Below are 115,343 nucleotides of genomic sequence, written 5' to 3'. Positions count from 1 at the left end.
CGAAGAAAGTGCCCGTATCCAGGCTGCTTTATCACTAATAAAAATTGGAAATCCAAGGGGAGTTTTTATGGTAAAGCAAGCAGCAAAATTTGATGAAAGTAAGAGAGTACGGAATTTTTGTGCTAAATTTTATAATGCTTATCAAAAAATGAATGTTGAATGATCCAGCTACTTTTATATCAACAAAATTATTAAAAATTGCTTATTTGTTTTCAAAGTAATAGGTGTAATCATTAAAAGTATCCATAACTTGCTGTTTATCGGCTTCTACACCAATTAATACCTGTCCAATATCTTTAAGAAGAACAAATTTTATCTTTCCCAATTTATTTTTCTTGTCCTTTAACATCGCATCGTACAATTTGTTTTTGTTTAATTTCTTTAAATTTATTTTAGCTTCAAACATTTTAATCAAATTAACAAAATTCAAAAACTTTTCTTTGCTTAGAATCCCAATTTTATAAGATAGAATTATTGAACAACCAATTCCTGCAATTACAGCTTCTCCATGCTTAATTTTGTACTTGAGCAGACTTTCAAATCCATGAGCAAATGTATGACCAAGGTTAAGAATTTGTCGGAGTCCCAATTCTTTTTCATCCTGTGTAACTACTGCGGATTTAATTTTAACAGAATCGATAATAATTTTTTCAATTAACATTAAATCATTATTCAAAATTTTTTCAAGATTTTTCTGGAAGTAATTAATTGAATTGGAATCAGATAAAAAACAATATTTTAAAACTTCACCTAATCCACATGTCCACTCTTCCGCCGGTAATGTAGTTAAAAAATCTAAATCAGCTACAACAAATTTGGGTTGGTAGAATGCGCCCACTATATTTTTTGTTTTTAGAAAATTTACACCTGTTTTACCTCCAACCGAACTATCAACCGCAGCTAATAAAGTAGTAGGAACCTGGCAATAAGAAATACCGCGCATATAAGTTGCCGCAGCATAACCTGAAATATCACCTACCACTCCACCACCAAGTGCAACAATAAATGAATCTCTTCCATAATTATTCTGTATTAGGAATGAATAAATTTCTGAAAGAGTTTTAGAAGATTTGGATTCTTCCCCGGCTTTAATTACGAACATCATTTTCTCTTTGGGAACAACCTGAAAGATTTTTTTAATTTTCTCAGTATAAAGAGCAGCAATGTTCGAATCTGTTATTATGAGAATTTTAGAAACGCTTTTCCAATCATGTTTTTTAAGAATTCCAGATAAAATATTTTTACCAACAAAAATCGAATAAGGATTTGTCTTTAACTTAACATCAATTTTTTTCATTAATACTCTTGTAAATTATTTTGGCAATTTTGTCTACGGTATAACCAATTTGAAAAATTTCCGTGTCGATTATATAATCGGCTTGTTCATAAAAAGGTTCTCTCTGCTGCAGAAGCTGAGAAATTTTTAATCGAAGCTTATTTTTAGATTCAACAACAACTTCTCTGTTAATAAGTGGTCTATCTCTTTTAAATCTCAATCTTTTGTATAACGCCTCTGGTGAAGCTTTCAAATAAATTACTTTTCCAGTTCTTTTAATTATTTCCAGGTTGTTGTTATGAACTGAAGTTCCTCCACCAAGTGAAATAATGACATTTTCTTGCACTGATAATTTTGTAAGGATTTCCGTTTCTTTATCCCGGAAAAATTTTTCTCCGTCATCTTCAAAAATTTGAACGACTGGTTTTCCAACTTCATCTTCAATTAATTTATCGAGATCATAAAAATCCCAGCCAAGCGTATTGGCAAGGATTGGCCCAATTGTACTTTTTCCAGAAGCCATAAATCCATTTAGATAAACAATCTTGATGCTCATATTAACATAAAATTAAAAGTGAAAAGCCAGTCCTAAAATAAAGGTTACTCCATCAATATTTATTTTTGAATCAAATTTTTCTTGATAAATCCTGATAGTTTCACCTTTATAATTCACAGTTGATTTATTGTACTTGCTTGTAATTTCAAATTCAGGATCTCTAAATTTCATTTCGGTACGGATAGATAAGAAATTTAGCACAAAATAATCAGCTGTTGCACTCACCTGTATACCATAGGCGAAATCTCTTTTAACATTTGATATTTCCTCATCCCCAAATTTTCTAATATGAGATCCATAATAATATGCAGCACCTCCACCTATCAAGAACTTAAATTTTTCTGAAGAAAAAGGAAGAAGATAATAGAGAGATAATTCTATGGGAATTACTTTAAATCCATCTTCTATAGAAATTGATTTTGTTCCACCAGTTCCTAAAACTGTTAGAACTTGTGTCCCAACTTTTTTAAGATATTCTATTTCTAATCCAAAGTAGATTTCCTCAGTAAAAGCATATCGTAAATCAATTGATGGACTTAAAATATCCTCAACTGGATTAGAACGATTTTTCAAATCAATGTCCGAAGAATTGGGATTTAAATAAATTTTAGCGCTTGTAGTGTAATTTCCATTTAGACTAATATTAAATAGCTCATAGGAAAATTGCGCCTTGAGGGTACCTAATGGCAATAATACAATTATTAAAAATATTGAAAGATTTATTTTCATATATCAAAATTTATCAATCCTACACTATAAAATAGTTTTTTCCAAATGAAAGTTCAAAACTAAAATAAAAAAGCCGTGATTTTCGGTCACGGCTTTAAATGATAATCTATATATTTTATCTAAAGAATAACCTTCTGTTATCTACAATATCAGATTCTTTCTTTAATTGTGTTAACCACTGGTTAAAGAAATAAGATTTCTTTTCCTGCATTGTATTATCCCGCAAAGTATTTCTCTGCATTTTAAATGCTGCTTCATCAAACGAGGTTCGCTTAGTAATTCTTAATAGATAGTATCCACGTTGACCTTTAACTGGTTCTGAAATTTTACCGAGTGGAATTTCCAATGCTTTACTGTTAAAAGTAAAATCTCTTCCAACGTTTGTAATGCTTTGGGATGGTGTAAAATTACCAGTAGTATCATAATGTGCGCTACTGTATGAAGAAATTGCATTATTCAATTGAATAGCACCACTCTTTACCTGGCTATAAATCTTTTCAGCAATTGTTTTTGCTTTATTAAATTTCATTTCTCTTGTGGATAATGGAACAAGCGATTTTTCTACTTCTTCAAATTTCTTAACTCCAGCTTTAGTAATTTCAGAAATTTTTGCTATGATATATCCGTTTGGAACTTTGAAAACTTCGCTGATATCATTTAAATCTTTTTTAAAAGCCCATTCAACTAAACTTTTATTAGCTCCCAAACCGGGAATGTAAGTAGCATCATCTTTGAATGGAGCAGTCTCTTGCACTTTGTAATTCATCAGTTTAACTTCAGAATCAAAATCACTTTTACCAGCAAGATAAGCAAAATCAGTTGCTGAGCTGTAAGAATTTTCTACTGTTGTACCAGATGCTTTAATTTTATTAACGATCTTTTCAACGACATAATCGGTGTTTGCTTTTCCAGTTACTTTAATTATATGATAACCATACGAAGTTTTTACTGGTTTTTGTATAACTCCAATGTTTCCATTAAAGCAAGCATCTTCAAATTCCTTAACCATCTGTCCTTTACCAAACCAACCTACGTCGCCTCCCTTTTTACCGCTTCCGAAATCTGAGGATTTTTCTCTGGCAAGTTGAGCGAAATCAGCCCCGGCAATTAACTTATTGTACACATCCATTGCATCAGCTTGAGCTTTTTTATCATCCCCGCCAAGTGGAATAAGAATGTGAGATGCTTTAACTGTAGTTTGTTTAGCTGCAACTTTATCTATCAACTTAAATATAACATAACCTTCATTAGTTATAAGTGGACCAATTAAATCGCCTTTGTTTGCATTTGTAAATAAATCACCACCATCCGGAGGCAATTGATTTTGTTTTACCGTGTCTTTTTTATAAGGTTGTTCAGAATAAATATCTACATAAGACTTGAATGAAGCTGTATCACCTTTCGCTTTCGTAACTATTGCAGCAAGGTTATTTTTAATTGAAGCTGAATCTTCCCTTGAAGGAAGTTTTGAGAAGAGAACATATTTTAATTTTCTTTGATGTTCAATTTTGTATTTATCGATGTTTTTTTCATAGTATTTCTTCAAGTCTTCCTGAGTTACTTTTACGTCACCATCAGGAATTAAATTAACATCAACTAAAACATAATCACCGCTCATTTTAGTATTTTGATCAATAAATTTTCTTCTAATTTCGCCTTCACTAACTGTGATGCTTGCAAATAAGTAACTTTGCAATTTCTCCTGAAGTTTCATTTGACGAACTTGTTCTTCAACAGCTAATAGAACTTCTTTCTTCTGCTGTAATAGTGTGGATTCATATAATTGGCGGTTAAATCTGCCTAATGAATCTGTAAACTGCCTTTTTAAGAAATCAGGTGGATTAGTACCAAAAATAACATCATTAATTTCCTGGTCTGTAACAGTTATATGAAAATTCTTTATTTGTTTTTTAATAAGTTCTTGAGTAACAAGTGCATCCCAAACCTGGTCGTTAAATGAATCTGAATTTTCTTCATCAACATCTTTACCTGTTTGCGATTTTTGTCTTTGTTTTGCCTGTTCTAATAAAGCAGAAAATTGTTGATATGATATTTTTTCTCCATTTACAGATCCAACATCGTTTGAACGTTGTCCAAATATCTGTAATACACTTGAATCGGAAATAACCATAAAGAGCACAAAAATTCCGCCAACTGCAATAATAAAAGCTGGTGCTAAACTCCTCATCTTGGCCATCATAGCCATAATTTACCTTGCCTCCTGCTAATTCAAATTTATACGCATTTATAAAAGAGGTGTAAATTTAGGCACATACTGGTTGAAATGCAATAATTTTTTCTTTCATAATTTTTGTATCTTTCCATTCGTTAATTAACCTGGTTTACCAAATGAAAAATAACCCAAGAAGAGATCAAATTTTAAAGACAGCCCAAAAACGGTTTGCCCGGCATGGACTTACTAAAACAACAATTGAAGAAATTGCCAGGGATCTTAGAATTGGGAAGGCAACAGTTTATCATTATTTCCTGTCTAAAGAAGCGATTTTTTACGATGTGATTACAGGTGAAATCGATAAGCTAATTGAGGATTTAAGGGAAAATCTTTTTAAGGATGGAATTGAATTGCCAGAACGCATTTTTAATTATTTCCGAGTAAAAGAAAATATATCAGAAAAATATCCACTGATATTTGAATTAATTAATCATTTCTTTAAAGATCAAGCACTGGAAAAAGATATTGAAATACAAAAAAGTCTTTTTCAAAAGGAATCTGACCTGATCCTTGATTTCCTGAAATCAAGTTTTAATAAAAAAACAACAAATATTTCCATTGCCACATTCCTGGTTTATCAAAGTTGGGGATTGGTAATAATGCGAAAGGTGGATCCAAATTTTAAAAGTTCGGATCACGCTTTCTTATCTGTTTTTATAACCAAACTACAAACTTTATTTTTAAATTGATTTAGCTTCACTTTTATTTATACACCATTGCACTACTTAAAGAAAAATTGTTGAATTATTTCCGATTCAATTGTTAATACATGATATAAATGATCAATAAAATGCAAAGGAAGACCTGCGTGGGAAAGACTTTGCTTAAATCCAATTTTTAAGTCAGACTCATTATTTATTTGCAAATAAATAATGGCTTACATAACTTTGTCCCAATTTATTTTTAAACTAATTAGATAATTGTTATGATCACTTTTGCAAATTCTTGGCTTCCTTTCATTTACTTGTATAGTATTGGAGGAATTTGTTTTGTAATAGGATTAATTGTTACAAAAAGAGCTGGGGCAATGAACCTTAAGAAAAAAGAACATCGCTTTTGGCTTAAAGTTCTGTTTTTTGGATACTTCTATTTTATGTTTATTCATTTCATTTTTATTTACGCAGCATTATACTGGTGAGAAAAATATGCATGTATTTCATAGCTTAGGAACTAGTTTAGATTGGATAGTTATGGCTATCTACTTTGTAGGCATCTTATTATTTGGCACATATTTCAGCAAATATAACAGAGATACCAATGATTTCTTTTTTGGTGGAAGAAGATTTACCTGGTGGATTATTGCTATGTCAATTGTTGCAACTGGAGTTAGCAGTCACAGTTTTATTAAGTACTCCGCCAAAGGTTGGGAGCACGGTTTTTCTTCAACAATGTCTTACATGAACGATTGGTTCTTTGTACCATTTTTTGTTTTTGGCTGGCTGCCTATTTTAATCTATTCTAAAATTCGCTCAATTCCGGAATATTTTGAAAGACGATTCAGTCCTTTTGCTAGATTCTTAGTTACAGTTTTACAATTATTATACTTAGTCGGTTATGTTGGAGTTGGATTTCTGACAATGGCTAAAGCTCTTCAACCAATGCTGCCTCAAAGTTTTGAATTATTCGGGATGACCTTTCAGATAACAATAATGGGAATTGTTTTTGTTACTGCAATAATAACAGGTACATACATTACATTCGGTGGACAAACAGCTGTTATTTTTACAGATCTTGTTCAAGGTATAATGCTTTTATTTGCTGGATTTTTAGTTTTTGGATTAGGCATAGCATATCTTGGTGGATGGGGTGAATTCTGGAATTTATTACCAACGAGTTGGAAATTACCATTAGCAAACTTTAACAATCCACCTGATTTTAATTTTGTAGGTGTTTTTTGGCAGGATGGAATCGCAGAATCCATTATGTTCCTTTTTATGAATATGGGAATTCTAATGAGGTTTATGGCTACCAAAAATGTAAATGAAGGAAGAAAAGCTGCCACATTCAATACTCTGTTTATGCTACCGCTATCTGCAATTGTTGTTGGGAATGCTGGTTGGATTGGTAAAGCATTATCAATAAAATTTCCTTCTTTAATTCCGGCAACAACTTCACCGGATTCTATTTTTGTTGTAGTTTCCAGCATAATCTCCAGACCCGGTGTTTTTGGATTTGTTATAGCAGCTCTTGCGGCGGCATTAATGTCTACAGTGAGTACATTATTAAACGCAACTGCCGCCATTTGGATTAATGATGTTGATAAACCAGTAAGACTCTGGTTGAAAAAGAAAGATCTGACTTATAAAGAAACTGAAAAAAGAAATCTTTTTAATGCAAGACTTGCAACCGTTGTTTTTACTATACTTGGAGCAATAGCGGTTATACCTTTTAATTTCTTCCCAACAATTTATGAGGCACATTCGTATTTTCAATCAACAATAACTCCACCACTTGTAGTGGCAATGTTCTTTGGTGTATTCTGGAATAGATTTAGTGCAATTGGTTTAACCTCCACATTGGTAGGCGGCGTTGTTTTGATGATTCTTGGAACTTACTACCCATTAGTTTTACAAGGAGCATTTGCACAAGGCACAATGCCTCTGCCCAAAAAACCACCATACATTTATATTAATGCACTATACAATTTAATTGTGTTAATGAGCATTGGCATAATAGTAACTCTCCTGGATAAACAATTTATTAGTGTATCAAATAAAATAAAATCCTTTGGTAACAGTAAACCAATTATGATTTCATTAATTTCGTTAATAGTAGTTTTACTTTTATTGGTTTTCTTTAATGTTGGTCATTTGTATTTTCTATTTGCATCTTCAATTTTATTAACGATTCTTGTAGCAATTGCAAGCGCATATTACATTCCATACGATCAAAAAGAAAAAACTCGTGGTTTAACAATCTCTTCTATCGCTTTAGCTAAGGAAATGTTCAAAGGAAGTAAAGTTAATGAACGTGAAGGTGAAGTTATTAAGATGCATTGGAAATTAAAAGATGTAGATGATGGTAGTATTAACTTTTCTGTTGCTGATATGAAAAGAATGGCTGCAGAAGAAAATGATCTTGTTTACATTTCCGATAAACGAAAATGGTTAGGTGGATTAAAATCAGTTCACTCCAAATATGGTAAACCACATAATGAAGATGGAATTGTATACATAACAAAAGATAACCTGGAACACGGTATTTTTGTGGAAGGAAAAATCCTAACTGCCGAGAAAGAAATGTAAACTGGTTTCTTGGTTCTTAAATAAAGCTCAGAATCAAGACTACCGAATTCGAACTATTTTTATCATTCAAGTAAAAATCAAATTTAATTTTATAGCCACCACTGCTTTGGTGGCTTTTTTATTTTTAACTTCCGACAAATTTTTATATTTTGCGGAAGCTATTAACAACTAATAAAGAGATGCTTAATGAAATATCTAATCGGTATGGATGGTGGAGGAACTAAAACTGCTTGTATTGCAACTGATCTTGAAGGAAATATCCTGTACAAATGCACCGGCGGACCGTCTAATTTTTTAATAATTGGGACTGAAAAAGTTTCTGAAATGCTCCTTAGTTTAATTAATGAATGCAAGAATAAGCTAAATGCTGATTACAAAGATTTTCTCTCAATCGTTTTAGGTACAACCGGTGCTGGAAGAAGAATTGATGCAGAAAAACTTGAAAAGGCATTTAATGATTTTGCTAATTCAAAAGGAATACATCTTAACTTTTACGTTGATAGTGATGCACGTATTGCACTGGAAGGTGCATTTTCCGGAAAACCTGGAAGCATTTTAATTGCAGGTACAGGTTCAATTATGTTCGGTAAAGATTCGGAAGGAAAAATCCATCGTGTTGGTGGATTCGGAAGATACATCGGAGATCAGGGCAGCGGATACAACATTGGCAGAAAAGGTTTATCCTTTATGGCAAAGCATTTTGATGGAAGAGGTCATACAACACTTCTTACACACTTGTTTGCAGAAAAATTCAAAGTTGATTCTCCGGAATCACTTATTATAGAAATCTACAAGAATAATTTTGATATAGCATCCGCAGCGCCATTGGTTATTGAAGCTGCCGAAAAAGGTGATGAAATTTGTACTAATATTTTAGATGAAGAAAGTCACGAATTAGTTTTACATATTCTGGCAATGATAAAGAAATTAAATTTGGCAGAATTTAAACTCTCGTTAATTGGTGGAATAATAACTACTGATAATTACTTTTCAAAATTGTTTAAAACTAAAGTTGAAAAACTCATTCCGAACATTTTAATTAAAGCACCAGACTTCCCTCCTACAATGGGAGCAATATTTATGGCAAAAGGTCGGGTTTAAATTTTAATATGAAAATCTATTTTCCCATCAATCTTAATATCTTAAGAACTATCAAAATATATTTTATGAAATTCTACCTGGAGAAAATTTATGGCTAATGAAAAAGTTACAACTCGTAATCCCTGGTCCTTTATTCCTACTCTTTATTTTGCAGAAGGAACGCCTTATATATTAATAAATGCAGTTTCCGTAATTCTTTACAAAAAGATGGGAATTGATAACGCAACAATTGCTGCATGGACAAGTTTACTTTATCTTCCTTGGGTTATCAAAATGTTCTGGGGTCCAATAGTCGATACAAATTCAACAAAAAGGAATTGGATTGTTTTCACTCAACTTGCAATGACGTTTTGTTTAGCTTCGATTGCTTTTTCGCTTCACTTTTCATTTTTCTTTTATCTTTCCCTTGCAGCTTTTTTTATTGGCGCGTTTGTTTCTGCAACTCACGATATTGCCGCGGATGGTTTTTACTTGTTATCCCTTAACAAAGAAAATCAGGCTGGTTTTGTTGGTATAAGATCAACATTCTACCGGCTATCAATGATCTTTGGTCAGGGGTTTTTAGTTTGGCTTGCAGGATTTTTATTATCCAGAACATCAGATCCATCGGACCGGGGAAATATTATAATTAGTTGGACATTCGCTTTTAGTTTAGCGGCAGTTATTTACATTATACTTTTTGTTTATCATAAATTCATTTTACCATATCCGGTTATTGATGCACCTGCACCAAAAGCAAAGGGTGCATTTGCGGATGTTTTTGCTACTTACTTTAAACAGAAAAAAATTGGTGTTATCCTGGCGTTCATATTTCTTTATCGCTTTGGTGAGGCTTTCTTAATAAAGCTGGCATCCCCTTTCTTTTTAGATAAACCGGAAGTAGGCGGATTAGGTTTAACCTTAGAGCAAGTTGGAATTGTTTATGGTACGATCGGTATTGGTTGTTTGCTTGCAGGTGGAATTGTTGGTGGTTTGATAATTAAAAAATACGGTTTAAAAAAATGTCTTTGGCCTATGGCAATTATTATCCAGTTACCTATGTTTGTTTATGTAACTATGTCATTCATAAAACCAGTAGGATTTTTTGCAGCACCTTTCGTTGCCTTTGAACAATTCTCTTATGGTTTTGGTTTTACAGCTTACATGGTTTTTTTAATGTACCTTGCTAACAAAAGCGAATATAAAACTGCGCACTACGCAATATCCACCGGACTTATGGCGGCTGGAATGATGCTCCCCGGATTTGTTGCTGGCTTTTTACAACAGCTTCTTGGCTATCAGAGCTTTTTTATTATGACTTTGTTACTTGGAATTCCTGGAATAATTACTTTATTTTTTATTCCGCTTGAAGAAGACGAAAAGAAATAACATGATCCAAAGCTGTCTAAAAATATTATTCATTTTTCTAATTTTATCCAGTGGAAGTTTTTGCCAGAGCGAGTCTTCCGACTTCGAGTTAAATAAAAAGACTGAAAACTTTTTTCCACAAAATCCTGATCCTTACGTTGCGTTCAAACTATCAACTAAGGAAATTGCTTTAATTGAAAAGACAGTTGGGAAAATGTCTTTAATGGATAAAAGCGCTCAATTGGTTTTTCCGTGGGTTCAAGCTGATTTTATGAATGAAGACTCAAAACAATTCCGCCGACTTGTTCACCTTGTTAAAGATTTAAAAGTTGGCGGACTTATATTTTTTGAAGGCGATATTTTAAACCAGGTTTTTCTAACCAACAAACTTCAGGAGTTAAGCGATATTCCTTTGCTGGTTGCTTCTGATTTTGAACGCGGTTTGGGAATGCGCCTAAAGGAAGCAATCGAGTTTCCGTATAATATGGCGGTAGCCGCCGCTAATGATACAAACCTTACTTACTGGATGGGAAGAATTGTTGCTCAGGAGGCAAAATCAATTGGAGTTTATCAAAATTATGCTCCAATGGTGGATTTGAATGACAACGCTAATAATCCGATTATAAACATACGGGCATTTTCAGAAGACAAAAATCTTACAACAAACCACGCTCTTGCTTTTATTAAAGGAAGCAAAGATGAAAATGTTTTAACAACTGTAAAACATTTTCCCGGACACGGAGCAACAAACGTAGACTCGCATAAAGATTTACCTTTTCTTAATCATACCAAGAAAGAATTTGAAGAAGATGATTTGGTTCCATTCCAGAAGGCTATTAATGCTGGTGTTAAATCTGTAATGATTGGGCATCTTGAAGTTCCAGCTTACGAACCGATTGCCGGAATTCCCGCAACTTTATCAAAAAATATTGTTACAAAATTATTAAAGAAGCAATTTGGATTTACCGGTCTTGTTGTTACCGACGCAATGAACATGAAAGGATTGACAAAAAATTTCGATAACGGTCGTGCAACTGTCTTAGCAATTAAAGCCGGTAATGATTGCATCCTCTTCCCTCCAAACGAAGAAGAATCGATCAAAGCTATTTATAAAGCAGTTGAAAATGGAGAAATAGGAGAAGAACGAATTGACTACAGTGTAAAAAAAATTCTTGCTGCTAAAACCTGGCTGAAAATTGATAAAAGCAAAATAATAAATCCTGATGAAGTTACAAGAATTCTAAATAAAAAATCTCATCTTCGGCTTGCGCAGGATATAGCTGATAAATCAATTACACTTGTTAAAGATGAGAATAAAATAATTCCTGTCTTGCCATCAAGATATGTAAATCCAGTTTGCATTGTTTTAAGCGATCAATATTATTCTCCTCAATATTCCTTTCCAGAATTAACAAGGGAAATTTTTCCAGGTTTAACCGATTTTGCCTTTGGCAGAAGTAATGATGAGGAAGATTTTAATGATGCACTAATTAGTGCGAAAAAAGCTGATCTGATTTTAGTCCCCATATTTTCAAAAGTAAGAGCGGCTTCTAATTCATTTGGGCTGCCGGAAAACCAAATCAAATTTATCAGCAAATTGAACAAGCTAAATAAACCAATTGTTTTTATGAGTCTTGGCAACCCATACATTCTTTCTGAAATGCAAGAAGTTCCAACTTATTTGTGCAGTTATGGCGATCCGCTTGTCTCTCAAAAAGCCATGATTAAAGCAATCGTTGGTAAAATAAACATCACTGGAAAACTTCCAATTTCCATTCCTAATACAAGCTATAAAATCGGAGATGGTTTACAACTTAAAAGTAATGTTCTAATTAGCATTAATAAAGAAGAAGAATCAGGATATAATTTTGATGAACTGGACTCGTTAATGAAAACAGCTTTAAAGGATTCAGTTTTTCCAGGTGGTGTTTTATGTGTCGGTCATAATGGAAAAATAATTTATAAAGAAGCGTTTGGAAAATTCACTTACGACTCTTCATCCGGAAAAATGACAACTGATGCAATTTTCGATCTTGCTTCTGTCTCGAAAGTTATTGGAACAACAACTGCCGCAATGATTTTATTTGATGAAGGGAAATTACAACTTGATAAAAAAGTTGCTGATTATCTTCCCCAATTTGGGAACAATGGGAAAGAAACAATTACTGTAAGAAATTTACTTCTGCACAATTCCGGCTTACCAGAATGGAAACCTTTTTATAAAACCTGTAAGAATGCTGATGAAGTTATTCATTCAATTATGAATACGGAACTCTCCTATCCAATTGGCTCCAAATATCTTTACAGTGATTTAGGAATGATTACGCTTCAGAAAATTATTGAAAAAGTTAGTGGAACAACTCTGGATACATTTTTGAAAGAAAGAGTTTTTAATCCGCTCCAAATGAAAAATACTTTATATAATCCTCCTGTGGAATTAATCAATAGATGTGTTCCAACTGAGATTGATAATTACTGGAGAATGACTACACTCCAGGGAAAAGTACACGATGAAACCGCCTATTTACTTGGTGGAGTTGCCGGGCATGCCGGCTTGTTTTCTACTGCTGGTGATCTTGCAATCTTTCTTCAAATGATGCTTCAGAAAGGCAAATATGATACCTTGCAAATTATAATACCTTCAACTGAAAATTCATGGACAACAAAGCAAACAGATCAAAGCTCCAGAGGATTAGGGTGGGATACAAAATCAAGTCCGGGTACATCTGCGGGAAATTTATTCTCATTGAATTCATTCGGGCATACCGGATTTACAGGAACTTCTGTGTGGGTGGATAAAGAAAAAGATTTGTTTGTTGTTCTTTTAACTAACCGGGTTTATCCAACAAGGAACAATTTAAGAATCAGTAAATTCCGCCCTAAAATTCATGATGCAGTAGTTAGAGCAATTTCTTACAATTAAATTTCATTGTATTTCTCCGCGTTACTTTTTCTTTTAATGCATTGGCTAAAAGTAAGCACGGAGAAATACAAAATTATATTTTAGAAACGTCCGAACTTAAATGATAAATTTGCAGAAACGCCGCTCAAATCAGAATTTTTAATTCCAATAAGATTTAGACCGGTAATCATTCTGTAAGAAACACCGGCATCAATTCTAAAGAATGAAGTAACATTCATTTCAGCATTAATAGTGGGCTCAACTACAAAGAAAGCATCACTTGCAACCATATCATCTTCGCGGTCAAATTCCCAATCATCTCGATGAACTTTTTCAACATATTTTAATTCGCCTCCACCAATTAATGCAGAGGCTGATAAATGAACCAGATCATTTGGTCTCCAAACATATTCCAAATAACCACCACCATATGCAAAGTTCATGTAAAGTTGCGGACCTCTGTTATATGTATTCTGCGCGACTTCACTTACTTTAATTTTATTTGTAAGTCCAAAGCCTCCAGCACCAAGTACATACTGATGATTAACAACCCATCCAATATAACCACCGGCAAGCGCAGCAAATTCATTATTCAGGTTGGTAAATCTAACGCTTGGAGCAATATATCCACCATGTTCTAATTCACCGTTCAATAATGTTTCCTCCTGTGGATGTACAACAGAAGCTAACCCGATTAAAAATATAATTACAAATAGTTTTTTCATTACAGCACCTCTTAATTAGTTTTTATTTATTTAGTTATTGTAAAATAAACTGTGTCAGCAACAGCAGAACCAAAAACTCCTATTCCATCACCATCGATATGTAGTTTTGGTTCGTGGAAATTACCATCCATTTCCTGAACATTGTCCTGAGTAAGAAAGAAATCTTTAAAATTCTTATCTCCTGCATAAACAATTGCCCGGTATTTACCATAAAACCATATTGAAGTCCACTCAATATCTATATTCAGTTTTTCAGCATAGGGATTAAAATTCTGCAACGTATATGATGAATTTGTGTATCGACTGAAATTATCCTTTATGTCATTTGTATCAGGTTTAAAATAAGGATTTTCATAAATGAAATTATTTAAACTGAGTATAGATAAATTCGCACACACAGACAGTGCGTAAAATTCAGCACCATATGAAAGTGTAAAACTAATATTATATTTTTTTAAATTTCCTTCAGTATCTTTTTCTCTGTAAGATAATGAACTTTCCGGATTGTCAACTATCTTTAATCCTTTCTCAGGAACCTTTGTAGTAGAGCTTGCATACAGATTTTTTCCATCAATTGTTGCCCAGACTTCCAGCTTATAACTTTTACCATATTCTACCGGTGTATACACCGGGACAAAAAAGGTGAAGTAACTTGGTTCATACTTTAATATGTACTCGTGTCCGTCAGATAGATCGCTTATTTTTACAATTGCGTCTTTTAACACAATTGTTTCAAAATCCACTTGTTTGTTAAGAGGCATATTTCTCGAAATCCTTATGTCTCCAATTTGATGTCCAGGGTAAAGATAACCTTCAACAACTATTTTTGGTTCATACTTAGATTGGGTTAAATCAACAGTACCTTCACCGCAGGCGGAAAAGAAAAAGGTTGTTAATATCATAACCAGTATTTTCCATTCAATATTTATACTTTTCAAAATTTTCATTTAACTTCTCATTTAATTCTTGGTAGATTAGAATTTAATATTAACTCCGATGCTTGGCAGCATCGGGAACATATTAATCGTTTCTATTTTCTGAGTGAAAATATTATCTTTTATTTCATTATCGTAATTGATGAACCATACATTTTTTCTATTTCCAACATTAAAGATCTGCAGATATGGTGCAAGCGTCCAACCATTATAGTGTTTTTCATAAGTAACAATTATATCCATCCTGATGTAAGGTGGAAGACGCAAAGTATTTAACTCAGAAGGATAAAGTGACAGCCCATTTGAATTATCATTCCAATCAGGAAGTTTGTTAACTGCATATGCAGAAGTTGGTATTGTCATTGGTTGCCCGGTTGCATAGATAAAATTAATTCCCAGCAGCCAGTTAGATGTTCTTTCAACTCCGGATATTCCTTTCAGTTCATCAAAGAATTGTTTTATATCTACGTTTGCTACAACATTAACAGTTGACGTTCTATCGTGCCTTGGGGAGAAAGATTTTCCATGGTTCAAATCATCAAAAATATATTTCGTTTTTGCAAGCGAATAACCGAGCCAACCTGTTATAGCCCCATAATCCTTTCTAAGTAAAACCTCTATTCCATAGGATTCACCATCGCCTCTGTTAAACATTCCTTTGGTTTCTGTATAAACTGGCAAATTATCGCCGGTATAATAATCAGCAGAAATTTCTGTAAGCATTGTTTGGTTAAAGGAATAAATATCTTTATACTTTTTATAGTAAGCCTCAACTTCAAGTTCGTAAATCTGGTTTATTTCTTTCTGGTATCCCAAAATGAAATGATAAGATTTGGAACCGGAAGTGTATTGATCTGCTGAAGTCCAGAGACTTGCAAAGAACATGCGCGGAACCCGATTTAAATATTGATGATAAATTCCTGATGAAAATTTTAGGTTGGAAGTTTCTGTTAATCGGTACTTGATTGCGAATCTTGGATCAAGATTTTGATAATGTTTATCAGTTCTAAAATAATCGTACCTTAAGCCACCTTCAATATCAAAATTATCACTTGGGCGCCAGTTTGTGGTAACATATCCTGTATAATGATTCCTGTACTTGTTTGCATCTACCTTTCCACCTTGAAAGTTCTCATACAGTACTCCGTGTAAATTTTTCTCTTCAAAACCAAACTTTATAATAAAGTGTTTGGAATAGTAGTATTCCATATTTCCCTTAACAGAATAATCACTAATCTTATTGTATTCCTCTAAGTTGGCTTCATCATAAGTAAATAATGATGTAAACCGACTTGCGGTTATCCAGAAATTGGCAAATAATTTTGGAGTGATAATTCGCTTCCAGTTTATACTGCCGGTTGTATTTCCCCAATCATAATGAAAACCTAAAGATTCGCTTGCTTTAGTATCGAATTTATAATCAAGGTTATCCTTTCCGCCATAAAAACTCAAAACAAGCTTATCTTTTTCACCCAGGTCCAAAAATGTTTTTATATTTCCATCATAAAAATAATATGGAGGAATCTCATCAATAAATTTTGCAAGTGTTTGATCCAGATAAGTTCTTCTGAATGATCCAGAGATAGAGCCAAAATTTCCCAGCGGTGCTTGCAGTGTAGTTGCGCCGGATAATAAACTGATTGAAACATCGCCCTGAATATTATTCCTGTTTCCATCCAGGTTTGTTACACTAAGAATTGAAGAAAGCCTTCCACCATACTCTGCGTTGAAACCGCCTTTAGATAATTCAATTTTTTTAATTGCATTAGTATTAAAAGTTGAGAATAAACCGAATGCATGCTCTGGATTATAAACATCTGTTCCGTCAATCTGGTAAAGATTTTGATCTGGTGTTCCGCCTCTAACATACAAAGCAGATGAAAAATCTGAGAGAGGTTGTATGCCCGGCAATGTTTGAAGTGATCGCAAAAGATCTGCTTCAATTACTCTTGGTATGCTGTTTATCTGTTTAGCATTCAATTCAATTTTAGAAATTGGTTTTACAAACAGCTTTTCAATTGTTCTGATAGAATCACCGGTGATGACAACTTCCTTTGTTTGAACAGCACTCGGATCAAGTTTGAACTTAAGAATTTCATTTTCATCTATACTTACAAATAAATTTTTCAATTGAGTTTTGTATCCAATATAGCTTATAACAAGAGTTTGATTTCCGGTTGGAGTATTTGGAATTACAAAATAACCGCTAAGGTTTGTAGTTGCACCAACATTCAAATCCTTTAAATATACGCTGGCTCCTATTAGTCCTTCTCCATTTGAGGAATCATATACATATCCGCTCAAAGTACCATGATTTTCTGTCTGAGCATTCGCTTGAAAAGTAAATGAAAGAACCAAAATTATCATCAAAAACAGTTTCGTCATTTCTCTCCTGGTAAATTATCTTGAATTTGAGATGTAATAATATGAACTAAACATAATTTTAAATAGTCTAAATCGGTAAACAGCAAATTTTTATCGGTGAAAATTTCTTAATATTAAATAATTTTTTTTTATTTTGACGTACAACTTTTGTGTATGTTTCAAAAAAGTTTGAGGAAATGTTGAATCAAGAAAAAGTGATTGAAGTAAACGGGCTTACCAAGCAGTTCAAGGAAGTAAGAGCTGTAGATAATCTTAACCTAAATGTATTTAAGGGTGATGTATTTGGTTTTCTTGGTCCAAATGGTGCTGGTAAAAGCACAACTATAAGAATGCTGCTTACATTGATTCGACCAACTGCCGGACAAATTAAAATTTTTGATAAAAAATTAAAAGAAAAACGAAAGGAAATTTTACGCAGGATAGGTGCTATTGTTGAAAAACCTGATTTCTACCTTTATCTTTCCGCTTACAAAAATCTTGAGATTCTTGGAAAAATTTCCGGCGCAGATACAACCTCAAAAAAAATAATGGAATTGTTAGAGTTGGTTGGCTTAGAAAAAAGATTTAAAAGCAAAGTAAAAACGTTTTCGCATGGAATGAAACAAAGACTTGGATTAGCCCAGGCGCTTCTGCACGATCCTGACTTAATAATTCTTGATGAACCAACAACTGGACTCGATCCACAAGGTATGAAAGAAATCCGAGATCTGATCATCCACCTGAGCAAAGATAGAGGAAAAACGGTTTTTCTTTCATCGCATATACTTTCCGAAGTTGAACTGATTGCAAACAGAATGATAATTATAAATAAAGGATCAACTATTGTAGAAGGGAATGTTCAGGATATTCTTAACTCAGGAAATTTAAAAGTAAAGATTGAAGTTGATAGCATAGAAGAAACTATGAAACTTATTAATAACTCGGGGTGGAAAGAAAAATTATACTCAAATACAGAATCAGCAATGTTCTTCAATGTAATAAAAGATGAAATTCCTGAACTCAATAAATACCTGGTTCAAAATAACATTTTAGTAAATGCAGTTGTACCCATTAGATCGCTTGAAGAATACTTTCTAACAATAACCGAAGGAAATTAGTGATGTTTCAATTGATATCTATCGAGCTATATAAAATTTTTAGAAAGTGGCGAACCTATATTGGATTTATTGCTATTGGTGTTCTTGTTCCTTTAATTCATCTTTCGTTTTATCTTGCACAGCAGAGCGGTTCAAATTTTGCTCCAAGAAACATAACAGAAAATTTTGTTTTTTCGGGCAACATTTTAAACGGATATTTTATTGGGTACATAGTTCTTCAAAGTTTGTTTGTTCATATTCCATTTTTAATTGTCTTAGTTGGTGGCGATCTGCTTGCCGGTGAAGCAACCAGCGGCACTTACCGAATGTTAATCACTCGTCCGGTTTCCAGGTTTCAGATTGTTACTTCAAAATTTCTGGCAGGAATAGTTACAACAATTTTATTACTTCTGTGGTTAGCTGTTACTAGTCTTGGACTTGGTGTTTTATTTTTTGGGACAGGCGTACTTTTCGTTTTTAAGGGACAGATAATCGTCCTTTCTCAGAATGATGTGCTGTGGCGCTTCTTTGCTGCATATGGCTTTGGTGTTTTAAGCATGACTGTGGTAGTTTCACTCGCATTTTTATTTTCCTCTTTAGTTGAAAATGCTATCGGTCCAATTGTGGCAACCATGGCGGTTCTGATTGTCTTTATGATTATTTCTGTAATTCAAGTTGATATTTTTACATCAATAAAACCATACCTGTTTACCAATTATATGGCTGGTTGGTTATCTTTTTTTGATGATCCAATTGATAAGCAAGCATTGATAAAAGATTCCCTGGTGTTAGGCGGACATGTTTTAGGATTTTATTTAATTACGTTATTCATATTTTTAAGAAAAGATATTTTGAGTTGATATTATGAAAAAAATAATTCTATTCACCTTCATTTTAACTGCAAGTCTTTATTCCCAAACCAAAGATCCCAATGCAATTTTAAACAAGGTAAAAGAAAATTTCAATCGAGTTAAAGATTACTCGGTTACTGCCAATATTAAAGTTGATGTTGATTTTATAAAAGTCCCTGATATGAAAGCAACAATTTATTTTAAGCAGCCCAATAAAGTTAAAATGGATTCAAAGGAATTTGCTATGCTGCCAAGAAGAGCATATAACTTTTCGCCTACCGGGTTGTTGAACCAAAACTACAGTGCGCTTTTTGTTGGATATGAAAAGTTGGATGGGAAAGATGTAGCTGTTGTTAAAGTTATTCCCAATACGGATAGTTCGGATGTAGTTCTTTCAAAGTTATGGATCGATAATCAAAAAAATCTTGTTAGGAAAGTTGAATCTGTAGGTAAGCGCGGTGGTACAAGCCAGATTGAATTGAAGTACGACGAGAATATTTCATATCCGTTACCAAGCACAATTAAGTTTTACTTTGAGCTGCCAAAGTCAAACTTCCAGGATCCCCGCCAAAAGAAAATTGAAGTAGAAAAAAAAGATTCTCCTAAAACTAAAGAAAAAGGAATGGTGCTAATTACGTATTCTGACTATAAAGTTAACAAAGGAATTTCCGATTCTTTTTTTATTGAAAAGAAAAAGTAATGTCTAATAAAATTAGAAATGTGAGCCGATAGATTTGAGATTAGGATAGTTATTTAGGAATTAACATCTCTCGTTCAACTTCTTTCGTTTAACCTCTGACGTTTTTACTTTATACGAAACCTCTTTTTCACTTCCATTTTGTTTTCATAAAAACTCCGCTCGGATAAATTATTTCCATCATCTTTTTCAAATTGCTAATCAATACCAAATGAGCTAATTTTAAACAATTTTAATCCAGCAAAAAAGAAATATTGGAGACTAAAAAATGAAATTGACACCATTCAAAAACGAACCAATCTGTAACTTTGGCGATCCCAAAATTTACAAGAAACAAATTGATGCACTTAAACTTGTCCAGAAAAAATTAGGCAAGACTTATGAAATCGTTATTGGCGGAAAGAAGATAATAACCGAGCAAACTCTTACTTCATTTAATCCTTCTAACAAAGATGAAGTTGTTGCTAATTTTTATAAAGGTACAAAAGAACTTGCTGATTTTGCTGTTAAAGAAGCCGCAAAGAAATTTGAACAATGGAAATATGTTCCAGCCGAAAAGAGAGTTGAAATTTTAATGAAGGCTGCGCAAATAGCTAAGAAAAGAAGATTTGAAATTAATGCCTGGATGATTATTGAAGCTGGCAAAAATTTTATTGAAGCTGATGCAGATACAGCAGAAGCAATCGACTTTATGGAATTTTACGCAAGAGAAATGCTCCGCTATGCCGCTAAACAACCAATCACTCCAATTAAAGGTGAAAAGAATGAATTGGTTTATTTACCGCTTGGAGTTGGCGTAGTTGTTCCTCCCTGGAATTTTCCATTTGCTATTTTAGTTGGAATGTCATCAGCCGCTATTGTTACAGGAAATACTATTGTTCTCAAACCATCAAGCGATACGCCGATGATGGGACAATTATTTTTTGAAATAATGAAACAAGCTGGATTACCTGGTGGAGTTCTTAACTTTATGCCAGGCTCTGGTGCTGAAGTTGGAGATACTTTGGTTGCTCATCCGCTTACACGTTTCATTTCCTTTACTGGTTCAATGGAAGTTGGAATTCATATAAATAAATTGGCAGCAGAAGTTCAGCCAGGACAAAAATGGTTGAAACGAGTTGTGGCTGAAATGGGTGGTAAGGACAGCATTATTGTTGATAGTGAAGTTAAGAATCTTGATAACGCAGTTAGCGGTGTTGTTGCTTCAGCATATGGTTTCCAAGGGCAAAAATGCTCAGCCTGTTCCAGAGTAATTGTTGATGCAAAAGTATATGATAAATTTATTGTAAAGCTGAAAGAAGAAGTTGATAAAATTAAAGTTGGTCCTGCTAAAGATAATTATCCTGCTGGTCCCGTGATTGGCGCCTCCGCTGAAAGAACAATTTTAAAGTACATTGAAATAGGTAAACAGGAAGGCAAACTTTTATGCGGTGGTGAAAAGGTTGAAGGAAACGGATACTACATTAAACCTACGGTTATTGTTGATGTTGATCCAATGGCAAGAATTTCCCAGGAAGAAATTTTCGGTCCTGTGCTTGCAGTAATTAAAGTAAAAAACTTTGATGACGCATTAAAAATTGCAAACAATACAAACTACGGTTTAACGGGAGCTATTTATACAAAGAACAGAACAAAATTAGAAAGAGCAAAGAAGGAATTCTTTGTTGGCAACTTATACTTAAACAGAAAATGTACAGGAGCATTGGTTGGCGGAAATCCATTTGGTGGATTTAATATGAGCGGAACCGACAGTAAAGCCGGCGGAAGAGATTATTTGCTTCTCTTCCAGCAGGCAAAAGCTATAAGCGAAAAAATATAAGCCTACTCCTAAATACCTGCCTGTCGGCCAGGCAGGCTCTCCCCAAGGGAGAGGATTTTTTTAAGAAGATTTCAAGTTGTCCTGTGTTATCTTTTAAAATTTTTATCTTGCTTTTGAATTTAATGCGTACAAAAATGAAAAAGTTATTTCTTTTACTTATTACTTTTCTCTTCTCACTTATTGGTTGTAAAGACGAAGGAACTAAACCGCAGGAGTTACCGCCAGGATACCAGCAGGATATTCCCTGGCCCAGCCTTGCAGATTCTCCCTGGCCAATGAACCATCACGATCCTCAATCGACAGGAAGAGGCGATCAAGTGGGCGCATTGTCAGGAGTTATCGAGTGGACCCTAGACAGCTTGGATTTACACAGTGGGAGCGCAGTTGGAATCGATTCCACTATTTATATTTCCGATACTCGTTTTCTAAGAGCAATTAGTTTCAATGGTAAAATCAAATGGAAATTAGAATTGGGACATCAAACGTTAACAACACCCGTTATATCAAACGATGGAACAATTTATATTATCTACCCACCTTATGTTTATGGCATCGAACCAACAGGTAAAATTAAATGGAAGTTTGCGGCAGATAATACTATCGATAATGACGGATTAAATATTGGGAAAGATGGGACATTATATTTTATAGATTCTGGTAATAAATTATATGCTTTAGGAAAAGATGGTAATTTGAAATGGAGCTTAATTGATTATAGATTTGTTAGCGGAACTCCCACATCTATTTCACCTGATGGAGGAACGTTATATGTATCGGGAACAAATACTGGTATCATTGCAATTGATTTATTTACCAAAATGGTTAAATGGTCATTTGGTGAAATGAATACTGGAGGTGCTGCACCTTTGATAGATAATGATGGAAATATTTATTTAACGACTAGTGATATAAATACTATTTCTGGAAACCCGGCATTTTTTTCTATCAATACCTCAGGAAAAATCAGATGGTTTATTCAGCATAATCAATTTTATAAATTTAGTGGTGAGCCTATGTTACCATCACATCCAGAGCCAACGATGGATCATAAAGGTAACATTTATTTTGGCTCGGATACATTATACTCTATTGATTATACTGGAAAAATACGATGGAAGAAAAATCTTATGGCATCTTCTGCACTTGCATTAATATGCGATAAAGATAACTACATTTATTTTGCTAAAGATTATGCCCACCACGGTAATTTTGATTTAAATAAAATTAATAGTGATGGTGATATTATTTGGTCAATGAAAAACATTATAGGTGAATCTTCTAGTTCATCACCTGCGATAATAAATAATAAGATAATTATCCCGACACACGATAAATACATTCATTCAATAAAATAATAAGAAAAGTTTCTGGAATAGAATTCATTTCAGTCACTTTTCATGCGGAATATATTTCTATCAACTTAGAACAAGTAATTTTGTTTCAACTAAGAAAATGTTAGTGATAAAGTAAATTTTCTTAAAAAAATTCTTTATACCAAAATGCCAGATTTCTTCTGGCATTTTCTTTTGGTAATTCTTCTTTCCTATTTTAATATTACATCAAAAAATAATAACTTTAGGTGTGGAATAATTTTGTAATTCATTTCTACCGAAAATCAGCAAGGAAAACATATATGAAAATTCACGAATATCAGGCAAAAGAAATTTTAAGAAAATTTAATGTGCCAGTTCCAACCGGAAAAGTAGCTTTTTCAATAGAAGAAGCAGTGCAGGCAGCGCAGGAAATTGGTGGAAGCATCTGGGTAGTTAAGGCGCAGATTCACGCCGGCGGACGCGGTAAAGGCGGCGGTGTTAAGCTTGCAAGAAGTATCGATGAAGTAAAAGAATTGGCGAGCCAGATATTGGGAATGAATTTAATAACTCACCAAACTGGTCCCGAAGGTAAAACAGTTAAACGTCTTTTAATTGAACAAGGAATAGACATCGACCGCGAACTTTATGTTGGAATTACTTTAGATCGTGCTAAATCTAAAAATGTGTTGATGGTTTCCACAGAAGGCGGAGTAGAAATTGAAAAAGTTGCTGCTGAAAATCCAGAAAAGATTTTGAAAGAAACAATTGAACCTGAAGTGGGATTGCAGGTTTATCAGGCAAGAAATCTTGCTTTTGGACTTGGATTAACAGAAAACCAAAATAAAAATGCTGTAAAGTTTTTAATGGCACTTTACAAAGCTTATGAAGCAACTGATGCATCGCTGGCGGAGATAAATCCTTTAGTAGTTACAAAAGCTGGAGAAGTGATTGCACTTGATGCTAAAATGAATTTCGATGACAATGCGCTCTATCGACATCCGGAACTTGTAGCTATGCGAGACCTGGATGAAGAAGATCCATTGGAAATTGAAGCTTCCAAATACAATCTTAACTACATTAAACTTGATGGCAACGTTGGCTGTATGGTTAACGGTGCAGGACTTGCGATGGCAACAATGGACATTATTAAACTTGCAGGTGGTGAGCCGGCAAACTTTCTTGATGTTGGCGGAAGTGCTAATAAGGAAACGGTATCAAATGGATTTAAAATCATTCTTTCAGACCCAAATGTAAAAGCAATCCTCATTAATATATTTGGCGGAATTGTGCGGTGCGATCGTGTAGCCCAGGGTGTAATTGATGCGGTAAAAGAAGTTCAGATTACCATGCCAATCGTTGTTCGGCTTGAAGGTACCAATGCAATAGAAGCCCGCGAATTGCTGGCTACTTCGGGGTTAAACTTTGAAGTTGCAAAAAGTCTTAAAGATGCAGCAGAAAAGGTTACCGCAGTGCTGAATTAGTTGTCCGTTAGGTCTTGTGTCTTAATTAAGAAGGTAAAAAAACAGAATCGGTGATTGGGAGAATCGGGGAAACGGTAATCGCCGGTTCCCCGATTCCCCGATTCCCCGATTCTTAATTGCTTGGATCGAAGTAATATAATTGATAACTGACCGCTACATAAAAAAATTAAACTTGATTTTCTTTCAATTGAGTAATACATTCAAATTAGAAATTATTGGAGACATTAATGGATTATCCCGAAGATTATTTCGGAGATGAGGATTTTCTTCCTGAAGAAAAACAATTAAAAGCAAAGATTGAAGAGTATAAGAAAATTATCTCCAGGGGAGAAGTATATTCTAACCTGGATAGTATTGAAGATCTTATTCATCAATGTATGGAAAGCGATTTTAACCAGGATGGATTGTTTTTTACAATTACACTTTTAGAGGTTTCTCCTTACAATTCCGATCTCTGGCAGTTGAAAGGAAGTTTCTACAACAACCTGCTTAAATTTGAAGAAGCATATAAATGTTTCAATACAGCTCTTTCATTAAATCCCTATGATGTAGAAACATTATTGAGCAAAGCCCACGCAGAAGATAATTTAGACCTTATTGAAGATGCAATAAATACTTTAAAAACTGCTTTGGATATAGATCCGCAGAACGAAGAGGTTTATTTTAATCTTGGAGCAATCCACGAAAGGGATGCAGAATATGAAGAGGCAATTAAGTTTTTAACAAAAGCAGCCGAAATTGATAATCAGTTTAGCGAAGCGTATTATGAACTTGGGTATTGTTATGAGAATTTAGATGACTTTGAAAGAGCAATTATTGCATACGATAAATATCTTGAAATAGAACCGTACAGCGCATCCGGATGGTATAACCGGGGAATAGTTTTAATCCGCGATGGAAAATTTGAAAAGGCAATTAATAGTTTCGATCTTTCACTTGCCATTAAAGATGATTTTGCCAATGCATTATTTAACAAAGGAATTGCACTCGCAAATCTTGGTAAATTAGATCAGGCTCTTGCAGCTTTTAAGTGCGCTATTGATTTAGACCAGAATGATGAAGCAATATATTTTAACATCGGGCAGGTTTATGAAGACTTGGATGATCTGATTAATGCAATAAAAAATTACAGCACAGCTATCAAACTGGAAGATGAGTATTACGAAGCCTTTCTTGCACGTGGTTATTGTTATGATGCTGTTGGTAAATATCAATTAGCCTTAAAGGATTTTAACAAAGCAATATCACTTACCAAAGATTCAGCAGAAGCATATTACGCTAAAGCCGATCTGGAATATGCGCTTGGCAATATGAAAGAATCAGTGGAATCGTATAAGAAAGCTGTGGAAATTGAACCGGCAAATTTTGAAATATGGTACAAGCTTGCTGAAACACAATTAGAACTGAGTTCCTGGTTAGAGAGCAAAGAAGCATTCAGCACTTGCATAAAATTAAATCCATCGGATGCAAATTCCCATTACGGTAAAGCAAAAGTTTGTTTTATTCTTCTTCAAACTAATGAAGCAATTTCTTGTTTAAAAACCGCGTTTATGCTCGATCCAAATATTAAGAACGAGTTTGCGAGAGAATATCCAGAAATCAAAACTTCAAAGCTGTTTAAAAAATTATTAGACGAAATTTAGAAACAACATTTTCCTTTATGAATATACACGACAAATTTAATATTGACACACAAATTACTGGCATAATTGGGCATCCAGTAAAGCATTCATTTTCCCCATTTATGCATAACATTGCTTTTGAATTGCTCAATCTAAATTACATTTATCTTCCTTTTGATGTTCCTCCAATCAACTTAAAAACTGCAATTAGAGGAATGGTTGCACTTGGAATTAAAGGCATGAATATCACTCTGCCACATAAGGAAAGTATAATTCCCCTGGTAAAGAATTATTCTGAAGAAGTAGGCGTAATTGGCGCTGCAAACACAATAGTAAACGAAAGCGGAAACCTTACAGCGTACAACACAGATGTACATGGAATAATGGAAACTCTTCTTCCATTAAAAGATAAAATTACAAATGGAGAAATAAGTATACTTGGCAGCGGTGGCGCGGCAAGAAGTGCTGTTTACGCTTTAATCAGAAACTTCAAACCATCTAAAATTAATTTGATAAATAGGAATGAAGAAAGAGCTGAACAATTAAAAGATTTTTTTAGCACTAAAATGCTTTATAAGTACATTAAAACTTTTGGCTTATTCAAAATTCCTGTTGATGACGTATTAAAAAATTCCCAGTTGATAATAAATTCTACTTCAGTTGGAATGAATCCGAATGTTAATGATTCTGTTATAAGTAATTTTGAATCGTTTAATAAAGGGCAAATTGTTTTTGATATGGTTTATACACCACTTAAAACAAAATTATTAATGCTTGCAGAGGCTGCCGGCGCAACTCCGGTTGATGGTTTAACGATGTTCGTTAACCAAGGTGCAAAATCATTTGAATTATGGACTGGTAAAACAATGCCAGTTGAAAAGATTTTTAAAGCACTGCGATTATATATTTCTCCAAATTAGATCCAATTAATTTTTAATCGTTTCCAAAATTAAATTCTGAATTTCCTCAACACTTCCCTTCTCACAGTTCAGTGCAAAACATTTAGCTTTAGAAAAAATATTCTCATAAATTCTTTTCTGTTCTTCTATTTTTTCTGGTGTATTCATTATAAAATGTACATTATAAAATGGAAGTGATTTGTTCTGGTGTGGGGTCAAACTACTGGTTGTAAATCCTGAAACTAAAAATTGAACAGCCGTTGAAGGTGTTAGTTGTTCAATCTGTATCGCTTTATGATCGTTCTTCATTATAAAAATGTAATCAATATTTATTTTCTTCAGATGCTTAAACATCCCGCCAATCCAGTATGGATCTAACATTGCATAAGATTCCCGAGATGCCTTAAAGCAATAAGGATTCCCCCTGTCCATTCCACATTCTTCTGTAAGCTGGCATTCGCGCGTTTCGCATTCGGAATTTTTAGAAATTACATTTTCACACTTGCTAAGATCGAATAAATTAGAAAGCAATGGTAGAACCGAAGCTGTATAAGTTGGAACATAAATTTTTCTTTCAGGATTTTCTGCAACCAATTTTTCGCTTTCATTATTTATAAAGAATAGGTCGCTTGAATGAAGCGCAACGTTTTCATTTTTTAGCAACCCATAAAATATTTCCGTTTTCTTAGTTCCTTTTGGTCCGATTAGAACAAAGCCGGAGCCAACATAATCCGCAGACATTCCACGGATAGAATTTCTATTAAAAAGTTTTGCTGCAATATCTGCCACAAGTCCAAATGCCAGGCTCCTTAACGATCCATAATTATCAGTGTTAAAAAGAATTCCGGTATTTGTTTCTGAATTATAGAATGCATGTGGCTCTCTGCCAATTACTCCATAAACAGCGTAAATAATTCCATCAGGTTTTACTTCAGGTTTTAGTTGTGCGGGGTACCAGTTTTCTATCCAAAAATCGTAAAGATGAGGAACATTTGTACGAAGCTGCACAACCACATTGTTAATGTTTGCATTCCATTCAAAATAATTATCATATTTCAAATGAACTTCGGCTTCATTAACAAGAACATTTCTGCTTTCCACTGAAATGGAAGATTCTAATTCAATAGGATTTTTTATATGTGTGGTTGTATTACTAAGTTCAAATACTTTATGTCTTGCTGGTTTTTCTAATTTACTTAATGCTTCAGAAATTCTATCCATACCTTTAACCAAATTTTCAATTGAAGTAGAATATGAAATCCTTATGTAATTATCGGCTCCAAAAGCTTCACCAGGTACAACTGCAACATTTGCTTCTTTCAAAATAAAGTATGCAAGTCCGTAAGAATTTCTTATATAAGTATCCTTGTATTCCATTCCAAAATAAGCAGAGATATTTGGAAAAACATAAAATGCTCCTTCTGGTGTATGGCAGGAAACATTTGGTATTTGATGCAACCGGCTAAGAACATAATCTCTACGTTTCTTGAATTCCTTAACCATCTTATCAGTTTCTTTATAAGTGCCAAGCAATGCAGCTGTGCTTGCATATTGAGAAATTGATGAAGCGCCGGAAGTGCTGTGGCTTTGTATTTTTCCGCATCCTTCAATTATTTCTTTAGGACCAGCAGCATAACCAATTCTCCATCCGGTCATAGAATAGGCTTTTGAAACCCCGTTTATAACTATGGTTTTTTCTTTTATCTTTTCACTTAAAGAAGCAAAACTTACAAACTTAAAATCATCATAAACTAACTTTTCATAAATCTCATCGGTTAGAACAAATATTTCTTTATCTTCAATAACTTCAACAAGTACTCTTAATTCCTTTTCTGTATATGCAGCGCCAGTTGGATTAGATGGATTACAAAGGATAAAAACTTTAGTATTGGCAGAAATTGCATTATTCAATTCTTCCGGTGTTAATTTGAATCCATTTTCTTCCTTGGTATCTACAAATATGGGTACTCCTTTTGCAAGATTAACCATTTCCGGATACGAAACATAATATGGAGCCGGTATAATAACTTCATCACCTTCATCAACAATAGAAAGAATTGCATTGTAAATTGCTTGTTTTGCACCGTTAGAAACAATTATTTCGCTTATATCATAATTCAGATTGTTATCATTTTTTAATTTTGTTGCAATCGCTTTTCTTAGCTCTACGCTACCGGAATTTAACGTGTACTTTGTATAATTGATATCAATAGCTTTCTTAGCAGCCTCCTTTATATTATCCGGCGTTGGAAAATCAGGTTCACCAACACTCAGATCAACTATATCTATTCCCTCAGCCAACATCATCTTTGCTCTGGCTGCAATTTTCATTGTTGGTGAAACACCAATATTATTAATCCTATCAGCAATCAATTTTTCTTCCTTTATTAAGTTTTGCGGAACAAGTTTAAAAAGATTTGAAAAATTTATTTTTTAAATTTTATCAACAAGTTTTGTTTCATTTTTAATCTTTTAATAACCAAAATTGTTGCATCGTCTTCCCATTTATTCTTTTTCCCAAAATCGTTTACGATACTAAATAAAGTATCCAGAATTTCCTGTGCATTTTTTTCTTTATTCTTTAGAATAATTTCTTTGAACCGCTCCATTCCAAAAAATTCTTTCTTCTTGTTCTGGCGTTCAAAGATTCCGTCGCTAAAAAGCACCAAGACACTTCCGAGATTCATTTTTGCGTAAGCACTGCTTAAATTTATTTCTGGTAATGCACCAAATATTAATCCGGTAGATTCTAATTCAATAATATCATTTCCGTTTACAAGAATCGGTGCCGGGTGACCGGCATTTGCATAAACCAAACTACCGTTGTTTTCAAATTCAGCCATAAAAAGAGAAATGAACCGAGTTGAATAAACGCTTTTATAAATTACTCTGTTCAATTTTTTTAGTGTGTAAACCATTTTCATTCCTCTCTCCATTCCCATACGAAGTCCGGTTATAACATCGCGAACAAGTAAGGCAGCTGGTAATCCATGTCCACTTGCATCACCAACACATAAGCCAAAACCATCTCCATCAAATTCATAAAAATCGTACAGGTCACCGCCAACTAATTCAGCGGGAATTGATCTGCCTGCAACCTGGTAGCCCGGTATTTTTGGAACAATTGATGGGAGCAAACTTTGCTGAATGTAAGCAGCTTGTTCCATTTCGGTTTTTATTGCCTCAGAATAAAGTCTGGAATTTAATGCCGTGCGTACTGCATTAAGACAAAATTCTATTTCTTCTCTTATCCATCCGCTCTTTAAATCGAATACAATGATCCAGCGGTAAGATGGATTATGAATTGCAACGGCGGCAGGAATTGTATATTCATCCATACTTTTATTCGTTAATTCAAATCCTTGAGCCTGGTCATTGAATATAAACGTCTTGAATTCCAAAACATTCTGGAGCGCTTCGGATGTTTGTGGAATATTTTTAACAATGCTCTTATCTGAATGCGAATAAATTAAAACATATTCTTCCTCGTCTTCCTGGTATACCCTGCCATTACCAATACGCAAATCGTTGCTGAATGTATTTTCCAGATCTCTAACAATCTTAAAGAGAAAATCTCTGCCGCTTTTCTCTCTTCCAATCCGGCTTAATAGAAAATCCAATTTTCGGTAAAAATTTTTTGGTTCAATCATTATTTGCACCCTTCACTTTGAATAACGGACACTATAAAATCAATAATTTTTTTTCTTTAAAGATACGAATTACTTCCGCAGAATTCTCAACTGTAAATCCAATTCTTATCCATTTAGTTTTTAAGAAAATAAAAAATACCTTATCTCGTTTTGATCTTTTATAATCACGTGGGAACCAGGTTCGAAAATCTCCAGTTCCCCAAATTCTCCACTTGCCAGTTGCAATTGTAAGTTCACGAGTTTCGATTTTTAAGATTTCCGAAAACCTAATCTTTTTACTTGCAGCAGATGGGAAATAATAATTAAAAAGAACAATTTCATCATTCGAAATTGAAATGAGTTTGTCTATGTAAAGCAATTCTGAATTCATTTTATTTGTCGATGTAATTTCTTAATTAAAACAGGAGTTCCTGAAGATTTAAAGGCTAAATTGGTTCAATTTTATTTTTCCAAGAATTTCTTGCTCTTTCTTCACTAACCCAATCATTTACAGAAAAACGCAAAATGAAACAATAAAAGTAAAATGAAGCTAATGGCAACAACATTTTGATAAAAGTAAATGTGGGATCTTTAACGGTAATTAAGTTTAATGAAAGTGGGATACTAATCATCAGAATAAAAGTTGTTATCCATCCAAACTTTCTTTCCTTATAAAGAACAAATAGCATAAATGGTGTAAAGATTATTGCAGCAGCAACCATTAAAAATCCAGCTAAACTGCCGAACCACCATAAGAATAAGAGAACTGAACTGGATAACTCATAGTTAAGCCAACGCTGCAAATTTTGTAGATTACGATATTTGGAAGACTGTAGGTTGATCATAGAAAAGTGAATGATAACTAAGAGAGATGATTAATTAAGTCATCTCTCTTAGAGAAATTTTGTCACAAATTATATTTTCGAAAGCCTTTTCGGTCCAGCGTTAATCACTTCCTGCGAACAGGCTTTACTAAACAGTTTAAAATTTTCCACAAACCGGGCAGCAAGTGCATCATACTTTTTCCAATACTCTTCCTTATTTCCCCACGAATTGGATGGTTCTAACACATCCTGCGGAACATCGGGACAACTTATCGGAACTTCAAAACCAAAGAGTTTGTCCTTCCTGTATTCAACATTATCAAGCAATCCTTCAAGAGCTGCATTTAGTAAATTGCGCGTATGGCGAATGCTAATTCTTTTTCCAATACCAAACCTGCCGCCAACCCAACCTGTGTTTACAAGCCAGCATTGTGCTTTGTGTTTTAGCATTCTTTGCTTTAACATTTCTGCATACTCATATGGATGACGAACCATAAACGGTGCACCGAAACAGGCGCTGAATGTAATCTGTGGTTCAATTCCCAATCCTATTTCTGTACCGGCAATTTTGGAAGTATATCCACTTATAAAATGATATTGTGCTTGCTCGGGATTTAATTTTGCAATCGGAGGCATTACTCCTGAAGCGTCGCAAGTTAAAAAGATGATATTTTTAGGATGAGTATTAACCATCTTTTCCGGAACAATGTTAGGGATAAATTCCAATGGATAAGACGCACGAGTATTTTCTGTTATGGTATCATCATTCAAATCAATGTTGCGTGTTACCGGATCCCAAACAACATTTTCTAATATTGTCCCATATCTTTTTGTGCATGCAAATATCTGTGGTTCGGCATCTGCGGAAAGGCGAATTACTTTTGCATAACATCCTGCTTCAAAATTAAAAACACCGTTTGAGCTCCAGCCATGTTCATCATCTCCAATTAATTTTCTTTTTGGATCGGCTGATAATGTTGTCTTGCCAGTTCCACTTAATCCAAAGAAAATTGCCGCATCTCCATTATTGCCAACGTTTGCCGAGCAGTGCATAGGAAGTACATCATTAAATGTTAGAAGAAAATTAAGCACAGTAAATACTGATTTTTTGATTTCACCGCCGTAAAGTGAGTTAGCTATTATTGCCATTCTTTCAGCAAAGTTAATGATGATGGCAGTTTCTGATCTTGTGCCATCTATTACGGGATCAACCTTAAAGCTGGGAACGGAAATAACCGTAAACTCTGGGATAAATTTCTTTAATGTGTCTCTATCGTTTGTAGTGATGAACATATTTCTTGCAAATAAACTGTGCCATGCTTTTTCAGTTATAACTCTAATTGGCAAACGATATTCCGGATCTGCACCCGCATAACAATCCTGAACAAAAAGTTCTTCTCCCTGCGCCCAAGATTGCAAACGACCAAACAGTTGGTTGAATTTTTCTGAACTATAAGGACGGTTATGAATTCCCCACCATATTTTTCCTTCGGTGGAAGATTCTTTTACAACAAACTTATCTGCCGCAGCGCGTGCGGTATGCTTGCCGGTATTAACTATAATAGGTCCGTGTGCTGCAAGTTTACCTTCGTTACGGAAAACAGCTTCTTCATATAATGCAGAATCCGGAAGATTCCAGAAAACTCTATCTAAGAATGTTAATCCTTGATTTTTAAGTCTGAAATCAGGAGCTAATTCCATAGCTTCCTTAGTTGCCGGGGTTTTGAAGTCTAAATATTTGCTCATGCCCAGTCCCTCACTAATTTTCTGTCGCCAATGTAAAGTTCATTTGGTGAATTTGGATCTAATGCCCACTTGATCCTTTCAATGCCATCAGTAATATCTTTTATAGTTCCACAGAAACTAATCCGTAAGTAACCTTCCATTCCAAACTCTGCACCCGGAACTGTAAGTACCATAACTTTTTCTATCAGGTATTCTGAAAGTTTGTTTGAACTTTTATTGTAGTTGCTAAAATCAGCAAAACAGTAAAATGTTCCATCAGGTTTTGTAACCTTAACACCTTCAAAAGAATTCAGCTGATCTAATAATACATTTCTATTATTTTCAAGAGTAACTCTTAAATTTTCCACACTTGATTGAATACCATTCAAAGCGCCAACCGCAGCTAGTTGAAGAACGACTGACGGTCCAGATGTTTGATGTCCCTGGATATTTGTCATCGCTTCGATAACTTTTTTATTTCCAACAGCCCAGCCGATTCTAAAGCCAGTCATAGCATACATTTTAGAAATTCCGTTGATGACAATAATCTTGGAATTTTCCGATAAATCTTTTGCATAATTATAAACGTTAATTGGTTTTTTACCATCAAAAATCAAGCGATGGTAAATGTCATCCATAATTAAATATAAATCTTTGCGCTCGCAATAATCAACTACATCAGAAATAAATTGCTCAGAGTACATTGCACCGCTTGGATTATTAGGACTATTAATGATTATCGCTCTTGTATAACTGCCAACCCGTTGTTCAATGTCCTGAATGCGTGGATAAAAAGTACCATCTTCAGCAAAAGCTGCAACACCAATTGCTCCGCACAACCGTGCCATTTCCGGATAGCTAACCCAGTATGGCGCTGGATATACAACTTCTTCCTGCGGATTTAGAATTGCCTGAAGCGCGCACATTATTGCCTGTTTTGCTCCACCAGATGCAATCACATTTTCCGGATTCACTTTGCGGTTGTAATATTCTTCTGTATAACGAATAATTGCTTTTTTTAATGCCGGAATTCCATCTGCGGGAGTATATCTAACTTCCCCGGTATTAAGGTTATTAACAGCGGCCATCAGTGCATCTATTGGTGCACGGCTTTTAGGTTCGCCACCGCCAAGATGGATAACAGGATCACCTTTTTCTCTAAGTATAGCTGCTTTTTCATTAAGTTTTAGAGTGGGTGATGCCTTTAGCGATCTTGCAATTTGACTTAGACTCATCTATCTACCTATTATTGTTTTAAATTCTGATGCAAAGACGAAAAAGATAATACCTGAATTGAAAAATTTAGAACTAATAAACAATTTTATGACAATACTTAACTCAAAATCTGCCAACACCTTTTTCGTATATTTTATAGAAAACTAACGGTGTATAATATATTGGCAAAGGACAAATTTATCAAGAATAATTTTCTTTATTAATTTTTCCAGAGGATTATTATGAATTCCGGTGAATAATAATTTATAACAGTCAAATATCCTTTTAGGAAATGTCTTTAATGCAAAATAATAGTGGAATTGAATTTGAACTTTGCATAATTATATTTTAGATGTCATTATTCAAATAGTTCTTAAATCGTTTGTAAAATGGTTAGAAATTGTTTGCAGGTTGAATAGTTTCATTAATACGTTAATAGCAGCAATTCAGCAATCTAACCTTCTTTCAAGCGAATTTATTTATTAAAGCAGCACTAACACATGGCGGTACAAAATCGCTAACATCGCTCTTTAAACTGGCTAAATTCCTAATCAAAGATGAATTTAAATAAGTATATTTTTCGTGAGGCATAAGAAAGATTGTTGCAATATCTCCGGCGAGTTTTCTATTCATCAGCGCCATCTGGAACTCGAATTCAAAATCGCTAACTGCACGCAAACCTCTTATTATCCCAATCGCCCCAACTTTCCTTGCATGGTCTACTGTTAATCCGCTGCACGAATCAACTAACACTTTATCATACTCTTTAAGACTTTCCTTTAATAGATCAATTCGTTGTTCAACAGTAAACAGGTTGCCTGTTTTATTTGGATTAACAGCAACAGTAACAATAACACCATCAAACAAATCCCTTGCTCGTTTGATAATATCAATGTGACCAAATGTTACCGGATCGAAGGTACCGGGGTAAATTACTTTGCGCATTTTGTATTCTCATAATTACAAAAATTGTTGTACGGTTGTCAGTTATCATTTATAATGAAAGTTAAAATCATATTTCAAATAGCTGATTCCGAAGAATTTTTCCTGATACAATAATAATTATTTAAAGTACTCGATACAATATCTAAGTTAAAAATATTATGTCTTTTCAAATTGATAAAGTAAAGTATCACCAATTTTTTTAAATGGTTCTATTCCAAAATTCTCAACATCTTTTTCTTTTGTTTGAATAGAACGCTCAACAACGATCAAACCATCATCCAAAAGAAAATCTTTAGTTAAAAGATTTTTCATAACTTCATGAATATCATTTTTAAAGAATGGCGGATCTGCAAATATTAAATTGTACTTTTTATGATTAGTTGCCTTTGAAAAATCAAGCGCATTCATTTTAAATATTTTACAAAATTCATCAACAAAAATTGAAGTAATATTTTGCTTAAGTACTTTGTAAACGGGAAAATTCTTTTCTATAAAATCCACGTGAGATGCTCCGCGGCTTAAACTTTCTAATCCGAGTGAACCTGACCCGGCATATATATCCAGTACTTCAATTCCATTAAAATCAATCTTGTTATTTAATAAATTGAATAATGTTTCTCTTACCCGGTCCGTAGTTGGACGAGTAAATTTTGTACTTGGAACTTTTAAAATTCTTCCACCATATTTGCCGGAAATAATTCTCATAGAATAAAAATTGATTTACAAGCAGATTGGTGGTTAATTGTTGACGCCATAATTCAAATTGATTAGAAGTTTATATCATCCTAAATGCTAAACCGGCTGCCGATGTAAATGAATTTGCCCTTGTAAAAATATTCTTGTTGTTTTGGAGTGCTTTACCGTGTTTAATCTTATCAAATGGATCCAGCAAGGAAATATCAAAACCATAAATATCTTTCAGATTTACAATCAACGACTCTGGTACAGAATCTCCTGCGAGATAAATTCTTGAAATCAGTTTTTGATTATCCTTTGACCAACCGATTGAAAATAAAAATTGATTCAATTCAGGAATAATTTCTGAAGTGGCTTTAACCGGATAAACATAAAACTTAACCGGCAAGTTATTCTTAATCAAGTCGATGGAAATAAAATCTTTTGTTAAGTAAAGGCTTAGATTAAAACTGTCATTATTGATCGAAGATTCATAATTGAGCAAATTGTCGGAAGCAAAATGAGAATGATCCAGGTATTGGAATTTGACATTATTTTGATCACAGAAATCATTTAATATCTCTAAATATTTTCTTAGAATACCAGCGATAATCGCCCATCCATTTTCTTTATTAACCTTCAGATATTGAATTACCAAATCATCGTTGTTTAAGTGGGGATAGAGAACAGAAAACTCCCACTTAATGTTCTCGGCAAGATCATTTTCAAGCAGTGCATTTTCAATAGGAAGTTGTACAACATTGAATAAATTGTGGGGAAGCGAAAAGGAAAAATATTTACTCTTAAGTGGATTGCGAATTGTAATTTCATTTAAAGCATTTTGTAAAATGGAAATTACTTTTGTTTTTTTTTCATCAAAGTTAAGAAATTCAGGAAAATATTCTTCATCAACATTTTCAAGAATAAATTCACCATCTGAATAAATAACTTCAACTAATTGAAGTTTGGAATTTGTAATATTAATACCGGTGTGGTTTTGAATGGTTTTCATTAGCGCTTCAATTGGTTAATGTTGTAATATTAGTTAAAGGGTAAAACTTTAATAACTTATTTATTCTTTTCATTAAAGTGGATTTCCTAAATCAGTTATTTAACGTAAATGTAATTTTTTATCTTATTAAGTTTGGTTGATTGAATTCCCTTCACTTCCATCAATTCTTCAATACTTCTAAACCTCCCTGTTTTATTTCTTTGTTCAATAATTCTAACGGCGGTTTTTTCACCTATACCTGGAAGTTTCATCAATTCATCTTTAGAAGCTGTATTTAAATTTATACTATTTTCAGAAAGGGATTCTTTTTTTTCATACTTAGCGGGTTTGCTCTCATCAAAACCAAGCACTTCTTTTTTATATTCATCTTTCTTTTCTATCGAAACATTTGATTCTTCTTCATTTCCTTTTAAAGAATCACTTGCCAGAAATAGACTATCAGCTTTTGTATAATCGTAATTCTTATAAACTGATTTATCAATATTGTAAAATTTAATCAGCAATCCACCAACAAACACCAAAGATAGAAAAGCTAATACCTTAAATTCAGTTTCAGTAAATCCAATTCGGTTGGCAAGTTTTTTAAACTGCATTATCCATATACCAAATTTATAATAAACTTTTATTTACCGTTTAAGGTTTTAAAGAAATGCTGGATAAAACAGAACCCAAATTTTATTATTCCGTCAAACCGGAACTTTAATGTTGGGTAATTCAGAAAGTTCTTTCAGCAATTCCTTTTCTTTGGAATTAACTTTATTCGGAACATGAACATTAACTCTTACTAACTGGTCACCTGCACCGTGCCTATTTAAATGTTGAATTCCTTTTTCCCTCATCTTTAAAAATTTGCCTGGTTGAGTACCTGCATCTATTTTTAACTTTGCTTTTCCATTCAGTGTTGGTATTTCAACATCAGTCCCAAGTACAATTTCCGGGTAGCTTAAAAATAACTCATAGATAATATCATCACCATTACGAACAAAAAATTCGTGGGGTAATTCCTCAAAAATAACTATAATATTTCCTGGCGTTCCATTCCTTTTGCCAACATTACCTTCACTGCGTAATGTCATATAACTTCCATCTGAAACACCGGCTGGAACACTTATCTTAATTGTAGTTTCACCGTAAGTTCTTCCATCTCCAGAACAGGTTTTACACGGTGTATCAATAACAGTTCCTTCACCATCGCAATTATTACAGCTTGAAATATTTACAAACTGACCAAAGACAGAACGTGTTACTGATCTTACTTCACCGGACCCGCCGCAAACCGGACAAGTTTTAACAGAGCTGCCACCTTTAGAACCTGTCCCGCTGCATTCCTCACATTTCAAGTATTTTTTAATTTTAATTTTTTTAGTAGTTCCGGCGGCAATTTCTTCCATTGTTAATTTTAATGAGACTTTCAGATCAGAGCCAGGTGTTCCAGTTCCTCTTTTTCTTCCCCTTCCCTGCGAGCCTGAAGAACCAAAGAAATCATCAAAGATAGAGCTGCCACCAAAAGCACCACCAAAAACATCTGAAAAATGGGAGAAGATATCATTAACATTATTCCATCCATGGAAATCTTGCCCACCACGTAATCCGCTGTGACCAAATCGATCATACTTTGATTTTTTTTCATCGTTGCTCAAAACTTCATAAGCTTCGGCTGCTTCTTTAAATTTTTCTTCCGATTCTTTGTTGTCAGGATTCCTGTCAGGATGGTATTCCATTGCAAGCTTCCGATAAGCTTTTTTAATTTCTTCCTGGGTAGCATTTCTGCCAACACCTAAAACCTCGTAATAATCTCTTTTATCCATCTCAGTGTTTTACTTCCATAAAAAATAATAATTTTTAAAAATGCAAAGTACATTATTCACAATTCATAAATTATGATGCGGTGCCATCATCAGATACAATTACTTTTGTATGCCGAATCACTTTATCTTTGTACATATAACCAGCTTCAACTTCTTCCAACACGGTATGAGGTTCAACACCTTCCACTGTTCTCTGCATCAATGCCTCATGAAAATTGACATCAAATGGTTTTCCTTTCGCATCAATTTTCTTTACACCTTGCTCATCCAGTAATTTACTAAATTTGGTATAAACCATTTTCAATCCCTCTTTAACAGCTTCAACAGTATTTTCATCATCCAAATGTTTAAGCGAGCGTTCCAAATCATCATAAACTGGTAAGATTTTTAGGATGAAGGATTCTGCAGCGTAAGTTATTAAATTTAGCTGATCGCTTTCTGTCCTGCGTTTGTAGTTTTCAAACTCAGCCGCTTTACGAAGAACTTTATCTTTGTAGCCTGCTAATTCCTTTTCCAGAGTTTCGTTTTTATTTTTCAATTCTTCTAATTCTTTAATGTAAATTTCTTCAATTGATTTTTGTAATTCTGAGTCCGCTTCCTGCTTCTCATCTAAATTCTTGTTTTCATTTTTTTCATCAGATTGCGTCGAGTCTTCCTTTTTAGTTCTCTCAATATTAATTTTATTTTCATCTTCTTTGTTTTTATCTCTATTTTCATTTTTGCCTTTTATCATCGGTTCTCCTCAATAAGGTTTTTAATTTATATAAACTATTTATTAAGAACTCCCCTTTCTCAAATAATCGGATAGAAATTCTGCTACAAATTCTACAATGGCAATTATTTTTGAGTATTGCATACGTTTTGGACCCACTATACCAAGCGTACCTTTAGCATCACCAACTTTGTATTCTTTGCTGATCATGCTGTAATCGGTAAACAATTGGGATTCATTTTCACCACCAATCTTTACAATAACATGGTCATCCGAAATTTTTGAATCAATGAATTGAATTATTACATCTTTATCTTCAATCAATTCTATAATATTTTGGAAGTGATCATGATCCACAAACTCTGGATGCTTAAGAATATTTCTTGCTCCGGTTATAACTGCCTTTTCAGATCTGCTAACATTTGTAAATATCTTTTCAGCCGAGTCTACAAAAACTCTGATTGTAGGGCGATATGTTTCGGCAACGTCCTTAAATCTATCTACAAAAGTATTGCGGATTTCTGTAAATGTTAATCCAGCTAATCTTTCATTTAAAAGTCTTTCAACAAATGCAATGTGGTTATGATTTATTTCCGCTTTCAATTCAAGAGTAATAGTTTTTACCATACCAAGTTTTATAGCAACCACAACCAGAATGCGTGATGCAGTAAGCTGAACTATTTGAAGTCTCTCTAAAATTCCGGTATCAATTTTTGGATAAGTTACGCAAGCAAGTTGATTTGTAATATTACTTAACAGCGTTGAAGTTATTCTAAAGAGTTCGTCAGTTTCGTCAGTAAAGGATTTTAATTCGTGTCTTATAATTTCTTTTTCATCATTTTCCAGAAACGGAGGATCCATCAAAGAATTGACGTAATAACGATAACCCTTATCAGTTGGCACTCGCCCTGCAGAAGTATGTGGATGATCGAGGAATCCATCTTCTTCAAGGTCCGCCATAATATTTCTTATGGTTGCTGGGGAAAAACCAAGATTGTATTTCCTGGTTAAGTTCCTGGAACCAACTGGGCTTGCTGTTAGAAGAAAATGATTTATTATGTTCCGCAAAATGGTCTTTTCGCGATCATTTAGCTCGACTATTTCCATAATTATTTATTTTATTTTGATGAAATCCATTGCAAATATATCAAATTTTTCGCACTAATCATAAGTGAGTGCTAAGCTGTAAATTAACTATAAAACGCTTATTTCTACAAAAAAATTCACAAATCCGTTTAATCATTTTTGATTTAGAGCCTATAATCTTTAACTTTCACATAGAAAAAATTTTGAGGATAGATGGAAGCTAATTACAAATCTGCCGGAGTTGATATTAAAGCCGGGGAAGAAACAGTTAACCGGATTAAAGCTCACGTTAAATCGACTTTTAACAAAAACGTATTGATGGATATAGGTCACTTTGGTGCTTTTTATGAATTACCTGTATCTGATTATAAAGAACCAGTGCTTGTTTCCAGTGTAGATGGTGTTGGCACAAAATTAAAAATTGCCTTTGCTATGAACAAACACGATACTGTTGGGCAGGATTTAGTGAACCACTGTGTAAATGATATCGCTGTCTGTGGAGCAAAGCCACTTTACTTTATGGACTATCTCGCCTTCGGTAAACTATATCCTGATATTGCAGAAAAAATAATTGAAGGATTTTCTGTGGCGTGCCGGCAAAATGGTTGTGCTTTAATTGGTGGTGAAACTGCTGAGATGCCAGGTTTTTATGCCTTGGATGAATACGATATGTCTGGGACGATTGTGGGTGTTGTGGAAAAATCCAAAATAATTGATGGAAGAAATATAAAAGATGGTGATGTGCTAATTGGTTTTAAATCAAATGGACTGCATACTAACGGCTACTCTCTTGCAAGAAAAGTTTTATTAGAAAAATTTAAGCTAACTGATGTACCGGAAGGATTTAATCAAACACTTGGTGAAGAACTTTTAAAAGTGCATAAATCATATCTTCCTATTATTACAAAGTTGAAAGAAGATATTGAGATAAAAGGTTTTTCTCATATAACCGGCGGCGGAATTGTAGGAAATACGAAGCGAATAATTCCAAAAGGATTGGAGTTAGAAATTGATTGGAAAGCCTGGGAATGGCAGCCAACTTTTAAGCTTATACAGCATACCGGCAACGTAGCAGATGAAGAAATGCGAGAAGTTTTTAATCTCGGAATTGGATTGATTGCAGTTGTTGAAAAAGAAAACATTGCAAAAGTAAAAGAGATTTCAAAACCTTTTGGAGAAGAAGGAATTACGTTGGGATACATCAAATAAGCTCTCTCTAAAGCTCTTTCCTAAGGAAGGAATGCTGACAACTTAAAAAAATCCCGATTTGTACTTCCTTCAAAAGTGGGACTCATTGGGTGGTGCATCTTAAAACATTGAAAGATTTCAGTCAGATAAAAAAAACTGTAAATTATTTCAAAAATTGAGAGCTGGTTTTTAATACATCCTGAAGAGTTATCTCGTCTGATGGTTCTATTTTATTTGGGAAATGTTTATGATGTGGTGAATTAAACAATCCGGAATGATATGGAGCATTATCCCATCTGGTTAATAATTCTCCGTTCTTATCCTACAAATGATATGAATAATTTCTTTCAGAAAGATCAGTATATTCCCGAATGTACAGCTCATTCTTGTTAATAAGTATAGCTTTTATTTTAATATAAAAACCGGTTGGAAAGGATTTATATTCCAGATTAGTTTATTAGTTTACCTAACCTGCCAAAGTTAGTAATTCACATTACGCAAAATAAAAAATTGTAGATCGATTCTCTGACTTGTCAGACGAGTCTGAATCGCTCAATCTATTCACTTCAAATTATTCATTTAAAAAGCGAAACAGGGTTTCGTTCTACATTTTTGCGCAAGGTAACTTAGTAAATAATTTATTTCACAATTCCTTTAAATCCTGCTTTAATCAACTACTGTTTTTTATTTATAATTTTCGTTGGCTGGCTAGGAAGGATAGAAGAATTGCAAATCTTTATATAACCAGCTCCCCTTTAAACGCTTTTTGCATTAAGCTTTGAAAAAGATTTTCCAATTCCTGCTTAGATTGCTTTTGTTTTTCTTTTAATGCTTCTGTTTTATTTACTATCTCTGCAAACTGTTGTTGGAGTGAGAGTGGTGGAAAATATATCGGAAACTCTTTAAGCAATGTTGGACTAATATTTGACTGACCAACCGCTTTCTTACATCTACTGATAAACATCGTTTTGAAGTGTGTGGTATTTAATAAGAATGAAAATACTACAAGATTGAATTTTTTATTTAATCTTAATTTCACTAAGTATGAGGCAAGAACAGCATCAAGGTTTTTGTTCCAATAAGTCGTTTTCCCAACTAACTCTGTTGAATTAGTCCTATTGAAAATTATATCACCTTGTTCAAGTTTTAATTTATTGAATTCATCATCTGTCAATTCCACAAAACTCAGCTTTGTTAAATCAAGTTGCCCTTCATAGGTTATGTTAGCCATTCCCAGAACTGGATAACCTAACTTCTCGTGATTTGATTTATTTGAAGTTCCGTAATCAGAATATTCAAGTGCATCATTAATAATCCCAGTATCCCATCCATTTGTATTAGTATTTGGATCGCCAAACATTTCTATAAATACAGATTGCAGAAATTCATCTGTTAGCTTGTTTGCTTCTTTGCGTTTTTGTTTTGCTTTGTCTGCTCGTTCTAATATTTCAGCAATTTGTTTTTGGATTGGAAGTGGCGGGAGAGGGATTTGAATTTTAAGGATTTGCTTATGCGAAATATGTTTTACAGTCACAAATGAAGTAGAATCTTCGATTTCTTTTAGTTTCTTAGGAAGAAAATAAAATCCATATTTAGGATTGATTAACTGATCATCAAAAACAATTTTACAAGCTCGCTGGTTCAATAAGGCCTCTTCAGATTTCCACTCAGCTAAATTAAATTCTCCATCCATCCCAATTAAATAATCACCTTTTTTGATTAGATAATCTTGTAAAATTTCACCTTTATAATAAGTAGATGTAGCTCCACGTTTAATATCTCTAATTCGAATTATTGGAAATCCCTCAACTTCGTTGAATAACTTTGAATCGAATGGATAACCTGTCTTTACAGAAGCAACCTCCCCAAAATATTTAACCTGCCAGCCGCTTTCGCTCTTTTTCATATAAATGTAATCACGTCCTGCTTATTTGATAACGTTAATGTATATATGATAATATTTGTTGAATAGTACGAAAATTGCTTAAAAACAAACGTATATAGGTAATAACTGCTTTTCATTACCTAATTAACTGAGATAATACCTAATTAAATCCAATTTGAGCTTATAAGAAAACACTTTGAAAATAGTCCATAAACGCAATCATATAGGAATGAACTGCGTTTCAATACCTAATTATTAAGAATGTTCTTAATTAACTAAAGTTTTCTCCATTTTGCATCAGGTCCCCGCCCGGAACAATCTACTCTTCCTTTGTCTCTTTCCTTTTGTAATACTTTCCTAATAAGGTCAATTTTAATTGTAGGACATTTATCAAGAAGATCCTGAACTGTGAATTCACCGTTTAGATTTTTAATTACATCAAGAACAATCGCCGTTTTACCACCACGGGCAGATGAAATAAGTCCAACTCTACTTTCAAAATCTCTGTATGCTTTAAGTAAAATTCCAAGAAAATATTCCCACCATGGAAGTAAATTATGCTTGCCTTCGTGCCAACCTTGAGATGATTTATTAAGAGCATCATAATAGCTTTCTTTGTTATCTTCAATTAATTTTTCAAGACTTATAAATCTTCCAACTTCATAACCGGATTTATACAATAACAAAAGTGAAAGTAAGCGAGACATTCTGCCATTACCATCATTAAAAGGATGAATACAAAGAAAATCAAAAACATAAGTTGCAATAATTAATAAAGGTTCAAGCTGTGATCTATCCATTTCAGATTTATATAAAGTATTAAGCGTATCCATTGCAGATGGGGTTTCAAAAGCTGATACAGGTTTGAATCTTACAACTTTACTTCCGTCAGGATAAACTTCCGCAATTTCATTTTCAGTAGCTTTCCAGTTACCGCCCGGCATTGCAGATAGCGCATAAATATCTCTGTGGAATTGTAAAACTATATTTGATGTTATCGGTATGTGCTCATAACTGGAATGAATTGTATTAAGAACATTTCTATAGCCAGCAATTTCCTGCTCTGATCTGTTCGCAGGCGTTGTCTTTTCTGCAACTATAGCTTTAATTCTTTCTAACGGTGCGGATATTCCTTCAATTCTGTTTGATGATTCAATGCTTTGAATTATTGCAGTCTGCTTTAATGTTTCTAGTAGCTGGGGTGACTGTTCTTTGAACAGGTCCTGCTTACCTTTAAATTCACCAATCAATCTTATTGTCTGTAAAACATTATGTGTAATTGGAATTGATTCGATATAATTGTTTTGAAATGATTTCATTCTTCAGGATAACATTTTTTTAATTGATTTAATATCTTCAGCTATTTCTTTTTCCAAATTTAATACTTTATCCATTAAAACATCTGACTTTTCATATACAACTTCTTCATACTCTATAGGTTTGTATCGGGAGATTGATAGATCGTATTTGTTTTCTCTAATATCTTTTACACTAACCTGTATTGCTTTTGTGTAGGTCGAAACGCTGTTTCGAATATTATGCGATTCAGCGAATTGCCCAACATTCCAATGTTGAATAATATCCGGAATATCATTCTTGTCAGTTTTATTTCGCTTATCATCAAGAGAAAAACCATCCGCTTCCATATTGTAGAACCAAACATTATCTGTAATTCCACCTTTCTGAAAAACAACAACTGCTGTTGATACACCAGCATAAGGTTTAAACACACCTGATGGCATTGAAATAATTCCTTCAAGCTTGCATTTATCAATCAGTATTTTGCGGACATCAATGTGCGCATTACTCGTTCCAAACAGAACACCATCGGGAACAATTACTGCAGCCCTACCACCCGTTACCAGCAAATCACAAATTAATTCAACAAAGAGAAGCTCTGTCTTTTTGGTTTTGGTTTTAAATCTTGGATTAACATCCGTTTCATCAATCGATCCCTTAAACGGAGGATTAGCAAGAACTATATCATACAATTCTTTTTCATTATAGGCTTTGGATAATGTATCAGTGTAACGGATATTCGGATTATCAATTCCGTGAAGCATTAAGTTCATTGCACCGATACGAGTCATCGTAGAATCAAAATCATATCCGGTAAGAGCGTAAGTTTTGAGAAACTTAAAAAGTTTCTTATCAGAAATCTTATCGCCGATTAAATGATGCGGAATACCTTCTTCGTCATAATCAAGAACATCTTTGCTTGTGTTCTGTTCAAGTATATGCATATAAGAGTTAAACAAAAATCCTGATGTACCGCAAGCAGGATCGCAAATCCTGTCACCAATCTTCGGATCAACAAGTTTAACCATCATTCTAATTATATGCCGTGGAGTTCTAAACTGTCCGTTCTTACCAGCGGTTGCAAGCTGCCCTAACAGATATTCATAAAGATCACCCTGCACATCAACATTCTGTTCTGATATGTGAAGATCGTCGATTATGTTTACCGCTTCCTGTAATAATGACGCACGGGGAACAATGAAATAGGCATCGCGCATATGCTGGGTAAAAGAGCTTGTCTCGCTGCCAAGATTACGAAGGAATTCAAAAACTTTATCTCTAACAAGCCTAAGCATTTCCTCCCCGGGCAATTGCGACCAATAAGACCAGCGGCAATTTTCATTTCCCTTAAATACTGAAGTGAATTTTTCATTCCTTCTTTTGGCTGAAGCTATATTTGAATTATCAATATCCTCAAGCCGTTTAAGGAAGATTAGATAAGACATTTGTTCAATAGCCGTAAGCGGATTAGAAATTCCACCGGACCAGAACTTATCCCAGAGGGAATCTATTTTTTGTTTAAGGTTGTTACCGTTTGTTAGCATAATTTAACCAGTAGGTCGAAACGCTGTTTCGACAATTAGTAATAAGTAAAAATAAATTTAATCACGTACTCAAGAATTTAAAATTGCAATAAGAATATTTCCAATCCTCCCACTTTTCGCACAATCCGGCTTTTACAGGATTATTAAGAACATATTCAACGATTCGTTTTAACTCTTTTTCATCACGCACAACATGGTCATAGCTTTCATGCTGCCAAAACGAACCAGAGCGGTTTAACAGCTTATTGCAGTTTACTGCAGTAAACTTTTTTAAATCCTGCAATATTTTAGTAACAATGTAGGTCGAAACGCTGTTTCGACCAAACCCATCAATCTCATAAGGTAATGGCGGATTGTCTTTTAAGATATTTTCTTTTTTTTCAATAAGCGAATCAGCTATTCGCACTACAATTGGTGTAAATACTATATGTACATGATTAGGCATTACTGTATAGACAATAAGTTCATAATCTTTTTCATCACGGTAATGAATTGCTTCTTTTACTATATCTGCCGCTTCTTTTATACCTAACCATTTTGGGCTGGCTTTATACTTGTCAAGCCAACTATCAAATTCTTCAAAATAATTTATTTGATAATCCTTATACGTTTGATACTTTACCTTTTTATCATTTATAGCTGATATTTGTTTTAGTTTTATTCCCTGCTCAACTTTCAATTTTTTAATTATATGAAGCGGTAATGAATTGGTCAATCGAAACGTAACAAAAAACGAATAATCCGCTGGCTGGTAGTGTGGAAGATTTCTGCGGTAATATGTTTGAAATTTTTTCATATTTGTTTAGTTGCTCGAAACAGCGTTTCGAGCTACAATTTGACGAAGTGGATTAGAAATACCTCACGACCAGAACTTATCCCCAAGGGAATCTATTTTTTGTTTGAGATTAGTTGAATTGGTTAACATAATAATTTCAATTTTTGCATTAGTAATTTTCAGTCAATATTGATTGGTTTACCCCACCAGATAGATAGTTCTCTCAAATCCTCAATGTCAAAATGTTGTTTCCATAAATTCACTAAGTCGTATTGTCTTTTATCAATTAAAAACCATATAAAAAATATTTCAGGTTGGGAAAAGAATATATTTGTCTTCAGGTGATTTTGTCTTTCATTAAAGATTTGCATGATTCTTTCGTCATTTTGATCAATATACTTTTTTAGATTGCTTATTAATTCAGATATATCATTAGAATCATAAAGTCTGATTAAAATAGTAAGAATGTCAATAGAAATCTCTTTATTAAAACTACGTTTTGCATATTTATAATATTTTCCTTCTAGAGTTTTGAGTAAATAAAATATTCTATATTCTGGAAGTTCAACGATACTATTATTTATAGAATCAAATTCATCATCACATATCTCTAATAAAGATATCAATCTGAAAATCCTCCTCTTGTACGCTTCATCCAAATCAACGTCTTGTTTATAAATCAAAGAATGCTCAATATCGGCCCAAGTGTGTTGGCACAATGTCCTAACTTGTATTTCAAAAATAATTTCGGTGTATTCACTAAAAGGTTTAAAGTAAGGAATTGTAGGATTAATTTTTACTTCAAAGTGATCAGATAAATAGTCAAGTTGATCGTATTTTATTTTGTCAGACTTCCTCTCATAATTTATGACAATAAAATTAGACTCTATTAACTTTTTTATGATTTCCAATTCCGACTTAAAATGAACTACTACCCGAAGACCAAGTTTATCATTAATACTATTATATTCTTTCTCCTTTTTCAATGCGGTTTTAATCAAACTTATTAACTCTTTTACCCTTTTATAAATTGTGGGATATAATTCTAATGCAAATATTGATTCTTTGAAGAATTCGTATATAATACATTCTAGTTTTATATACTTTGGCTCGTCTTTTTCCCAACGCTCAACAATTTCTTTAACTATTTTATTATAATGTTTCATTATCGTTATGAAGAAACTCTTTTAATTTTTGAAATCACTTCAGCTTTTGTTATTCCATTCCCTTCATCACTTAATTTGACTTTATCCCCAAGGTCGCCCTTCTTTGAAATTATTTGAACATCGTTCTCAAAATCTATCATGATTCTTTGTAAGTGGTTCTCTATTAATTCTATATCTTTGGCAAAAGTCTCTTGGGAAAAATTATTTCGGTTTAAATAATCTATATAATTTTGTTGATCATTTTCTTCTATATATTCTCTTATAAATTCGTTGGTATCAATAAAATTTTTAGGCATACTACTATAAGATATTAAATGTTCAAAGTACTTAGTCTTCTTTATTGGATCTTCAATAGTAATTATAAAATCCCTTGTTAGCTCAAAAAATTTTTTTGTATTAACCCTAGTATCTCCATAGAAACTACAACCCAAGTAATCATGAATAAAAAAACTTGCTATTCCCTGCGGTGAAGTTGGTTGAATTTGATTATCTGTTACAAATCCATCAAAATCTGTATCAAAATCTGTCCTATTAAAAAAGAAACTAGCTTTGTAAAGTTTTGTCTTTTTAGTAAGCATCAAATTTTTGACTGCAACAATATCTATAAAATGAGATCTTTCATTTTTCTTTAATTGAACCCCCTCATCTCTTTCTAATTTCATTATAGAGAAAACGTTCTTATTTTTAATAACCCCCTCAATAACCACTACAATACCTGCCGGATTATTACCAGTCTGAATATCGTATAAGTACTTCGATAAATCCTTAGATGGTTGCACTATGTCTTTTCTAGGATTAGCTTCGATTAATTCTTTAATAATGAAAGGAACAACAGAAGATGAATCTAAATTAAAAATAACTTTAAAACTTCTTTTAGAGATTATCTCGGTAAGCTTATCTTTAAAGAAAGCCTTTAATTCTGGTGTTAACTTACTTTCTCGATCACTATAATCAATTTTAGGTGAGGTGTCAACTTTGTTATGTCTTGGGACATCGTGTACAATGATTTTAGAAATAAGCATTAATGAAATATCGGTTTTTTCCATTATATCTCCTTAAAATGTTTAGTTACGCTACTAACTTTTTTGTCAATTCTACCAACTCATTCACATCATCTTCTGTAAACAATTTGTCTACTGCATTGCTACCAAAATTTGTAAATGGTTCTTCGTAAAGATCAGCCGGTTCAAGTTTTCTTCTTTGAACAAAAACATTCTGCACTGCTCTTAAGAAACGGGATTGATCGGCATTATAATTATGCTCAAGTATAAAAGCATCAAAAGCTTTTTTAACAACGTCTTCATTGCTTGGTATTCTCTCTATGTTCAATGCATGCTTAAGAAAGTCCACAAAGCTGCCAACCTTGACGCCGTAAGCTTTTAACATATTTTCTTCATCAAGAGAAATATCTTCTGCTTTCAGCTCTTTGCTAAGCGTAAGTTCAAGATCAAGCAAGTCATCAATACTTAATTCTTCACTGTTTTTAAGTTTTATAATTGCAGGATGTTTATCTGCAAGTTCAAGTATCTTTTTCTCAACTCGTTTTCTGTACTCTTCAATGTAAACTTTCTGATTATCTTTTCTTAAAATTACCCAGCGCCGTGATTCAATTATATCATCAAGTCCTAGTTCAATAACCAATGAGGGTTTCTGTTGTTTGTATTTCATTATCGGGGCAAGAGTTTCTTTGGTCTCATCAATCTTTGTAAGGTCAGCTTCCTTCCAGAAATCATTAGTAAGTAAATTATTGATGAGACGAATGTGTACAGCAACTTGTGCAAGGTTTGTCGGCAGCAGTGAGACATCTTCCTTTATTGATTCGATTGCAACGGCAAGGTCTTTTCGTTGTAAGAAATTCAGTCCAATTCTCTCCATCTTACTGATAAAGAATGCTTCGTCGTTATTCATTCCGGGAACAAATCTAAGTAACGGTGCAACTTTTAATTTTAGAAATTCTATCCTAACGCGAGTGATGTAATTCCAGAAATCATTCTGCCAGGCTTCTTTCACTTCTTTATAAACTTTATGCACTGAAAATGAATCAAGCGGAATATCTGCGATATCAGAACGTAGATCTTTTACAATTCTTTTTGTATCAGCGCTCTCCTGTTCACCTAAAAACATTTGAAGTTTTGCTAAACGAGTATTAAAGATTGTAACTCTAATTGGAATCTGTTTGTTCGTATCATCAATCTTAGCTAATTCAAAATTTTCCCAGTAATCAATTATTAGAAAGCTCTCCTTCTTACCATTCGGCAGCCAATCATAAACCTTACAAGCTTCGTGGTTTCTTGTCCCGCGCCCTATCATCTGCCAGAATTTAATTTGTGAGTTAACAGGTTTCATAAAAGCAAGATTAACTATTTCGGGTATATCAACACCGGTATCAAGCATGTCAACAGAAATTGCAATTCTCGGCATATTTTCTTTCTTGAATTTTTCAAGCAATATATCTGCTCTTTCCATTTTAGAATCAATAACATGAACAAGATTTGGATACTGTGGATACATTTCGTTAAATGTTTCTGCAAGTCTCATTGCGTGATTGTGTGTAACTGCGAAGATTATTGTTTTACCCGGATACTGCCCTGATTTATCTTTCAAACAATTATCCATAAACTCTTCCCACTGTGCACGAAGAGTGTCTTTGTTAGTTACCTTCTTTTCAAGATCAGTACCTTCAAAGTTTAATTCATCAGGATCAATCCCATTTGAACGAAGAATAGATTTTTCTTCTTCAGTCAGATCAACCCCTTTAATACCCTTTCTTTGAAATTTTGTCTGAGCTGCATAAACATTGAAATCAACTAAGTACCCTTCCTTAACTGCATCATCAAATGGATAAAGAAATGTGGGTGTTTTCCCATCGCAATCAAAAAACTTAAATGTGTCACGATCGATAAATTCAGCAGGGGTAGCGGTTAGTCCTATTTGAATCACATCAAAGTAAGCTAGCACATCGGTAAATTTATTATAGATTGATCGATGGCATTCATCAGAAATTATAACATCAAAATCGGCAGGAGTAAATTTATTGTAGCAAAGTTCAAGTGTCTGAAGAGTAGAAACGTAAACTCGGGCATCTGTGGAAATATCATAGGTTCTTATTCGAGCTCTGGATTCGTTTGGAAGATGCTGTTTAAAGCCATCTGTCAATGCCTGATTAACTAAGCTATCTCTATCGGCAAGGAATAAAATCTTTTGTGCTGCATTTGCTTTGAGCAGAACATCAATAAGTGCCATTATCGTTCTTGTTTTTCCTGTACCTGTCGCCATAACAAGTAAAGCTTTGCGTTTCTTTTTATAATCAATGGCTTCAAGAAACGCTTTGAGCGCTTTTCCCTTATTATTTAAATCGTCTTTCATTGTTTACTTCACATTCACTTGCCCGTTCATCAGCAACGGTAAAAGGAAATCACGAAGGGTGATGAGTTCTTGGGTTTGTTTATGGTTATTGATAATTACTTCAAAAAAGTTTTTGGTTGTTTGATTGAACTTTTCAATAAATAATTTAGGCGGTATTACTGTTTTAATTGCATTAATTTCAATTGCACTTATATTAGGTTGAGCACAACCAGAAGCAATAAAAAAAATCATTTCTCTGACATGAACTTGTTTCAATGTATTAATCAGAAATGGTAATTTTTGTAGTGATTCATCACCAAGTTTAAATAAACCAACTCGTTGATTAATTAAAACTGGTTTATCAATGTCTGGAACAATTCCGAACTTGCCAATAGTTGCACCTGTCATTGCAATAATTATATCACCTGGACTTGCTTGATAATCCTTTGCAACTTTAACTTTATCTTCTGAAACATGAGAACATCCTTCAAAGCTAATTGTATAGTCTTCTTGAATGTTACCAATTTTTAAAACTGGAATTCCACTATCTAACCATGAATCCGATTTAAAGGCAAAGCCAGATTTTACTTCACAGATATCTCCAATGCTGCCAACTTTCCATCCATTCGGAATTTCTCTTTTCAATACTTTGTTGTATTCCATTTCACCGCCATTTGATTTATATGGTTTACCTTCTTCGTTTGGAAAATCAAATTGCACAAACCAATAATTGAAAATGGTTTTTGCCATTGTTTCCAATTCAGTATTGATGCTGCTGTTAGTTTCAATTTTACTGTCAATCGTTAATAACAAATCAACAATGCTATCTTGAATATTCTTTTTGGGAATTTTAAAATCTAAAGAAGTAAGCAAATCAATATTGATATTGTCTTGTATGCTTCCCAATGAAGAATTCTGAATGCTCTTTCTTATGTAGGTAAAAACATAGTGCATGAAAAGTTCGGATGTCATTTTCTTGTCAGCAACAAAACCAACACAACTATCAGGGAAACACATTGGGTAAGCAAGTATGCCTGTCTCCGCAATGTTAGCTGCAATCGTAATGCACAAAGTTCCTGCATCCCACAATTTACTTTGCTTCAAACCAACATCATTATAGGTTGCATTGTGAGAATTGATAAAAAGATTCGCTGCTTTAATTTCTCCTGTTTGAATCAAAGGATATTTACCGCCAACAAATAATTTTGAATCGTTCCTTGGTCGGTGTTTTGATTTGCCTCTCCTAAAATCTCCAAGTTTATTTAACGGAAGCGTATCCCACTCGGAGTTGAATTTGCTTTCGTTATAAATCATACTCTATCACATTTAGTTTTGAAAATAGTTTTGATTCAAGATTTTTTGATTTCTTAAACAACTTCGTTAACCTTTCTTTTGCTTCATCAATTTTGTTTTCAAATTCTTCATTACTCAATTCAGAATATTCAATTCGTGTTTCAAAATATTGTCCTGCACCCAAAGAATAGTTCCTGTCTTTTATTTTTTCATTGTCAACTACAACAGAAAAATCTTCAACCACTTCATTGCTGTTTATGGTATTGATGATTTTGTTTTCATCATCGGCACTCAATAAAGTTTTTTGGTTCTTGCCGTCTTTTACTTTTGTTCCAAGTTTGCTGGCATCAACTAAAATTACTTTGTTGGTGGTTTTGCTTTTGTCAATAAACAATACAGAAACATTTGTTCCTGTGGTTGCAAAAATATTTGGCGGCATTTGCACAACGGCATGTAACCAGTTTTGGTCAACTAATTTTTTTCTTATTCCCAAACCAATTGCAGCTTTCTCTGTGCAAAACCCTGTGGGAACTACAACGGCTGCTTTTCCTTTTTTGTCAAGCGAATAAATGATGTGCTGAATAAACAACTGGTAAATTGCCATTGAATCTTTTTTCTTTGCAGGCACACTTGGCACTCCTGCAAAAAATCTTTTCTTGTGTTGGTCACTTGCAAGTGTTTCCCTGTCATCGCTGAAATCCATTTTGAATGGCGGATTGCAAACGATGTAATCAAACTTTTTTAAATCGGTCTTTTCATCGTTAACATGGTATGGGTTTGTCAAAGTATTTCCTTTAATCACATTGTGCAATGAATGCACTAAGTTGTTCAGGATTAAATTCAATCGTAAAAACTCGGATGATTTTTGAGAAATATCCTGCGAGTAAATGCTGCATTTGTCTTCGCCAATCTGGTGAGCCAAAGCCAACAACAAACTGCCGGAACCTGATGAAGGGTCATTGAGTGTAACGCTTTTTACCGGCTCAGGCGCAAGTATTCGTGCCATAATTTTTGCAACGGCTGGAGGTGTGTAATACTCTGCATATTTCCCGCTGTCTTTGTTGTAGTCCTTAATCAGGTATTCAAAAATGGTAGAAAAGAAATCATACTTTTCTTCAAACACGGGTTCAAAACTGAACGCAACTAATTTGTTGATGATGGCTTTGCAGAAAGGTGATTTCTGATTGCTCTCAATAATGTAAGGCGAAAGTTTATCAAACAAACGGATGCGTTCTTTGTCAATGGTTGCAACTGAAAATAATTTGATGTTGAGGTCAGCGATTTCAATCAGGGTGTTGTCAAACAGGTTTGCAAACTCATTTTCGTTTTGTTTGTTGAACAAGTGGCTGATGAAGTGTGTCTTTTTAAGTTTCGCACTTCGTTCGCCCATTTTCTCCAGCATGTATTCGTAATCGCCTTTACTCATTTTCTGAATGTCGGCTTCAATGTTTTTGCTGTTCTTTAAATCTTTGTTTGCTCTTCTTGCTTCGTGTAAAAATTTATCGTTCAGAAATTTGTAGAGAAAAACTTCAGTGATAATTTTGTATTCACTTCCTGCGTTGCCCAAACCATAATTGCTGCAAATGGTTTTAAGTCCGTCAATCAGTTCTTTGGTTTTCTGTGTATGTTCTAAATGGTTTGTCATTGTTTTAAGTGATGTGTAAGTAAAATTTATTTCTTCTTTTTCTTATTAACGTTTTCTTTCAATTGCAAAACAGATTTTGCATTAATTGACGTAACTACTTTTTTACCAGTTCTCGCTTCCAATTCTTTTCGTGCAACTTTAGCTACACCACCACCTTGCTTTGCTACATTTTTATTGGCTTCAAAATCTTCAGGGTTTACTGCTGTCGAAATATCTTTTGTAGATGCTTCTGCAAGCATGTTTAAAATTAGTTCGGTGTTGGTCATGTTATCCCGGAGATTTTCTTTCTTCAATCCTTTCAGGATTTTGTATTCTTTTGTTGTTTTCTCACTCCATGCTTTTGTAATAATATCGGTAAGCGTTGCAAACTGAGTGCCTTCTTTTAAACCTCTTTTTTTCCATTCGTCTGTAAGTTCTTTTCTTATTTCAATACTTTTCAGTCGTTGGTTAATCCAGTTTTCAGAATATCCCAATTGCAAATATTCTTTCAAAGCCCTGTCAATAGTAAGCTCAGGATCTTGCATCTCGTCTAATCTTTCAGCAGCCACCTGTGCCAGCCAAAGTTTAAACGGTTCTGCTTTGGGAGATGGAATGGATTGAATGAGACGGAACAATTGTTCGGTATCGGCAACATCAGTAAGGTAAAACTTGCCATCAACTGATTGCATTTTCAGTTGGTTACAATTTGTAACCAACTGACTTCCCTCTTTCTTTAGCCTGTTCTTTAAAACTTTCCAATAATTATTGGGATTTGGGCTATCCGTTAATATGCCTACCACATCAACAATAGAGATGTACCATTTTTCTTGTTCGCTATCCCATAAGGAACGAACTTTTCTATCTTCAAATATTTTTATTTCGTTTTTCTTTTCCATCGTTTTATTTTTTCAAAGAGTTACAATTTGTAACCGTTTCAGTTTTAATTTCAATTGCCCTATTTTTTTGGACAGTTAATTTTTTCAAACCATGACAACCTGTCACGATTTGGCTGGTTATTATTTTATCAGTTGACTACAATTTGTAGTCAACTGACTTCCCTCTGCTTTCAATCTTGTTTTTAAAACACTCCAATACTTTCTTGGCTTGGGGCTGTCCGTTAAAACGGCAATCACATCAACAATTGATAAATACCACTTCTCCTCCTGCGCATCCCACAGCGTCCTTACTTTTTTATCTTCAAATATTTTTATGTCATTTTCTTTTTTCATGGTAATGTTTCTTTTATCAGTTTTATATTAAACCGTTACAATTTGTAACGGTTTCATTTCCCTCATCCTTCAATCTTCTTTTCATCACCCGCCAATACACCTGTGGGTTAGGACTGTCAGTTAAAACGGCAATAACATCTACGATGGCTAAAAACCATTTCTCCTGTCCAGCATCCCAAAGTGATCTTACTTTTTTCTTTTCGAAAATTTTTATTGCTGTTTGTTGTTTCATATTGATTTAAATTTTTCTGTTAATTCTCATATTGCTCTTTGGAAAAAATATTCGTTCACTAATGTTGTATTGATAAAGCGAACCACATTCAAATCTCTGATTCCTTTTTCTTCAAGTGTTTCAATAATTGTCCGCTTGGTGGCTTCGGCAAAATAATCCTGATTGTTTAACAATGCCTGATTGTTCACCACTGTTGCATCGGTTTTGTGTTTGATAAATAACAGTGCTTCATGCAAAGCAATATCGGTGTTCAGCACATTCAGATTATTTTCTTTGATGCGTTTGTGAATCCTGGCAAACTTGGTATCGTTTTCATACTTGGCTGCAAGCAGTGCATCTTTATTGTTTAATGCGTTTGCCTGTTCGTAAATGTTTTTCAAATCTTTTATCGCTGCATCCATTTCAGCCGAATCAAATTCCTCAATGTTTTTCTTTTTGAATAATCGTTTCAGTTCTTCAAACAGTGAAATAAATCTCGGGTCTTTCTTGTCAAAGTTTCCTTCCAGTTCTTTTCTTGCTCTTTCCAACTCGCTTCTAAATTTATCTGCAATCTGTAATTCGTGTGTCGCAATTTTACGGAAAGTGAATTGCATTTTTTCCAATGCAATGTTCAGCAGATTTGTGTTGTCTGACGCGTTCTCTAAATTTTCTTTCAGGTTAATGATGTCAATGCGATTTGAAACTTCTGCATACAACTTATTCACTTTGTCAAAAGAGAATTTCTCCAGGAGATCGGTGTAACCCATTATCTTGATGATGTTGTATAAACTCTTGAGGTTCTCCAAACATTTTTTCAGTTCGGTAATTTCTTTCTTGTTCGTAATCTGACTAACAATTTTTTGAAACTCCTCTATGTTGGTGAAATCGTAGAGAAATAATTTCTCTTTTATCTCTGCAATCTCTGCATCAATTTCTTCTGCTGACTTAAACAAGTTTGAATATTCTTTTATTTCATCGCCTAACTCGGCTTGCAACTCTTTGAAATATTCTTTGTTTGTTTTGTCAAACTCTTTTCTGATGTCGGCAAAGTCAACTACATAACCATACTTAAAACTTTTGTAAGGTCGATTTACTCTTGTAAGTGTTTGCAAAAGATTATGTTCCCTAACAACTCTTGTTAAATACATTTTCTTCAAACGCTTTGCATCAAAGCCAGTTAGAAGCATATTGTAAACTATCAGCAAATCAATTTTGCCTTGCTTAAAATCTGTTTGATTGTCTTTTCTTATTTGCTTCGTGTCCACATCATGGAGAATCAAAGCAGCCGTTATCGGTGCATTTTCTCCGCTTATATAAGCTTCTTGTGGTTCAGCGGCTATATTGTATTCTAATGTTGGTTCATGATCAAGTTTGCGAATGCTGGTTTGCTTGTCGTTGTATTTCTGAACATACTCAAAAATCATTTTGGCTTGGTCGGATGAATCACAAACAATCATTCCACCAATTGAATGGTCGTTATGTATTACTCGGCTTTTCTTAAAATCGGTAATGATGTAATTAACTAATGGCTCAACAAATCTTTCATGTGCAAACACTTCGTTTTTAGTAAGTGTTCCTTGCTGAGTTTCGATTGATTCCAAAATACCCTTTACTTCATTATGGAATTTAGTTTCAATAGCTTCTCGAATCAGCTTTAAAGTGTAACCGTCTGCAATGGATTTGTTGTAATAATATTTGTGAAAATAATCACCAAATATTTCTTTGCTTGTGAAATCACCTGAGATTAAAGGAGTACCAGATAAACCGATGTGTATAGCGTCTCTGTCTGAATTGACAAGTTTTGCATAGAAAGTTCCTTCAGGGTTGTAGCTTCTGTGAACCTCGTCTAAAAAATAAATTCGTTTAATATTCAAATTATAGTCGGCAACTTTTGCTATCGAATAGTCTGAAAATTTCTGAATATTAACTACTGCAATTGTTTGAGCACCGATTCCACTTGCGGTTGCACCAGCGGTTGTGATGTTCTTTACAAAATCATCTTTAGAACTAATCATTTCAACTTTCAGCCCTCGTGCTTCAAATTCGTTTTTAGCTTGTGTTGCCAAATCCAAACGGTCAACAATGAAATAGAACTTTGCGATGATGTTTTGCTTCTGATAATAGTCTTTTAGATAATTAACATTGAAATACGCCAAAGCGGTTTTCCCGCTTCCCTGCGTATGCCAAATGATTCCTTTCTTAATTCCCTGATTTAATTTTTTCTCAATCGCCAATGTCGCAAACAATTGAGGGTAACGCATGATGTGTTTCTCAATTTTCGGAACGCTGTTTACAACTGTGTTCACATATGCAAAGCTGTATTTCAAAATTATTTTCAATCGTGGTTTGCTAAACAAAGAAGTCAGCACACGATTAGTAGGGGAGTTGTTTTCTTTTGCTGTGTTGTATTCTGTTGTTCCAAGAATTGAAACAATGTTGTTGTCCAACAAAATTTGTTTTTCAATTTCCAAATCTTCCATCGGCAAATTACGAATGATGGAATTATCTTCTTCTCTGAAACAATTGAAGTTTACCTGTTCGGGGTCAGGCGTTGCGTAAAACGCACCTTGTATAGGTGTGATGCTTTCCTCGTCATACTCTTGATTGTTGGAGAAAATCAACAACTGAGTAATGTTCATGAACTTATTGAACTTCGGATTTTTGAACCGAATATTTATTCGGTTTCGTTCCGCTAAAATTCCTTCCCTGTTGTTCGGCTTCTTTACTTCAACGAATGCCAACGGCATTCCGTTAATCAGCAAAGTAATGTCGGGTCTAAATTCTTCTTCCTCGTTTTTGTAAGTGAGTTCGGTAACAACATTGAAAATGTTGTTTTCAAAATTGTCAAGGTCAATCAGCTTGCAAGGAAAATCTCCAGTTAAACTTTTGTAGAACCGTTTGCCAAGGTCGCTGTTGACAAGTTGAATGTTTAGTTCTGCAATGAAAGCAGCAATTTCGGTGTCGGTGAACTCCTTGTCGTTGATTTTAGAAAGCCCAGCTTTAAACTGGTCAATGAAAATGTTTGTGTCGCCATGAAGATTGGTCATTTTTGCCTTTGGCAAATAGGAGTAACCCAACCGTGTCAGATGCACGATAGCAGGTATTTTTACTCTTGAATCTTCATTAAATGTCATTATAAAATTCTATTAATTATTTCTTTGTCCAAAATACAGATTTTTATCAGTGCGGTTGCACTGTCTCTCAATAGATTTTTCCAATTCACAAACCCTGCTGGAATAGAAAGTCCTGCACCTGCAAAAATCGCTGCATTATTTTCTTTTATTGCCTTTGTATATGTATCAATAAAGCGGTTCAGGTGTTGTTCCATTTTATTATCTTATGTCTTATTAGTCTGTTCAAATTTACAAATGACGAGTGAAAGTTGCACTATCGCCATAGCATTGCACACAACTTATTTATAGAAAAAGTTTTTTGATTAAATACTTCCTCAAGTCGTCCATTTTGTTAAATAGTAGCTTCTTGTTTGTCACGGATCATAAGTCTGTCCGTTAACTTAAATTTGATAAATTAATTTTCACAATAGTGTATTTAAATAATTTATAATCCCTTCTTATTGTATTTTTATTCATGAAATACTAGTTCTCGGATATACTCATGCTCGGTGACGCGCAGGAATATATTAACATAGGTAGCCGTAGTTCCGCAGTGCGGGATTGCGGCTACCAATTGAGTTACTTCTTACCATTACCCGGCAATTCAATTATTTATTTTTGCGGTTCATCCGGTTTTGGCGTTTCCGGTTCATCCGGTTTTGGCGTTTCCGGTTCATCCGCCTTATGGCTCCCGCCTTTATCATAAATTACACGTGCTGCTGTATACTTAGAATATAATTCGGGATTGCTTTCCTTAAAACTAATCATCAGCTTATCTAATACTTTAATTTTTTTATCAGCTTTATCTAAAAGATTTACAATAGTTTCCTTTGCAGATTTTTTGGTCCCTTTGCCAATACTAACGCTTCCGAATTTCTCTAAATAATCATCTAACTTTTCTTTGGCTGCCGTTCTTTTTTCTTCGGTTATTCCATAAGGAATAAGTCCATTGCCAAGCTCAACAGCTTTGTCTAATATTTTTTCAACAAACAAAGGGATTTCCGAATCGCGCTGTTTTAAAAAAGTTTTGCTGTTTATATCTGCAAAAGTTATTAACTCAGCATCATTTTTATCGGCTGCATATCCGTAAATTGCACCGGCAAATACTAATCCTGTGGAAATAATTTCGTCCTGCGAAATGTCTTTAGAAATAACTTTTCCCTTAGTTCCTTCTTTTACCACGTTGTCGTTTAATCCAATTTCCTTATGGATCATTTCAATATCAGCAAAACCATTAATAATGGCAGGAACGCCTGTAAAAGATTCTTTCACACTTTCACCAAATTTCCAAACCACGCCAAGCATTTCCAGCTTGTTTCTTTCGTGCTTGTTCATATTAGGTCCTCCTTATAATATTATTAGTTCTATTTAGTTTATTAAGCTGCGGGCAACCAAAAACTCTCTATTATCACGTCAAACGTTAAATGTCAGACGTCAAATGTTAAATTCGAACAGTTATTCAATAATTACTGTCTCACGCCTGCCTGCCGGTAGGCAAGGTTTGCCATCACACTAGCCTCGAAAATCATTTTAGGAAACCGCCAAATTGAGCTAAAAACTCCATTTATAGAAAAATTATATCATGAATTCATTAAGAAAGCAGTGTTTTGTTAAAAAACGAACAAAAACCAACTGTTATTTAATTATTACTGATTTTTTATCCATAAAAACCATTTTCCACTTTCCAATTACCAGTTTCCTCTCTTTAAATACCAGTTTCATTTCTTTAATTACCAGTTTCATCTGTTTAATTACCAATAACCACTTAGTAATTTCTGATTTCCGGTCTTTAAAAACCAATTGTCGTTTTCCAATTACAAATTTCATCTCTTTAAAAACCAACCTCCGGCTTTTCAATTCCAATTTCCATCTTCTAATTACCGATTTCAATTCTTCAAAAACCATTTTCAATTTTATAATTATCAGTTACTACTTATTTAAAACTGTAGTGTTTATTTATTCTGCATAAAAAAATATTTTTTTGTGCGTTTATAATTTTATTCTGAACAAATCTATATGAAATTAAAATGGATTCTAAATTAAAATGTATGTATGAATAAGGTGAGTTTGACGTCATCAAAAGGAAAGGAAAATACGAAAAGATGAACCATTTCATATAACTGGGTTTCCCCGCTTAAATACTGGCAATACGTTAATAATTTCAAATTACAAAAGCAAGAAAAATTTATATAAGAGGGTAACTTTTTTCTATTGTATTCTACATTAGCAATCCCGTGCCTAAATTGTAAAAAGTGAAACGTCAGACAGAAAAACTCCATCATACATCTTTCATCAACTTTCATCCATCAAACGTCAGACGTCAAACAGAAAAAACTCCATCATCCCTCAACCATTCTACATTTTCCATCCTTTCAGACAAATTCAACTAAATTGGAAATTTCCCGATAATTCTGTAATAATAGAATAACAACTCGGAGATAAAAATGGATCTTGTAAGAATTGCATTCTTAGAAACATATACATTTGATGATAACGCCGGTGTAATGGGAGCAATCCTTGTTACTGATCCGGATACTAAACCTTTAGAATTCCGCGTAACTGCACCGATAAAACCAACCAACTTCCAGAAGACGTTATATGGTGATGTTCTTCTTGAACATATTCTGGTTGAGCTGATTGCTCTTCCGCTGCTTGGAGCAATAAAAGATGATCTCGATTTGATTCTTGTAAGAGATCCGCTTTTTCTTGGAATAAATAACAAGCAAGGTGTTCGTGCAATAAAATTGTTCAAAGAAAAGGAAGATCATACTCCAAGTAAAAAATCAAGTGAAGAACAAAACAAACTTTCTGGCGATTATGGAATTTATGTTGAAACTGCTAAAAAATTTGCTTCTGAACTACCGGAAATTGTAGAACGGTTAAGCCAGATTTCCATTACGCGTAATTTGATAGAACCATTTGACAGATTAAAAACAGCATGCGAGCAGGTTCACTTACAAAAAGTTGATGAATAAATGCAATGCTGAAAAATGCAAGGCTTAAAGTTGCCGAATCAATTAATAAAATTGAAAAGCCGGATGATTGGCAATGGAAACGATGGCTGAAGAAACCATCCAATTCCGTAAAAGGATTTTCTATTTCGCCAACAAAAATTGTTTGGGAAGAATATTTTAAAACAGCTTTTGTTATTCCTGTTATCCGGTTAAGAACTACATATTTTGGCTCAAAAGGATTTATCGAAAGAAAACAATTCGAACAGTGGTTAAGAGTAAAAGCCACAAAATCAAAAAATGGATTTTTCCAAACACCTAAAACCAATCGTATTTTTTTCAGTTTATCGAATATTGAAGTTTCTCAAAATTTGTTTCCCCGGGAAAAGGAAATTACTTTCCAATATTCACCAGCTTCAAATTTTCTTTTAATAGATATTCCAACCCAACAAATTAAAATAGTTGAACCTGTTTCATTAACATTTCGCTTATTTTATTACAGAGAAATTGAGAATATTTATTTTGAAAAAAGTTGGAGTTTTCAGGAACAAATTTTTATAAACATTTATCAACCTGGCAAATGGGAATTTATTAAAGAAATTGATTTTGAAGCAGATAAGTTAATTGAACAATTTTTCATTAAGCCAAATTTCGTTTGTAATAATCTTCTACCTACTGGAAAGGATTTTAAGCTTGTTAATGAACATATTATTTCTCAATTCTTTCTTTACTATGCTGAAATTTCTTCCAATCTATTACCTGTTTCTTCCAATACTTATGACGTTTCTCTGCTTAACGTAGAAAAATTTGAGACGAATATTTCTAATTTACAATTCAGTTTATTATCAGCTCCATCAGATAATATTAATTTAATCACCAACACATTTGTACCGATGGGAAATCTGGTGAATGAAATTAAAAATATTTCACTAAAGGAAATTTCCTTTGTAAATATTTCAAAAAATTTATCAGGGGCAATTCCATTTAATGCAAAAATTAAGGGATTAAATAAATTAGAACTTACCAAATCTATTAAAACTAAAAATTTTAATTTTCAGAAATTGAGAATACCAGAACCGCAAATAATTGAAGCTGATACAAAATATATCTCCACAATAACGCCAGTGGAAAAAATGAACTTTCACAGTGATAGCAAGACGTTTGACAACTTACATGCTTTCCAGAAAGAAGGAATCGACTTTTTAATTAATAATCCATTCTGTTACTTAGCCGACGAACATGGTTTAGGTAAGACTGTTCAAGTTATTAATTCTATTAATTTCCTATTTAATAAGAACCGGATCAAAAATGTATTAGTGCTTACTAAAAATTCAGAATTTGGAATTTTACACCTGCCAAATGTCTCAGGTATTCCGGAAGGATGGAACGGTCATTTTAGCAATTGGGCACCGGATTTAAAAACTTGTATTATTCCAGAAGATGAACCAAAAAGGAAAAAAATATGGTTCAACCAGAGCCAGATAATTATCACAAGCTATTCTGTTTTTTTTAATGATTATCAGAATGGAATTATTCCAAAGGATTTACTTAATAAAATTGATTGCGTGATCCTTGATGAATTTCAGGATGTTAGAGCTGTTTCATTGCTAAACAAATTATTTAAAAAGAACAAACCAAAATATCTGTGGATCCTTTCAGGTTTATTAAAGGAAGAACGAAAGGTTGAATTAGAAATTAACCTTCGCGAGTTGTACAATGATTTTACTGGAAATCTCATTCCTGATTTTGAATGGAATAATATATTATCTTCCGTAAAATTATCAAGAACAATGGATGGGCAAACTGCTGAACTTCCAGATAGAATTTACCATAATAAGTGGTTTAAAATGTGCGAGGAGCAGGTTAAGGAGTATGATGCAATAATTCAGGAAGGAGAATTAACAATTTATTCAACTATTGAAAGAGGAAACTATTACATTGTTCGACCACAAATATTTAGTTTACTTCATCAATTAATGCAAATTTGCAATTTTGCATCAACAGAATTTGAAGCCAGTAAAGCAAAAGAAATTTTGGAATTCATTCAATCAAGTAAAGATAAAGTTGTTGTTTTTTCCCAATATGAAAAACTTGGTTTAGACCGGTTAAAGAAATTATTTACAACCCATAACCTGGACTTTGTTATATACAAAACAGGAATGCTGGAAGCGGAACTTGAAAAATCAGTAAATGATTTTAGAGATAATAAAGCTCAAATATTTTTAGCTGATGTTAAAGCCGTACAGAAAAAAATAAATCTCGGAAATTTCTCAACAATCATACATTTTGATCATTGGTGGAACCCTAATTCTGTTTGGCAACTTGAGGATAAGATTGATTTCGGTAATATCAAAAAAACAATAAATATTTATTCTTACTGGACTGAAAATACAATCGAAGAAAAAATCTATTCAAAATTATCTGAGAAAGGTCTTTTCCATAAAAATATATTTTATAATTTTTCACCATCGACTGTTGCGGAATTTATTTCCGTAGAAGAATGGTTAGTATTGTTTGATATTAAAGCTGAGCTAATCAGTGAGCAAAAAGTAGAAGATACAATTATTAATGTTAACACTGAGATACATAAATATAATCAGAATGAGTTAAGAGAGGCAGCAAAAAAAATCCTGGTTAAACTTGGATTTAATAACACAAAAATCTTGATGTACGATGAAAATTCTAAGGATGAAGTTGTATTAGGCTCAAAAATGGTTAACAACAACGAACAAAATATTTTAGTTTTACTAACCAGCGCACAGTATACTAATTTGGAAACAATTAATAAATTTTTAAATACTTTTTCTGATCAGGTAAAAATTTCAAAATCCTTTATCATTACTTTTGGCAGCTTTAAATCTGATTGTAAAAAGCTAATTGGATTAAACCAGCAATTATTAACTTTAATTGATGGAACTCTTCTCTTAAATATTTTGCAACAGTTTAGTTTGAAGTAAAATATTTTCTAATTACCACAACCAAAAACTTATCTAAAAATTTCATAACAATATATTTGAAATGGAATTCAGAATTACTTTTTCTGTTTTTATTATAAATTATAACTGTATACCAACAGAGTTGTTCGCAATAACAATGTAGATACAATTGGTAATCTTTCTCCAATAAGAAATATTTCGTTAACTTTGTATGTGATGATAAGAAAAATGATTCCGGATTCTTTATGTTTGCCAGTTGACCAAGCAATACAAATCTAAAAAATCAAGTATCGTAAAAATATTTCTATCTGTAATTTTTGTAAAAGTATTTATTAGAAAGAATATTATATATGTATATAGACACACATGCTCATCTTTTTTATCCAAATTATACTGATGATGTTGACGAAGTTATCGAACGGGCAAAACAATCTGGAATTGATTATATAATAGTTCCAGGAACTGACCTGGCAAGTTCTGCAAATGCAATAGCGCTTGCTGAGAGGTATGATTTCATATATGCCGCTGTTGGCATTCATCCACAAGATTCCAAAGAATGTAATTCATCCCAAATGCTTGAAGTTGAAAAATTAGCTTCCCATAAAAAAGTGGTTGCAATTGGGGAAATTGGCTTAGATTATTATTACGATTTTTCCCCCAAAGAAAAGCAGATAAAGGTATTTGAAGAGCAAATAAAACTCGCTATAAAACTTGAGTTACCTATCATCGTTCATAACCGGGACGCTGATGAAGATTTGATGAGAATAATTCGTCCTTACCAGGGATCTGGATTGAAAGCACAGTTTCATTGTTTTGCAGGTACTATTGAAGATGCAAGAGAACTTGTTGAAATGCATTATTATATTTCTTTTGCTGGGAACATTACTTTTAAAAAAGCTGATACTCTTAGAAATATTTTAAACAGCATCCAAATAGATAACTTGCTACTTGAAACTGACTCACCATTTATGACTCCCTTTCCTCACAGAGGACAAAGAAACGAACCAGCTTATATAAATCTTGTTGCAAAAAAAATGGCTGAGGTGCACAACCTTACGATTGATGATATAGCAAAAGCAACATCGTTAAACGCTTTCAAGCTATTTGGAATTGGAGCAATGCCCGGATTAACTTATACATACAAAATTAAAAATTCCCTCTACATAAATGTTTCTAATAGGTGCAATGCCGATTGCGTTTTTTGCAAAAGGAAAGAAGATCCAACTGTTAAAGGTTATAATCTTAAAATGAGTAAATCGCAGGAACCAGAAGCAAAAACTTATATTAAAGAAATTGATGATCCAACTAAGTTTGATGAAATAGTTTTTTGTGGATATGGTGAACCAACCATTCGCTGGGAAGTAGTAAAAGAAGTGGCAAAATATGTAAAGAGCAAAGGTGGCACAACAAGATTGGATACAGACGGACATGGTAATGTTATTAATAAGCGGGATATAACTCCTGAGTTTAAAGGATTAATAGACGTGGTTTCAATCAGTTTAAATTCAGTTGATAAAGACCAATATGCCAAGTTGATGAAAGTTGATCCGCAAATGCATCAGGAGATGATCAATTTTGCAAAAAATGTTAAACAATTTTGCAGTGTGGTTATGACTGTAGTTGATTATACTTCTGTTGATATTGAAAGTGCAAGAAAATTTGTTGAGGAAGAAATAGGTGTTACGTTTAGAGAAAGACCATATTTTTCATAAAATTTTAAAATTTAAAATGAAATTAGAAATAAATAAAATTCTTATTCTTTTAATTATACTAACAGCATTTTATTCATGCAGTAAAGAACAGCAAACCAAAGTTGAACAGCCATATTATTTAAAATCAGCAATTAAAATTCCAATGTTTGACAAAAATAATGTTTACAAGTATATCGAGGAACAAATTGCATTTGGTCCGCGCAATCCAAATTCCATGGGTCATCAGCAAGCGCTTAAGTATTTAGAAACAGAATTGAGAAAATCTACAGATGCAGTTGAGTTACAAAATTTTTCTTATAACGGATATGACGATGAAAAACTTGACCTAACTAACATCATCGCAAAGTTTAATTCTAATTCTAAAGACAGAATATTTATTTGTGCTCATTGGGATTCCCGTCCAAGAGCAGATCAGGATAAAGATGCAGCTAAAAAACTAAAACCAATCCTCGGAACAAATGATGGCGCAAGTGGAGTTGGAATAATTTTGGAACTTGCACAGTTACTTAAAGAAAATCCGGTTAATTACGGAATTGATTTAATCCTGTTTGATGGTGAAGATTATGGTAAGGAATCCGATTTGCAAAATTATTTCCTTGGTTCGAAATACTTTGCAGCAAGTAAGCCAACAGATTACCAACCATATTTTGGAATTCTGCTCGATTTGGTTGGCGATAAAGAAGCCATTTTTTACAAGGAAGGTAAATCTATTCAATTTGCTCCGGAAGTTGTTGATTTAGTTTGGAATATTGCACAGGATTTAAATGCTACTCCGTTTAGCGCCCTGGAAGGCTCTCCAATTGAAGATGATCATATTCCATTAAATCAGGCAGGATTAAAAACAATAGACATTGTGGATATTGATTTGATTGGCGCCAACACACCAAACAAAAGAAGAAATTACTGGCACACCAGCTTAGATACAATTGATAACATTGGTAAAGAAACTTTGCAGCAGGTTGGTGATGTATTGACTCATTTAATTTATTCTCTGGAATTTGGGAAACCGAACATTTAACTACTTTTTTTAAAAATGAAAACCTATACAGAATTCATTGTAAAAACCGACCCATTCCTCCCCGATCTGGTGAGTGGAGTTTTATGGAAATTAGAAATCACTGGTATAAGTGAAGAAAATAATTTTCTTAAAGTTTATGTTCCGGAACAAAATAAAATTAATAAGAAACAGATCGAAGACATTCTTGAAAGCATTGCAGAAGAAAAACTAATAAATTCCTATTCGGTTGAAGAAAATGAACTTGAGAATAAAAATTGGAATGAGGAATGGGAAAAGTCTTTAAATGTAATTGAGATAAATGATAGGATTGTAATTAAACCAACTTTTAGAAAATACATTCCTAAAGAAAATCAAATTGTTCTTACAATTGATCCGAAAATGTCCTTTGGTACCGGTGAACATCAGACTACAAAACTAGTTCTTCAAACTTTAGAAAAATACATTCAACCAGGTGTTACTGTTTTAGATGTTGGAACTGGAACCGGCATTCTTGCTATTGCTTCTGTAAAGCTCGGGGCAAAGAATGCTCTTGCAATTGATAATGATGAATGGTGTTATGAAAATGCAATCGAGAATTGCGAATTGAATTCCGTATCGGATAAAGTTGAGTTCAGGCTTGCAGAAATTGATAAAGTTGTAGACAAGAAATTTGATTTAATCCTGGCGAATATTCAAAAAAATGTTTTATTAGATATTGCGCCAGAAATAAAAAAATGTAATAACACCTCCGGTTTGGTAATTTTATCCGGTCTCTTAACAACAGATGAACAAGAAATTATTTCTTGTTACGAAAAGTTGAGTTTCCGAAAAATTGAAACAATTCAAATGGATGAGTGGATAGCAATTGTTTTTAAAAATTAATATTTACTCATTCACTAATCATTATTATTTTCCTTCTCTAACTTCCTAAGCAACTTTTCCAGAATCACAAATTCCTCGGAAGTTAATCTCTTTGTTATTTCAGAAATATTTTTAGCATTAACTGGAAACAGTTTAGCAATTTTTTCTTCACCTTTGGAAGTTAGCTCCGCCATTATTACTCTTCTATCAATATTGGAAGGAACCCGCTTCACAAAATCTTCCTTTTCCAAATTATCTACTACACAAGTAATATTTGCTCCGCTAACAAAAAGCTTTTCAGCAATTTTTTTTAGAGGCATAGATCCTTTTGTATAAAGCACTTCGAGTAAACTATATTGTGGTATTGTAAGTTTATTCTCAAAAATGGTTTTTACCTGAGCTCGCTTTAAATTTTCGTAAGAGCCAATTATATGCTCCCACAAGTTTAGAGCTGATTGAGTTTTTTCATCTATCATAGTTAAAATATCTCCTTTCAGGAAATTCCTTTTAGTATTTTTTTATAGTTTTTATAGTCGGGTAAATATAATTCCACCAAACTCCAGAATTTTCTAGAATGATTCATTTCTTTAAGATGACAAAGTTCATGAATGATGACATAATCAATTACTTCCTTTCTAAAGGATAATAATTTAAAATTGAATGACAAATTCCCTTTTCCGGAGCAACTTCCCCATCTGGATTTTTGTCCTCTGATTTTCAATCGATTAAATATAAATCCATGTTTTTTTGCCAAAGCATTAGTCCTGCTGGGAATATATTCCACTGCAGCATTTCTTAACCAGCTATCAAATATATTTTGTTTAGGCAATTCATTCCCTACTGTAGTAATTAACAATAATTTGTGCCCAATTAGTTCTACTTGTGGCGATTTTAAAAACATATCAAACTGCTGTTCTATAAAAAGTTTTTCACCAAAATAAAAATATTCTTTTTCCTTATTGAAAATTTTTTTTAGATGCTTCTTAATCCATTGTTTTTTTGATTCAAGTAACTTTTCTGCTTCGGTTATAGACATTCTTGAAGGGACAATTAACTCCAATCCCTTATCAGAACTTATCTGAATTCTTATTCGTTTAGCCTTTTTGCTAAATTTTGTTACATATGGATAATCAACAGAATCAATTGATATTTTGGACAATATTTAGTTAAATTTACGATTGTTAGGTAAATGATTTCTTTATAAAATATAACACATTTTAATTTAAAGAATTCGTTTATAGAAATTAAAAATTATAATAATTAAAAATACCGGTATTTCATTCTTTAATAAATAAAAACATAATTTGAACAAATTTGCAACAGAAAAATTTACCGCATTTATAACCAACGCCGCAGAAAAACTAGCCGGTAAAATTAACAATACATTGATTAGCTATCATTTTGAAGCTGACGGCTTTCATTTCAACGAAAAGGTTAATACACTTTCCAAAAGCTTTGAGAAATTTTTCTACTGGGAAAAACCAGAAAGTCAATTTAGCTTTATGGGATTGGGTGAGCTTTTTTCCATAACCGAAAACGGCATAAATAGGTTTTCATCCTCTGAAAAAAAAGTTAAGAATTGGAATAATAATTTTTATTCGAATTTGAACTCATCGGAACTGCAAATTCCTTTGTTTGTTGGCGGAATGAAGTTTTTACCAGAAAGCGAACCTGACTTATGGGACAACTATCCAGATTCCAACTGGACAATTCCAAGAATTTTACTTGTAAAAAATGGAAAAACCGAGCAAGTCTTTTATAATTTCATTTATACTCCTGATTCTCCTAAAGAAAAAATTATTGAGGAATTCAATCGAAGGATTTCAATCCTGAATAATGAATCTGCCACGGTTCAATCTGCACATATGCCTAAGATTCTTTCATCAATTGGAAATGGACCAAAAGAAAGAAAAAGATGGATTGAATATGTTAAAGAAGCCCTGGAAAAAATTGATTCGGAAATTATCAAAAAAGTAGTTTTATCTCGTAGTGTTGAATTAAAATTAGATACTGATCCAAATATTTTTGATTTTATAAACCAATTCCGAAAAAAATATCCGGAGTGTAATATCTTCGCTATTCATTCCGGAAAATCCACCTTCTTTGGAGCATCACCGGAAAAGTTGGTAAAATTCCATCCGGATTTTGTTGAAACTGATTCTCTTGCAGGTTCAGCACCACGAGGTAAAGATGAAATTGAGGATAAGATAATCGAAGAGGAACTTCTTTCAAGTGTAAAAAATCTGCATGAACATAAGACTGTAATAGATTTTATAGAAAAGCAATTCAATAAATTAAATATAAAAGTTACTTACGATTCAATTCCAAAAATTAAAAAACTTCATAATATTCAGCATCTATGGACACCAATAAAAGCTGAAGTACATACCAATGGAAATATATTTAATATACTTGAAATATTGCATCCAACTCCTGCAGTATGTGGGGTACCACAATCAAGTGCTATGCAGGTTATAAAGGAAATGGAAGATTATTCCCGCGGGTTATATTCGGGAGTAGTTGGCTGGTTCAACTTACAAGGTGAAGGAGAATTTACTGTTGCTATTAGATCTGCACTGGCAAAAGGTAAAAAAATTTATGCATTTGCCGGAAGTGGAATTGTGGAAGGCTCTGAACCTCAATCAGAGTATAAAGAAACAGAATTAAAACTTAAACCCATCCTTTCCTTATTTGATAATGAAAATAAAAATTAACCGGAATATTCTTTGGGCTGAAACATTTGTAAATGAACTTACTAATCTTGGAATTAAATATGCATGTCTTTCCCCCGGTTCCAGAAACACTGCATTAACAATTGCATTTAGTCAGAATAAAAAAATTAAATCATTTGTTATCATTGATGAAAGGTCAAGTGCTTTCTTTGGATTGGGTTTAGCTAAGGCATCAAATTTTCCGGTTGTTTTAGTAAGTACATCTGGAACAGCTACTGCAGAATTCTATCCAGCAATAATTGAAGCATATCAATATCACGTTCCGCTTATTATCTGCACAGCAGACAGACCACCAGAGCTGCTTAATTCCGGCGCTAACCAAACTATTAACCAGGACAATATTTACCGCAACCACATCAATTGGTTTTTTAATGTTGGATTGCCTGAACCAACTGAAAAACAACTGAAAGAATTATTAATAATTACAAGAAGAGCTTTTTCTGAAAGCATGTTAAAGAAGAAAGGTCCCGTTCACTTAAATTTTCCATTCAGAAAACCATTTGAACCATTTAGTTATACAGATGAAGTTGACGATTCATTAATACAATTTTCTACAAGTGGCAAAGAATTAAACAACAAAATTCAATCGATTCCATTGGGGAATTCCATTAGTCAAAGGGATTTTAGTGCATTATATAATCTTTTAAAAATAGTTAGGAAAGGAATAATTGTAGCAGGTCCGGACGATGAAAAAGGCGATTTTCCAAAACTCTGTAACCAACTCGCATCAATATTGAAATACCCAATTATAGCTGATGGCATTTCTCAGTTAAGGTTCGGAGGTCATTCAAAGAAAAATATCCTTTCCAGCTTTGAGGGAATTCTAAGAGCTAAAAATCTTATTGAAAAATTTCAGCCAGAACTAATTCTTCAATTTGGCAAAACACCAACATCAAAAGGATTGGAATTATTTTTTGAAAATTCATTTGCGATAAAATACCTGGTAAATACAACTGGTGACAGGTATGATCCTACAAATAAAGCCAAAGCAGCATTAGGAATTCCGCCAGCCGATTTTTGCAATTTGGTAATACAAAAACTTAAGCAAGATAAATTTGAGAATAAGGATAGTAGTTGGTTAAACATTTTCTTGAATGCCGAATCATTAGCATCTAAAATCAAAAACAAAATGATTGATAATGCCAGCTTTCCATTTGAAGGAAGAATTATAAATGAAGTTATTCAACTGATGCCAAATGATTCTTCATTAATGATTTCTAACAGTATGCCTGTTCGGGATTTAGATTATTTTGCACCAAAGTTAAAGAAATCAATTTTGATATTTAACAATCGCGGTGCAAGCGGAATTGATGGGATTACTTCTACAGCGCTTGGTATTTCAGAACATCGGCATAAACCTACTGTATTAATTACCGGGGATCTTGCTTTCTATTACGATCTTAATGGATTACTTACATCTAAAAAATATAAAATTCCTCTTGTAGTTGTTTTAATCAATAATGATGGCGGAGGAATTTTTGAAATGCTTCCAATCTCGGATTATCAAAAAATATTTAAGGAATATTTTATTACTCCGCATGGTCTCAGTTTCTCCCCTTTTGTTAAATCTTATGGTGGCAAGTTCACCAAAATTAAAAACTGGAATCATTTCCAATCTGAATTTCTTAAAGCTATAAAAATAAAAAATCTTTCAGTTCTCCAAATAAAAACCGATGCGCATAAATCAGCAGTTCAAAGAAAAAAGTTTTGGGAAATAGTTGGTAATACATTAACAAATGATAAAATGTAATGTTGTTGATAACTTCCGACATTGGAATTAGTTTTGAAACTCCAGAAAAAATTATTCCTACAAAAAAAGTAATTTTATTCCTCCACGGTTTCACTGGTTCATGTAAAGATTGGAATGATATAATTCCAAAACTTCCTTCTGAATTTCAAGTAATTACAATCGATTTAATTGGTCATGGTAAAAGCGATTCGCCACAAGTTATATCGCATTACACTTCAGATGCAATCACTTCGCAAATTCATGCGATAATCCAAAAATTAAGCTTGACTGAAATAATTTTAATTGGTTATTCTATGGGTGGTAGAGCCGCACTTTGGTACACTGTAACTCATCCGGAAAAAGTGAATGGATTAATTCTAGAAAGCACAACGCCAGGAATTATTGACGAAAAATTACGAAGTGAAAGAAAAAATAATGATGAGAGGTTAGCTGAATTCATTGAAAAAGAGGAAGTTGAAAAGTTTGTAGATTATTGGATGAGCCTACCACTTTTTGCATCTCAGAGACAACTGAAACAGGAAATTCTTGAAAAAATAAGAAATGATAAATTGAACAACAGAAAAACCGGGTTGGCAAATTCTCTTAGAGGATTTGGACAAGGAGTAATGCCACATCTATGGAGCAAACTAGAACATATTAATTGTAATGTATTGCTAATTACCGGGCAACTTGATAAAAAATTCTCGGATATAAACTCATTGATGGCATCCTCTCTAAGTAATGTTAACCACCAGATCGTATCCAATGCTGGTCATAATGTTCATTTAGAAAAACCAGAAGTTTTCGTAAGTTTGATCAACAGTTTTATTAAGAAATTTTCTTGAAAATTTATTTGTTATAACTTTTAGCATCACTAAGGAATTTAAATGAAATCTAAATGGAAGAAAGCAAAAATATATAAGGATATTATTTATGAAAAGATGGCTGGCATCGCTAAAATTACAATAAATCGTCCAGAGGTTAGGAATGCTTTCCGTCCCGAAACTGTAACAGAGATGATTGATGCATTCACAAATGCAAGAGAAGATTCAAAAATAGGAGTTGTACTTTTAACTGGCGCAGGTCCATCAAAGGATGGGAAATATGCTTTTTGCTCTGGTGGTGATCAACGGATACGTGGAGATAAAGGTTATGTTGGTAAAGATAATGTCCCCCGATTAAATGTGCTTGATCTTCAAAAATTAATTAGAAGTATCCCAAAACCAGTAATAGCACTTGTTGCCGGGTATGCAATTGGCGGCGGACATGTTTTACATGTTGTTTGCGATTTAACAATTGCTGCAGACAATGCAATCTTTGGTCAGACCGGTCCAAAAGTTGGCAGCTTTGATGGGGGATTCGGTGCAGGTTACCTTGCTCGATTGGTTGGGCAAAAGAAAGCCCGGGAAATCTGGTACCTTTGTCGTCAATACAATGCTCAGGAAGCAATGGAGATGGGGTTAGTAAACAAAGTCGTGCCCATCAATCAATTGGAGCAGGAAGGAATCCAGTGGGCAAAGGAAATTTTAGAAAAGAGTTCTCTGGCAATTCGTCTTTTAAAATCTGCATTTAATGCTGAGCTGGATGGACAGACTGGAATTCAGGAACTTGCTGGAAATGCTACCTTACTCTATTATATGAGTGAAGAAGCACAGGAAGGTAAAAAAGCATATTTAGAAAAAAGAAAACCTGATTTCAAAAAATTTACGAGGGTACCTTAAATAAATGAATAATTAAAAATGAATAATTAAGAATGGAAAAAATCAGAACAAACAATAATAATTCATTCCATAATTATTTCATTCTCATTCTTAAATTTTACTTTATAACTTGTTACTTGAAACTTTCTAACTTAATATGACTGAGACCATCTTAAAAATATCAAAACTTAATAGTTGGTTACTTGCCAGCAGACCAAAAACTTTACTTGCAGCAACTGTACCTGTCGTAGTTGGATCTGCTTTAGCTATGAATGAAAACAGCTTTAAACCTATTGCTGCTTTAGTAGCTCTTATTTGCTCTGTATTAATTCAAGTTGGAACAAATTTTACAAATGATCTTTATGATTTTCTGAAAGGTACAGATAAAAAAGAACGATCAGGACCGCGTCGCGCTTTAGCTTCTGGCTGGATTACAGTTGCCGAAATGAAAGTGGGTGTTGTATTAACTTTTGGAACTTCTTTTCTGTTAGGATTATACTTAATTAATTTGGGCGGCTATCCAATTTTGGTAATTGGAATTCTTTCTATTCTTGCCGGGTTTGCTTATACTGCCGGACCTTACCCGCTTGCTTATAATGGACTTGGTGACATATTCGTATTCCTTTTTTTTGGATTAGTTGGAACTGTAGGTACTTTTTACGTTCAAACATTAAAAGTAACAACACTCTCCTTCTGGGCTTCAGTTCCTGTTGGCGCTTTAATAACAAATATTCTTGTGGTAAATAATTACCGCGATACTGATGAAGATAAGCTGGCTGGTAAAAAAACGCTGGCTGTAATTTTTGGAAAACAGTTTACTCGTTTGCAGTATATTTTTTTTATGATAATAAGTTACTTAACTCCAGTTGTTGTTTTTTTTACTTACAAACAAGAAGTATGGGTTTTTCTCCCATTGTTAACTTTCCCAATATCTTACCGTTTGATCAAAATGATTTTTACTCTTGAAGGAAAGCAATTGAACAAAACTTTGGAATTAACCGCTAAACTTTCTGCTTTGTATGGAGCACTGTTTGCAATTGGAATTCTTTTATAAAAACTTCTCAAATGTACTTTTCAAATAAATGATCATTGATTTCCTAAATAAAAACTCAGATTCTATCCTTAACAATCCCGTAATATATTTTGATAATGTTGTAATTAGCTATAGAGAATTTGAAGAAAGAATTTTGATCGCTACAAATAAATTGATTTCTCTGGGTATTAATCAAGGAACACACGTTACTTTAATTAGTGAAAATAACCTAGACTCAATAACAATTCTTTTTTCTCTCTGGAATATTTCCGCAGTTCCAATTCCACTTAACATCCGGCTAATAGATGATGAACTGGATAATTTAATAATTCATTCCGAATCAGAATTTATTTTGGTTCATCAAAACCTAAAAAAGAGATTAACAAACAACTCTGCTTCTATAAGAAAAATTATTTTCCCTTTATCGGAAGATTATAACAATGAAATTCCTTTTTGTGAAAATAGTTTTAAAGAAAATAATACAGCTTTGATTATTTACACTTCCGGAACTACTAACTTGGCAAAAGGAGTTATGCTTTCTTTTCACAATTTAATTAGTAGTGCACTTACCTCAAGTTCACATTTTAATTTTCAGAATAACGATAAATGGCTTGTCAGCCTTCCTTTATATCATATTGGCGGGATTCAGATATTATTTCGCGCAATCATTTTTGGTTCGTCTGTAATTATTCCTAAATCGCTAAAAACCGAAGACTTAATAAACGCTATAGTTGAATTTAAGCCGACACAAATTTCGCTTGTTCCAACAACTTTAAATCGGTTGATTGAAAAAAACATTTCTCCATACTCAGAACTTCGGAATGTATTTCTTGGAGGTGGTCCAAGTGATGAGATTTTATTGAAGCGAGCAATCGAATTGGGTTGGAATGTAATAAAGGTTTATGGCTCAACCGAAACTTCATCGATGGTTACTTCAGTATGTATAAATGAAAATCCAGAAAAAATAAATTCCTCGGGAAAATCTTTAGGTTCAAATATCATAAAAATTGTTGATGACAAAAATAACCGACTTCCACAAAATCAAACTGGTGAAATTGTTGTTTGTGGAAATTCTGTAATGCAAGGATATTGGAATGATCCGGAAGAAACTAATAAGCGTTCAATCAACAACGAATATTTTACCAGCGACATTGGTTACCTGGATTCTGATGGATATTTATATATCGATTCGAGACGAGATGATATTATAATTTCCGGTGGGGAAAATATTAATCCAACAGAAATTGAGCAGGAAATATTTAAATATCCAAACGTTAGGGAAGTTTGCGTTGTAGGATTGAAAGACAACGAATGGGGACAAATAGTTGCGGCAGCTATTGTTCCGATAACACCTGAAAAAATATTATCTGCTGATTTATTGAAATTCCTTAAATGCAAACTAGCTGGATTTAAATTACCCAAGCAATTTTTAGTATTACAGCAACTACCCAAAACTCAGCTTGGTAAAATCAAACGAGAAGAAGTTCGTCTTTTGTTTGAAGACAACAAGAACTTTAATTTCTAACCAGGTATTTCCGCAAATGCTTTTTTACTTCAGCTGGAATGTTTACCTTTTTCCATTTGTTTTTCTCAATAAAAACGTGCACTGTTTTACATTTCGCAAGCACTTCATCCTTGGAGTTCAACAAATCGTACATCAAAACAAAAGATGAATTTTTTACTTCTGTAACAGATAACTGAATTTTAATTGTAGAATCAGGAAAGATTGGTTCAATATAATCAGCTCCCGTGTGAATTATTGGAATTGCATACTTATCACCGGTAAAATAATTTACTTTAAACTTAGCCCTTGCCATAAAATCCTCATAAGTAGAATGAGCCAGTTTGAAAACATTTGCAAAGAATAAAATTCCGGCAGGATCAGCATCGTAAAAATTTACCCTGGTAGTATAAGTAAACATAAATTCTCCATTTTATTCTTTTGCAAATTTAACTATTTTTTATTGAGGATGGAAGTTGCTTGATTTAAAAATCAATTAAAGTGAAACTAATTTTCGTTAAATTTGATGCGCCTATAATCAAAATTGAAATAAGGAAGAATGAAATTCAATATTCGTTTAATAATGCTTTTTCTGCAATTAGTTACGATACTAGTTTTTTCTCAGGAGAAGGATTTCGAAATAAAAAAAACTTATTTCCCAAATGGTACAGTTAAAACCGAAGGTGAATACCGTCTTGGAAAACGCGAAGGAATTTTTAAAGAATTTTATGATGATGGAAAACTCTGGAAGGATTGGCAGTTTGTTGATGATAAGGAAGAAGGGATTCATCGGTGGTATTTCAAAAGCGGGAAAGTACAATTGGAATGGAATTATATTCATGGAAAATTGGAAGGAATTTCCAATTGGTTTTATGAAACTGGAGAGCTTTTAGCAGCTCAAAATTATATTAATGATAAATTGGAAGGCATAACAAAAACATATTATAAAAGTGGTGCGTTGATGGGATTATGGAACTACAAAGGCGGTCGGCTGGATGGATTATCACAAACATTTTTCGAAAACGGAAAAGTAGAAGTAGAACGGCATTATGGTGATGGAAGGATGGAGGGTCCTAATCGGGTTTATTTCGATTTTGGAAAACTCGCGCTTGAAGCAAATTACAAAAATGATAAACTCGATGGCACTTCAAAACTTTTTTATCCTGATGGTTCCACCAAAGTAATTGATTCTTATATAGACGGACAAATAATAAAACGGATCCGGTATGACATAGTTGGAAAATTTGATAAAGTTGAAGAAACCTTCAAGGATTATTATGACAATGGCTATCTAAAATCAGAAACAAACTTTAAGGATGGCGTTAAACATGGCTTGAACAAATCTTATTACCCGGATGGATATATTGAATCAGAATATAATTATAACAAAGGCAGACTTGACAGTACCTGCATTGCCTACTATGACAGTGGAACTGTAAAATCAATTATGAAATTTGATAATGACTTAAAATTTGGAGTGAACCAAGAATTTAATAAAGAAGGAATTCTTCTTTTAGAAATGAATTATAACAAAGGCGTTTTAGTTGGCATTTCTAAATCTTTTTATTCAGATGGCAAATTAAAAGCTGAAATGAATTTTAATGGTGGAAAGCTTGAAGGAATATCGAAACAATATTTTCCAAGTGGTAAGATAGAATTTGAAGAAACTTATATTGATAGTTTATTAGATGGACTTAAAACATGGTATTATGAAAATGGAGAAATCTCCAAATATTGTTTTTACAAAAGAGGAAAATTAAGTGGACTATATGTTACTTATTATCCCAACAGTTTTGTAAAAAGCGAAGCGAAGTATGATAATGATATGTTAATTAGTGAAATTAAATATGATGAGAAGGGGAAAATAATTAAATGAGTTTAATTCCGGGGTTCGATCCAAAAGTTAAAACATTGTTTAGCAATTGAGGATTTGAAAATTAGATTTTATTGGGTAAATGATATTTGGAATTTCAAAAGCTTCTTTAATTCTTCTAACAACAAATTTGTCTATAAAATCACTTCCAAAGGCAAGCGATGGTGTCTGCGTACCAGCTTCAAATACATTACAATTCAATCAAGGCAAAGTTGTTTACCATCTAACTTTAGACTAAAGGAATTACCGTTCACAATAATTTTAGCAGATTCAATTTCATTTATTTCAACTTTTTTTTCCTCAATCAAATTTCCATTTTTATCCAAAACATTTAAATGAAGGTTGGAATAAAGCCACTTTCCCTTTTTCAATATTGGTAAGTCTGATGATAAAACAGCCACACCTTCTTTAGTCAATGCTGCATCGGCAACAACTTTATCGCTGGGGAATTCCTTCGACCAAAGTATTTTTAAAGAATGAATTTCAGCTAAATATAAATTTGAATTAGTAAATCCAAGAAACTTATTTTCATCCTCAGTAAAGCCACCGTTGGAAAAACTCAAATCTACCTTGCCAATAAAATCACCATCAAAATTAAAGAAGGACGTTCGTTCAAAAAAGCTGGTGTCTATCCACGCGTAAGTGCCTGCAGCAATAACATTCCCAGATTTAGAAATTTCTATTCCAGTAGCATGATTTCCTTCAACCTCTTTTTCCAAATTCATTTCACCATTTGATGAAACAATAATAAGTTTTGTAAATGTAAGTTTTGGTTCTGAAATAAGTAAAGCCGATTTTTTATTCAAAGTTTCGTACTTAATAATTCGTTCATTATCAGTTGAAGAATTATAATTTGGTTTTATAGTATTTACCAAATTTCCTTTACTATCATAAAATTCAATTAAGCCGTTATAAGAATAAATAACCATAAGCTCCCCTGCTTCAAAAACAGAAACTGCAGGAAAAGGCACATCATCGGGCAGCGCTTTGGAAATGGAATAGGCTTTTTCTCCATTCACATTATAAACTTCAATCATAACTTGGTTTTTTTCACCTGCATTTGCCGTGCAGTCAAGCCTGTTTATTATTACTTTCCAATCACTATTTTGTTCTGAAGCAAGAACACACGAAACCATGGTTAGTAATAGTATAAATATTTTCCTAATCATCATTATCCGGCTAAATTTATTTTCCTATAACAATCAGATTACTAATCACCTTATTAGGTTCACTAAAGAATTTTAAATGAAAACTTAACTTCAAACTCAACCATTTCAAGAATTTTATTCAATCCACAATTTCTAATTAAAACCGCTGGTTCTAATGCTAAATTGTCATTTATTTTTTGCGATACAAATTTACTCCTCAAAATGTGGAATTCAAAATTTGTAATTTTGCACTCGATTAAAAAATATACTTTTGCTAACACTTTTATGTTGAAGCAAATTTAAATTGAATGAATAACAGTTGCTATGGAAAAGCTATTTAATTTTACTTTAATGAAGCACTTTATAAATCTTATAATCGCCATAATAATTATTCTTGTATTCTTTAACAAACCTGGTTCTAAGCGTGGGAAATATTTTATTTTCAAAATAATTTCTTGTTTCATCTTGTATCGTTTGCTTGCCACCAAGAATAACATAATCATAAGATTGGATTTTGAGATTATTTAAGTCAGACATAAATGAAATGTAATTGCAATCCTTAAAGATATCCCAGAGTAATAAATCTCCAAGAACTTTGTCTTTAGGATTTAGATGAAGGTATAAACCATTTTTCAGATCAGAGTATTTTGTATCCCAGCGTTTATAAATTAAAAATAAATTTCCAGCCAAAGATGAAAATACTACAATTAATAATACCGAATATAAAATTCTTCTAAAGCTAATATTCTTTAATGAAAGATTTAGTTGATAAAAAAACCAGGTAACAAGAATGCTGATAGACGGCAGCAGCATTGTAAAGTAACGAACATTTTTATTTGCAATTAAGATTGTAAGACCTAAAAGTACAAATCCGACTGAAAGTGCAATCATTTTAATAATTTTTTCTTTGCTAAAAAATCCAAAGATTAACGATGCAATGAAAAGAACCAGTATATGCAACCTGTATGGATAATTCAAAAATTCGTCATACCTCCTTCCTTCCTGCCGAAGAAGTTCAGGCAAATTTAATATTGTACCTTTATCATCAATTGTTGTAGTTTTATAAAGGTAGGCTTTAAGAAAATCAATCAGGTTAAGATGTTTGTAACTTTCACTTGAACTAATAAAAATTAGAACTGCCGTTAATCCCACCAACAATGGAATTAAAAACTTGATAATGATTGCTTCGTTTTCCTTAAAAGAAAAATTGCTCCATTCAAAAAGTAAATAACAGATTAAAAAACTACCAATTACCAGAATATAATTTGGATGAATACCAACAAAGATTATCGAAATCAGACCGATCCAAACGGATCTTTCCTTCTTTAGATTAAATTTATTATCATACATTACAAAAATTGAAAGAGGAATACCGATTGCGAGTACTATATCCGGTCGAACAATATATGATGTAAGAAAAAAAATATTATCCACCGCTAAAAGCAGAACTGGAACAACACTCCAGGTTTTGCTTTTAAATATTCTTAGGCTTATAAAATAGACCAGGAAAAATATGATTGGGACTATAACAACGTTTAATAATCGGGAAATTATAATCGATTTTGGAAGGATGAAATGAATAACAACCAAGATTGCCTGGTAGCAAGTGAATTGGTAAACAGTGGTGGGATAACCATTAAAATCTGTAATTGCCGTTACATAAAAGCCGCCAGTTTTAGCTAAATTATATGCTGGAACAGCAACCCAAGATTCATCATACATAATTCTTTTATCAATAAATAAAAAAAATTGTATGAAGTAGAGGATTAAAACTAAAAAGAATAATTTGTTTTCAAAAAGAAATTTCTTAGCTGCAAAGGAATAATTCTTAAGGAGAATGAAATCACTATTATGGTTTTTAAAAATCATCAATGCAAAAATAGTTTAAATCATTTTCACCTAAAAATTGTTTTACTAACATTTTACAGAACTTGTTTTTTAGAAAATGTTTTAAATGACCTCTTGCCAGGATTGTTATAGCTTAACTGCGGCACTAATTCAGGAATTTGAATAATCGATTTATTCCTCTTCCAATCTTCCCATACGGCATAAAAAAGTCCAAGGTGTACAAACGCTAATCCTAAAGCAAAAATGTTTATTATAAGTGTTGAGGATATTCTATCTTCAGTTAAAAAATTAAATGCAGCAAGTGCAATCAATAAAATAACTACAACTATCTGGGGCATAATTAATTTAAAAAATCTTCTTTTACGTTGAATCTTTGGCGTTTCCATAAATGGAATTCTAATACCGAATAAAGCGTAAAGAAAGGAGATTGTATAAATAGGCCACGTTCCGAAAACAAGAATAATTCCCCTTAAACGAAATCCTTTTGTTGCTGGTTTTATTGTATAATTTTTTCCTGCGAATTGATGTATATAAATAAAGAAGAAAAGAAATGGTATCGAGTGAAACAAATAGTTAGAAAAATATGAAGTAGCTAATTCCGAAATTCCAAGCAATGCAACTAAGGTTGCCAAAATATGTAATCCAACAACTGGTCCAGCAGTATAATAAGTCATTCTGGTTAGGTAACAAACCTGTTTATTAAATTCTAATTTACGAGCAAGTTTTGGATAAACATTTAACAAAGTATCGAATACACCTCTTGACCATTTGAGTTGCTGCTTGAAGAAAGAAGTTACATCTGTTGGAACCAAACCTTTTGCAAGAACTTCCGGTACATAATCTGTTTCCCATCCAGCAGAATGCAAGGTTATGGAAGTATTTAAATCTTCTGCTAAGCCAGGTATGTAACCATTAATTGATTGTAATGCCTTCCTTCTGAAAATTGCATTACTTCCAAAAACTGTAGTACAACCACATCCATTCATACCAAGCGTTGATGGACCAAAAAAATCATCATTCAATTCTGAGCAAGCAGCAGCTACAAATCCATCTTCTGAATTGTAATGATCTAAAAGAATTTGTACAGCACCAATTTTAGGATTATTAAATCTACCAACTGACCTGGATAAATAATTAGTTGCGGGTACATGATCAATATCAAAAATCGCAACTAATTCTCCACTCGATTCATTTAAGGCATTATTTATATTTCCGGCTTTATTGTGCAGATTGTTTTGGCGAGTAATATAAATTGCACCAAACTTTGCAGCAATCTGTTTGTGTTCAGGATTATTTCCATCATCAATAAGGTAAGTTTTATGAGGATATTCTATTCCAACTGCGGCGCTTACTGCTTTTTCAATTAACCAGATTGGTTCTTTAAAAGTTGGAACAAAAACATCCACAGTATAATTTCCAACATATTCTTTAAATGATGGAAATTTGGCATGAAGTATTATATACCAAACGGAATAAACTTGAGTACAGGTGTATAAAAATGCCAGTATAAATAAAATCATAAACAAAGGATTAAGAAACCGGTTTTCCTGGAACCACCAGCTAAAAAAATAAAAGGAACTAATTATACCCAAAATAATTAGTATCGCTAATTTAGTTTTGCTTTCTTTTGCAACTTTAGTTTTCACAAGATTCCTTTACCCAGTTTAATGATAAACAAATATTTAATTGCTTGTTGATTATAAAACCTTTACTAATTTTTTTGTGGATAAACGAGATTGATAATATGCTTTTAATGAACCCAACGTTCCTCTCATTTCTGTAAACGCAAAGAAAAATGTTTTCCTATCCAAAGTTAAATTTGATTTTATTAGTCGGAATAATAGCCACCTTAAGAACCAACTGTAGAAAGCAAACCAAACAAGGTTCATTCGGTTCTGTTTTATATTTTTAAAAACAGAAATTAAATATGCTGGAAAAGATTTTCCATTATTAAAAATCTGATTCTTCAAAGAAATATCATCCTTTCTGTGAAAATGTTTAACTAAAGCAGATGGTTCATATCTAAGTATGTAACCGGAAGATACAACCCTTTGAAAGAACTCGATATCTCCTCCACCGGCTGTGGGAGTTCCAACATCAAGAGCAACATCAAACAATCCAATTTTATTAAACAATATTTTCCTAAAAGCCATGTTGGCACCCACACCCCAGGAACTTGACCAAAAACGGGTTTTATAATTCAAATTTTCTTTTCTAATAGTAAATCCGGAAAAGCCTTTGCTCATCCCACCATAAATTTCAAAATTTGACTGAGCTTCTGTTTCTAATTCTGCGGGCAGAACCAATCCAGTAACTGCCATTATCTCTTCATTCTCAAATGCTTTTTCAATACCATTAAGCCAACCTTTACTTGCAATCGCATCGTCATCTATAAAAGCAACCAGATTGTAATTAGCTTCTTCAATTCCTTTGTTTCGTGCCCAATCAAGTCCGGGTTTGCTTTCTTTAACATATCTGAATCCGCTTTCTTTAACCACATTAAATGTTGAAGAATCCTTTGTGCAATTATCAACAACAACCACTTCATATTTCTGGTAATCTAAATTTTTAAGACTTTCCAAACATCTTCTTAACCATTCCGCTCTATCTCTTGAACAAACAATAACCGAAATTCCTGGTAACTCATTTAGTTTTGTTGAATTGATATCTCTCAATCTTCCTGAAATTTCCTCTTCCCATAATTTATCACCGAAATCTTCAGCTAAAATTTCAAAAATCTGATCTTCATCAAATGCTCTGTTCGTTGGAATTTCCATTACTAATTTTCCCAATGGTTTATGTTTCCACATAGCAACTAAAAGCAATTCTTCAAACCTTTTCTCTACAAAAATCGGATTGATAACTTCACTTAAATCAATATCTACAATTTTCGTTTTCAATTAACCAGCATCCTTTTTTCATTAATCATACTTATAGCCAATTCTGGTGAAAATATATTTTTCAACTTGGAGTAAAGCATCGGTACAATGTGGTGATTTTGAAGAGACTCTGACCCAGGAGTTGGAGCGAATGAGCAAATAGTTTTCCCATAATAAGTAATTTGTAATCCTTTACTATTTGCTTCTTCTGAAATGTCATTTTGAAAGCTGTCCGCAAATAAATCGGTGAATTCGATTTGGGGCAAATCATCTGAAATTAAAATTTGAGAATTTACTTCATTCATCAGATTGGAAAATTCGTTTTTTGAAGAAACTTCATTTGCTACCCCACGCCAGAAATTATATTCCATTAAAGCACCAACAATTTTTTCCCATATTCCTCGTAACCGCATTTTTTCAAGAATCAAAACGAATTGGTAAAGAATACTTTCTATTTTATCAGCAAAATAATTTTTTCTAAAGGCTAAGGATTTGGTTTGGTTTTGAATTGTTTTGTAAACACCTGGGAGATTTAAAGTTTCTGAAAATAAAGTTGTTTTAAGTTCAGGATGAACTGTAGCCATTTTATAATTTGCTTCACCATCGTGTCGTAATCTATCTAACCATTGGCGTAAATCATTTGTTTCATAATGCAAACCAACGGCTTCTGTAGAAAATGCAAAGTGTATTCCATTTTTAATTAAACGTAAACCAAATTCGTAGTCTTCCAATCGCTTTAAAGATTCATCGAACCCACCAATCAAATTGAACTGAGAAGCTGAGATTGAAAAATTTCCACTAAAGAAATCTTTGAAATTAAACCGATGACCAGGTTGATTCATTTCGAAGAACCTATCTTCCCACCATCTTCTTGCTCTATACTGCCATAATGATGGAGTCTTAGGTAGAACTGGTTTTGAATATCCAAGTACCACAGTATTTTCATTTTGATTTTGCAAATGAGCAGAGAGAAAATTTCTTTCCGGGACTACATCGTCATCAATAAAAACCAGGAGATCACCAATTGCCTGTTTCGCACCTAAATTTCTGGAGACCGCTGCACTACCGTAATTGTGTTCAACCAGTTTAATATCGTAAGAAAACTTCAATTTGTTTGCTTCTATCACGTTTACAGTGTCATCACTACAGGAATCTGCAACAACAATTATTTCATAAGTCTGTTCAATTGCTTCCTGGTTTTCAAATGCATCTAATACCTTTAGCAGCATTTTAATTCTATTATGAGTTGGAATAATTATGCTTATCATTCAAGCTCCAACACTTCTTTGGCTAATTTACTTGGCAATAGTTTTTCGCTTGGAATAATTTTCTTTCTGTCTAATTTTCGTTTAGTTTTAAAATATTTTAGTGAGCCAGTAATTGCTCCTTTAAATTCAGCAATGGCAAGTTCCCGGGCTATTTTATTCTTTACAAGCGATTTTATCATATTCAAAACGTGATGTCGTAAAAACCAGGTTGGAGCCAGAATCAAAAGTTTAAATTCTTTTTCATAAATCAGGGCTCTTGTCCACCAGGCAAAAACACCAACTCCATAACCATAGATTGTTTTCTTTAAAGAAAGAAAATCTCTTCTGTGCCGATGCCAAACTAAAGCAGTAGGTTCGTAAATAATTCTGAATCCATGAATAAGAACACGGTAAAAATATTCCTGATCGCCTCCGCTGCAGGTAGGCATACCACCATCAAGAGCTTCATCAAAATATCCAACTTCATCTAAAATACTTTTACGGATTGCCATATTAACACCGGCGCCAACTTTTCCGGCAGCAATGGGATTAATTTTATTGAAATCATATTCACATCTGTAAAAACCACGGTTAAAACCATTTGTATATTCAAAATAAATCTGTGCATCAGTTTCAAGTTCAACAGGCATTGTTATTCCAGTAACAACTCCAACTATCGGATTAGCAAAATTCTGAACAAGATTATCCAGCCAATTTGGGTCTACTCTTGCATCATCATCTGTAAAGGCAACTATTTCTCCTTTTGCAATCCGCAATCCAACATTTCGCGCAATATCCAAACCAATCTGTGTTTCTTTGAAATAATAAACATCAGAAAATCTTTGTACTAATTGGAATGTTGAATCATTGCTTGGCGCACTATCCACTATGATGATTTCCTTGTTATAATATTCAAGATTCATCAGACTTTCCAGGCAGAATTCCAATTCATCAGTCCTATCGTGAGAACAAACAACAACAGAAACAAATGGATTTATTCGCTTTGCAGGATTAAATTTTTCTACAAATTTTTTCCAGACTGGCATCGCTTGTCTCGCCACATAGTCACGCACTTCTTCTAAATCAATTCTTCCATTTCTTATTTGAAATGTCTCTCGTCCAATTACAGCATCTTTATAGCGAAATACAAAAAATGCTTTCTGATAATCAGCTAAACTCCCAATCTCTTTTTCGATATTTTCAATATCTATTTCGCGGACTGCAATTCTATTTGATGATTGAATTGTTTTGCTCATTCGAATTCCAAATCTTCCTGGTAAACTTCGTCGAAATTGTGCAAGTAACTTTTAATTGTTTCCTTAGCAGGACCATCATTAACAATCTCACCTTTGTCCAACCAAATAGCTCTATCGCAAACTTTAACAATGTCACTCATATTATGAGAGACTAAAATTAGAGTTGTTCCAGAATCGCATACCTCTTTAATTTTTGCATAGCATTGCTGTTGAAATTCTATATCACCAACTGCAAGAACTTCGTCAACGATCAACAAATCTGGGTTTGCGTGAATTGCTACTGAGAAACCAAGCCGTGTAATCATTCCAGAGGAATAGTATTTCAACGGTGTATCCAGAAATTCTTTTACACCGGAGAATTCTACAATTTCATCAAATCTTTCTTTCAATAATGATTTTGGCAAACCGTTAAAAACCCAGTTAAGACTTATATTCTCTCTTCCGGTTAAATCAGAATAAAAACCAATTCCAAGCTCTATCAATGCAAGCATTCTTTCGGAATGAACATTAATTTTGCCCGCGGAAGGTAAATGAATACCAGTGATGATTTTTAACAGCGTAGATTTTCCACTTCCGTTTTTGCCTATAATTCCAACCTTCTCACCTTTCTCAATATTAATGGAAATATTTTTTAGAACATCCCATTCCCATTTTTCTTTTGGCGGTTTTAATATTCGCGTAAAGCTTTCTTTTAATGATCTGCTCCGCTCGTACCAACGGAATCTTTTTGTTAGTCCGCTAATTTCTAATGCTAAGTTATTCATTTGACCTTAAGATAATTCGGCAAAACTGTGTTTGAATTTATTGAATACGATGTACCCTGCCAAGAAAACCGCTGTTGATAAAGTAAGAGACACTAATAATGTTAATGCATTTGGTAATCGATGGAAATACAGCACATCATGGTAGAATCCAATAATTTGTGTCATAGGATTTAAGCTGATTATTCTTCTAAAGTTTTCAGGTATGGTTGTTAACGAATAAAAAATTGGCGTAAAAAAGAATAAAATTGTTCCACCAAGCTGTACTAATTTTGGAATATCCCTAAAGTAAACGGAGGAGCAGGCTATTAAAAATCCTATTCCAGTTGTAAACAATATTTGGATTATAATTATCAATGGAAGAAATAAAAGTGAATATGAAAATTGGAATGTTCCTGGAATAAAAGAGATGACAACAAGGTAAATAATAATGGAAATAAGAAAATCAAAAAGATTAAGAGCTACATTTACTAAAGTTAAAATTTCATTTGGAAAAGCTATTTTAGAGATTAAATATTTGCTTTGAATAATGGATTCACTTGAACTTATCAAGGAACCTAATGTAAAATTCCAGGCTAAAAATCCGGGAATCAGGAACAAATGATAATTCTCCAATCCCATTTTGATAAAGTATGTAAACACAACATAGTAAGTTCCGATATAAAGAAATGGATTTAACAAACTCCAGAACATCCCAAGCACTGAGCCAACGTGACGTAATTTTAAGAAAGTTTTAAAAAGTTCTGTTGTAAGTTCGTGGTACTTTATCAAATTTAAAACATTATGCGAAAATTTAGGTTTAATTTTAGGACTCCTCTAAAAAGTTTAGTTACTAAGCAAAGCTCCGCTAAGAAAATCACAGCTACATCAATAAAATCAAATTTCTTGCTTAAATTTTAATTCTAAAAATTGTGCAAGCTCTAATCAAATTTTTGTTAAAGAGACTTAAGCCGAGGCTATGTCTCTTTAATAAATAATACAATAAACAGGTAGAATGTCAACCGTGGAAAATATGTTTGTGAGTGGAGTCACCCAACATAAGTCTTATAAGTAGCTGTAAAAAACTCTTTAATGATTACAACGTAAAGGAATTGGAAATAATTCATCTCATTCCCTGCAGAATAACAACCACTGACATAACCTTTAATTGCTATCAACTAAAATTGGATTTATTTTTATAACAGTGTAAAACATCTTTTATTGAAATGAAAAACAATTTTTTGAAAAAAGTTTTTATCCACCTTTCTGAGCAAAAATATTTCTACTGGTTAACAATAGGTACATGGACTTTACTTGCAATTTTTATGAGCAGTCAGCTTTATGTCCGGATGAACATTGGAAATAATAAAGCCAGTTGGTTAGATGTAATACCAGTTGAATTTGTTTACTCCTATTCATATCTCCTTCTTTCCCCAATTATGTTATGGCTTTCTTACAAGTTACCGTTCGACAAGTCTGGTTGGTTAAAAAGTTCTTTGATTCATGTTGTCTTAGCTATTTTTTCTTCAATAATAATCCTCGGAGTTCGAAGATATGTCCAATGGTTAATAATAGATAAAACCGTTTTTCCATTAAGTTTTGAAAGAGTATTTAATTCAATTTATTACTCCATGGATTATGGAGTTATGAGTTACCTGCTTGTTGCCTTCTTTAGTTACACATATATGTACTACAATCAATTCCGGCAAAGGGAATTAAAAGCTTCTCAACTGGAATTTGAATTAGCTCAGGCTCAGCTTCAAACATTAAAGATGCAGTTACAACCACATTTTCTTTTCAACACTTTGAACTCCATTTCTGCGCTGGTGAGGAAGAACGAAAATGAAACCGCCACAAAAATGATTGCTGGTTTGGGTAACTTTCTTAGATTAACTCTTGAAAATCAAAGTGAGCAGGAAGTGGAATTGCAAAAAGAAATCGAATTGTTAAAACTATATCTTGAAATCCAAAAAGTTCGGTTTAATGATAGACTTGAAATAAGTTATAATATTGATCCCGATTTGCTGAATGTAAAAATACCTAATTTGATCTTGCAGCCGCTTGTTGAAAATGCGATAAAACATGGTTTAGCAGATAAAACAACAATTGGTCATCTATCAATTATAGCTGCGCGGGAAAATGGAAATTTAAGAATAAAAGTTTCCGATGATGGAATCGGGATAAATGATGAACTGGAAAATCTTAAGAATAAGGGAATTGGATTATTAAATACTGAAGCACGTTTAGAAAAATTATATGGAAATTCATTTAAATTTGATCTGAAGAATAACCCCAATGGTGGAGTTGACGTTATACTGGAAATTCCTGCGATAATTTAATCCCATTATTTTTTTGCTGTACAGTTAGAATAAAAGAATAACATTTTATTAACAAAGATTATCTGATGAATAAAATTAAAACCATAATTGTTGATGACGAGCCATTAGCCCGCGATAACATCCACATTCTTTTACAGAAAGATTTAGAAATAGAAATTATTGGTGAATGCAGAAATGGTGCTAAAGCTGTTGAAGCACTAAACAACCTGGAAGTTGATCTCCTTATGCTGGATATTCAAATGCCGGAGATGAACGGATTTGAAGTTCTATCAGAGATCGATCCGGTAAAAATTCCTATCATTATTTTTATAACGGCTTACGATAAATTCGCTATTCAAGCTTTTAAAGTTCACGCAGTTGATTACCTACTTAAACCATTTAGCGATGATGAGTTTTTCAAATCATTAAAAAATGCAAAGGAATACTTTAGATTAAAAAACATTGACAAGTTTGGGAATAAATTGAATGAACTTCTGGAAAACTATTTCGATTTGAAAGTTGCCTCAACTGTTAACAAAATTAGTGAACCTTCAAAACCAAGATATTTAAATCGGTTTTCTATTATTGCTTCAGGTAAAACTTTTATTATAAAAGCAGACGAGGTTGACTGGATAGAAGCTGCGGATTATTATGTTCAACTTCACGAAGGGAAAAAAAAACATTTACTTAGGGATTCTATGAATAATTTGGAATTAAAACTTGATCCCGAAAAGTTTATCCGAATTCATCGCTCCTCCATTGTAAACATTGATAAAATCAGGGCTATTGAATCATATTTCGGAGGTGAATATTTAGTAATCCTTAAAGACGACACCAAACTAAAATTAAGCCGCTATAGAAAGAAAAGATTAAAAGCATTTTTCAACATGCCCTAATTATAATTTTGTAGTACAAATTAAACCATTCACTGCCCAATAGAATCATCTTACTGCATAAGTATTATTTCCCTGCTGCAATTCAAGTAATATTACAACAGATTTATTTTAAAGGAATAGAATGAAAAAATTAATTTCAATAATTGTTTTAGTATTTATATTTTTTTCTCCGTTAGAAGGAAAAATAATTCATGTTCCCCAGGATTATCCAACTATCCAAAATGCAATTGATGCATCAAAAGATACGGATACTGTGCTTGTTGCTAAAGGTATTTACCTGGAGAATATCAACTTCCACGGAAAAAAAATAGTTGTAACTAGTAATTATATTTTTGATAGCGAACCCTCAACAATTCTATCTACAATAATTGATGGTGGACATTCTACAAACCCAGATTTTCAAAGTTGTGTTATGATGGTTTCCAATGAAGATTCATCCTCTGTTCTGCAAGGTTTTACATTAACACATGGAAAAGGAAGTAAATGGGTTGATGAACATGGTGCCGGAATATACAGAGAAGGTGGAGGCATCTTGACTGCTTTATCCTCACCAACAATAAAAAATAATCTTATAATTGATAACGAAGCAATTGATAAGAAAGGAATGATCAGCGCTGGTGGAGGCGGGATTAGATCCGGCGATGGAAACCCAAAGATTTTGAACAATGTAATAATGAGAAACAAAGGATATTACGGTTGTGGAATTACATTGAACTACACGGGTGCCATAGTTAAAAATAATATAGTCTATCAAAATGAAGGCGGAGCAGGTTATGGTGGGGCTGGAATTTGGTGCAATAGCAATTCAGTTAAAGGATATAAAATATTTCTTGATAATAATACTATCGCAAATAATTTTTGTAGTTCTGATGGAGGTGGTTTATTGGTTTGGGAAACTTTAGTTACTGGTGTAAACAATATCATCGCTTATAATTATTCTGCAAAGCAGGAAAATGCATCTATTTCATTAAGAACTGGTGGAACTGTTAATTTAACTTACTCGAACATAGAAAATGGTTTAACGGGTGAGGGAAATATTTCTGCTAATCCACAATTGGATATTACTAATCAATTGTTGCTGGCAGCAAATTCCCCCTGCATTGATGCTGGTAATCCTAATCTACTTTTTAACGATCCTGAGAATCCTAATTTACCAATCCCAGGACAGGCACTTTTTCCTTCACTTGGAACTATAAGAAATGATATGGGTGCGTACGGTGGAAAGGACAGGACATTTTTTCCTTCCTGGAACTTTGCACCAAGAATCGGATTCCTCACAACAGTTCTCGATTTTAAAAAAGTAACAATTGGCGATACTGGCAGCGTTAATTTTCAGGCAATAAGTTTCGGTGAAATTGAAGTTCGGATTGACAGCTTAAAGATCACAAGCAATCCGCAAAACTTTATTTTAGAAAACCGTTTTCCATTAACTATTAGCCCTTCAACGGCTGTCTTGTTAAACGTAAAATGGAACGCCGTTCAATCCGGTTACATAAGTGATACCTTGTTTATTTATCATAATGATTCAACAAAATCTAATCCAATTAAAATAAAAATTACCGGTCGCGGTGCATTACCAACTACTGTTGAACAAAATTTAACAAAGCCGGAAGTATTTGGATTAAGTCAGAATTATCCAAATCCTTTTAATCCAGAGACTAAAATTAAATTTGCAATTGCGAAAGAAGCATTTGTGACTTTAAAAGTTTATAATATTTTAGGTAAAGAATTAACTACTTTAATCAATGAAGTAAAATCAGCCGGATATTATACATTCAATTTTAATGCAGCTAAATATTTACAGGAGAGCGGGATTTATTTTTACAGATTACAAGCCGGGGCTTTTACTGAAACTAAAAAACTAATTTTACTAAAGTAGAAAAACGAATTTTCTATTCTTAATTAAAGATTTGAAAAAATTAATATGCGGTTAATTGCAAAGTTTAGTCAAAGTTAATGATTGATTATCTGACAAATAGAAAGGTGGCAGCTTGAAATTATTTTTAATTTTATTCTTTATGATTGGCAATATTATCTTATCCCAAAAAAAAGAATTGCAAACTGAATTTGATTCTATGATTAAATCCGAAATAGCATTTTCAAAACTATCGGAAGAACAAGGAATTAAAAAATCTTTCCTGACATATTTTAGTGATGAATCAATAGTTTTTAGACCAGAACCTGTAAACGGGAAAAAAATATATGAAGCACGTAATGAGGACAGCAGCAAATTAACCTGGAAACCAGTCTATGCGGAAATTTCATCATCCGGTGAAATTGGATTTACTACCGGACCATGGAAATTTTCCAAAGATACCAATATTGCCTATGGTCATTTCATTTCTATTTGGAAAAAACAAAAAGATAATACTTGGAAAGTAATTGTGGATGCTGGGATTCCACATGATGCAATCAATTTAGAAACTTCAATATCTAATTTTCCTGATTATAATTCCGAGAATATTTCTTCAATTATAATCGATAAACCAAAAGTAAAAAAAAATCTTTTATGGATTGAAAAGGAAATTTCAGAACAATCCCAAAAGAGATATTCCAATAAAACTTTTTTTAATCACTTTGATGAAAATATTAGATTATATAGACCTGGCTATTTACCAATGGAAGGGAAAAAGAATTGTGAAAAGTTTGTATCTCAGTCAGAAGAATATTTAATATGGAACACTAAAGATGCTGGTGTATCGAACGCCGGTGATTTTGGTTATACATATGGAATTGGGAAGTCAATCGCAAAAGACAGCACTGAAGAATTCAGCTATTTGAATATATGGAGGAAAAAGAACAGTCACTGGAAGATCGTTTTAAACCTTTTACTACCATTAAAATCAAATTAAATATTTTAGTTTAAATGCACCTGAAAAAATATGATTTAATTATCTGGTGTTTGCTGGTTTAACTTTGTGTTCAAAATTGAATCGACTAATAATGTACACAATAATAATTCCAATGATTCCACCTATGGAATCAGCAGTTAGGTCGCGTATATCACAAGCTCTTCCCGGAATAAACAATTGATGAATTTCATCTATGCTACCATACAATATTGCAGTTAATAATGTAAATAAATAAGGTCTTGCATTAAGGAATTTAAATTTTGACTGAAATAAATATGTAAAACATAAAAGTATTGCAAGAATTGTGTAAGCTGCAAAATGTTCTAGCTTATCACTTATACCAAGGTTTGGCAATTCTCTGCCAGGAAGACTTGTTGCTACTAATAAAACTATCCAATAGACAACCAGCGGAATATAAATAAGAATAATTTTATTTTTTTCTAAGAATTTATACAATCGCTCTCCTTAAAAAACTTATTGTAGTTGGTAGATTTTCAGAAATTGCAGTTGCTGTTATACCAAATTCTGTTTTTTCCTTTAATAAAAGATCCGCAGATAAACTATGAATATAAACTCCAGCAACTATTGCATCTTCAATATTTTTTGATTGGGATAAGAATCCGGCAATAACACCCGTAAGAACATCACCGGTTCCAAACTTTGCCATTCCAACATTTCCTGTTGTGTTAATCAAAGCTTCTCCAGTTGGATTGAATATAATTGTTGGAGCATCTTTAAGAACTAAATAACATTCTTTTTCTTTAGCAAAGGATCTCCCTATTTCCAGAATGTTCTGCTGCAATTCTTGATTGCTAATTCCAACTAAACTGGAAAACTCTCCATGGTGAGGAGTAAGAATAAAATTTTTCAAATCGTAATTTTTATATTTGTCCTTGCTTAACGCATAAATTGCATCAGCATCCAGCACTATTCTTTTACTTTTGTACTTACGTATTGTTTCCAGAATAGCAGTAATAGTTTCATCATCTCTGCCCATTCCCGGACCAATTGCTATAACATCAGCCCATTCAAAACGGCGTTTTAATTCATTAATATTTTCCTTTCGATAAATTCCGGTCCTCGCATCACTATAAGCTTCAACTATAACTTCAGTAACCTTCCTTTGTGCTAATGTTCTTAATGATAAAGGGAAACATAGATAAGCGGCGCCAGACCCAACTTTAAATACAGCATTTGCTGCAAGAAAAGCAGCACTCGGTACCTTTGCAGAACCAGCTAAAACTACAACTTTTCCAGCAGAATATTTGTGTATATCTTTTCTTTTCGTTGGCAAACAACCAACAACATCTTCTGGTTCTATCAGGAAATCTAAAGTTTTAATTTTATCGAAATAGGTTTGCGGGATTCCGATGTAACCTTTCTTCACTTCACCGGAAGAAGTTGCGCCGTTACCTATAAATAAACCTCGTTTCAATTCGGCAAGTGAAACGGTCAGATCTGCATTGATAATGTCTTCTCCAAAACCGGTATCTGCTTCAAGCCCGGTAGGAATATCAATAGCTATACGGACTGAATTAAATTTATTTATTTCGTTTATTATTTCCAGAAAAGGAAATCTTAATTTTCCATTTGAACCTGTACCAAGCAGAGCATCAAAAATAAACTGGCAATCTTTTAGAGTTTTTATTTGCTTGATCGATTTAAATTTATTTAAAGTTGAACCGGAATTTTTTGTAATGAGATTTTTAAGAATTAAAAAATTTGTTAGAGAATCACCTGTCAATTCGTTTTCATCAGCGAGATAAATTACTTTTACTTTGTAGCCTTCATTAAAGAAATGACGCGCAACTGCAAATCCATCTCCACCATTATTTCCTTTGCCACAAACAAATCCGATTGGTAAAAACTTATCCGGATAATATTTTTCTTTAACAATATTAAAAATGGAAGTTGAAGCATTCTCCATCAAAATAACACTTGGAATGCCAAGCTGATTTATTGCAAAGCTATCAGCAGCTTTTACTTGTGAAACAGAAAATAAAGGTATCATAAGTTTGATTTAACTTTATAAATAAATACTGCTATTGAAAATATATGTATATCTCTTAACCGGGAAGGCACCAAGATAATTATTTAACAAATGATATTATAACATCTAATAATGATCCGGGAAATAATCCAATAAGAATAACAAGTGTTCCTGCAATTACTACCGAAAGCATTCCGGTCTTGCTTCTGGTAATTTCAAACTCCACTTCTGATTCTTTGAAGTACATATAAATTACAATTCTAATATAAAAATATGCACTTATTGCACTGGACAAAACTCCGATTATAGCAAGCCATGTCATACCCGATTCAATTGCGGAGATAAAAACATAATACTTTCCGAAAAAGCCGGCAAATGGTGGTAAGCCAGCAAGTGCAAACATAAAGAGCGACATAAATGCTGCAAGTGCCGGGTGTCTGTTATTTAATCCAGCATAATATTTTATTTCCAGATTAGAATCATTCTCTCCTTCGACAAGTGAAATTATTCCAAAAGCTCCCAGGTTCATAAACGTGTAAGCCGCCAGGTAAAAAATAATTCCAGCTACACTTTCATAGTTTCCTGCTGCTAAACCAATTGACATATAACCAGCGTGGGCGATTGAAGAGTATGCAAGCATTCGCTTTAAATTGTTTTGAGAGATAGCCACAATGCTTCCATAGATCATAGAGAGTGTTGCAATTACTGCAAAGTATGGTTGGAATAAATTTTTGTTTGTTCCCGGAAAAACTGCGCCAAGTGCGATTATAAGAACGCTGAATGCTGCTGCTTTACCACCAGTTGACATTAAACCAGCCACCGTTGTTGAAGATCCCTGGTATACATCTGGTACCCACATGTGAAACGGGAACGCTGCAATTTTAAAAGAGAATCCGATTAAGAATAGAAGCATTCCAACAACAAATAAAATGTTGCTGCTTAGATTACCAAAATTTTTAACGATAGAATCGATTGAAGTTGTTTGAGCAGTGCCATAAATCAAAGCAATACCATAAACAATAAATCCCGTTGCAAAAGCGCCGAGCAAAAAATATTTAAGTGATGCTTCATTGGCAAAAATTTTACCTCTGTTTATTCCAGCAAGAATATAAAAGCAAATTGACATCAACTCCAGACCAAGGAAAACCATAAACAAGTCTTTCGCCCCAGCCATCAGCATCATTCCGAGTACCGAAGAAAGAATTAAAATATAATATTCACCAAAATAGCTTCCATATTTTTTTATATAATCTTTCGAACTTAGAATTACTAATACGGCACTGAAATTAAATAGAACATTAAATACACCCGCATTTCCACCAACAGTAAACATTCCATTGAAAACTACAGCTTTTAAATTCAGTGTAACTAAAGAATAAACTCCTGCAGAAAGAACAACTAAAATTGAAAACCAGGGAAGTATATTCTCACTTTTTTTAATATACATTTCGAAAACAACAGCAAGGCAAATTCCTAATCCAAGGATTAATTCAGGAGTAATATATTGCAATTCTTGAAAGTAGTTTACCATATTCATTCTATTTTAAAGTCTAATGTTTAACTTCAATATTAGGAACAATGTTTATTTGATTTTGAGCTGACATCACCTGATTTATAATTCCATTGCTTGCTTTTTCAGAAAGCTTTAAAAATGTATTTGGATAAACTCCAATCCAAATAATGAAAATGAAAATCGGGATAAGAATTAATACTTCTCTTTTAGTTAAATCCGTTAACGAATTTAAGTTTGTATGACGAACTTCACCAAATACTACACGCTGATACATCCACAAAAGATAGACTGCAGCAAATATAACTCCGGTTGCAGCAAATGCTGAATACCACCAACTATTTAAAACTGGTGATTTAAAGGAACCAAGCAAAATTAAAAACTCTCCAATGAAACCATTTAATCCGGGCAAACCAATTGAAGACAAAGATGCTATCATTAAAAACGTTGAAAAGACCGGAACTACTTTAGCAATACCTCCATAGTCAGAAATTTCTCTTGTATGTGTACGGTCGTATATCATTCCAACCATCAAGAAAAGTGTTCCAGTTGAAAGCCCATGGTTGATCATTTGAATGACACTTCCCTGCACGGATTCAATAGTTAAAGCAAAAATTCCAAGTACAACAAATCCAAGGTGAGAAACTGAGGAATACGCCACAAGTTTCTTCATATCTTTCTGAGCCATGGAAACAAGTGCGCCGTAAATAATTCCAATTATTGCAAGCACAGAAATAAATGGCGCATACTTAATTGCAGATTGCGGAAATAAAGGAAGGCAGAACCTAAGTAATCCGTACGTGCCCATCTTTAGTAATACACCAGCAAGTATTACACTTCCAGCGGTTGGAGCCTGTACGTGTGCATCCGGCAGCCATGTATGCAGCGGGAAAATTGGAACCTTGATTGCAAAGCTAATAAAGAAAGCAAAGAACATATAGGATTGTACGGTCTGTGGAATTGTGGGACCAATTTTATATAAATCCAATAAGTTTGTAGTAAAATTACCTGTCATCTTTCCAGCATAAACACCAAGCCAAATTATCGCTACGAGCATTAACAAACTGCCAAACATTGTAAAGATGAAGAACTTAACAGCAGCATAAATCCTTTGCTCACCACCCCAAATACCTATGATAAAATACATCGGTATAAGCATTGCTTCCCAGAAAATATAAAATAGAAACATATCCAGCGAGATGAAAACGCCAAGCATTCCAACTTCAAGTAGAAGCATGAAGAATGTAAATTCCTTTACTTTCTTTTTTATACTTTGCCACGATGATAAAAGAGTTATAGGAGTAAGAAAAGTTGTTAGAAGAACAAGAAGTAAAGAAATTCCATCAACTCCAATGTGGTAACTTATGTTAAGATTCTTAATCCAAATAAATCTATCTATAAATTGAAATTCTGATTTTGTATAATCAAACTTGAAATAAATTATTAACGAAATTATGAAAACAGCAATTGAAAGTAGTAAGCCATACCAGCGGATTGCAGATTCTTTTTCTTTATCGATAAAAAGAAGAATCAAGCTTCCTAAAAGCGGAATCAACATGAGATATGTAAGTAAGAGATTGTTTTCCATAATTTAAAGGCTTAAGATTATCCAAAACAGTGCAATAGCAATTCCAAGCATCATAATAAGCGCATAGAATTGCGCTATACCTGTTTGCATTTGCCGAATTAAACCACCAGCTTTATCAATCAATAGAGCAGTTCCGTTTACCGCACCATCAATAATTTTGTTATCTGTAAACTTCCATAGTACAGATTCAGATCCTTTCTGAATAGAATTTACAATTGTAGTTTCATAAACTTCATCAACATAATATTTATTGAATAACAATTTGTAAAACGATTTGAATCTTACAGAAACATAGTTAGCAATGTCTGATCTTTTTGTATAAACAATAAAGGCAAACCATATTGAAGCAAGTACGCCAACAATTGATATTACCATTAATAGCATTTCTTCAAAATGAGTATGAGTACCGTAGAATTCCAGTTTTCTTTCTGCGCTGCTAAAAACAGGCTCTAACCAGCGATGAAAAAGATTCCCATCTTCCCCGGAAAAAACTTCCGGAATTCCAATGTATCCGCCTACAACGGAAAGAAACGCAAGTATGATAAGAGGAATTGTCATCACTTTTGGTGATTCGTGCGGATGTACTTCATGCCCAAACTTTGATTTACCATAAAAAGTTAACGTAACCAACCGGAACATATAAAACGCTGTCATCAGTGCGGTAAAAACTCCAATCGCCCAAAATAAAAATGTACCTTGAGAATATGCGCTCCAAAGAATTTCATCTTTGCTGAAAAATCCTGATAATCCTGGAAAGCCTGAAATTGCTAATGCAGCAATAAGGAATGTAAAATAAGTTGTAGGCATATAATTTTTCAATCCACCGTATTGCTGAATATCCTGTTTATCGTGCATAGCATGAATAATGGAACCAGCACCAAGAAACAACAAAGCTTTAAAGAAGGCGTGGGTCATCAGGTGGAAAATTCCAGCACTAAAGGCACCAACTCCTAAAGCAAGAAACATGTACCCAAGCTGGCTGATTGTTGAATACGCAAGAATTTTTTTAATATCATTTTGAACAATACCAATAGTGGCAGCAAAGAATGCAGTTAATAATCCTATTACAGCAATTAATGATAAAATTGCTGGTGCGGATGCAAAAATGATGGAACATCTTGCAATCATATAAACTCCGGCAGTTACCATTGTGGCGGCGTGGATTAAAGCTGAAACTGGAGTTGGACCTGCCATTGCATCCGGTAACCAGACGAACAAAGGTATCTGCGCTGATTTTCCTGTTGCCCCGATAAAAAGAAATAGAGCAATAAAGTTGAATACTTTTTCAGAAATAGAAAACATTTGCGCTTTTGCAAACACTTCCTGAAAGTTGAGGCTATCGAAAGTCATAAAGATGAGGAACATACCAAGAAGAAATCCGAAATCACCTATTCTGTTTACAACAAATGCTTTTTTAGCAGCTTGACTTGTAGTACCTTTTTCAAATTTCCTGCTGTACCAAAATCCAATTAAAAGATAAGAACATAAGCCAACACCTTCCCATCCAAGGAAAAGCAGAAGGAAATTATCAGCAAGAATTAAATTCATCATTGCAAAGATGAAGAGGTTCATATAAGCAAAGAATCTCCAAAATCCTTTATCCCCATGCATATAACCGATGGAATAAACATGGATAAGAAATCCAACACCTGTTACAATCATTGCCATTATTAACGAAAGCTGATCGACAAGGTAAGCAACTTTAACATTTAGCCAGCCTACATTGATCCAGGTAAATAGTTCAACAACATTTCTTCGTTCTTCAACTGGCAAACCAAGAGTTTGGAAAAACGCTCCGAGCGAAATGATAAATGCAATACCAACTGTTCCGCTTCCAATCAAGCCTATAATCTTTTCATTCTTAATCTTGCTGCCAAATATTCCATTGATTAGAAATCCAAGTAGCGGGAGCAACACAGTTAAATAAATTAGATTTATCATTAATCGTTTACCACTTAAAAATATTTATTTCATCGATGTTAACGGTAGATTTGTTTCTAAAGATTGCAATGATAATCGCCAATCCAACAGCAGCTTCTGCCGCTGCTACGGTCATTACAAAAAACACAAACACCTGCCCGATTGAATTTCCTAAATATGAAGAGAAAGCAACAAGAGTTAAGTTAGCTGAGTTCAACATTAGCTCGATGCTCATAAAAACAACAATTGCATTTTTTCTTATCAGCACACCTGTAACACCAACCGCAAACATAAATGCGCTAAGAATTAAATAATATTCAATTGGGATAACGGACATCTTTTAAACTCTTACTCTTTGTATTTCGTTTTGTTTTTTTCACTTGAAAATTGCTAAACTGTTTAATTGTTAAATTGTTGTTGAAAAAATTATTAAACAATTGAGCAACGCAACAATTAAACAATGTAATTTATTCAAACTTCTTTTTTGCCAGAACAAGCGCTCCGATTGTAGCTGCCAGAAGCAAAAATCCCGCAGCTTCGAACGGAAGAATATAATTTGTATAAAGCTGTCTGCCAATCTGTTCAATCGTTCCAGCTTTAACACTTAGCTCAACACTTTTACTAATTTTTCCGGAAGGCGCTGTGTAAAAAATCAAATAGGCAATCTGGATGAATACAAATGCAGCAATTCCGATTGCAAACAATTTTAGTTTTTTCTTTGCTCCAAAAAGTTCTGATTCACTTTTTGTATTTAGTAACATCAGTACAAACAGAAATAAAACCATAATGGCGCCGGCATAAACAATAATTTGAACTACGGAAATAAATTGAGCATTTAGTAATAGATACAATCCTGCTAATGCGAAAAAGTTTAGCACCAAAAAAATTGCGCTCATAACGGGATTGGGTCTAGTAATCATTACAACCGATGAAACAGCCCCAACGACCGCAAATAGAATAAAAAGGATTAATTCAAATGTCATTGCCTCTCCCCAACCCTCTCCAAAGGAAAGGGCTTCTGAATTTAATTAGACAATTCCGATAATCAACTTTTTCTTGTAATAGGTCCATTTGATTCTTTGATAATAACTGATTACTTGTTCTTTATTCTAAATTATCAATTTTCAATTATAAATTATTACGGAGTGTTCCTGTAAATCATTCTTGCAAACGGAATTGTTTCCCGAACATGCTCTAATCCACAAATCCACGAAACAGTTCTTTCAACACCAAGTCCAAATCCTGAATGAGGAACCGATCCAAAGCGCCTGAGATCCAGATACCATTCAAACGCTTCCTGGGGTAGATTATGTTCCTTAATTCTTCCAAGAAGTGCATCAAAATCATCTTCTCTCTGGCTGCCACCAATAATTTCTCCATAACCTTCCGGAGCAAGTACATCAACTGCTAACGCTTTTGTCGGATCAAGCGGATCGCGTTTCATATAAAATGCTTTCACTTCTGATGGATAACGATGAACCATTACCGGTCTATCAAATTGATTTGATATGACCGTCTCATCTGTACCGCCGAGATCTGTTCCGTATTCAAATTCAATATTGTTCTTTTTAAGGATTTCAGCAGCTTCGTTATAAGAAATTCTTGGGAAAGGTCTTACAACTTTTTCCAGCATTGTAATATCTCTTTCAAGAACTTTCAATTCTTCTAATCTGTCCTTCAGAACACTTTGAACAATGTACTCAAGAAATTCTTCAGCTAAATCCATGTTATCATCTAAATCATTAAAAGCAACTTCAGGTTCAACCATCCAGAATTCTGTTAGATGTCTTCTGGTTTTAGATTTTTCTGCTCTGAATGTAGGTCCGAAAGTATAAACCTTACCTAATGCCATCGCACTTGCTTCTGCATAAAGCTGTCCGCTTTGTGTTAAATATGCTTTGCCAAGATCGAAGTACTGAGTTTCAAACAAAGTGGAAGTTCCTTCACAAGCTGCGGGTGTAAGGATTGGAGAATCCATTAAAGTAAATCCGCGCTCATCAAAAAAATCTCTGATCGCTTTTATTATTCTGTGCCGGACCTTCATAATTGCAACCTGGCGATTTGAACGAAGCCATAAATGGCGGATGTCCATCAGGAATTCTACGCCGTGTTCTTTTGGAGTGATTGGATAATCGTGAGCTTCGCTGATTAATTTTAAATCAGTAGCATCCATCTCGTAACCACCGGGAGCTCTTTTTTCTTCTTTGATCTTGCCAGTAATTTCAATCGAGGATTCTTGTCCTAACCGATCAGCAAGATTAAAAACTTCTTCACTTACATTACCTTTAAATACTACGCACTGAAGCAAGCCGGTTCCATCTCTTAGAATTAAAAATTTTACTTTTCCGCTTGATCTTTTATTGTAAAGCCAGCCTTTTAGAGTGATTGTTTCCCCAACGTACGGAGCAAGGTTTTGGATATAAATTTTCTGCATTTTCCATCAATTTTAATGTGAAATTTTTCTTAGAAATATAATGACTGCCGCCCTGAAATGCAAAGAAGGTAAAGTATTTGTGATGAGATTGATTTGAATACAACCAATGAGACTTGAAAAAAAAGTTTTTCTTCAAATCTCATTTTTTCATTTTCTTTCATTCAATTCCCCAACTTTGTATTTTATTAAACCCTAATTCTGGATTCCACCAACTGCAGTATTTAGTGTCTTGCTTCGCTCAATTGATTGCAATGCAAGATAGCGGTCACCAAATTTTTTAAGATTATCCAGTTCTTTATCATATTGATCGTAGTGACGTTCTTCATCAACAACAAGACTTTCGAATAGCTGTTTGGAAACTGAATCTGCATTTGCAGAACATTCGTTTGCCCAAAGATTATAATCCCTAGCACTTCCCTGCTCCATAGCAGATGCAGTTTTCAACATTTCTTCTACCGCATTTATTTTCTTTACAGGTTCAGAAGCAGCCATTTCCACCTCACCTTTAAGAAATAAAATTCTTTCTGCAAGTCTTTCGATATGAAGCATCTCTTCAATAGCTGTTCTTCTAAATAAATTTGAAAGCAGATCAAGTCCCTGGTCATCACACTGAAAATGAAAATACATATATTGATGAACCGCCGATAACTCATCTGCAATCGCTTTGTTTAATAGTACAATACTTTTTTCGTGCATGATAATTTCTCCTATAATATTGTTCGCGAGTAATTTTAATTTATTATGAATTTTGAGCGCGTAAAAATAAATTTTAATGAATTCTGATCTTAAAGTAACATTGTACCAAATTAACATCAATATGCAATACTAAGAGAAAAAACAATTATCAATCGGTTAATTTGAAAACCAGTTAAGAATTAGCGGCAATAGCATCTAAAATAATTCCTTCTCTTATCGCAAAACCAGAAACAGTAATTTCATCAATTGAAAGCTGATTAATTAATGAAGACAAAATTACTCCTCCAGCAGGAATTATGTCTGCCCTCTCAATATCAATTCCTGGAATTTTTCCTCTTTGCTCTGCTGTAGTCTTATCTAAAATAGATTGCTCAATCTTTTCAAATTCATCTTTTGAAAACGTATAATTATTAACTGTATAAGATTCAATCAGAGTTTCACCTTTCATTGCTTTGATCATAAAAGCTAAGGACATAATTGTGCCAGAGGTTCCGATACATTTTTCAAAACCAATCTCTTGAATTTCTTTAACCACCGGAGAAATTATTTCCTGAATATGATTTAAACAACTCTTGATTCCTTCTTCAGTAATTATGAAATCCGGGAAGAACATTTTTGAAAGACGAACTGCACCAAGTTTAACGCTTGATGAAAATAAAATTTTTTCATTTAGTCCAATTATAAATTCAGTACTACCACCGCCAATATCTATGCACAATATTTTTTGATTTAAAGTTGGAATTGCTTTTTGAATTCCGAGAAAGATCAGGCGGGCTTCCTCAATTCCATCTATTACATTTATCTCAATTCCAGTTTCTTTAACCACTTTTTGAAGAAACTCAATTTGGTTTTGTGCTTCTCGAATGGAGCTTGTTGCAACTGCACGAATTTGTGCGTCGAAGGAAAGTGCAATGATACTAAATTTTTTCAAAGTTGTAATGGCTCTTTGGATAACTTCAGTTGAAATTATTTTGGATGCGCCGCTACCACCACCAATCCTAACAACTTCCCTTTCGTGTTTTACGATTTGGAAGCTGCCATTATCCGATACTTTAGCGATAACTAAATGAAAAGAGTTGGAACCGCAATCAATTATAGCAAGAATATACTCACCGCTAACTTTCTTTGGATGCAGAATCTCTTTGCACAAAACAAAAACATCTTCAACCGTAACATCGTCAATCAAATCTGACTTACGCAGGAAATATTTATTTCTACCGATTGGAGCCCAGTTAAATGGATTTGTTGGACCAAAGATTGATATCTGTGAAGTATTTGTTGTGCCGGCAACATGCATAATTCCGGTATCGTTTGTTATGAATAAATTTGAAATTGATATTATTGCAGCAACTTCTGGAATCTGTTTGTTTAAAAATAATTTTACAGGAATATTGATTTTTCTTTGGAGGTAATCTATCTCATTTTTATCAGCGTTACTTCCCGTTATATAAAATTTTGCTTTGTAGTTCTTGTTTAATTTATTCAGCAACTCCGCAAATTTATCCAGCGACCAGCGGTTTGGTGGTTTTCCTGCGCCTATATGAAAACCGATTAGTAATTCATCGCCTTTTCTTTCAAGCAAAGAAATAAATTTCTCAGCATTTTTATTATCACTTTCCTCAAATGAAATTTCCGACTTAAGGTTGGAAGTAGTTATTCCAAAAGGACGAATCATATCAAGACAAAAATCGGCTACATTAGCATCCGGATGCTTTCGCCAATCCATCGCAACTCGTCTATCAAAGAAGAAATTATAATCGTTTTTTTTGCCACTAAGTTCTTCAATACCAATCCTTGATTTTGAGTTTGATATCCGCGCCAAGAAATTACTTGTAAAAGATATAGAAACTGTAACAGGAACAATAGCTAAATCATACTTGGTTCTTAAAAGTTTGGCAAATTTGAAGAAATAGACAGGATTGTAAAGTTTTCTTTTATTAAATATGAAATAGCTATCAACAAATTTATTTTTAGTAATAGCAGCAAAGTTTTCCGGGCTAACTATCAAAGTGATTTTTGAAATAGGGAATTTTTCTTTAATTGCTTTGAAGAAGGATACCGTTGCAAGCAAATCACCAAGTTGATTATGCTGCCTTACAATTAAAATTTTATTTGGGGTTCCAATATCATTGTTTTTATTTGGAAGTAATTCAAAGATTTTCTTTAGGATGGTATTTAGAAAAGATTTACCCAACTAATTTCTCTGGTGGATTTATTTAGATAAATAACCTTTTAATTTGTTCAGATAATTGTACCTTGCCGTTGGCTCATTAAAATAAATCATTTGAACCATTTAATTGGTGCTGTGTATATTAAAATTAATTTGGCTTCTCCTTATTCTCTTTAATCTCTTCAAAATTAGCATCCACAATATCCTTTTGCTGTATATTATATTTGTTGTTAGTTGATTCTTTGGGAGTTTTGTAATCAGCATTGTTACCCTTGGTTTGAGTGGAGACTACAATCATCCGCCAAAAATAATTTAACACTTTGAAAATAATATATACCAAAAATGACAGAAATATAAATCTGAACATTACCTAATCCTTAGTTTCCGGTTTAAAATATTCATAAACTCCTCTATCTTCTCTAAAAATTTGAAAATAGATTTCATTAAAATCCTGTTCATTGTTAACAAAATCCACTTGAGTTGTGTTCACTATTAACAAAGGTGTATTATTGTATTTAAAAAAGAAATTATTATATGCTTCACTTAGTTCTTCAATATAACTTCTGGAAATATTTCTTTCTATTCGTCTGTTTCTTCTTTTTATGTTGTGCATCAAACGATCAACACTGGATTGCAAAAATATTACCAAATCTGGTTTGCGTAAATCACGGTAAAGCAGCGGAAATACTGTTTCATAAAGTTTAAGCTCTTCACCTTCAAGATTCAGGTATGCAAAAATTTTATCTTTGTCAAAAATGTAATCTGCAACCAAATACTCCGAAAAAAGATTTTCCTGGTTTAGTTCCTGCTGCTGTTTGAATCGATTTATCAGGAAGAACATTTGAGTTTGAAAAGCATATCTCTTTCTATCAAGGTAAAACTTATCCAGGAAAGGATTGTGCTCAAACTGTTCCAAAATTAAATTTGCTTTAAGCTTATCGTTGATTTTTTTTGCCAGCGAAGTTTTACCGGATCCGATTACTCCTTCTATTGCGATATATTTTACTTCGGATGGTTCAGTCAATTTCTTTTTCTCCTTACAAGTTTGAAAGATCCAAATTATACTTTTTAAAGATCAGCTTTTCTATATCGTTCAACTTAATATCTTTCATCTTAATCTTTTCTATTGGATGCTCAAATTCCGGTACAATTTCCTGCATAGGAACAACTACAAAATCCCGCATCAAAATTTCTTTGTGCGGTATCTGTAAACAATCATCCTTGTGGATCAGGTTACTGAAAAAAAGTAAATCGATATCAATTTCTCTCGGTCCCCATTTCTCTCCCGGAATTCTTCCAATTTCTTTTTCAAGATTTTTTATCCATTGGCACAAGGAAGTTAATGAGCGCTCACTTTTAATTTTAACAACAGCATTTAAAAAACAATTTTGACTTTTATTTCCATACGGTTCACTTTCGTAAACTGATGAAATTGCCACAATCCTTGATTCTTTATCTTCCCGGATTTTACGGATTGCTGTTTTAATAAATTCTAATCTATCCCCCTTATTTGAACCTAATCCTAAAAAAATGTTTTCCGTCATCAAAATAAAACTAAACTTCTCCTTTCGCTTTAATTATTTCCACCTCAACATAATCTACATAACCACCAATAGGGACAGTATGTTTTCTTACTCTTACCGCAACCTTGGAAACTCTGGAAAATTGTTCTAATATTCCATCAGCAATCCGGGTTGCCAGCGTTTCAATTAAATAATATTTTTTTTCCAAGGCAAGCTTGTTAATAAATTTATATACTTTCGAGTAATCAATTGTATATTTCAAATTGTCGTTTGTAGCTGCTTCACTAAAATCTGTGTACAAATCAACATCAGCTTCAAATTTTCCACCAACATTTTGCTCTTCTGTAAGCACACCATGATATGCGTAAAAAGCTGCTTTTTTTATCCGTATTACATTAATCATTAACCGTTCTTAAATTTTGAATAATAATAATTTTTAAGACCATTAAAATTAGCAAATAAAATTCCGATTAGCACCAGTAAACTGCCTAATAAAGTTCTTTCACTTAATTTTTCATTAAGAAAAATCCAGCCAACAATTACTGCAATAATTGGAGTAATGAAAGAACTAAGCGATAAAAATACTACGCTCATTCTTTTCAATAGCCAGTAGTAAGTTGTAAACGCAACAACCGTCCCAAACAACGCCAGATATGTTACTGTAAATACAGCTTTGGAATCTATTTTCATTGAAGTTGTATCCTCAAACATCCAACCAACAAGAGTTAGAACAATTCCTGCAAAAAAAATAGGAATGAAGTTCATAGAAAGTGGATTTAAATGCTTCCCATATTTTTTTATTGCAACCGCTATACCTGCTTGCATTAATGAACTAAGAACAATAACTATCATCCCATAAAGATTAAGTGTAAGGTTCATAGAGAGATCATTCGAGAAAATTACAACGATACCAGCAAAGCCGGCGATTATTCCAATTAAACTAAAATTGCCAATTCTATCTTTAGGAAAAGCCATCTTGGAAAAGACAGCGACAAACAACGGAAACGATGCGAATAAAATGGAAGCAACTCCGGAGTTTACATATTTTTCCCCCCAATAAACAAATCCAAATGGTAATATGTAAGAGAAGATACACATTACCAGGTAAATAATAAGTGAAGTTCCATCAACTTGAATTCTTAATCCCATAAACCGCATTATTATTAATACAAATACAGAAGCAAGTAGAAATCTGAATCCCGCAGAAAGCAGTGGTGGCATTGAATCCAACCCTATCCGTATTGCCATCCAGGTAGAACCCCAAACCAGGCAAATTACTATATAGCCTAAAAAAGTTTTTAAATTTTCTGATTTCATAATTTACTTTTAAACGCTAATACACCATAAGAACGACCTGATTTTGCACCATCTCTTCGGTAGGAGTGAAGCATGTTTTTGGATTCATAAGTGCAAAGATTAGAAACCTGGATGTGAGTGGAAGGAATACCAAATTTAATTAACATATCATAATTTACTTTTTGAACATTAAGCAGAAATTTTTCACCTACTGGCATTGAATATTTCGGATCAAACAATTCCGCAACTTCGTTTCCAACTTCATAATTTTTTTGTGTAATTGATGGACCGATATAAGCATAAATATTTTCTGGTTGAGAATTGAAATCATCTTTTAGTTTTTGAAGAGTTTTTTTAAGGATTTGTTTCTGAGTGCTACGCCAACCGGAATGAACAGCAGAAATCACTTTATTTAGTTTATCGTAAATAAAGATTGGTGTGCAATCACCGACAGATACCGCCAATCCAATATTTGGTTTATCAGTAATTAAAGAATCACCTTCGCCTGAAAAACCAGGTTTATCCACGTACTTAACAATATCGCTATGGATTTGCTTTTGAAATACAATTTTATCTAATCCTAATTCAAGAAAGTTAAAAAATTGCTCACGGTTTTTTTTTACTATTTCCTCATCATCACCAACACTAAGTGAAAGGTTGAAATAGTAAGGAGGAATTTCATTATTCCATACTTTAGTACTAAAACCAAAAATTAATTCCGGGAATTGATTGAACAGGATACTTTTTAAAACAATCATCTTATAAAATTCTTTCTAAATAATTCTTGATGTAAAACTATGAAATTATAGCTATACTAAAAAAGTAAAAATGAAATGAGTTGAAATTGATGTTTTTTATTAATCACTTTTATTTCAGAATGGTCATTTTTCTCGTTTGAATATAATTATCAACTTGAAGTTTGTAAAAATAAATCCCGGATGAAAGACCAGCCTTTCCTTCAGGCAGATCTTTAATATTAAAATAAACTGCGTAACTTCCTGCAAGCTTATTCTCATTTACCAGAGTTGAAACTTCATTTCCTAAAACATCAAAAACTTTTAGAACTACGAATGACGATTTAGGTATGACATATGAAATCGCTGTAGTTGGATTGAATGGATTAGGATAATTTTGTGAAAGATGAAATTGTAGGGGATCTTGGTTTTCATCCAGAACTTCATCAATTACTTTCAAATGATAAGTATAAATTCCATCACCTAACGTTCCGACATAGAGATTTCTTTCGCAGCACCAAGAGCTTACAACAACCTGCAGACTCGAAATACCTTTTAACATAACTGTAGGTATTGGAGCTATCTGATACCAGGATTCACCACCATCAGAACTTCCAAATAACCCAAAATAATTCTCATTTGTTGAACCACCCGCAAAAATAGTGCTGGTAAGATAATCTTTTGCGAGTGCATTAAAATAATACAGAGTTCCCGTTAATTTTGTGGGATTCCAGGTTTCTCCTCTATCAGTAGATTTAATTACCGAGCCTTCCATTCCGGCATAAACAATGTTTGTATCATTATCATCAAACAAAATTGAGTTGCAGGCATTATCACCGTTTAAGTTTGGATAAAAAGTTAGCCAGGTCTTACCTTTATCTTCAGATTTGGAAATATATGGAGCAAAGATTGTCGTTTCTCCACCAACCCAAACATCAGCAGTTTGCTGATTTGCTTCAACCACATTCAATTGCCCAATTCCAATATCAAAAACTTTTTCCCACGTTGGACTATTCAAATCTCTCCGGTATAATTTTCCAAATCCACCAGCAAAAGTTTCTCCGCAAATTAGTGGTGAGGGAAATCCGTTAATATCTTTTAAATAAGGAATATCATTTCTAACTATACCGGAATCTTTTACAATCCACGTCTGCCCCAAATCTGAGGTACAATATATTAATGGTTCGTTTGAAGAAATACTATCACGCAGTACCGAAACAGTAATTGCTGTTCCAATTGCACCGTATTGATGAGGATAGACAGATTTAATTTTTTTACCTTGTAATCCAAAAGTCCTCCAATAACTGAAATGTGGTCTAATCCAGTATACGCCATCATCGGTTCCAACGTAAACTGCATCACCATATTGGGCTAAGCTGTAAATATTCATTCCTTGCAAACCGGCACTTTGCAATTGAGCATTTAGAAAAACAGGAATGATAAAAATGAAAAACGCGATTATTTTTTTCATTTCATTTACCTCCTTTTATAAGTATTCAGTAGTAAGAAGTCAGGATTCAGAATTTTAATTATTAATCTTCATTCTTTATTCAAAGAATTCATTTCTCAATCTTCATGTCCCATTTTCAGTCTTACAACTACTAACTTCTTAATTCTGTTTTCTGAGTTCTGTATTCTGTATTCTACATTTTCAAATCACTTTCAAGCAGTCTTCCAAATCAAGAAGAACATCATCAACATTTTCCAAACCTAATGCCAGCCTGATTCCACCGGCATCAATTCCATTCTCCAACAATTGATCTGATGGAACAACAGAATGGGTCATCGAAGCTGGATGCTCAATTAATGTTCTTGTATGTCCAAGACTCACTGCCAGCGTCATCGTGTAAGCATTGTCAGCAACATAATTCATGAATAACCTGCCTCTCTCCCGTGTTTCTTCAGGAGTATTACCTTTAAGTACAAAGTAGATTAAACTTCCCGGAGCAAAGTTTCCATTGAAATCTTTCATTTGTTTATTTGCTAATTCATAATATTTGAAGTTTGGTAATCCCGGATAATTTACATGCGATACTTTTGGATGAGAGTTTAAATACTCCGCAACACGCTGCGCAGATTTTACTTGCTGTCTTTGTCTAACTGCCAAGGATGGCAATCCGTAAGTGAGAATAGCCCAGGCGCTTTTAGTATTTAGAACTCCACCAAAATCTTTACGATAAAGAAGAACCATATCGCGGTAAGATTTTTTTCCAATAACAACTCCACCCATATCTGTACCAAACCCGCCGATTCCTTTAGTTAATGAATGAACGACAAAATCGGCACCAAACTCAAGCGGTCGCTGGCAAAATGGAGTTGAAAAAGTATTATCTACTACAATCTTTACGTGATTTTTTTCATCCCGTTTGTTGTTTACATCCTCAAGAATTTCAGCGATTGCTCTTATATCAATTATATCCATATTTGGATTAGCAGGCGTTTCAAAATAAACAACCTTTGTATTTTCGTTCAAAATCTTTAATAGATTTTCTGCTTTAGTTAAATCTATTTTAGGAACTTTGATGTTATATCGCGGATACCAATTATTAAAAAGAGAAATTGTGCAGCCATAAAGTGTTGTATGAACGATTATTTCATCACCAGTTTTTGTTAATGCCCCAAGAACTCCGGAAATTGCGCCCATTCCTGTTGCAAAAGTAACTGCCATTTCACCTTTTTCTACATAAGCAAGATTCTCTTCTAAAATATCTTTGTTAGGTTCGCCAAGTCGATCGTAAATATAAATTGGAGTTTCATCTTCGTGCATGCTTGGAGTATTAGCAAAGCTAATAAATCCTTGCGCACCTCGTTCAACTGAATCCAACCTGAAAGTTGTAGAAGAGGATATTGGTGAAACAACGTGATGTGAATAATCCCATTTTGTTGTAATGTTCTTTCCATAAATCAGGTGAGTATCCATGGAGTATTTTGTATCATCAACAATTTTTTGTTCGCCATTGGATTTTAAATCAGCCATATTGCCTCCATTTTTATTTACAAAATAATCATCTAAATGATTTCTTAAAAGCCAGAATGAAGGACATTCGAAGTTCTAAAAACCTCGAAGGTTCAAACATTCAGTGCATTCTCTATGTCTTCAATTAAATCTTCAACATCTTCAATCCCAACTGAAAGACGCACAAGGCTGTCTGTAATACCAAACTTTTCTCTCTCTTCTTTTGGAACCGATGCGTGAGACATCGTTGCCGGGTGACTGATTAAACTTTCTACTCCACCAAGACTTTCAGCTAAAGTAAAAATCTTTACATTGTTTAAAAGTCTTTTTGCAATATCAAAATCTTTTAGTTCAAGAGATAGCATTCCACCAAATCCGCGCATTTGCCTTTTAGCTAATGAATGGAATGGATGTTCCTGTAATCCTGGATAAATTACTTTCTTAATCTTATTCTTGATCTCGTTCTTACTCTTACTCTTGTTCTCTCCTTCCCCACTAAAATATTTAGCAATTTGCATTGCGTTAAAATTATGCCGCTCCATTCTAACAGCAAGAGTCTTGGTAGAACGTAAAGTAAGCCAACAATCGAATGGAGACGGAATGGCTCCGATTGCATTTTGGGTGAATCTTAGTTTTTTATTTATTCCATCATTATTTGTAATTATCATTCCACCAATTACATCACTATGTCCATTAAGATATTTGGTTGTACTATGAACGACAATATCAATTCCAAATAGTAAAGGATTCTGGAAATATGGCGTGGCAAATGTATTATCGACTACACTGATCAAACCTTTATTTTTGCATAAAACCGCCAATTTCTTTAAATCAGTAAGCGTAAGCAAAGGATTAGTTGGTGTTTCTACAAAGACCATTTTAGTGTTTGGTTTAATAGCAGAAAAAACATTTTTCAAGTTACTAGTATCCAACCAGGAAAATTCTAGACCATATTCTTTCATGATTAATTCATACAAACGATAAGTGCCGCCATATAAATTGTTGGTTGCAATTACATGATCACCCGGTTTTAATAATCCGGTTAATGCATGTTCAGCTGCAACTCCGGAAGAAAAAGCAATTCCATATTTGCCTTTTTCCAGCGATGCAATATTTTTTTCCAAGGCTTCTCTTGTAAGATTATGAGTTCTGCCATAATGGTATCCTTTCGTTTTTCCAAGTTCATCGTGAGCATAAGTTGTTGTTTGATAAATAGGCGTTATTACAGCGCCGGTTGTTGGATCAGGAATTTGTCCCGCGTGAATTGCATCAGTAGAAAAGCCCATTATTTACCTCAATTTATTTTTCTTCTTTTCAAATTTAGTATTCTTAAAATGAATTGCAAAAAAGTGAAGAGTGAAGAACGGAGAGTGAAGAATTAAGAGTGAAGATGGTAGATACTGATAGGCTTTTTGTTAACTGTTGATCGTCAATCCACAACCAGCAATCATAAATCCACAATTAAAGTATATCCTCTAAGGAATTCTTCAATCATCATTCGTTTTCTTCCTTCAGGTTGGATCTCGATAATGTTAAGAGAGTTACTTCCGCAGCCTATCACTGCCTCAGTTTTGGTTTGAAGAATTTCCCCGGCTATTAGTTTTATCTCTTTATTAATAGAAGTTTTATAAATCTTAATCTGTTTTCCATTGTTAAAAAAGAATGCCCCTGGATATGGAGATAATCCTCTAACCAGGTTATGAATTTTTTCGGCTGGTTCATTCCAATCTACCTGGCAGATTTGCTTTGTAATCTTCGGTGCCGGTGTTGCAAACAGGTTATCCTGCATCTTCATTTCAACTTTATTCTGTTCAATCAACTC

Annotated in this window: 97 protein-coding genes (2 of these 97 cut by a window edge); 31 read left to right on the top strand and 66 right to left on the bottom strand. The window is 33.3% G+C overall.

The window, feature by feature from the left end; all coding sequences use genetic code 11:
* Positions 1–163 carry the 3' end of a HEAT repeat domain-containing protein gene (locus NTX22_14725; GenBank protein ID MCX6151775.1) on the top strand. The gene continues 242 nt to the left of window position 1, outside the view, so only the last 163 of its 405 coding nucleotides appear in the window; its start codon lies beyond the left edge, outside the window; its stop codon occupies positions 161–163.
* Between the two features lie 39 nt (positions 164–202).
* On the opposite strand, the gene aroB is transcribed toward NTX22_14725, so the two are convergent.
* The 4 genes from aroB to NTX22_14705 all read right to left on the bottom strand — a co-directional run bounded on the left by aroB (position 203) and on the right by NTX22_14705 (position 4,767).
* Positions 203–1,297, bottom strand: a complete 1,095-nt coding sequence (aroB, locus tag NTX22_14720) for a 3-dehydroquinate synthase (protein ID MCX6151774.1) — start codon at positions 1,295–1,297, stop codon at positions 203–205.
* Positions 1,284–1,832 (bottom strand): shikimate kinase, encoded by a 549-nt coding sequence (locus tag NTX22_14715; protein ID MCX6151773.1) that lies wholly within the window; start codon positions 1,830–1,832, stop codon positions 1,284–1,286. Before NTX22_14715 ends, aroB begins: the two co-directional genes overlap by 14 nt.
* Before the next feature lie 12 nt (positions 1,833–1,844).
* Complete coding sequence (locus tag NTX22_14710) at positions 1,845–2,561, bottom strand: hypothetical protein (protein MCX6151772.1); 717 nt, start codon at positions 2,559–2,561, stop codon at positions 1,845–1,847.
* A 115-nt stretch (positions 2,562–2,676) separates the two neighbouring features.
* The gene (locus NTX22_14705; GenBank protein MCX6151771.1) at positions 2,677–4,767 is read right to left on the bottom strand and encodes a peptidylprolyl isomerase; all 2,091 of its coding nucleotides are present in this window, start codon (positions 4,765–4,767) and stop codon (positions 2,677–2,679) included.
* Between the two features lie 143 nt (positions 4,768–4,910).
* Here NTX22_14705 and NTX22_14700 point away from each other — a divergent pair, with 143 nt between their 5' ends.
* From NTX22_14700 to NTX22_14680, 5 genes are all read left to right on the top strand, one after another.
* Positions 4,911–5,483 (top strand): TetR/AcrR family transcriptional regulator, encoded by a 573-nt coding sequence (locus NTX22_14700; protein MCX6151770.1) that lies wholly within the window; start codon positions 4,911–4,913, stop codon positions 5,481–5,483.
* A gap of 456 nt (positions 5,484–5,939) precedes the next feature.
* The gene (locus tag NTX22_14695; GenBank protein ID MCX6151769.1) at positions 5,940–8,039 is read left to right on the top strand and encodes a sodium:solute symporter family protein; all 2,100 of its coding nucleotides are present in this window, start codon (positions 5,940–5,942) and stop codon (positions 8,037–8,039) included.
* A 186-nt stretch (positions 8,040–8,225) separates the two neighbouring features.
* Positions 8,226–9,140, top strand: coding sequence for a hypothetical protein (locus NTX22_14690; GenBank protein MCX6151768.1), 915 nt, complete (start codon positions 8,226–8,228; stop codon positions 9,138–9,140).
* A 90-nt stretch (positions 9,141–9,230) separates the two neighbouring features.
* Positions 9,231–10,508 carry an MFS transporter gene (locus NTX22_14685; GenBank protein ID MCX6151767.1) on the top strand — a complete coding sequence of 426 codons (1,278 nt, stop codon included), beginning with the start codon at positions 9,231–9,233 and terminating at the stop codon, positions 10,506–10,508.
* Position 10,509: 1 nt separating this feature from the next.
* Complete coding sequence (locus NTX22_14680) at positions 10,510–13,410, top strand: serine hydrolase (protein MCX6151766.1); 2,901 nt, start codon at positions 10,510–10,512, stop codon at positions 13,408–13,410.
* Positions 13,411–13,490: 80 nt separating this feature from the next.
* Here NTX22_14680 and NTX22_14675 read toward each other — a convergent pair whose 3' ends face one another.
* Genes NTX22_14675 through NTX22_14665 form a run of 3 tightly spaced genes read right to left on the bottom strand, consistent with a single transcriptional unit; the run spans position 13,491 to position 17,434 of the window.
* Positions 13,491–14,114 (bottom strand): hypothetical protein, encoded by a 624-nt coding sequence (locus NTX22_14675; GenBank protein MCX6151765.1) that lies wholly within the window; start codon positions 14,112–14,114, stop codon positions 13,491–13,493.
* A 26-nt stretch (positions 14,115–14,140) separates the two neighbouring features.
* Positions 14,141–15,061, bottom strand: a complete 921-nt coding sequence (locus NTX22_14670; protein MCX6151764.1) for a DUF4249 family protein — start codon at positions 15,059–15,061, stop codon at positions 14,141–14,143.
* A 27-nt stretch (positions 15,062–15,088) separates the two neighbouring features.
* On the bottom strand, positions 15,089–17,434 hold the full coding sequence (locus NTX22_14665; protein MCX6151763.1) for a TonB-dependent receptor: 2,346 nt from the start codon (positions 17,432–17,434) through the stop codon (positions 15,089–15,091).
* Between the two features lie 176 nt (positions 17,435–17,610).
* On the opposite strand from NTX22_14665, the gene NTX22_14660 reads away from it, so the two are divergent.
* The 8 genes from NTX22_14660 (at position 17,611) to NTX22_14625 (ending at position 27,213) form a co-directional block, all read left to right on the top strand.
* Positions 17,611–18,531: an ABC transporter ATP-binding protein gene (locus NTX22_14660; protein ID MCX6151762.1), complete on the top strand. Its 921-nt coding sequence runs from the start codon at positions 17,611–17,613 to the stop codon at positions 18,529–18,531.
* Positions 18,532–18,533: 2 nt separating this feature from the next.
* The gene (locus NTX22_14655; protein MCX6151761.1) at positions 18,534–19,370 is read left to right on the top strand and encodes an ABC transporter permease subunit; all 837 of its coding nucleotides are present in this window, start codon (positions 18,534–18,536) and stop codon (positions 19,368–19,370) included.
* A gap of 4 nt (positions 19,371–19,374) precedes the next feature.
* Positions 19,375–20,061: a hypothetical protein gene (locus NTX22_14650; protein MCX6151760.1), complete on the top strand. Its 687-nt coding sequence runs from the start codon at positions 19,375–19,377 to the stop codon at positions 20,059–20,061.
* 265 nt (positions 20,062–20,326) lie between these two features.
* The gene (gene pruA / locus NTX22_14645) at positions 20,327–21,877 is read left to right on the top strand and encodes an L-glutamate gamma-semialdehyde dehydrogenase (GenBank protein MCX6151759.1); all 1,551 of its coding nucleotides are present in this window, start codon (positions 20,327–20,329) and stop codon (positions 21,875–21,877) included.
* Between the two features lie 134 nt (positions 21,878–22,011).
* Positions 22,012–23,232, top strand: a complete 1,221-nt coding sequence (locus NTX22_14640) for a PQQ-binding-like beta-propeller repeat protein (GenBank protein ID MCX6151758.1) — start codon at positions 22,012–22,014, stop codon at positions 23,230–23,232.
* Positions 23,233–23,510: 278 nt separating this feature from the next.
* Positions 23,511–24,671 carry an ADP-forming succinate--CoA ligase subunit beta gene (gene sucC / locus NTX22_14635; GenBank protein ID MCX6151757.1) on the top strand — a complete coding sequence of 387 codons (1,161 nt, stop codon included), beginning with the start codon at positions 23,511–23,513 and terminating at the stop codon, positions 24,669–24,671.
* A 227-nt stretch (positions 24,672–24,898) separates the two neighbouring features.
* Positions 24,899–26,314, top strand: a complete 1,416-nt coding sequence (locus NTX22_14630) for a tetratricopeptide repeat protein (protein ID MCX6151756.1) — start codon at positions 24,899–24,901, stop codon at positions 26,312–26,314.
* Between the two features lie 17 nt (positions 26,315–26,331).
* On the top strand, positions 26,332–27,213 hold the full coding sequence (locus NTX22_14625; GenBank protein ID MCX6151755.1) for a shikimate dehydrogenase: 882 nt from the start codon (positions 26,332–26,334) through the stop codon (positions 27,211–27,213).
* A gap of 6 nt (positions 27,214–27,219) precedes the next feature.
* On the opposite strand, the gene NTX22_14620 is transcribed toward NTX22_14625, so the two are convergent.
* From NTX22_14620 to hrcA, 13 genes are all read right to left on the bottom strand, one after another.
* Entirely contained in the window at positions 27,220–29,565 is a 2,346-nt protein-coding gene (locus tag NTX22_14620; GenBank protein MCX6151754.1) for a pyridoxal phosphate-dependent aminotransferase, read from the bottom strand.
* Positions 29,566–29,618: 53 nt separating this feature from the next.
* A complete protein-coding gene (locus NTX22_14615; protein MCX6151753.1) occupies positions 29,619–30,842 on the bottom strand; it encodes a PP2C family protein-serine/threonine phosphatase in 1,224 nt (407 codons plus the stop codon).
* 31 nt (positions 30,843–30,873) lie between these two features.
* Positions 30,874–31,212, bottom strand: a complete 339-nt coding sequence (locus NTX22_14610) for a hypothetical protein (GenBank protein MCX6151752.1) — start codon at positions 31,210–31,212, stop codon at positions 30,874–30,876.
* A 55-nt stretch (positions 31,213–31,267) separates the two neighbouring features.
* Positions 31,268–31,666 (bottom strand): hypothetical protein, encoded by a 399-nt coding sequence (locus tag NTX22_14605; protein ID MCX6151751.1) that lies wholly within the window; start codon positions 31,664–31,666, stop codon positions 31,268–31,270.
* Positions 31,667–31,735: 69 nt separating this feature from the next.
* Positions 31,736–33,391: a phosphoenolpyruvate carboxykinase (ATP) gene (pckA, locus tag NTX22_14600; protein MCX6151750.1), complete on the bottom strand. Its 1,656-nt coding sequence runs from the start codon at positions 33,389–33,391 to the stop codon at positions 31,736–31,738.
* Positions 33,388–34,605: a pyridoxal phosphate-dependent aminotransferase gene (locus NTX22_14595; GenBank protein ID MCX6151749.1), complete on the bottom strand. Its 1,218-nt coding sequence runs from the start codon at positions 34,603–34,605 to the stop codon at positions 33,388–33,390. The genes pckA and NTX22_14595 overlap by 4 nt, the downstream gene beginning before the upstream one ends.
* Positions 34,606–35,050: 445 nt before the next feature.
* The gene (coaD, locus tag NTX22_14590; protein MCX6151748.1) at positions 35,051–35,530 is read right to left on the bottom strand and encodes a pantetheine-phosphate adenylyltransferase; all 480 of its coding nucleotides are present in this window, start codon (positions 35,528–35,530) and stop codon (positions 35,051–35,053) included.
* A 156-nt stretch (positions 35,531–35,686) separates the two neighbouring features.
* Positions 35,687–36,235, bottom strand: coding sequence for a 16S rRNA (guanine(966)-N(2))-methyltransferase RsmD (gene rsmD, locus NTX22_14585; protein MCX6151747.1), 549 nt, complete (start codon positions 36,233–36,235; stop codon positions 35,687–35,689).
* A gap of 70 nt (positions 36,236–36,305) precedes the next feature.
* Complete coding sequence (locus NTX22_14580; protein MCX6151746.1) at positions 36,306–37,217, bottom strand: hypothetical protein; 912 nt, start codon at positions 37,215–37,217, stop codon at positions 36,306–36,308.
* Between the two features lie 95 nt (positions 37,218–37,312).
* Positions 37,313–37,810 carry a helix-hairpin-helix domain-containing protein gene (locus NTX22_14575; protein ID MCX6151745.1) on the bottom strand — a complete coding sequence of 166 codons (498 nt, stop codon included), beginning with the start codon at positions 37,808–37,810 and terminating at the stop codon, positions 37,313–37,315.
* Between the two features lie 93 nt (positions 37,811–37,903).
* Complete coding sequence (gene dnaJ, locus NTX22_14570) at positions 37,904–39,025, bottom strand: molecular chaperone DnaJ (GenBank protein MCX6151744.1); 1,122 nt, start codon at positions 39,023–39,025, stop codon at positions 37,904–37,906.
* A gap of 70 nt (positions 39,026–39,095) precedes the next feature.
* Positions 39,096–39,758, bottom strand: coding sequence for a nucleotide exchange factor GrpE (locus tag NTX22_14565; protein MCX6151743.1), 663 nt, complete (start codon positions 39,756–39,758; stop codon positions 39,096–39,098).
* 42 nt (positions 39,759–39,800) lie between these two features.
* On the bottom strand, positions 39,801–40,844 hold the full coding sequence (gene hrcA / locus NTX22_14560) for a heat-inducible transcriptional repressor HrcA (GenBank protein ID MCX6151742.1): 1,044 nt from the start codon (positions 40,842–40,844) through the stop codon (positions 39,801–39,803).
* A 192-nt stretch (positions 40,845–41,036) separates the two neighbouring features.
* On the opposite strand from hrcA, the gene purM reads away from it, so the two are divergent.
* Positions 41,037–42,032 (top strand): phosphoribosylformylglycinamidine cyclo-ligase, encoded by a 996-nt coding sequence (gene purM, locus NTX22_14555; GenBank protein MCX6151741.1) that lies wholly within the window; start codon positions 41,037–41,039, stop codon positions 42,030–42,032.
* Between the two features lie 715 nt (positions 42,033–42,747).
* Here purM and NTX22_14550 read toward each other — a convergent pair.
* The 15 genes from NTX22_14550 to NTX22_14480 all read right to left on the bottom strand — a co-directional run bounded on the left by NTX22_14550 (position 42,748) and on the right by NTX22_14480 (position 60,830).
* Positions 42,748–43,917: a restriction endonuclease subunit S gene (locus tag NTX22_14550; GenBank protein ID MCX6151740.1), complete on the bottom strand. Its 1,170-nt coding sequence runs from the start codon at positions 43,915–43,917 to the stop codon at positions 42,748–42,750.
* A 254-nt stretch (positions 43,918–44,171) separates the two neighbouring features.
* On the bottom strand, positions 44,172–45,215 hold the full coding sequence (locus NTX22_14545; protein MCX6151739.1) for a Fic family protein: 1,044 nt from the start codon (positions 45,213–45,215) through the stop codon (positions 44,172–44,174).
* Between the two features lie 3 nt (positions 45,216–45,218).
* The gene (locus NTX22_14540) at positions 45,219–46,739 is read right to left on the bottom strand and encodes a class I SAM-dependent DNA methyltransferase (GenBank protein MCX6151738.1); all 1,521 of its coding nucleotides are present in this window, start codon (positions 46,737–46,739) and stop codon (positions 45,219–45,221) included.
* Between the two features lie 61 nt (positions 46,740–46,800).
* Positions 46,801–47,535 (bottom strand): hypothetical protein, encoded by a 735-nt coding sequence (locus NTX22_14535; protein ID MCX6151737.1) that lies wholly within the window; start codon positions 47,533–47,535, stop codon positions 46,801–46,803.
* A gap of 158 nt (positions 47,536–47,693) precedes the next feature.
* Positions 47,694–48,680 (bottom strand): hypothetical protein, encoded by a 987-nt coding sequence (locus NTX22_14530; GenBank protein ID MCX6151736.1) that lies wholly within the window; start codon positions 48,678–48,680, stop codon positions 47,694–47,696.
* Between the two features lie 5 nt (positions 48,681–48,685).
* Positions 48,686–49,726 carry a nucleoid-associated protein gene (locus NTX22_14525; protein MCX6151735.1) on the bottom strand — a complete coding sequence of 347 codons (1,041 nt, stop codon included), beginning with the start codon at positions 49,724–49,726 and terminating at the stop codon, positions 48,686–48,688.
* Between the two features lie 22 nt (positions 49,727–49,748).
* On the bottom strand, positions 49,749–52,046 hold the full coding sequence (locus tag NTX22_14520) for a DEAD/DEAH box helicase family protein (GenBank protein ID MCX6151734.1): 2,298 nt from the start codon (positions 52,044–52,046) through the stop codon (positions 49,749–49,751).
* Positions 52,047–52,049: 3 nt separating this feature from the next.
* Positions 52,050–53,339, bottom strand: coding sequence for a restriction endonuclease subunit S (locus NTX22_14515; GenBank protein MCX6151733.1), 1,290 nt, complete (start codon positions 53,337–53,339; stop codon positions 52,050–52,052).
* Entirely contained in the window at positions 53,329–54,963 is a 1,635-nt protein-coding gene (locus NTX22_14510; GenBank protein MCX6151732.1) for a class I SAM-dependent DNA methyltransferase, read from the bottom strand. The genes NTX22_14515 and NTX22_14510 overlap by 11 nt, the downstream gene beginning before the upstream one ends.
* Before the next feature lie 26 nt (positions 54,964–54,989).
* On the bottom strand, positions 54,990–55,838 hold the full coding sequence (locus NTX22_14505; GenBank protein MCX6151731.1) for a Bro-N domain-containing protein: 849 nt from the start codon (positions 55,836–55,838) through the stop codon (positions 54,990–54,992).
* Between the two features lie 120 nt (positions 55,839–55,958).
* Entirely contained in the window at positions 55,959–56,171 is a 213-nt protein-coding gene (locus NTX22_14500) for a hypothetical protein (protein MCX6151730.1), read from the bottom strand.
* Positions 56,172–56,193: 22 nt separating this feature from the next.
* Positions 56,194–56,403: a hypothetical protein gene (locus tag NTX22_14495; protein ID MCX6151729.1), complete on the bottom strand. Its 210-nt coding sequence runs from the start codon at positions 56,401–56,403 to the stop codon at positions 56,194–56,196.
* Positions 56,404–56,429: 26 nt separating this feature from the next.
* Complete coding sequence (locus NTX22_14490; protein MCX6151728.1) at positions 56,430–59,516, bottom strand: type I restriction endonuclease; 3,087 nt, start codon at positions 59,514–59,516, stop codon at positions 56,430–56,432.
* A complete protein-coding gene (locus NTX22_14485) occupies positions 59,516–59,710 on the bottom strand; it encodes a hypothetical protein (protein MCX6151727.1) in 195 nt (64 codons plus the stop codon). Before NTX22_14485 ends, NTX22_14490 begins: the two co-directional genes overlap by 1 nt.
* A 397-nt stretch (positions 59,711–60,107) precedes the next feature.
* Complete coding sequence (locus tag NTX22_14480; protein MCX6151726.1) at positions 60,108–60,830, bottom strand: hypothetical protein; 723 nt, start codon at positions 60,828–60,830, stop codon at positions 60,108–60,110.
* A 1,109-nt stretch (positions 60,831–61,939) separates the two neighbouring features.
* Here NTX22_14480 and NTX22_14475 point away from each other — a divergent pair.
* The 5 genes from NTX22_14475 (at position 61,940) to prmA (ending at position 68,973) form a co-directional block, all read left to right on the top strand.
* Positions 61,940–62,470, top strand: coding sequence for a hypothetical protein (locus tag NTX22_14475; GenBank protein ID MCX6151725.1), 531 nt, complete (start codon positions 61,940–61,942; stop codon positions 62,468–62,470).
* 5 nt (positions 62,471–62,475) lie between these two features.
* Positions 62,476–65,403, top strand: a complete 2,928-nt coding sequence (locus NTX22_14470) for a DEAD/DEAH box helicase (protein ID MCX6151724.1) — start codon at positions 62,476–62,478, stop codon at positions 65,401–65,403.
* 329 nt (positions 65,404–65,732) lie between these two features.
* Positions 65,733–67,094 carry a YchF/TatD family DNA exonuclease gene (locus tag NTX22_14465; GenBank protein MCX6151723.1) on the top strand — a complete coding sequence of 454 codons (1,362 nt, stop codon included), beginning with the start codon at positions 65,733–65,735 and terminating at the stop codon, positions 67,092–67,094.
* Between the two features lie 16 nt (positions 67,095–67,110).
* On the top strand, positions 67,111–68,112 hold the full coding sequence (locus NTX22_14460; GenBank protein MCX6151722.1) for a M28 family peptidase: 1,002 nt from the start codon (positions 67,111–67,113) through the stop codon (positions 68,110–68,112).
* A 15-nt stretch (positions 68,113–68,127) separates the two neighbouring features.
* Positions 68,128–68,973, top strand: coding sequence for a 50S ribosomal protein L11 methyltransferase (gene prmA, locus NTX22_14455; GenBank protein ID MCX6151721.1), 846 nt, complete (start codon positions 68,128–68,130; stop codon positions 68,971–68,973).
* A 14-nt stretch (positions 68,974–68,987) separates the two neighbouring features.
* On the opposite strand, the gene NTX22_14450 is transcribed toward prmA, so the two are convergent.
* Both NTX22_14450 and NTX22_14445 read right to left on the bottom strand, forming a co-directional pair.
* The gene (locus NTX22_14450; protein MCX6151720.1) at positions 68,988–69,428 is read right to left on the bottom strand and encodes a MarR family transcriptional regulator; all 441 of its coding nucleotides are present in this window, start codon (positions 69,426–69,428) and stop codon (positions 68,988–68,990) included.
* 17 nt (positions 69,429–69,445) lie between these two features.
* Complete coding sequence (locus NTX22_14445; GenBank protein ID MCX6151719.1) at positions 69,446–70,111, bottom strand: SprT family zinc-dependent metalloprotease; 666 nt, start codon at positions 70,109–70,111, stop codon at positions 69,446–69,448.
* Between the two features lie 145 nt (positions 70,112–70,256).
* Between NTX22_14445 and NTX22_14440 the strand changes: the two genes are divergently transcribed.
* The 6 genes from NTX22_14440 (at position 70,257) to menE (ending at position 77,671) form a co-directional block, all read left to right on the top strand.
* Positions 70,257–71,666, top strand: coding sequence for an isochorismate synthase (locus tag NTX22_14440; protein MCX6151718.1), 1,410 nt, complete (start codon positions 70,257–70,259; stop codon positions 71,664–71,666).
* On the top strand, positions 71,650–73,434 hold the full coding sequence (menD, locus tag NTX22_14435; protein MCX6151717.1) for a 2-succinyl-5-enolpyruvyl-6-hydroxy-3-cyclohexene-1-carboxylic-acid synthase: 1,785 nt from the start codon (positions 71,650–71,652) through the stop codon (positions 73,432–73,434). The genes NTX22_14440 and menD overlap by 17 nt, the downstream gene beginning before the upstream one ends.
* Complete coding sequence (menH, locus tag NTX22_14430) at positions 73,434–74,258, top strand: 2-succinyl-6-hydroxy-2,4-cyclohexadiene-1-carboxylate synthase (GenBank protein ID MCX6151716.1); 825 nt, start codon at positions 73,434–73,436, stop codon at positions 74,256–74,258. The genes menD and menH overlap by 1 nt, the downstream gene beginning before the upstream one ends.
* Positions 74,259–74,300: 42 nt before the next feature.
* Positions 74,301–75,134 (top strand): 1,4-dihydroxy-2-naphthoyl-CoA synthase, encoded by an 834-nt coding sequence (menB, locus tag NTX22_14425; GenBank protein ID MCX6151715.1) that lies wholly within the window; start codon positions 74,301–74,303, stop codon positions 75,132–75,134.
* 136 nt (positions 75,135–75,270) lie between these two features.
* Positions 75,271–76,167, top strand: a complete 897-nt coding sequence (locus NTX22_14420; protein MCX6151714.1) for a 1,4-dihydroxy-2-naphthoate polyprenyltransferase — start codon at positions 75,271–75,273, stop codon at positions 76,165–76,167.
* Positions 76,168–76,195: 28 nt separating this feature from the next.
* The gene (menE, locus tag NTX22_14415; protein ID MCX6151713.1) at positions 76,196–77,671 is read left to right on the top strand and encodes an o-succinylbenzoate--CoA ligase; all 1,476 of its coding nucleotides are present in this window, start codon (positions 76,196–76,198) and stop codon (positions 77,669–77,671) included.
* Here menE and NTX22_14410 read toward each other — a convergent pair.
* On the bottom strand, positions 77,661–78,068 hold the full coding sequence (locus NTX22_14410; protein MCX6151712.1) for an acyl-CoA thioesterase: 408 nt from the start codon (positions 78,066–78,068) through the stop codon (positions 77,661–77,663). The two genes, menE and NTX22_14410, sit on opposite strands and share 11 nt — an antisense overlap.
* Positions 78,069–78,206: 138 nt before the next feature.
* On the opposite strand from NTX22_14410, the gene NTX22_14405 reads away from it, so the two are divergent.
* Positions 78,207–79,523 (top strand): toxin-antitoxin system YwqK family antitoxin, encoded by a 1,317-nt coding sequence (locus NTX22_14405; GenBank protein MCX6151711.1) that lies wholly within the window; start codon positions 78,207–78,209, stop codon positions 79,521–79,523.
* A gap of 194 nt (positions 79,524–79,717) precedes the next feature.
* Here the strand turns inward: NTX22_14405 and NTX22_14400 are convergent, their stop codons facing one another.
* From NTX22_14400 to NTX22_14365, 8 genes are all read right to left on the bottom strand, one after another.
* Positions 79,718–80,692, bottom strand: coding sequence for a hypothetical protein (locus NTX22_14400; GenBank protein ID MCX6151710.1), 975 nt, complete (start codon positions 80,690–80,692; stop codon positions 79,718–79,720).
* A gap of 324 nt (positions 80,693–81,016) precedes the next feature.
* Entirely contained in the window at positions 81,017–82,390 is a 1,374-nt protein-coding gene (locus tag NTX22_14395; GenBank protein MCX6151709.1) for a hypothetical protein, read from the bottom strand.
* Between the two features lie 200 nt (positions 82,391–82,590).
* Positions 82,591–84,162 (bottom strand): glycosyltransferase, encoded by a 1,572-nt coding sequence (locus tag NTX22_14390; GenBank protein MCX6151708.1) that lies wholly within the window; start codon positions 84,160–84,162, stop codon positions 82,591–82,593.
* Between the two features lie 51 nt (positions 84,163–84,213).
* Positions 84,214–85,416: a glycosyltransferase gene (locus tag NTX22_14385; protein MCX6151707.1), complete on the bottom strand. Its 1,203-nt coding sequence runs from the start codon at positions 85,414–85,416 to the stop codon at positions 84,214–84,216.
* Positions 85,413–86,663: a glycosyltransferase gene (locus NTX22_14380; protein MCX6151706.1), complete on the bottom strand. Its 1,251-nt coding sequence runs from the start codon at positions 86,661–86,663 to the stop codon at positions 85,413–85,415. Before NTX22_14380 ends, NTX22_14385 begins: the two co-directional genes overlap by 4 nt.
* Positions 86,660–87,898, bottom strand: a complete 1,239-nt coding sequence (locus NTX22_14375) for a glycosyltransferase (GenBank protein MCX6151705.1) — start codon at positions 87,896–87,898, stop codon at positions 86,660–86,662. Before NTX22_14375 ends, NTX22_14380 begins: the two co-directional genes overlap by 4 nt.
* Positions 87,895–88,662 carry an ABC transporter ATP-binding protein gene (locus NTX22_14370; protein MCX6151704.1) on the bottom strand — a complete coding sequence of 256 codons (768 nt, stop codon included), beginning with the start codon at positions 88,660–88,662 and terminating at the stop codon, positions 87,895–87,897. The genes NTX22_14375 and NTX22_14370 overlap by 4 nt, the downstream gene beginning before the upstream one ends.
* 6 nt (positions 88,663–88,668) lie before the next feature.
* The gene (locus NTX22_14365; protein MCX6151703.1) at positions 88,669–89,430 is read right to left on the bottom strand and encodes an ABC transporter permease; all 762 of its coding nucleotides are present in this window, start codon (positions 89,428–89,430) and stop codon (positions 88,669–88,671) included.
* Positions 89,431–89,879: 449 nt separating this feature from the next.
* On the opposite strand from NTX22_14365, the gene NTX22_14360 reads away from it, so the two are divergent.
* The 4 genes from NTX22_14360 (at position 89,880) to NTX22_14345 (ending at position 94,704) form a co-directional block, all read left to right on the top strand.
* A complete protein-coding gene (locus NTX22_14360; GenBank protein ID MCX6151702.1) occupies positions 89,880–90,977 on the top strand; it encodes a histidine kinase in 1,098 nt (365 codons plus the stop codon).
* Positions 90,978–91,042: 65 nt separating this feature from the next.
* Entirely contained in the window at positions 91,043–91,852 is an 810-nt protein-coding gene (locus NTX22_14355) for a LytTR family DNA-binding domain-containing protein (GenBank protein ID MCX6151701.1), read from the top strand.
* A 121-nt stretch (positions 91,853–91,973) separates the two neighbouring features.
* Positions 91,974–93,731 carry a T9SS type A sorting domain-containing protein gene (locus NTX22_14350; protein MCX6151700.1) on the top strand — a complete coding sequence of 586 codons (1,758 nt, stop codon included), beginning with the start codon at positions 91,974–91,976 and terminating at the stop codon, positions 93,729–93,731.
* 112 nt (positions 93,732–93,843) lie between these two features.
* The gene (locus NTX22_14345; protein ID MCX6151699.1) at positions 93,844–94,704 is read left to right on the top strand and encodes a hypothetical protein; all 861 of its coding nucleotides are present in this window, start codon (positions 93,844–93,846) and stop codon (positions 94,702–94,704) included.
* 39 nt (positions 94,705–94,743) lie between these two features.
* Here NTX22_14345 and NTX22_14340 read toward each other — a convergent pair whose 3' ends face one another.
* The 20 genes from NTX22_14340 to fmt form a co-directional block, all read right to left on the bottom strand.
* Positions 94,744–95,160, bottom strand: a complete 417-nt coding sequence (locus tag NTX22_14340) for a VanZ family protein (GenBank protein MCX6151698.1) — start codon at positions 95,158–95,160, stop codon at positions 94,744–94,746.
* A complete protein-coding gene (locus tag NTX22_14335) occupies positions 95,153–96,715 on the bottom strand; it encodes an NAD(P)H-hydrate dehydratase (GenBank protein ID MCX6151697.1) in 1,563 nt (520 codons plus the stop codon). The genes NTX22_14340 and NTX22_14335 overlap by 8 nt, the downstream gene beginning before the upstream one ends.
* 79 nt (positions 96,716–96,794) lie before the next feature.
* Positions 96,795–98,225: an NADH-quinone oxidoreductase subunit N gene (locus tag NTX22_14330; GenBank protein MCX6151696.1), complete on the bottom strand. Its 1,431-nt coding sequence runs from the start codon at positions 98,223–98,225 to the stop codon at positions 96,795–96,797.
* Between the two features lie 19 nt (positions 98,226–98,244).
* Positions 98,245–99,792, bottom strand: coding sequence for an NADH-quinone oxidoreductase subunit M (locus NTX22_14325; protein ID MCX6151695.1), 1,548 nt, complete (start codon positions 99,790–99,792; stop codon positions 98,245–98,247).
* Positions 99,793–99,795: 3 nt separating this feature from the next.
* Positions 99,796–101,733 (bottom strand): NADH-quinone oxidoreductase subunit L, encoded by a 1,938-nt coding sequence (nuoL, locus tag NTX22_14320; protein ID MCX6151694.1) that lies wholly within the window; start codon positions 101,731–101,733, stop codon positions 99,796–99,798.
* A gap of 7 nt (positions 101,734–101,740) precedes the next feature.
* Positions 101,741–102,040 carry an NADH-quinone oxidoreductase subunit NuoK gene (gene nuoK / locus NTX22_14315; protein ID MCX6151693.1) on the bottom strand — a complete coding sequence of 100 codons (300 nt, stop codon included), beginning with the start codon at positions 102,038–102,040 and terminating at the stop codon, positions 101,741–101,743.
* A 139-nt stretch (positions 102,041–102,179) separates the two neighbouring features.
* A complete protein-coding gene (locus NTX22_14310) occupies positions 102,180–102,695 on the bottom strand; it encodes an NADH-quinone oxidoreductase subunit J (protein MCX6151692.1) in 516 nt (171 codons plus the stop codon).
* Between the two features lie 155 nt (positions 102,696–102,850).
* Positions 102,851–104,146 (bottom strand): asparagine--tRNA ligase, encoded by a 1,296-nt coding sequence (gene asnS, locus NTX22_14305; protein MCX6151691.1) that lies wholly within the window; start codon positions 104,144–104,146, stop codon positions 102,851–102,853.
* Positions 104,147–104,338: 192 nt separating this feature from the next.
* The gene (locus NTX22_14300; protein MCX6151690.1) at positions 104,339–104,842 is read right to left on the bottom strand and encodes a bacterioferritin; all 504 of its coding nucleotides are present in this window, start codon (positions 104,840–104,842) and stop codon (positions 104,339–104,341) included.
* Positions 104,843–105,014: 172 nt separating this feature from the next.
* A complete protein-coding gene (locus NTX22_14295; protein ID MCX6151689.1) occupies positions 105,015–107,036 on the bottom strand; it encodes a hypothetical protein in 2,022 nt (673 codons plus the stop codon).
* Positions 107,037–107,160: 124 nt separating this feature from the next.
* Positions 107,161–107,379 carry a hypothetical protein gene (locus NTX22_14290; protein ID MCX6151688.1) on the bottom strand — a complete coding sequence of 73 codons (219 nt, stop codon included), beginning with the start codon at positions 107,377–107,379 and terminating at the stop codon, positions 107,161–107,163.
* Positions 107,380–107,382: 3 nt separating this feature from the next.
* Positions 107,383–108,036, bottom strand: coding sequence for a deoxynucleoside kinase (locus NTX22_14285; protein ID MCX6151687.1), 654 nt, complete (start codon positions 108,034–108,036; stop codon positions 107,383–107,385).
* A gap of 13 nt (positions 108,037–108,049) precedes the next feature.
* Positions 108,050–108,556: a 2-amino-4-hydroxy-6-hydroxymethyldihydropteridine diphosphokinase gene (gene folK / locus NTX22_14280; GenBank protein ID MCX6151686.1), complete on the bottom strand. Its 507-nt coding sequence runs from the start codon at positions 108,554–108,556 to the stop codon at positions 108,050–108,052.
* Positions 108,557–108,566: 10 nt separating this feature from the next.
* Complete coding sequence (gene folB, locus NTX22_14275; GenBank protein ID MCX6151685.1) at positions 108,567–108,938, bottom strand: dihydroneopterin aldolase; 372 nt, start codon at positions 108,936–108,938, stop codon at positions 108,567–108,569.
* Entirely contained in the window at positions 108,938–109,852 is a 915-nt protein-coding gene (locus NTX22_14270) for an EamA family transporter (protein MCX6151684.1), read from the bottom strand. Before NTX22_14270 ends, folB begins: the two co-directional genes overlap by 1 nt.
* A complete protein-coding gene (gene pgeF, locus NTX22_14265) occupies positions 109,849–110,589 on the bottom strand; it encodes a peptidoglycan editing factor PgeF (GenBank protein ID MCX6151683.1) in 741 nt (246 codons plus the stop codon). Before pgeF ends, NTX22_14270 begins: the two co-directional genes overlap by 4 nt.
* Positions 110,590–110,698: 109 nt before the next feature.
* On the bottom strand, positions 110,699–112,036 hold the full coding sequence (locus NTX22_14260; protein ID MCX6151682.1) for a T9SS type A sorting domain-containing protein: 1,338 nt from the start codon (positions 112,034–112,036) through the stop codon (positions 110,699–110,701).
* A 180-nt stretch (positions 112,037–112,216) separates the two neighbouring features.
* Positions 112,217–113,542, bottom strand: a complete 1,326-nt coding sequence (locus NTX22_14255; protein MCX6151681.1) for an aminotransferase class I/II-fold pyridoxal phosphate-dependent enzyme — start codon at positions 113,540–113,542, stop codon at positions 112,217–112,219.
* A 92-nt stretch (positions 113,543–113,634) separates the two neighbouring features.
* Entirely contained in the window at positions 113,635–114,807 is a 1,173-nt protein-coding gene (locus NTX22_14250; protein ID MCX6151680.1) for a PLP-dependent aspartate aminotransferase family protein, read from the bottom strand.
* Positions 114,808–114,968: 161 nt separating this feature from the next.
* Positions 114,969–115,343: the final stretch of a methionyl-tRNA formyltransferase gene (gene fmt / locus NTX22_14245; GenBank protein MCX6151679.1), read on the bottom strand. It continues 537 nt past the right edge of the window; 375 of the gene's 912 nt are visible here — the last part of the coding sequence; its start codon lies off the right edge, out of view; the stop codon is at positions 114,969–114,971.

This window comes from Ignavibacteriales bacterium (genome assembly GCA_026390815.1).
Lineage (GTDB): Bacteria > Bacteroidota > Ignavibacteria > Ignavibacteriales > SURF-24 > JAPLFH01.
Note: the sequence above shows the minus strand (reverse complement) of the source record. Positions and strands in the feature narration are given on the sequence as shown.

Excerpts from the sequence above, each read along its gene's own strand:
- NTX22_14400 (MCX6151710.1), bottom strand. The coding sequence starts at position 80,692 with ATGATGATTAGGAAAATATTTATACTATTACTAACCATGGTTTCGTGT.
- NTX22_14690 (MCX6151768.1), top strand. The coding sequence starts at position 8,226 with ATGAAATATCTAATCGGTATGGATGGTGGAGGAACTAAAACTGCTTGT.
- NTX22_14300 (MCX6151690.1), bottom strand. The coding sequence starts at position 104,842 with ATGCACGAAAAAAGTATTGTACTATTAAACAAAGCGATTGCAGATGAG.
- NTX22_14550 (MCX6151740.1), bottom strand. The coding sequence starts at position 43,917 with ATGAAAAAGAGCGAAAGCGGCTGGCAGGTTAAATATTTTGGGGAGGTT.
- menB (MCX6151715.1), top strand. The coding sequence starts at position 74,301 with ATGAAATCTAAATGGAAGAAAGCAAAAATATATAAGGATATTATTTAT.
- menD (MCX6151717.1), top strand. The coding sequence starts at position 71,650 with ATGAAAATAAAAATTAACCGGAATATTCTTTGGGCTGAAACATTTGTA.
- NTX22_14255 (MCX6151681.1), bottom strand. The coding sequence starts at position 113,542 with ATGGCTGATTTAAAATCCAATGGCGAACAAAAAATTGTTGATGATACA.
- nuoL (MCX6151694.1), bottom strand. The coding sequence starts at position 101,733 with ATGATAAATCTAATTTATTTAACTGTGTTGCTCCCGCTACTTGGATTT.
- NTX22_14685 (MCX6151767.1), top strand. The coding sequence starts at position 9,231 with ATGGCTAATGAAAAAGTTACAACTCGTAATCCCTGGTCCTTTATTCCT.
- pruA (MCX6151759.1), top strand. The coding sequence starts at position 20,327 with ATGAAATTGACACCATTCAAAAACGAACCAATCTGTAACTTTGGCGAT.
- folB (MCX6151685.1), bottom strand. The coding sequence starts at position 108,938 with ATGATTAATGTAATACGGATAAAAAAAGCAGCTTTTTACGCATATCAT.
- NTX22_14530 (MCX6151736.1), bottom strand. The coding sequence starts at position 48,680 with ATGAAACATTATAATAAAATAGTTAAAGAAATTGTTGAGCGTTGGGAA.
- NTX22_14470 (MCX6151724.1), top strand. The coding sequence starts at position 62,476 with ATGCTGAAAAATGCAAGGCTTAAAGTTGCCGAATCAATTAATAAAATT.
- NTX22_14520 (MCX6151734.1), bottom strand. The coding sequence starts at position 52,046 with ATGAAAGACGATTTAAATAATAAGGGAAAAGCGCTCAAAGCGTTTCTT.
- NTX22_14565 (MCX6151743.1), bottom strand. The coding sequence starts at position 39,758 with ATGATAAAAGGCAAAAATGAAAATAGAGATAAAAACAAAGAAGATGAA.
- purM (MCX6151741.1), top strand. The coding sequence starts at position 41,037 with ATGGAAGCTAATTACAAATCTGCCGGAGTTGATATTAAAGCCGGGGAA.
- NTX22_14695 (MCX6151769.1), top strand. The coding sequence starts at position 5,940 with ATGCATGTATTTCATAGCTTAGGAACTAGTTTAGATTGGATAGTTATG.
- NTX22_14375 (MCX6151705.1), bottom strand. The coding sequence starts at position 87,898 with ATGAGCAAAACAATTCAATCATCAAATAGAATTGCAGTCCGCGAAATA.
- NTX22_14670 (MCX6151764.1), bottom strand. The coding sequence starts at position 15,061 with ATGAAAATTTTGAAAAGTATAAATATTGAATGGAAAATACTGGTTATG.
- NTX22_14575 (MCX6151745.1), bottom strand. The coding sequence starts at position 37,810 with ATGCAGTTTAAAAAACTTGCCAACCGAATTGGATTTACTGAAACTGAA.
- NTX22_14655 (MCX6151761.1), top strand. The coding sequence starts at position 18,534 with ATGTTTCAATTGATATCTATCGAGCTATATAAAATTTTTAGAAAGTGG.
- NTX22_14420 (MCX6151714.1), top strand. The coding sequence starts at position 75,271 with ATGACTGAGACCATCTTAAAAATATCAAAACTTAATAGTTGGTTACTT.
- NTX22_14330 (MCX6151696.1), bottom strand. The coding sequence starts at position 98,225 with ATGGTAAACTACTTTCAAGAATTGCAATATATTACTCCTGAATTAATC.
- NTX22_14495 (MCX6151729.1), bottom strand. The coding sequence starts at position 56,403 with ATGAAACAACAAACAGCAATAAAAATTTTCGAAAAGAAAAAAGTAAGA.
- hrcA (MCX6151742.1), bottom strand. The coding sequence starts at position 40,844 with ATGGAAATAGTCGAGCTAAATGATCGCGAAAAGACCATTTTGCGGAAC.
- NTX22_14545 (MCX6151739.1), bottom strand. The coding sequence starts at position 45,215 with ATGAAATCATTTCAAAACAATTATATCGAATCAATTCCAATTACACAT.
- NTX22_14535 (MCX6151737.1), bottom strand. The coding sequence starts at position 47,535 with ATGAAAAAATTTCAAACATATTACCGCAGAAATCTTCCACACTACCAG.
- NTX22_14355 (MCX6151701.1), top strand. The coding sequence starts at position 91,043 with ATGAATAAAATTAAAACCATAATTGTTGATGACGAGCCATTAGCCCGC.
- NTX22_14480 (MCX6151726.1), bottom strand. The coding sequence starts at position 60,830 with ATGAACAAGCACGAAAGAAACAAGCTGGAAATGCTTGGCGTGGTTTGG.
- NTX22_14250 (MCX6151680.1), bottom strand. The coding sequence starts at position 114,807 with ATGGGCTTTTCTACTGATGCAATTCACGCGGGACAAATTCCTGATCCA.
- NTX22_14270 (MCX6151684.1), bottom strand. The coding sequence starts at position 109,852 with ATGAAATCAGAAAATTTAAAAACTTTTTTAGGCTATATAGTAATTTGC.
- NTX22_14395 (MCX6151709.1), bottom strand. The coding sequence starts at position 82,390 with ATGTATGATGAATCTTGGGTTGCTGTTCCAGCATATAATTTAGCTAAA.
- NTX22_14615 (MCX6151753.1), bottom strand. The coding sequence starts at position 30,842 with ATGATTGAACCAAAAAATTTTTACCGAAAATTGGATTTTCTATTAAGC.
- prmA (MCX6151721.1), top strand. The coding sequence starts at position 68,128 with ATGAAAACCTATACAGAATTCATTGTAAAAACCGACCCATTCCTCCCC.
- NTX22_14595 (MCX6151749.1), bottom strand. The coding sequence starts at position 34,605 with ATGAGTCTAAGTCAAATTGCAAGATCGCTAAAGGCATCACCCACTCTA.
- NTX22_14485 (MCX6151727.1), bottom strand. The coding sequence starts at position 59,710 with ATGGAACAACACCTGAACCGCTTTATTGATACATATACAAAGGCAATA.
- NTX22_14260 (MCX6151682.1), bottom strand. The coding sequence starts at position 112,036 with ATGAAAAAAATAATCGCGTTTTTCATTTTTATCATTCCTGTTTTTCTA.
- NTX22_14450 (MCX6151720.1), bottom strand. The coding sequence starts at position 69,428 with ATGATAGATGAAAAAACTCAATCAGCTCTAAACTTGTGGGAGCATATA.
- NTX22_14380 (MCX6151706.1), bottom strand. The coding sequence starts at position 86,663 with ATGATAAGCATAATTATTCCAACTCATAATAGAATTAAAATGCTGCTA.
- NTX22_14510 (MCX6151732.1), bottom strand. The coding sequence starts at position 54,963 with ATGACAAACCATTTAGAACATACACAGAAAACCAAAGAACTGATTGAC.
- NTX22_14405 (MCX6151711.1), top strand. The coding sequence starts at position 78,207 with ATGAAATTCAATATTCGTTTAATAATGCTTTTTCTGCAATTAGTTACG.
- NTX22_14610 (MCX6151752.1), bottom strand. The coding sequence starts at position 31,212 with ATGAATTCAGAATTGCTTTACATAGACAAACTCATTTCAATTTCGAAT.
- NTX22_14460 (MCX6151722.1), top strand. The coding sequence starts at position 67,111 with ATGAAATTAGAAATAAATAAAATTCTTATTCTTTTAATTATACTAACA.
- NTX22_14540 (MCX6151738.1), bottom strand. The coding sequence starts at position 46,739 with ATGCTAACAAACGGTAACAACCTTAAACAAAAAATAGATTCCCTCTGG.
- NTX22_14650 (MCX6151760.1), top strand. The coding sequence starts at position 19,375 with ATGAAAAAAATAATTCTATTCACCTTCATTTTAACTGCAAGTCTTTAT.
- NTX22_14490 (MCX6151728.1), bottom strand. The coding sequence starts at position 59,516 with ATGACATTTAATGAAGATTCAAGAGTAAAAATACCTGCTATCGTGCAT.
- NTX22_14370 (MCX6151704.1), bottom strand. The coding sequence starts at position 88,662 with ATGAATAACTTAGCATTAGAAATTAGCGGACTAACAAAAAGATTCCGT.
- NTX22_14500 (MCX6151730.1), bottom strand. The coding sequence starts at position 56,171 with ATGAAAAAAGAAAATGACATAAAAATATTTGAAGATAAAAAAGTAAGG.
- menH (MCX6151716.1), top strand. The coding sequence starts at position 73,434 with ATGTTGTTGATAACTTCCGACATTGGAATTAGTTTTGAAACTCCAGAA.
- NTX22_14640 (MCX6151758.1), top strand. The coding sequence starts at position 22,012 with ATGAAAAAGTTATTTCTTTTACTTATTACTTTTCTCTTCTCACTTATT.
- aroB (MCX6151774.1), bottom strand. The coding sequence starts at position 1,297 with ATGAAAAAAATTGATGTTAAGTTAAAGACAAATCCTTATTCGATTTTT.
- dnaJ (MCX6151744.1), bottom strand. The coding sequence starts at position 39,025 with ATGGATAAAAGAGATTATTACGAGGTTTTAGGTGTTGGCAGAAATGCT.
- NTX22_14660 (MCX6151762.1), top strand. The coding sequence starts at position 17,611 with ATGTTGAATCAAGAAAAAGTGATTGAAGTAAACGGGCTTACCAAGCAG.
- NTX22_14310 (MCX6151692.1), bottom strand. The coding sequence starts at position 102,695 with ATGACATTTGAATTAATCCTTTTTATTCTATTTGCGGTCGTTGGGGCT.
- NTX22_14605 (MCX6151751.1), bottom strand. The coding sequence starts at position 31,666 with ATGATCAACCTACAGTCTTCCAAATATCGTAATCTACAAAATTTGCAG.
- pgeF (MCX6151683.1), bottom strand. The coding sequence starts at position 110,589 with ATGATTGTTTTAAAAAGTATCCTGTTCAATCAATTCCCGGAATTAATT.
- NTX22_14325 (MCX6151695.1), bottom strand. The coding sequence starts at position 99,792 with ATGGAAAACAATCTCTTACTTACATATCTCATGTTGATTCCGCTTTTA.
- NTX22_14515 (MCX6151733.1), bottom strand. The coding sequence starts at position 53,339 with ATGATTTATAACGAAAGCAAATTCAACTCCGAGTGGGATACGCTTCCG.
- NTX22_14525 (MCX6151735.1), bottom strand. The coding sequence starts at position 49,726 with ATGGAAAAAACCGATATTTCATTAATGCTTATTTCTAAAATCATTGTA.
- NTX22_14290 (MCX6151688.1), bottom strand. The coding sequence starts at position 107,379 with ATGTTCAGATTTATATTTCTGTCATTTTTGGTATATATTATTTTCAAA.
- NTX22_14665 (MCX6151763.1), bottom strand. The coding sequence starts at position 17,434 with ATGACGAAACTGTTTTTGATGATAATTTTGGTTCTTTCATTTACTTTT.
- NTX22_14630 (MCX6151756.1), top strand. The coding sequence starts at position 24,899 with ATGGATTATCCCGAAGATTATTTCGGAGATGAGGATTTTCTTCCTGAA.
- NTX22_14475 (MCX6151725.1), top strand. The coding sequence starts at position 61,940 with ATGGATCTTGTAAGAATTGCATTCTTAGAAACATATACATTTGATGAT.
- NTX22_14505 (MCX6151731.1), bottom strand. The coding sequence starts at position 55,838 with ATGGAAAAGAAAAACGAAATAAAAATATTTGAAGATAGAAAAGTTCGT.
- NTX22_14680 (MCX6151766.1), top strand. The coding sequence starts at position 10,510 with ATGATCCAAAGCTGTCTAAAAATATTATTCATTTTTCTAATTTTATCC.
- NTX22_14465 (MCX6151723.1), top strand. The coding sequence starts at position 65,733 with ATGTATATAGACACACATGCTCATCTTTTTTATCCAAATTATACTGAT.
- sucC (MCX6151757.1), top strand. The coding sequence starts at position 23,511 with ATGAAAATTCACGAATATCAGGCAAAAGAAATTTTAAGAAAATTTAAT.
- NTX22_14580 (MCX6151746.1), bottom strand. The coding sequence starts at position 37,217 with ATGAAAACCATTCAAAACCACACCGGTATTAATATTACAAATTCCAAA.
- NTX22_14705 (MCX6151771.1), bottom strand. The coding sequence starts at position 4,767 with ATGGCTATGATGGCCAAGATGAGGAGTTTAGCACCAGCTTTTATTATT.
- asnS (MCX6151691.1), bottom strand. The coding sequence starts at position 104,146 with ATGCAGAAAATTTATATCCAAAACCTTGCTCCGTACGTTGGGGAAACA.
- NTX22_14715 (MCX6151773.1), bottom strand. The coding sequence starts at position 1,832 with ATGAGCATCAAGATTGTTTATCTAAATGGATTTATGGCTTCTGGAAAA.
- NTX22_14625 (MCX6151755.1), top strand. The coding sequence starts at position 26,332 with ATGAATATACACGACAAATTTAATATTGACACACAAATTACTGGCATA.
- NTX22_14350 (MCX6151700.1), top strand. The coding sequence starts at position 91,974 with ATGAAAAAATTAATTTCAATAATTGTTTTAGTATTTATATTTTTTTCT.
- NTX22_14700 (MCX6151770.1), top strand. The coding sequence starts at position 4,911 with ATGAAAAATAACCCAAGAAGAGATCAAATTTTAAAGACAGCCCAAAAA.
- folK (MCX6151686.1), bottom strand. The coding sequence starts at position 108,556 with ATGACGGAAAACATTTTTTTAGGATTAGGTTCAAATAAGGGGGATAGA.
- rsmD (MCX6151747.1), bottom strand. The coding sequence starts at position 36,235 with ATGAGAATTATTTCCGGCAAATATGGTGGAAGAATTTTAAAAGTTCCA.
- NTX22_14410 (MCX6151712.1), bottom strand. The coding sequence starts at position 78,068 with ATGTTTACTTATACTACCAGGGTAAATTTTTACGATGCTGATCCTGCC.
- menE (MCX6151713.1), top strand. The coding sequence starts at position 76,196 with ATGATCATTGATTTCCTAAATAAAAACTCAGATTCTATCCTTAACAAT.
- NTX22_14675 (MCX6151765.1), bottom strand. The coding sequence starts at position 14,114 with ATGAAAAAACTATTTGTAATTATATTTTTAATCGGGTTAGCTTCTGTT.
- NTX22_14710 (MCX6151772.1), bottom strand. The coding sequence starts at position 2,561 with ATGAAAATAAATCTTTCAATATTTTTAATAATTGTATTATTGCCATTA.
- pckA (MCX6151750.1), bottom strand. The coding sequence starts at position 33,391 with ATGAGCAAATATTTAGACTTCAAAACCCCGGCAACTAAGGAAGCTATG.
- NTX22_14335 (MCX6151697.1), bottom strand. The coding sequence starts at position 96,715 with ATGATACCTTTATTTTCTGTTTCACAAGTAAAAGCTGCTGATAGCTTT.
- coaD (MCX6151748.1), bottom strand. The coding sequence starts at position 35,530 with ATGCGCAAAGTAATTTACCCCGGTACCTTCGATCCGGTAACATTTGGT.